Origin of the sequence: Asanoa siamensis, from assembly GCF_016862555.1 — a bacterium.
In the GTDB taxonomy this organism is placed as follows: Bacteria; Actinomycetota; Actinomycetes; order Mycobacteriales; family Micromonosporaceae; genus Asanoa; species Asanoa siamensis.
Window position 1 is genome coordinate 1 of record NZ_BONE01000037.1, and the last position, 81,305, is coordinate 81,305.

Genomic DNA, 81,305 nt, shown 5'->3' on the forward strand with positions numbered 1-81,305 from the left:
GGGCGGCGGAGGCGGCGCCTTGTGCGGCGGTGCGGCCTTGTGCGGCGGCGCCGCCTTGTGCGGTGGCTCTGGCGGGATCGTGCCCACCGGTGGCGGGGCGGTCGGCCAGACGAGCAGCACCGCGCACGGCGCGTGGTCGACGACGAACCGCGTCGGTGGGTTGAGGCTGCGTGGGCCGAGCCGGCTGACCGGCCCGTCGCGCGCCACGACGAGCAGGTCGGCGCCCTCGGCGGCCGCGACGACCTCGCGCTCCAGCCGGCCCCGGCGCCGCACGGGGGAGGACGGCCGGTCGAGCCGCGCCGCCGCGGCGGCCAGGAGCGCCTCCTCGGCGTGCGCGGCGGCGGCGCCCACGGCCACGCCCGGATCGTCGCGCGTGCCCCGGCCCACCATGCCCGCGTACGCGTCCGACACGTCGGAGGCCAGGGCCGGGTCGGTGACGTGCAGCAGCGTGACCGACGCCGACGCGGGCGCGACCTCGGCGGCGGCGTCCACGCACGCCTGCCAGGTGCCCTCCGCCAGCCAGACGACCACGTTCATAGCACTGTGGATAGTTTCAGAGCCACCCATAGCGCCACAACCGCCGCGAGCAGACACGCCGGTACGGTGGCCAGGCCGAGCCGCAGGAACGCCGAGGCGGTGGGTGGCTCGTCCCGGGCGTGCAGGATGCGCCGCCAGAGCAGCGTGGCCAGCGAGCCCACGTAGGTGAGGTTCGGGCCGACGTTCACCCCGATCAGCGCGGCCAGCACGAGACCCGGCGAGTGCGCGACCACGGGTACGAGCACCAGCGTCGCCGGCACGTTGTTGACCAGGTTGGCCAGCAGCGCCGCCAGCCCGGCCACCGCGAGCAGGCCGAGGAAGTCGGCGCTGCGCGGGGTGAGCGTGGCGATCAGGTCGTCGAGGCCGTTGCGGCGCAGCGCCAGCACCACCACCCCGAGGCCGAAGACGAAGAAGCAGAACAGCGGGTTGGTCGACCGGGCGACCTCCCAGGCCGTGCGGCGGCGGTCGGTCGCCCGTACCACCAGCGGCACCGCCAGCACGACGGCGCCGCCGGCCGCGACCCAGGCCGGCGCCACCCCCATCGGCTCGGCGGCGGCGAAGCCCGCCAGCGTCAGGGCCAGCACGACCAGCGCGAACCGCGGCGCCGGCACGGGTTGGACCGGCTGGGGCCGGGCCGGCGTCGCGAGGTCGCCGGCGAAGAACCAGCGGAACACGGCGTACTCGACGACGAGCACCGCCAGCCACGGCAGCGCCATCATCCCGGCGAAGCCGAGGAACGTGAGGCCGGTCGCGCCGAACGCGAGGAGGTTGGTCAGGTTGGCCACCGGCAGCAGCAGCGAGCCCGCGTTGGCCAGGTGGGTGCACGCGTAGACCGGCGGCCGGGCCCGCACCCCGGCGGCGGCCGCGGTCGCGAACACCACCGGCGTGAGGAGCACCACGGTCGCGTCGAGGCTGAGCACCGCCGTGACGGCTGCGGCGATGCCGAAGACGACGGTCAGCAGCCGGGTCGGGCTGCCGCGCGCCGCCCGGGCCGCCAGCCCGCCGGCGTACCCGAAGACGCCCCACCTGTCGGCCAGGTACGCGAGGGCCAGGATCGCGGCGAGGAAGCCGACGGTCGGGCCGAGCATGACCATCTCGTCGCGGGCCGCCGCCCACGGCACCAGGCCGCCGCCGACCGCGATCGCGGCGGCCGGCACGGCGGCGGCCGCCTCCGGCAGCCCGCGCGGGCGGACCACGGCGAACGCCAGCACAGCGGCCAGCAGCAGCACGGCCCACACGGTCGACACAGACGGCCAGGGTACGGGCGGTGCGGCTCACCTGCCCGGCGGCGCCCCGCCGGCAACTGGTCAACCAGCGATCAACCGGTCGCAACCCGGCACTCACCTAAATCGTGATCATCGATGGGGTACGCGTTTGCCCACCGGAAGGCGAAGCCTGCCATGCGTATCGACCGTCGACAGCTCCTCACTCTTGCCGGCGCCGGTGGCGTCGGACTCACCGCCTCGATCGCCGGCGTCAGCGCCGCGCCGGTGCTCGCGGACCCCAAGCATCAGACCGACCCGTTCACGCTGGGTGTCGCCTCCGGTGACCCGCAGGCCGACGGCGTCGTGCTCTGGACCCGCCTCGCGCCCGAGCCGCTGGTCGCCGACGGCCTCGGCGGGATGAGCCGGCACGTCGTGCCGGTCCGCTGGGAGGTCGCGGAGGACTCCCGGTTCCGCCACGTCGTCAAGCACGGCGTCGAGCGGGCCACGCCCGAGCTCGGTCACTCGGTGCACGCCGAGGTGCACGGCCTGCGGGCCGACCGGGAGTACTACTTCCGTTTCCGCACCGGCAACGCGGTCAGCCCCGTCGGGCGTACCCGGACCGCTCCGTCGGTGTTGTCCCGGCCGCGTGAGGTGAACTTCGCGTTCGTGTCCTGCTCCAACTACCCGACCGGGTACTTCACCGCCTACCGGCACCTGGCCGCCGAGGACCTGGACCTGGTGCTGCACCTCGGCGACTACATCTACGAGGGCCCGGCGGCGGGTGCGCTGGGCCGGCCCCACCTGCCGGCGGCGGAGATCTTCTCGCTGGCCGACTACCGGGTGCGGCACGCGCAGTACAAGACCGACGCCGACCTGCAACTCGCCCACGCCCGCTTCCCGTGGGCGGTCACCTGGGACGACCACGAGGTCGAGAACAACTACGCCGACGAGATCTCGGAGGACGCGGCCCAGGACCCGGCGTCGTTCGTACGCCGCAGGGCGGCCGCCTACCAGGCGTACTACGAGCACATGCCGCTGCGCCGCTCGCAGGTGCCGCGAGGCGCCGACATGCGGATCTACCGGCGGCTGCGGTACGGCCGCCTGGCGGAGTTCAACCTCCTGGACGGGCGCCAAGACCGCTCGGACCAGACGACGGACCCGGTGTCGCTGGACGACCCGTCCCGCTCGATGCTGGGCGCGGAGCAGGAGAGGTGGCTGGTCGACGGCCTGAGCCACTCGGCCGGCACGTGGAACATCGTGGCCCAGCAGACGGTGATAGCGAAGGCGGACCGGGATCCCGGCCCGGGCGAGATCCTGCCGAACGACAACTGGAACGGCTACGAGCCGGCCCGCCAGCGCCTGTTCGACGCGGTGGCCCGCCGCCGGATCGACAACATGGTCGTCGTGACGGGCGACGCCCACTGCGGCATGGTGGCAGAGCTCAAGACCAACTTCGACGACCCGGCTTCGCGTACGGTCGGCGTCGAGTTCCTGGGCACCTCGATCACCTCGGGCGGCGACGGCGCACCGATGGACACCCGCGGGGCGGAGTGGCTGGCCTCGAACCCGCACATGAAGTTCTACGACGCCCGCCGCGGCTACGTCCGGGTCACGGCGACGAACGACACGCTGCGCACGGACTACCGCGCGATCCCGGCGGTGACGACACCGGACGCCCCGGTCTCGACGATCGCGAGCTTCGTGGTCGAGGACGGCCGCCCCGGCGTCCACACCGAGCCGGCCTAGCAGGGCAGCGGGGGTGCACCGCGGCACGGTGCATCCCCGCTGACCAGGGCTCAGTAAGCCCGCAGACGGTCCAGCCTGTCGGGAGGGAACTCTCCGTCCTTCTTGGCGACCTCGTAGCCGAGACTCGCGAGAACCTCCGCCGCATCCTGCGGCGTGTCGCGCACGGCTGTCCGGAGCTGGGTGCGCCCCCAGTCGGGTGGACCGGGTCCCGGGCAGCAGCGCGGTGAGTTTGTCGGATGTGCGAATGATCCGGTGGAGACGGTCGTTGAGGTCGTCAGCGAACTCGACGGCTGCGGCAAGGGTCTGAGCGGTGACGTAGAAGGTGTCCTTGTCCATGCATTCCTGAATGACATTTGACAGCCGAGACGAGGCGCGCCGCCCCCTATGGCGGCGCGCCTCGTGTTATTGCCTCAGGTTCGTTGGCAGGTCACCGTGGATGGCGTGGCGGCCGTGCCGCTGGCGAGGAAGCCGAACGTCGTCGTGGCGTTCGGGGTCAGCGTGCCGTTCCACGACGTGTTGCGGACCGTTACCGTCGCGCCCTGTTGGGTGTGGTCGCCGCCCCAGAGTTGGGTGATGCGTTGGCCGTTGGGGTACGGCCAGGTGACCGTCCACGTCGATGTCGGGGTCGGTCCTGTGTTGCGGACCGTCACCTCCCCCTGGAAGCCGCCCGACCACGAGCCCGTCGTGCGGTAGGTGGCCGTGCAGCCGCCGGGCGTCGTCGTCGGTGTCGCGGTCGGGCCGGCCGTCGGGGTCGCCGTGGGGGAGGACGTCGGGCCCGCCGTCGGGTCCGGGCCCGTGCGGTCCGCGACCAGGATGCCCCGGCCGTTCGTGCCCAGATAGACCCGGCCGAAGACCCGCGGGTCGCCCGTCAGGGCCTCGCCCGCGTTGCCGTACTGGTGCTGGTCGTCGTTGATCCGCACCCACGATCCGCCCGTGTCGTCCGAGCGGTAGACCCCGCGGACCCCGTCGACCGTGCCGACCACGAAGACCGCCGGGTGCGAGCGACCCGGTGCCGCCTTGCCGAAGCCCACGTTGACCGCGCTCGACACCGACGCGAGGCGGGTGAACGTGGCGCCGTTGTCCGTCGACCGGTACAGGCCGCCGGAGCCCGCCACCCAGACGTCGCCGCCGACCGTGCGGAGCTTGCCGTCGTCCGGCAACCCGGATCCCCCGCCCGTGAAGGTCCGCCCGCCGTCCGTGCTCGCGTACACGCGGCCCGCCGCCAGGCCGAAGAACCGCGACGGGCTCGTCCGGCTCGCCTCGACCTGCGCACCGGCCGGGATCCCCGACGACGCCGTCCACGAGCTCCCGCGCGACGTCGAGTAGTGCACGCCCGTGCCCGCCGGGCTCCACACCACCGCGCTCGCGTCCGTCGCGATCGCGACCGTGCCGCCGCCCGTCACGCCGCCGGGCTCCTGGCCCTGGTACCACGTGCGGCCGCCGTCCGTGGACACACCGATCCGGTTCAACCCCGGGTTCGCCGCGCGGTCGCCGTTGCCGACCCGGACCATGACCGACGGGTTCGCCTCCGCGAAGTCCAGGCTCGTGTTGCTGCCCAGGTTCGGCGTGTCGTGGAACGACGCCGGCACCGCGGTCAGGTCGTCGTGCCGGAAGCCGCCGATGTCGCCCAGCGCGCTCACCAGCGGCGCGCCGGACGGCGGGCTGACCAGGTCGAGCACCGCGGTCTCCTCCAGCCCACGGGCCATCGGCCGGACCGTGAACGTGCCGCTCGCGGTGTCCCACGCGGTCAGGTTGGTGGTGGCATAAACAGTGGCGCCGGTGCCGTACAACAGGCGGTTGGAGTCGAACGGGTCGATCTCCAGCGACTCCGTCATCCACCCGAGCTTCGGTGTCTGCTCCGGCGCGGACGGCGCCGTGTTGAAGTCGAGCCACGGGTTCGCGGAGATGTCCATCGTGTAGCGGTTGACCCGGTTGGGATAGCCGTTGTAGTCCCACACCCGCGACCACGTGGCGCCACCGTCGCGCGTGCGGAAGAAGACGACGTCGGGCCACCACGAGATCTGCGTGGCGACCACCAGCGTGCCCGGGTTCTGCCGGTCGATCGTCAGTCCACTGTAGCCGTAGTAGGCGTCCGCGCTCGTCGACGGCACCGGGCTGACCCGGGTCCACGCGCCGGTCGACCGCGACAGCTTCCAGACGTCACCCTTGCCACCGTCGTACGGGCCGCCGGTGTCGCTGGTCGCGATGTAGAGGAAGCCGGCGGTCGGGTCGATGACCGCCTTGTGGGCGAGGTAGCCCGTCGGCTGGTCGGGAATCCGTTGCCACGTCACGCCGGCGTCCGTACTGCGGTAGACCGGGTTCTGCTTGTCGGCCACACCGACGTAGATGGTGCGCGTCGACGACCCGGAGGACCCCGTCGACGGGTCGAACTCGACCCACGTGACCCCCTGGTTGCCGGTCAGGTAGCCGTTCGGATCGGACGGGTCCTGCGCGTAGTTGCCGGCGTTGGGGAACGCGGTCACCTTCGCCCACGAGACCCCGTAGTCGGTGCTGCGCCACAGCCCGTTGCCGCCCTCTGCGCCGTAGTAGAGGACGCGGCCGTTGTTGGGGTCGACCGCGAGCCGCTCACCCTGACCGCGACCGGGCATGTTGCCACCGACCTTGAACGGCAGTTGGTACGCGGACCAGGTGGAGCCGCGGTCGGTGGAGCGCAGGATCGCCCCGTTGTTGGGATCCCAGCTGTTCGTGTACATGCCGACGGCGGCGTACACCCTGTTGGTCTGCACCGGATCCGCGGCGATGCTGAGCACGCCGTTCCAGCCCCAGCGGTCCCAGCCGACCCAGTCGAGCAGGGGGATCCAGGAGCCGGTGCCGGCGTTCCAGCGGTACGCGCCGCCGATGTCTGTCCGGGCGTAGATCAGGTCGCGTTGGCCAGGGTTGAAGACGATTCCGGGTACGAAGCCGCCGCCGTCGATCCGGACGTTGCGCCACGTGTACGCGTCGCTGGGCGCGGCGACGGGCCGCAGCGCGGGTGCGGGCGCGAGGACGGTGAGGACGGCCGCCGCGGCCAGGACGATCGCGGCGAGGGCCGGCCCCCAGGTGCGAAGAGATCGCATGGTTGCCTCTCGGTGTGCGGTGTCGCGCACAGCAGGAGGCCCACGACCGGGCGCGGACGGAAGGCGGAACGGAGTCGTGCGGCGCGCTGCCCTGGCGCCGCACCCGGCCCGGCTCCCACGCTCGGCCTCGCCGCCGAGATTCACACGTGCCAATGGGACCTGTCAATGGTGTGATGGTCGGCATGTGCACGACGCATGCAGCTCAGCACTCCACGAAGGCCGGCGCCGTCACGCGGCGCGCGGCACTGTTCGGCGGCGCGCTCGTCGCCGCCGGTGCGGCCCTGCCCGCCGCACCCGCTCAGGCGTCCGGGAGCAGGCGCGGACTCGCCGACCTCACCTACCCGCTGACCACCGCGTTCCTCGCCTTCGCGCCGGGTGAGGAGGCGGCACGGCGGACCTACGTGACCATCGAGGACAACGGCTACTACATGCAGGAGTGGCGCATCCTGGAGCACTACGGCACGCACGTCGACGCGCCCGGGCACTTCGTCGCCGGTGGGCGGCTGGCCACCGACATCCGGATCGACGAGTTGGTGGCGCCCGTGGTCGTCGTCGACATCGCCAGGCGGGCCGCCCGCGATCCCGACACGACGGTGACGGTCGACGACCTCCTCGCGTACGAGCGCCGCTACGAGCGCATCCCGCGCGGTGCGGCGGTGTTCATGTACTCGGGCTGGGGCGCCAAGGTCGGCGACCCCGACGCGTACCGCGGCACCGACGCGGCCGGCACGCTGCACTTCCCGGGCTTCAGCGCGGACGCCTGCGAGTGGCTCCTGCGCCGGCGCGGCATCCGCAGCCTCGGTGTCGACACGCTCAGCATCGACCCCGGCGTCTCGGCCACCTTCGACACCCACCTGGTCCTGCTCGGTGCCGACCGGTACGGCGTGGAGAACGTCGCCGACCTGCACCGGGTCCCGAAGCACGGCGCCACCGTCATGGTCGGCCTGATCCCGTACGAGGGCGGCTCCGGCGGCCAGGCCAGAGTTTTCGCGACCTGGTAGCCCGCGGCTGTCGAAACGGCCGGCGCGGCTCCGACGTCGCTCGTGCCAGGCGCCGGACCGCGGCGCCACGGAACGCGGAGGTCGCGACCATGAGCAAGGTAGTGCTGGACGTCTCGGCGTCTCTCGACGGTTTCACGGCCGGGCCCGACGTCCGCGCCGAGGTCCCGATGGGCGCCGGCGGCGAGGCGCTGCACGAGTGGATGGCCACCGACGTCGACGTGCGCCGCGAGGTCGACGCGGCGGTCGGCGCGGTGGTCGTCGGCCGCCACACGTTCGACCTCGGCCTGCCGCTCTGGGGCGGCACGCCGTGGCCGGGCGTGCCCACCTTCGTGGTCACCCACCGGCCCCGCCCGGACTTCGTGGGCGACAACGGCGGTGCCTTCGGCTTCGGCACGTTGACCGACGCGGTCAGCCGGGCCAAGGAGGCCGCGGGCGACAAGGACGTCTACGTGATGGGCGCCGACGTCGCCCGGCAGGTGCTGCGGGCCGGCCTGCTCGACGAGATCTGCCTGCACCTCGTGCCGATCCTGCTCGGCGGCGGCACCCGGCTCTTCGACGGCGAGATCGCCGACGTGAGCCCGGTCGCCGGGACCGTCGTCGGGACGGCGACCCACCTGCGCTACGCGGTCGGCCGCCGCAGCGAGTAGGTGACGCCGTGCAGGCGGTGCGGCTCGTTGGAGAAGTACGTGGCGGCGCGGTTGTAGCACTCCCAGCCCGCGCCGCCCGCCCGGTTGAGGTGGCGCATGTCGTTGAACCGCTCGTCGGTGCCCCAGCGCTCCGCCCCCTCCGCGTGGTGGAAGGTGGCGTTCCAGTCCATGAACTGGTCGCCGCCGAACGTGCCGGCGGCCCGGTACTCGAGCCGGGCGTACTCCCATGTGGTCACGTCGAGGATTCTGCCTGTCTACGGGCGGCCCGGCCTAGCGGGCCGCCATGGTGCATTCGACGACGGGTGCCGGTGCCGGGGCCGGCCGGGTGGAGAGCCAGCAGCCCGCCACGATCAGCGCGAAGCCGGCCAGGGTGCTGACGCCGATCGGCTCGTCCAGGATGGCCACGCCGAGGAGGACGGCGACCACCGGGTTCGCGTACGTGACCAGGCCCGCGCGGTTGGGGCCGGCCTCGCCGATCAGGCCGTAGAAGGCGAGCAGGGCGACCGCGGTGCAGAGCAGGCCGAGGGCGAGCAGGGCGACCCAGGAGCCGCCGCTGACCGCGCCGGTCGGCAGCGAGAACGCCGCGAACGGGGCCAGCACGACGGTGGCGACCGTGGTGGTGCCGGCGACCAGCGCCGTCGGTGGCAGGTCGGCGGCCCGCCGCTGCACGTAGACGGTGGCCACCGCGTAGAGCAGCGTCGCCAGCAGGATCATCCCCGCGCCGAGCAGGCCGAGGCGGTCACCGGAGACGTCGAGCCCGACCAGGACGGCCACACCGACGAGGCCGAGGGCCAGGCCCCCGGCGCGCACGGGCGTCACGGGCTCGGCGCGCAGCATCAGCAGCGCGATGAGCACCGGCTCGATGGCGATCAGCAGGCCGGTCAGCGAGGAGCTGATGTGCACCTCGCCGTACGTGATCAGCAGGAACGGCCCGACGATGTGGATCAGTCCGAGGACCACCACCGGCACGGCGTTCCGGCGCAGGGCCCGCAGACTGCCCTGCACGGCGGCGACCGGCACCAGCACGAGGGCCGCGATCGCCACCCGGCCGAACACGACCATCATCGGCGACAGGTCCTCGATGGCGATCTTGATCAGCAGGTACGGGATGCCCCAGAGCACGGCGACCAGGGCGAAAAGGATCCAGGCTCGACGATTCACACCATGAGCTTCACGCCGTACCGTATTCAGCGGTAGTGATGATTTGGGTTGCTCGTATTAAGGAAAACTGATGATCGACGTGCAGCGTCTCCGCGTTTTCCGTGAAGTCGCCCGGCAGGGCAGCTTCAACCGCGCCGCGGCCGCCCTGCGGCTGACCCCGTCGGCCGTCTCACAGCAGATCAGCGCGCTCGAGCGGTCGCTGGGCGCCAGCGTGGTCTGCCGCAGCACCCGCGGCATCGAGATCACCGACGCCGGCCGCGTGCTGGTCGACGCGGCCGACACGATCGCCGCCGAGCTCGAGTGCGCGGAGCGCGAGATCGCCCGGCTGAGCGCCGCGGGCCCGCGGCTGACCGTCGCCACGTTCGCGAGCGGCGGCCAGCGCCTGCTGCCGGGCGCGTTGATCCGGTTCCGCACGGCGCATCCCGAGGTGTCGCTGACCGTGCTGGAGAGCGAGCCCGCCGACAGCCTGCTCCAGGTGCGCTCCGGCGCCGCCGACCTCGCGCTCACCTACCACTACGAGGGCGCGCCACCGGTACGCCCGGACGACCGCTCGGGCCTGACCTGGATCCCGCTGCTCGAGGATCCGATGTGGATCGTGCTGCCGGCCGGCCACCGGCTCGCCGGCCGCGACGGCGTCGCGATGGCCGACCTGCGCGGCGAGCGCTGGGTGCAGGGCTGCCTGACGGCCGCCGACATGCTCGACCACTACGCCGGGCTGGCCGGGTTCGAGGTCGACGTCGCGTGCCGGGGCACCGACTACGTGTTCGCCCAGTCGCTGGTGAAGGTCGGCGTCGGGATCAGCCTCGTGCCGCACACCGCCCTGACCGCCGACGCCGGCGGGCTCGTGATGGTGCCGCTGGAACCCCCGCGCCCGGCCCGGCACATCGGCGTGGCGATCGCCCGGCGCCGCGCCCAGGACCCGGCGACCCGCGCGCTGGTCGACGCGCTGTCCCAGGAAGTAGGAGTTCCCTCTCGCATAACGGGATGACCGGCGTACGGTCAGCGCATGGTCGTCTACACACACGGGCACCACGAGTCGGTGCTGCGCGCCCACAGCCGGCGCACCGCCGAGAACTCCGCCGCCTACCTGCTGCCCGCGCTGACCCCCGACGACCGGCTGCTCGACGTCGGCTGCGGCCCCGGGACCATCACCGCCGACCTGGCCACCCGGGTCGGGTCCGTGACCGCCGTCGAGACCGCGCCCGCCGCCCTCGACGCGGCCCGCGCGGTCGCGCGCGAGCGCGGGGTCGCCGTCGAGTTCGCCGTCGACGACGTGCACGCGCTGGGCTTCGCCGACGGGAGCTTTGACGTCGTGCACGCCCACCAGGTGCTCCAGCACGTCGCCGACCCGGTCGCCGCGCTGCGCGAGATGGCCCGGGTCTGCCGGCCCGGCGGCCTGGTCGCGGCCCGCGACAGCGACTACGGGGCGTTCGCCTGGTGGCCCGAAGTGCCCGCCTTGTCGGAATGGCGCGAGCTGTACCGCCGTGTGGCCCGGGCCAACGGCGGCGAGCCCGACGCCGGCCGGCGCCTGCTCTCCTGGGCTCGCGCGGCCGGCCTCGACGCCACGGCCACCGCGTCCACCTGGTGTTTCGCGACGCCGGCCGACCGCGCCTGGTGGGGTGAACAGTGGGCCGACCGGGTGCTCGGGTCGGCGCTGGGCGAACGGGCGCTCGCGCTCGGCCTCGCCGACCGCGCCGCCCTGACCCGGATGGCCGACGGCTGGCGCGAGTGGGCCGCGATCGAGGACGGCTGGTTCCTCGTACCGCACGGCGAGATCCTCTGCCGAACGTCGCTCACGAATTCCGCATCGGAGCATCACTCATGGTGAGGCATCTTTTGTAAGGTCCCTACAACGTGTCCGCCGCGCCATGCGCGGGTGGTGCGTTGGTGTACCGGAGGGTAATCGGGCAGGGTAATGGCGGAGCGCAGGTGGCCGACCCGAGATCCGGACGTGCCTGCCGCGCACGCGTAGTGGGAGGCTCAGCCGGTGTTCAGTCGTGTCGCCATCGTCAACCGCGGAGAGGCCGCGATGCGGCTCATCCACGCCGTCCGGGACCTGTCGGCGGAAACCGGGGAGCGGATCCAGACGATCGCGCTCTACACCGACGCCGACCGCAACGCCACGTTCGTCCGCGCCGCCGACATCGCGTACCCGTTGGGTCCCGCCTCGGCCCGGCCCTATCTCGACCACGCGGTGCTGGAGCGCGCGCTCGTCGAGACGCGGGCCGACGCCGCCTGGGTCGGCTGGGGCTTCGTCGCCGAGGACCCGGCGTTCGCCGAACTGTGCGAGAAGCTCGGCGTCACCTTCGTCGGCCCGAGCGCCGAGGCCATGCGCAAGCTCGGTGACAAGATCGGCGCGAAGCTGATCGCCGAGGAGGTCGGCGTCCCGGTCGCGCCGTGGAGCCGCGGCGAGGTCGCCACGCTGGAGGACGCGCTGCGCGCCGGTGAGCGGATCGGCTACCCGCTGATGCTCAAGGCCACCGCGGGCGGCGGCGGGCGCGGCATCCGCAAGGTCGCGTCGGGCGACGAACTGGCCGACGCGTACGAGCGGACCAGCCAGGAGGCCCTGCGCGCGTTCGGCTCCGGCGTCGTCTTCCTGGAGCGCCTGGTCACCGGCGCTCGGCACGTCGAGGTCCAGGTCATCGCCGACGGGCACACCGCGTGGGCGCTGGGCGTCCGCGACTGTTCCGTCCAGCGGCGCAACCAGAAGATCATCGAGGAGTCGGCCTCGCCGGTCCTCGCCCCCGACCAGGTCGCGTCGTTGAAGTCGTCGGCGGAACGGCTCGCGGTGGCGGTGGGCTACCGCGGTGCCTGCACCGTCGAGTTCCTCTACCACCCCGGCGAGAAGCTGTTCGCGTTCCTCGAGGTCAACACCCGCCTCCAGGTCGAGCACCCGATCACCGAGATCACCACCGGCACCGACCTGGTCCGGCTGCAGTTGCACGTGGCGGCGGGTGGCTCGCTCTCCGGTGAGCAGCCGGCCGAGCAGGGTCACGCCGTCGAGGCCCGGCTCAACGCCGAGGACCCCGACCGCGACTTCGCCCCCGCGCCCGGCCGGATCGCGCGCCTGGTGCTGCCCGCCGGCCCCGGCATCCGGGTCGACACCGGCGTCAGCGAGGGCGACACCATCCCGGCCGACTTCGACTCGATGATCGCCAAGATCATCGCGTACGGACACGACCGCGAGCACGCCCTGGGCCGGTTGCGCCGGGCGATGACCGAGACCACGGTGATCATCGAGGGCGGCGCCACCAACAAGAGCTTCGTGCTCGACCTGCTCGACCAGCCCGAGGTGATCGACGCGAGCGCCGACACCGGCTGGATCGACCGGGTCCGCGGCGAGGGCCGCCTCGTCAGCCACCGGCACTCCGCCGTCGCCCTGGCCGCCGCCGCGATCGAGGCGTACGAGGACGAGGAGGAGGTCAGCCGCTCCCGGTTGCTGGCCACCGCGCACGGCGGCCGCCCGCAGGTGCACCACGACCCGGGCCGCCCGCTCGACCTCAAGCTGCGCGGGGCCGGCTACCGGGTCGCCGTCGCGCGCGCCGGCGCCAGGCGCTTCCGGGTCGGCATCGGCGAAGAATATGCCGACGTCGAGCTCGACCGGTTCGACGCGTACAACGGGCAGATCGTCGTCAACGGCCACCGCTTCCGGCTGGTCTCGGCCACCCACGGGCCGGTCCACCTGGTCGAGGTCGACGGCGTCACCCACCGGATCAGCCGCGACGAGGGCGGCGTCGTCCGCTCGCCCGCGCCCGCGCTGGTGGTCGCCACTCCGCTCGCCGTCGGCAACGAGGTCGAGGCGGGGGCCCCGATCCTCGTCCTCGAGAGCATGAAGATGGAGACGGTGCTGCGCGCGCCGTTCCGCGCCCGGGTCCGCGAGTGTGCGGTGTCGGTCGGCAGCCAGGTCGAGACCGGCGCGCCGCTGATGCGGCTCGAGCCCCTGGGTGGCGAGGAGGCCGCCGCCGAGTCCGCCGTCGCCGAGATCGAGCTGCCGGGCCCGGCGCCCGACGGCACCGCGGCGCAGCGGGCCGCCCACGCCCTGGCCGACCTGCGCGGCCTGCTGCTCGGCTTCGACGGCGACGTCCGCGACCACAAGCGGGTGCTGGCTCGTTACCTGGCGGCTCGCGCCGAGTTGGGCGGCCAGCCGAGCGCGGGCGAGCTCGACCTGTTCACCGTGTTCGCCGACCTGTCGGAGCTGAGCCGCAACAAGCCGAGCGGGGAGCTCGACGGCGAGTCGGACAGCCCGGTGCACAGCCCGCGCGAGTCGTTCCACTCCTACCTGCAGAGCCTCGACGTCGAGCGGGCGGGCGTCCCGGAGAGCTTCCAGGCCAAGCTGACCACCGTGCTCGCGCACTACGGGATCACCGGGCTCGACCGCACCCCGGAGCTCGAGGCCGCGGTGTTCCGGATCTTCCTCGCGCAGCAGCAGATGAGCACGTCGGTGGCGATCGTCTCGGAGCTGCTGCGGCAGTGGCTGGCCGGCGCGTCACCGGTCGAGCCGCTGCTGGAGCGGTGCGGGCTCGCGCTGGAGCACCTGGTCTCGGCGACGCAGGTGCGCTTCCCGGCCGTCTCCGACCTCTCCCGCGGCGTGGTGTTCCGCTGGTTCGCGCAGCCGTTGCTGCGGCGCAACCGGGCCAAGGTGTACGCGGCCGTCCGCGCCGACCTGAAGTATCTGGACCAGAACCCGTCCGCGCCGGACCGGGCCGCGCGGATCCAGGCCATGGTGGCCAGCAACGAGCCGCTGGTGCGGCTGGTCGGGCAGCGGGTCGGCCGGCCGGGCCGGGACCACGCGCCGTTGCTGGAGGTGCTGACCCGGCGCTACTACGGCAACCGGGCGTTGTCGTCGGTCGCGGTCCACGAGGCGGCCGGGTGCCGGTTCGTCACCGCCGAGCACAACGACGCACGCGGTGCCACCCGGGTCGTGACGACCACTGTGGACATCACGGCGCTGCCGGACGCGCTCGGCGCCGTCGCGGGGTTCGCCGCCGACGCGCCGGGGCGGGGGCTGGTCGCCGACCTCTACGTCACCTGGGAGGACCAGCCGGACGCCGAGGCGATGGCGGTGCGGCTCGGGCAGATGATCGCCGCGCAGCCGCAGCCGACCGGCGTACGCCGGATCACCACCACCGTGGCCGGCACCAGCGGGGCCGTGGTGCACCACCACTTCACGTACCGCCCCGACGGCGCCGAGCTCGTCGAGGACCGCCTGATCCGCGGCCTGCACCCCCAGATCGCCGGGCGCCTGCAGCTCTACCGGCTGCGCGAGTTCGACCTCACCCGGCTGCCGTCGGCCGACGAGGAGATCTATTTGTTCAAGGCCGTCGCCCGGAGCAACCCGGCCGACGAGCGGCTGATCGCGATGGGCCAAGTGCGTGACCTGACGCCACTGCGGGAGGCCGACGGGCGGCTGGTGGCGCTGCCGGCGCTGGAGGACGCGATCACCGCGGGCCTCGACGCGATCCGCAACATCCAGGCGCAGCGGCCGCAGAACAAGCGCTACGACACCAACCGCCTGATGATGTACGTCTGGCCGTCGACCGAGCTGACGATGGAGGAGCTGGGCGCGCTCGTCCAGCGGATCCTGCCGACCACGGCCGGGGCGGGCCTGGAGGAGGTCCAGTTCATCGCCCGGCAGCGCAACGCCGCGGGGGAGCTGGCCGAGGTCGCGGTGCGCATCACGCTGGACGCCGGCAACGGTGCGTCCCTGCACGTCGACAAGCCGTCGACGGAGCCGGTGCTGCCGTTGGACGACTACCGGCAGAAGGTGTTGCGGGCGGCGCGGCGCGGCAACGTCTACCCGTACGAGCTGACGTCCCTGCTCGGGTCCTTCGTGGAGCACGACCTGGACCCGGCGTCCGGTGCGCTCGTGCCGGTCTCCCGGCCCAAGGGGCGCAACACGGCCGCGATCGTCGCGGGTGTGGTGACGACGCCGACGCAACGGCACCCGGAGGGGATCACCCGGGTGGTGCTGCTCGGCGACCCGACCAAGGCGTTGGGCGCGCTGTCGGAGCCGGAGTGCGCACGGGTGATCGCGGCGCTGGACCTGGCGGCGGAGATGGGTGTGCCGCTGGAGTGGTTCGCCCTGTCGGCCGGCGCGCGGATCTCGATGTCGTCGGGCACCGAGAACATGGACTGGGTCGCGGCGGCACTCAAGCGGATCGTCACGTTCACCCAGGCCGGCGGCGAGATCAACATCGTGGTGGCGGGCATCAACGTGGGCGCGCAGCCCTACTGGAACGCCGAGGCCACGATGCTGATGCACACCAAGGGCATCCTGGTGATGACCCCGGACTCGGCGATGGTGCTGACCGGCAAGCAGTCCCTGGACTTCTCCGGCGGCGTGTCGGCGGAGGACAACTTCGGCATCGGCGGCTACGACCGGGTGATGGGCCCGAACGGCCAGGCGCAGTACTGGGCGCCCAACCTGCCCGCGGCGCGCGACGTGTTGATGGCGCACTACGACCACACCTACGTGGTGCCGGGCGAGGCGGGCCCGCGGCGCGCCGCGACCTCGGACCCGTCGGACCGTGACGTCTCGACGTTCCCGCACGTGGTGGCCGGCAGCGACTTCACGACCGTGGGGCAGATCTTCTCGGCCGAGCACAACCCGGACCGCAAGAAGGCGTTCGACATCCGTACGGTGATGCGCGCACTGTCCGACCAGGACCACGCGGTGCTGGAACGCTGGGCTGGCATGGCCGACGCGGAGACCTCGGCGGTGCAGGACGTCCACATCGGTGGGTGGCCCGTCTGTCTCATCGGCATCGAGTCGCGGTCGGTGCCGCGGCGGGGCTTCCCGCCCACCGACGGCCCCGACACCTACACCGCGGGCACGCTGTTCCCGCGCTCGTCGAAGAAGACGGCCCGCGCCATCAACGCGGCGTCGGGCAACCGCCCGCTGGTGGTGCTGGCGAACCTGTCGGGCTTCGACGGCTCGCCGGAGTCGATGCGCAAGCTGCAGCTGGAATACGGCGCGGAGATCGGCCGGGCGATCGTCAACTTCGAGGGCCCGATCATCTTCTGCGTCATCTCCCGCTACCACGGCGGCGCGTTCGTGGTCTTCTCGAAGGCGCTGAACCCGAACATGACGGTGCTGGCGCTGGAGGGCTCCTTCGCCTCGGTCCTGGGCGGCGCCCCGGCGGCGGCGGTGGTCTTCTCGGGCGAGGTCAACAACCGCACGGCGACGGACCCGCGGGTGACCGAGTTGCAGACGTCGGTCGCGTCGGCGAGCGGCGTGGAACGGGCGGCGCTGAACGCCCGCCTGGCCGAGGTCCAGGCGTCGGTGCGGGCCGAGAAACTGGGCGAGGTGGCCCAGGAGTTCGACAGGGTCCACAGCATCCAGCGCGCCGTCGAGGTCGGCTCGGTCGACGCCATCATCAGCGCGGCGGAGCTGCGCCCGCGCATCATCGAGGCCATCGAACGCGCGATGTCCTGACGGGGTCCGCGCCGTAACAGAGACCGTTCTCTGGTTTCTGTTACGGCGCGCCTGCGCGAATGGTCGTTCCGCTGCCTCTTGAACGCGCCGAAACCATCTGGCAATATCGGCTCAGCTCGATGTGAGCGGTTGACCCCCACAACTCAGAATCCCGGCTCGACGCCGCCCGTCGATTCATGTGAGCGCTAACATTCGTGTTGGTTCTCCAGCGCTGGCGCGCGGCCTGGCCGCCGTTCGTCGGGAGGTTCCGGTGCCAGCTCAGCCCATCAGCCGCCGCCAGGTGCTGCGTGCCGCCGGGGCCACCGCGATGCTCTCCGCGGCCGGCTCGACGATCGCCACCGCCCGGCCGGCCGCGGCCGCGGTGGTGCCGCCGGCCCGCGCGGACATCGGGGTCTCGGCCTACCCGTTCGACCTCGGGCAGGTGCGCCTGACCGCCGGGCGGCTGCTCGACAACCAGACGCGGACGCTGGCCTACCTGCGCTTCGTCGACGTCGACCGGTTGCTCTACAACTTCCGCGCGAACCACCGGCTGTCCACCAACGGCGCCGCCGCCAACGGCGGCTGGGACGCGCCGAGCTTCCCGTTCCGCACCCACATGCAGGGGCACTTCCTCACCGCCTGGGCGCAGGCGTACGCCGTCCTGGGCGACACCACCTGCCGCGACAAGGCCGCCCACATGGTGGCCGAACTCGCGAAGTGCCAGGCCAACAACGCCGCCGCCGGGTTCGCCGCCGGCTACCTGTCCGGCTTCCCGGAGTCCGACTTCACCGCGCTCGAGGCCCGCACCCTGTCGAACGGCAACGTGCCCTACTACTGCGTCCACAAGACCCTGGCCGGCCTGCTCGACGCCTGGCGCTACACCGGCAACACCCAGGCGCGGTCGGTGCTGCTGGCCCTGGCCGGCTGGGTCGACACGCGCACCGCCCGGCTCAGCTCCAGCCAGATCCAGGCCATGCTGGGCACCGAGTTCGGCGGCATGAACGAGGTGCTGACCGACATCTACCAGCAGACCGGCGACGCGCGGTGGCTGGCGACCGCCCAACGGTTCGACCACGCCTCCGTGTTCAACCCGCTGGCCGCGGGCCAGGACCAGCTCAACGGGCTGCACGCCAACACCCAGGTGCCGAAGTGGGTCGGGGCGGCGCGGGAGTACAAGGCGACCGGCACCACCCGCTACCGCGACATCGCCACCAACGCCTGGAACATCACCGTGGGCGCGCACACCTACGCCATCGGCGGCAACAGCCAGGCCGAGCACTTCCGCGCGCCGAACGCGATCGCCGGTTATCTCACCAACGACACCTGCGAGCAGTGCAACACGTACAACATGCTCAAGCTGACCCGGGAGCTGTGGCTGCTCGACCCGGGCCGGGCCGCCTACTTCGACTACTACGAGCGGGCCCTGCTCAACCATCTCGTCGGTGCGCAGAACCCGGCCGACAGCCACGGCCACGTCACCTACTTCACCCCGCTGCGGCCCGGCGGCCGCAAGGGCGTCGGCCCGGCCTGGGGCGGCGGCACGTGGAGCACCGACTACAACTCGTTCTGGTGCTGCCAGGGCACCGGGATCGAGACCAACACGAAGCTGATGGACTCGATCTACTTCCACAACGGCACGACGCTGACGGTCAACCTGTTCGTGCCGTCGGTGCTGACCTGGGCGCAGCGCGGGATCACCGTCACCCAGAGCACGAGCTACCCGGTCAGCGACACGACGACGCTGACGCTCGCCGGCGCGATGAGCGGCTCGTGGAGCATCCGGATCCGCGTACCCGCCTGGACGAGCGGGGCGACCGTGAGCGTGAACGGCGCGGTGCAGAACGTCCCGACGACGCCTGGCAGCTATGCCACGGTCACCCGCACCTGGACCGCCGGCGACACGATCGTCGTCCGGCTGCCGATGCGCGTCGGCACCGTGGCCGCCAACGACAACCCGGGGGTGGCCGCGGTCACCTACGGACCCGTCGTGTTGTGCGGCAACTACGGCAACACCGCCCTGAGCGCGCTCCCGTCGCTGGTGACGTCGTCCGTCGTGCGGACGGGCAGCGGGTTGCTGGCCTTCACCGCGACCGCGAACGGGGCCACCGTCAACCTCGGCCCGTTGCACGACGCGTACGGCTTCAACTACACGGTCTACTGGAACACCGGTGGTGGCGCGGGCGGCAGCCACCGGCTGGTCAACGCCGGCACGGGCCTCGTCCTCGGAGTCCAGAACATGTCGACCGCCGACGGCGGCCTCGCCGTGCAGTGGGGCGACACCGGCACCGCCGACCACAACTGGGTCATGGTGACCGACGGCGACGCGGTCCGGTTCCGCAATGTCAACAGCGGCAAGGTCCTCGGCGTCGAGAACATGTCGACGGCCGACAACGCCCGGGTGCTGCAGTGGGCCGACAACGGCACGGCCGACCACCGCTGGCAGGTGCTGAGCAACGGCGACGGCACCTACCGCATCCGCAACGTCAACAGCGGCAAGCTGCTCGGCATCCTGAACGGCTCGACCGCCTGGGGTGCCCAGGTTGTCCAGGACCCCGACAACGGCACCGCCGACAACCGCTGGCGCCTGGTCGCCAACGGCTAGCGGGTGTCGCGGGCCGAGGCGGAGGCCAACCGGACAGCGGCGGTGAAGGCGGCTTCGGAGCTGTTCCGCGAGAAGGGCATCCCGAACGTCGCTGTCGCCGACGTCATAAGGGCTGTCGGCCTCACGCAGGGCGGGTTCTACAAGCGGTTCTCCTCCAAGGCGGCCCTGGTCGACGAGGCGGTGGCGCTGGGGTTCGCCGAGATGATGGACCACCTGGCGCGGTTGGACGCGGACGCCGACGACCACCGGGCGGCGCGACTCGCCCTGCTGGAGTCGTACCTGTCGACCGCGCACCGCGACGACCCCAGCGACGGGTGCCCCGCGGCCGGCTCCAGCGGGCGACCTCGGGCACGACCCGGCGCCACGGGCGACGTATGCCGCCGGCGTTCGCGAGACGGCCGCCTGGATCGCGCCGGGTGACGCCGGCCTGGCCGCGTTGGCCACGCTCGTGGGCGGAATGCTGCTCGCCCGGGCGACCACGGGCAGCCCGGTGTCCGAGGAGATCCTGGACGCTGTGCGCGACAGCGCGTCCCGCGCTGTCTGAACCCGGGACCGCGGCCGGCAAGGGTCGTGCGAGCCCCGGAGCCGGGCCGCGGCGGGAGATCGCGGCCCGGCTGGTCTGGTCAGTTGTCCGAGGGCGGCCGCGCGGTCCGGGAACTCCATCAGGACCACCAGGCCCGGCGAGGCTCCCTCGATTGCCCCCGTAGGGCTTCGCCGTAGCCCCGACCTGCTCGAAGTAGGTCAGGCCGGCGTCGTTCGGGACATCACCGGGGATGCGTAGGTGGTCGATGAGATAGGTGGTCATCGGGTGGCGCGCCGAAGCCATGAGTAGGACCCGCCGCCGCTGGGCATTGGGCAGGCACATCGATCTCTGGGAGGCCCGGATGCGCTGGTTGGTGGTCGTCGTGGTCGTCGTCGTGGTGGTTGCCCTGGCGATTTATCTGCCCCGGAAGGCCTTCCGTGCCGGTCGGTCCATGCGGAAGCGGCTCGACAAGGGGGAGTGAACCCGTCAGCCCAGGGCCGCGGCGAAGCGGGTGGCGAACTCGGTGAGGGCGGTCGGGTCGGGTGCGTGGTCGGGGTTGACCTCCGTGAGCACCAGGCCCGCGAACCGGGGGCTGGCCGTGAAGATCGAGAGGCTGGCGGTCAGCTCGGTCAGGAGCAGGCCCGCCGGCGCGTCGCCCGAGTCCGGCACGTCGGCCAGCGGTGTGTCGTTGAAGGACAGCACGTCGACGTCGCAGTGCACGACGAAGCGGGGCGCCGCCGACTCCATCGTCGTGCGGGCACGAAGGGCCGCCCCAACGGGATCAGCCCGCACCTCGGCCGCCGTCACGTGCGGGATGCCCAGCTCGTCGAGCAACCCGCGCTCGTGGTCGCCGACCGGTAGGCAGTGCCCGTAGGACACGACCGACGACGCGGGTCGTGGCGGCCCGACCGCCGCCAACTCCGGGACGTGGCCCGGCACGCGCAGCAGGCAGGCCAGTCCCATCGCGTCGAGGTTGCCGTTGACCCGGGTCGCCGGCGTGTAGAGGTCCGGCCCGCCGTCCACGTAGAGCAGACCCGGCGGCTCCGGGAAGCCGGCGACCACCCCCACCGTGATCGAGCAGTCGCCGCCGACGACCAGCGGCGTCCGGGCCGAGGCCAGGATCTCAGCCGTCGCCGCGGCCGTGTCGGCCGCCACCCGGGCCACCACCGCGGCGTGCTTGGCCGTCGGTCGCCCGGGGTCGGGTCGCCACCGGAAGCCCGGCACGTCGCCGAGATCGACCGCGCCGCCCGGCAGTGCCTCGACCAGGCCCGCAGCCCGCAACGCCGCCGGCCCCTTCTCCAGGCCCGGCGTGTGCGCGCCCGCGCTCGACGGCACCCCCAGCACTCCCCACCGCGCGTCCATGCCCGTCATGCTCACACGACCCACCGACAAAAAGCCGTGACGGTCGATGGCACGCAGCCGGAACGGCCAGTACGCCACGGGTCCGCGTACCCGAATGATCTTGTCTCGATGAGCACCGAGACCTGCCCCCACTGCCGCACCGCCACCACCACCCTCGGCAACGCCGAGCCCTGGTGCGCGCGCTGCGAATGGAACCTCGACGCGTACGACCGTTTCCGGCGGCGTCCGGAGTTCGGCTGGGCCTGGGTCGACCGGCGCCTGCACCGGCTCGCCTTCCGGCTGGCCCGCGGCCAGTTCGCGAAGCTGGTCAAGGCCGACCTGGCCCGCCGCGCGAACCTGCCGCGGATCGTCGTCATCGCCGTCTCGCTCGTCCTCCTGGGGATCTTCGCCGCGATGGTGGCCGGCGGCGTCCTGCTCGTCCTGCGCGACTTCCCGTCCTGGTGGCTGGCGCCCGGCTTGATCCTTCTCGCGGTGGCCTGGCTCCTGCGCCCGCGGCTCGGCCGCCTGTCCGATCTGGACGGTTGGGAGATGAGCCGTGACGAGGCGCCAGGCCTGTACGCCCTGCTCGACGAGGTGGCCGGCGCCGTCGGGACCGCCACGCCGCCGGCCGTGCTGGTCACCGAGGACGTCAACGCCTTCACGACCAACGTCGGCTTCCGGCGGCGGCGGGTGCTGGTGCTCGGCCTGCCGCTCTGGGCCGTCCTGCAACCGCAGGAGCGGGTGGCGCTGCTCGGCCACGAGTTCGGCCACTTCGTCAACGGCGACACCCGCCGGTCGCTGCTCGTACAACCGGCCCTGAGCATGCTCGGCAACGCCGCGATGCTCGTGCGACCGGGCCACGAGTCCGCCGGCGGCAGTTTCCTCACGCTGCTCGCCGAACTCGTCGCCCGCGCCGCACTGTCGGTGCTCAGCAAGATCCTGCTGCTCGGGCACATCCTGCTGCTCTGGATCGGCCTGCGTGACGGCCAGCGCGCCGAGTACCAGGCCGACGCCCTCGCCGCCAAGGTCGCGGGCACCGCCGCGGCGCTCGGCCTCGCGGAGGTGCTGGCGGCGGCGGAGGTCGTGGACATGCTGGTACGCCGCGACGCGCGCGCCGGCCACGGCCCCGACACCTGGCGCGCCTCGGTCACGGAGAGCAGCGTCCGCGGCGGCGGGGAACGCACCGCCACCCGGCTGCAACTCACGATCCGCGAGGACGCGTCGATGTTCGCGACCCACCCGCCGCGGGGCCTGCGCGCCCGGATGCTCCGCGAGCGCACCTTCGCGACACCGACGGTGACGCTCACGCCGGCCAGGGCCGAGGCGATCGAGAAGGAACTGGCCAGGGAGTACGAGTCGGCCCGGCGCGAGCTCAAGAACGCCTGACCGGGCCAGCGGACGAGCAACGCCGGCCGACCCTGTCGCCGCGCCGCTTTGCTCTGCTTCCAGATACGCACCGCAGGTCAGAGGTGGTGGTGCGGATATGGAAGCAGAGCAAAGCGGCGTGAATGACGTTCATCTCGGGGGCGGGCGCCGGCCCGGGAGCGCCGCTAGGGTCGGGTTCGTGGATCAACTGGGGACGGTGCTGGCCGCGCATCGCGCGTACCTTCGCGGGTGGGATCCCGCGCCCGGCGCGGACCCGGATCTGGTCACGTACCGTAGCGACGTCCCGCACGCCACGCTCAACGGTGTTCTGCGCCTCCGCGACCGGCCGGCCGGCGACGCCCTGCGCGAGGCCCGCGCGCGCCTCGACGGCGTACCCCGGATCTGGTGGGTCGGTCCCGACAGCGACCCCGGGACGTCCGCCGCGCTCCAGGGCGCCGGCGCCGTCAAGCGGACCGAACTCCCGATCATGGTGGCCGACCTCATCGAGGCACCAAAACAGCCACCGGAAACAGCGGGTCTGGAGATCACCCGAGCCACGGACCTCGTCGAGTACGCGACGGCGTACGGCCGCGTGTCAGGCGTCGACCCGGCCGCGATCGACACGGTGGTCGAGCGGGAGCGGGCCCAGCCCGACGTGGTCCGGCTCGCCGGGCGAGGCCCGGACGGCACCGTTGCCGGCACCGCCACCGCCTGGTTCAGCCACGACATCGTGACGCTCTACTTCGTCGGCACGCAGCCCGCCCACCGCCGGCAGGGCGTCGGCGCCGCAATGACCGCGGCCGTGCTCGATCTCGCCCGGCAACGCGGCGTGACCACGGCGGCGCTCTCCGCCACCCCCATGGCCGTGTCCCTCTACCATCGCCTGGGCTTCCGCCAGGTCGGCGCGTTCGACATCCTGTCCTTCTGAGAACGGCCTGTCACATCCGCGGCCGCGGCGGTGCTCTGTAGGTGTGGACGTCGAAGGGCAGAGCGTCGCCGCGCTGGTCGGGCGGGTCGAACGGGCGCGGAAGGGTGGCTTCGTGGTCTCCGACGGGGCTGTCCGGGCCGACCTCGAACAGGTGTTCCGCTCCGCGTACCCGCGGGTGGTCGCCGTCGCCGCCCGGGTGCTCGGCAGTCGGTCCGAGGCCGAGGACGTGGCGCAGGAGGTGTTCCTGACCTTCTGCCGGTCCGCCGTGCCGGCGGCCGAGGCGTCCGGCTGGCTGTCGGTCGCCGCGGCGCACACCGCGCTCAACCATCTGCGCTCCGGGAGACGGCGCGCGTCCCGGGAGGTCGCCGCCGGCAGCGCCGCGACCGTGGCACCCGACATCGCCGACGCGGTGGTCACTCTCGACGAGCGCCGACGGGTACGCGCGGCGCTGGCGAGACTGCCCCGCAAACAGGCTGTCGCCCTCGTCCTGCGGCACAGCGGCCTGAGCTACGCCGAGGTCGCCGCCGCCCTCGATCTTTCCCCCGGCAGCGTGGGCACGACCGTGCGGCGCGCCGAATCCGCTCTGCGTGAGGAGTTGAACCGTCATGCGTCATCCGACTGACGGCACGCTACGCCGGCTCCTGGACGAGCCGGACGGGGTCGCCGACGCCGAGCGCGCGCACGTCGCCGGTTGCCCGCCATGCCGGGGCCGGCTGTCCGCCGTCCAGCGCGACGCCGCGGCCGCCGCGACGCTGCTCGGCGTGGAGGCAGGCACCGACGTCGACGCCGGGTGGGAGCGGCTGTCCCGCGCCGTGGCCGCCGAGGAACGCCCCCGCGTGGCCGCGGCGCCCGGTCGCCGCTGGCGGACCCTGCTGCGCAGCCCGGTCGCCGCCGGCATCGGTGTGGCCGTCGTCCTGGCCGGCGCGGGTGCCGCGGCCGCCGGTGACTGGCTGCAGGTCTTCCGCGCCGAGCGGATCGCCCCGATCAGCGCGCCCCAGGCCGACCTGATCAAGATGCCGGAACTCGACCAGTTCGGCGACGTCGTGCCGATCGAGCCGATCACCATCCGCCCCGTCGCCGACGCGGCGGCCGCGGCCAAAACGACCGGGCTGACGGTGCCGCGGGTCGGCGCGCTGCCGAAGGGTGTCACCGGCGAGCCGACCTACCACGCCGGGCAGCGGGCGAGCGCGCTGTTCACCTACCGGGCCGAGAAGGCCGAGCGGACCGCGCGCGACCGCGGCGAGACGCTGCCTCCGCCGCCGCCGGGTCTGGACGGCAGTCAGTTCCGGTTGACGGGCGGTCCTGGGTTCGCGGCCGTCTGGCAGGCCGACCGCCCGTACCCGGCGCTGGTGGTAGCCCGCGCGATCGCGCCGACCGCCTATTCGACGGGCGTGCCGTTCGAGACCGCCCGCGACTACCTGCTCTCGTTGCCCATCGTGCCGCCGTCCGTCGCGGCGCAGCTGCGAGCCTTCTCCGGCGACGGTACGACCTTGCCGATCTTCATGTCGGTCGAGCACATGACCAGCACACCTACCGACGTCGGCGGCGCGCCCGCGACGTTGCTGATCTCGAAGGACGGTTCGATGGCGGCCGTGGTCTGGATGGACGGCACCGTGGTCAACGCGGTGGCCGGGCCGTTGAGGGGCGACGAGGTGCTGGCGGTGGCACGCGGGCTGGAGCCCCGGTGACGGCCGCCAGCGACACCGCGGAGACGCTCCTCGCCGAGCTGCCGCCGGCCGCCGCGGTGTGGTGCTCGGGGCTGCGCAAGCGCTACAAGCGGCGTACGGCGGTCGACGACGTGTCGTTCACCGTGCGGCGCGGCGAGGTGCTCGGCCTGCTCGGGCCGAACGGCGCCGGCAAGACCACGGTGATCAAGATGCTGCTCGGGCTGGTCCGGCCGGACGCGGGCGAGGTGCTCCTGCTCGGCCGGCCGGCCCGTGACCCGAAGGCCCGGGCCCGGGTGGGCTACCTGCCCGAGCTGTTCCGCTACCAGCCGTGGCTGACCGCCACCGAGGTGCTCGACCTGCACGTGCGGCTCGCCGGGGCCGCGATCCCCGATGCCGAACGCCGGGGGTGTCTGGCGCTGGTGGGTCTCGCGGACCGGGCCGGCGACCGGGTCGGCGGCTTCTCCAAGGGCATGCAGCAGCGGCTCGGGCTGGCGGTCGCCCTGGTCGCCCGCCCGGAGTTCGTGGTGCTCGACGAGCCGACCAGCGCGCTGGACCCGCTCGGCCGGGCCGACGTACGCGACCTGTTGCTGTCGCTGCGGGCCAAGGGCGTCGCGGTGCTGCTCAACTCGCACCTGATCGGCGAGGTGGAGCGGGTCTGCGACCGCGTCGTCATCCTCGACAAGGGCCGGATCGCCGCGTCCGGCAGCCTGGCCGAGCTGCTCGGCCAGCGCGAGCTGCGGTTGCGGCTCGACGAGGTGGGCGCGGCCGCGGAGGCCCGGCTCGCCGCCGCCGGGAAGCTGACCCGCGACGGCGACGCCTTCACGGTCGCGCTGGGCGACGAGGTGGCGGTGCCGGACCTGGTCGCCGACCTCGTCGGCCTGGGCGTCCGGGTGCATGCCGTGGAGCCCGGGCGGATCAGCCTCGAGGAGCGGCTGCTCGACATCCTGCGTACCGGAAACACCGAGGAGCCCGCATGATCGCCCTGACGGTCGCCGCCCTGACGCTGCGCGAGGCGGCCCGCCGGCGGGTGCTGCGCGCGCTCGCGGTGATGACGTTCATCCTGCTCGGGCTCTCCGCCTGGGGCTTCTACCGGCTCGACGCGGAGTTCGGCGGGCTCACCAGCGGTGAGGCCCGGCTGGCGGCGTCCACTGTGCTCAATCTGGTGATGTTCGGCCTGAGCCTGATCGCGGCGCTCGGCACGGCCTTTCTCGCCGGCCCGACGATGGCGGGCGAGATCGAGTCCGGTACGGCGCTGGCCGTGCTGGCCCGCCCGATCCGCCGCGAGACGGTGCTGGTCGGCAAGTGGCTGGGCCTGGTCGTGTTCGGCAGCGGCTTCGTGGCCGTGGCCGGGTTCGCCCAGTTCCTGATCGTCTGGTTCACGATGGGCTACTGGCCGCCGGGGCCGGTCACCGGGCTGGCCCTGCTGGCGGCGCAGACCACGGCGCTGCTCACGCTGGGCCTGCTGCTGTCCACGGTGATCTCGCCGATGGCGTCGGGCATCGTCGCGGTGGGCCTGTTCGGCGCGACCTGGATCGCCGGCGTGGTCGGCGGCATCGGCCAGGCGCTCAACAACGAGAGCGTGGCCCGCGTCGGCGCGGTCTCCCGGATGCTCCTGCCCACCGACGGCCTCTGGCGCGGGGCGATGAACGCCTTCCAGGACCCGGCGATGCTCCTGAGCGTCGGCATGCGCGGCCACCCGTTCATGGGCGAGGCGCCGCTGACCATCGCGTACGTGGGGTGGGCGGTGGTCTGGATCGCTCTGGTGCTCGGCCTCGCGGCATTCGCGTTCCGCCGCCGCGACCTCTAGCCGGGGTCCGCGACGCGGAGGCGGTAGCCGAAGCCGCGGACCGTCTCGATGACGCCCTCGCCGAGCTTCTTGCGCAGCGCGCTGATGTAGACGTTCACGATGTTCGTGCTCGGGTCGAAGCTGTAGCCCCACGCCTGCGACAGCAACTGCTCCCGGCTCAGCACGTGGTCAGGGTGCCGCACCAGGATCTCCAGCAGCGTGAACTCCCGGCTCGTCAGCTCGACCGTGCTGTCGCGCACCGTCGCCCGGCGCGAGCGCAGGTCCAATGTGATCTGTCCCGCCGCCAGCAGGTAGGACGCTTCCCGGCCCGGGCCGCGCAACCTCGCGCGGGCGCGGGCGAGCAGCTCCTCGAAGCGGAACGGCTTGATGAGGTAGTCGTCCGCGCCCGCGTCGAGGCAGGTCACCACGTCGTGGGCCAGGTAGCGGCCCGTGAGCACCAGCACCGGCAGCCGCGAGCCCTTGGAGCGCAGGTGCCGCAGCACGTCGAGGCCGCTGCGGCCCGCCAGGCCGATGTCGAGGATCAGCAGGTCGAAGTCGGAGCTGAGGCCGAAGTGCTCGGCCTGCTCGCCGCCCGCCACGTGCGTCGTGGTCCAGCCCTGCGCCCGCAGGCCGCGTTCCAGGAACGACGCGATCAGCGGATCGTCCTCGGCGATCAGGATGCGGGTCATCTCCTGCCTCCTCCCGGCACACGCGCCGGCAGCACCAGCGCGAACGTCGCGCCCTCGTCCGGCGGGCTGCTGACCTCGACCCGCCCGCCGTGTGCCTCGGCGATGGCCCGCACGATCGACAGACCCACCCCGGAGCCCCGGTAGCGCAGGTGCGCCGCGGCGCCCCGGCGGAAGCGCTCGAAGATGTGCGGCAGGTCCTCCGCAGAGACGCCCGGGCCCGCGTCGCGGACCCAGATGCGGCACTCCGAAGTGGACAGCGACGTGCCGACCGCGACCAGGGAGCCCGGTTCGGTGTTCTGCACGGCGTTCTGCGCGAGGTTGATGACCGCCTCCGTCAGCCGGTGCCGGTCGGCGCGGACCCGGCCGGTCGAGGCCGCGTCGACGTGCCACGCGCGCGGCGCGAGCGTGACCATCTTGTCGGCGAGCTCGTGCGTGAACGCCTCCAGGTCGATGTCCTCCGGCTGCAGGAAGTGGGGGTTCTTCACGTCGGCGAGCATCTGCAGGTCGTTGACGAGGCGGCTCATGCGGTCGAGCTCGTCCATCACGAGGGCCACCGTCCGGCGTTGCTCCTCGGGCTCCTCGATGATCCCGTACCGGATGAGGCTCAAATTCCCCAGGGCGATCGTCAGGGGTACGCGTAGCTCGTGGCTGGCGTCCATGAGGAACTCGCGCTCGCGCTGGAACACGCCCTCGAGCCGGTCCAGCATGGCGTTGAAGGTACGGGCCATCTCGGCGGCCTCGTCGTCGGAGCGCACCGGGATCCGCCCCGTCAGGTCGGAGCGGGAGATCGCCTGCGCCGTCTGGGTCAGCGACCGCACCGGGCCCAGCAGCCGGCCGGTCACCCACCAGGCCGCGCCGGACGCCAGCAGGACGACACCGATGACCGCCAGGACGCCGTACGACTGCAGCCGGGCGATCTCCGCCCGCTCCACCACGGGCAGGAACACGACGACGAACGTGCCGAAGCTCTCGCCGACCCGCACCGGCCAGGTCGCGTAGTAGGCGGCACCCAGCTCGGTGTCGAAGGTGCGCAGCCGCCGTACCGCCGGGTCCGGCGCCGACGTCGCGAACTGGCCCATGACCGGCTGCGGCAGGCTCGGCAGGGCGAAGCGCGACATCGTCTGCCAATAGGGTCGCCCGTCGACGAAGGCCAGCATCGCCTCCTCGCGGCTGGGCACGTTGCGCTCGAAGTAGACGTCGAACACCGCGGAGCTGGACGCGAACGCCTTGCCCGTGCGGGGATCGACGCCCTGCTCGACGAGCCGGTTGAGCTCGTCGACCTCCTGCCGCGCGGCCTCCTCCATCCGGTGCGTCAGGTGCAGCACCAGGACCTCCTGGATCGCCACCATCGAGAAGACGCCGGACAGCACGATCAGGGCGATGAACGCCAGCAGGACGCGGGCTCTGATGCTCTTCAGGACACGGAACCGGGCGGCGCCAACCACTGTGGACCCCCCAGACCAGAAGTAACTCGCGCGTAACTCACAGTAGATTTTCCGGGAGTACGCGCGGCATTACGCAAATGGCCCGGCGTAAATGCGCGAATGGCTGGCCCTATCCACCGTACCGCCGACTCATTCTTAGAATTTCCCGCTCGTTAACCTCGCGTTAAACACGGAACCGCCTCCCCGGCGCCGAAGCGGAGGGGAGGCGGTCCCGACGAGCGGATCAGCCGAACGTGATCACCAATCGCGGTGGATTGTCAGTGCCCTTCTCGCGGCTGTTGAACTGCTGTTCCTGACCGCCGCTGTTGTTCTCCACGGTGTCCCGGATCAGGAAGCCGTGGTTGCCGTCGGCGTACATGCTGCCCACCTGCGACGTCACGGTCCATTGCCGGTAGCCGCTGCCGGACGCCACCGTGGCGCCCGTGCCGGTCACCGCCGGCTGGTTGTTCCACCGGACGTTGGCCTCCGTCCAGGCCGCGCCGAGCCGGATGGCTTCCAGCGTGCGGCCGGTCTTGTAGGAGCCCGCGTAGAGGCGGAGCTGCGCGTTGGTCACCGAGCACCCCGACGGGATGGCCGGCAGGGTGAACCGCACCAGCACCCGGGCGTTGTTGCCGCCCGACTCCGAGTCCACCTTGATCGACGAGTCGGTGCCGTAGTTGCTCGACGCCGACGACTGGAGGACCCAGCTGTCCGCGTTGGCGCCCAGCGTCACCGAACCCGGCGCCGCACAGCTCGGCGGCGCGTTGACCGTCCACGCCCAGGTGTCCGGAGCACCGACGTTGAGCGCCGCGTCCGTTGCCCGGACCCGCAACTGGTGCGCGCCCGGCTGGATCCCGGCGAGGTTCACCGGGCTGACGCAGGGCGCGAACGCCGCCGCGTCGAGCGAGCACTCGAAGGTCACGCCCGGCTCGTTCGCGCTGAACGTGAACGCCGCCGTCGTGCTCAGCGTCGGGTTCGCGGGACCGGTCAGGATGTCCGTCACCGGCGCCGTGGTGTCCGGCGGCGGCGCCACCGTCCACTCGTAGAACGACGGTGTCGGGTCGGGCGTGCCCGCCGCGCTGACCGCGACGACCTCGAACTCGTGGTCGCCGACCGCCAGCCCGGCCAGGTTGACCGGCGAGGTGCACGGCGCGAGCGCCGCGGCGTCCAGCCGGCACCGGAACGTCGACCCCGCCATGCTGGAGTTGAACGTGAACGTCGCCGTGGTCGCGGTCGTCGTCACGTCCGGCACCGTGGCCAGCGTGGTCTGCGGCGCGGTCGGCGTGCCCGTCACGGTCCACGCGTGGTGCGCGGTCGCCCGGTTGCCGCCGGCGTCGATGTTGCCGACCTCGGCGTACATGCCCCAACCGCCGTTGTTGTTGGCCACGTTGCTGGAGACGGTGTGTGCGGGCTTGGCGACGAAGATGCCGTCGCTGCTGTTGCCGTTGGCGATGTTGCGGTCGATCGTGTTGCCCGGCTCGGTGCTCTCCGGCAGCACCTCGGCCTCGACCGAGATGCCCTCCGCGTCGTTGTCGTTCGACGTGTTGAGCACGACCAGGTTGGCCAGCGAGAGCGCGCCGAGCCAGATGCCCGACGACGACGAGCCGCTGGTGTCGTTGTCCTCGATCCGGTTGCCGGTCGACTCGAGCAGCTCGATGCCACCCTCGTTGGTACGCAGGTCGTTGCCCTGCACGAGGTTGCCGTCGGCCCGGAACAGGTTGACGCCGGTGCCGGCGAGCCCGTTGGCCTGGTTGGCGACGACATCGTTGTCGTTGGAGTCCGACAGCTCGATGCCGGCCTTGGCCTCGCGCAGCGTGTTGCCCTCGATCCGGTTGCCGTGCGACGCGGCGACGACCGAGATCGCCGTCTCGGAGACGTCCAGGACGTCGTTGGCCTTGACCCAGTTCTCGCTCGCTCCTTCCAGGTGGACGCCGTAGCCGCTGCCCGCCGAGATCCGGTTGCCGTCCAGCGTGTTGCCGCTGGACCCGATGATCTGGATGCCGTCGTCGGTGTTGTTGCTCAGCGTGTTGCCGAGCACCGTGCTGCCCTGCGAGCCGCCGAGGAGGGCGATGCCCACCCGGTTCTGCTGCAGCGCGTTGCCGCGGACCAGGTTGCCGCTCGACCCGTTGTCGGCGTTGGTGAGCTGGACGCCGGCCTCCTGGTTGGACCGGAGGTTGAGCGCCGTGACGATGTTGAGCGCGACGCCGGCGCCGAGTTGCACGCCGAAGTCGAACTCCTGGAGCGTGCCGTTGGTGACGGTCACGTTGTCGTGCCCGCCGTTGTTGAGGATGCCGGCACCTGAGCCGTTGCCGTCGACCGTGAAGCCGTTGAGGTCGATGGTGATGCCCGGCGCGCCGACCACGAGGCCGTTGGCGCCGCAGTTGGTCAGGTTGTTCGACACCACGATGCTGACGGTGATCGTCTGTCCACACGCGACCGTGGCCGGAACCGGCGCCGCGCCGATGGTCCAGCCGTGCGCCGCGGGTGTCGGGTCGTGGTTGCCGGCCGGGTCGATCGCCTTCACCCGGAACTCGTGGTTGGTCGCCCACAACCCGATGTAGGTCTTCGGCGACGTGCACGCGGTGAAGGCGGCGCCGTCGAGCGAGCACTCGAAGGTGGCACCGGCCTCGTTCGAGGCGAAGGTGAAGGTGGCCGACGTGCTGACCGTGTGGTGGTCCGGCGCCGTGACGATCGTGGTGTCCGGTGGCGTGGTGTCCGCGGGTGCGGGCTGCACGGTCCAGACGAACGTCGCCGGTGTCGGGTCGATGTTGTTCGCCACGTCGATGGCGCGGGCCTCGAACGTGTGCGAACCGTTGCCCAGCCCCGCGTACGTCTTCGGGCTCAGGCAGGGCTGCCAGGCCGAGTTGTCCAGCCGGCACTCGTAGCGCAGGTTCGGTCCGGGTGAGATGTCGTCCGAGCCGCGGAACCCGAACAGCGCGACGGGCGAGGTGCTCGCCTGGTCCGGGTGCTGGAAGATGGTCGTGTTCGGCGGCGTGGTGTCCTCGACCGGTGGGATCGGCGACACCGTCCAGGTGTACGTGGCCGCGGTCGCGTCCCGCCAGCCGGCCGGGTCGATCGCCCGCACCTCGAACTTGTGCACGTCCGAGAGCAGGAACTGGTAGGTCACCGGGCTGGCGCACTCCTCCCAGCCCGCGGTGTCCGGCGGCTGCACCGGCTCACCCGGGTCGGGCGGCTCCGGCTCGGGGTCGACAGGGCCGTCCAGGCGGCACTCGAAGCGCAGTGCGTCCGGCGGGGCCACGTTGTCGGAGCCCGTGAACGCGAACCGGGCGCTGGACAGGCTGCTGCTCGGGTTCGGCGGCGTCGAGACGAAGATCGTCTCGGGCGCCACCATGTCCGGTCCCGGCGGTGTGCCCGGGGTGCCGGTCGCGCAGACCACGCCGCGACACTGTGCCGGCTCACCGTTGCCGCCGGCCTGGTTGCCGCCGCCGTCGGTGGTGCCCTCCTCCGCCGCGTCGATGCCCCACGCGACGTTGTGGTGCGCCACGTTGGCGGTGACCGTGTGGCCGGCCAGCGCGATCGAGATGCCGTCGGCGGTGTTGCCGCCGGCCGTGTTGTTGCGGATGCGGTTGCCGTTGGCCGGGTCCGGCAGGCCCTCGGCGTCGACCGAGGCGCCGGTGACCATGATGCCGACGACGCCCTCGCTGACGTCGTTGCCGTCGACGTCGTTGCGGTAGGAGCCCTCGCCGACCTCGATGCCGATGCCCGAGGTGTGGCTGGCCAGGTTGCCCCGGACGACGGAGTCACTGGCGCCGCCGAGCGAGATGCCGGCCGGGTTGAACCGCACGTCGTTGTCGGCGAGGTGCGACCGGTTGCCGTCGTCGACCACGATCCCGGAGTCCGAGGCCAGGTAGGCGAAGTTCCCGGTGGCCGTGGTGTCGTCGGAGCCGTCGACCGAGATGCCGGCGTCGCCCGTACGCGTCATCCGGTTGCCGGTCAGCGTCGTGCCGTGCGAGCCCGCGCTGACCACGATGCCGGCGTCGCCGGTGTCGGTGACCCGGTTGTCGGTCAGCGTGTTGCGCCGGGAGTCCTCCAGCAGGATCCCGCCGTCGCTGTCGACCATCGGGTCGCCGGTCAGCCCGGACACCACGTTCTGGTGCAGCGTGTTGCCCGACGCGTTGCTCAGCCAGACCGCCGCGCCGAGGTTGCCGGACAGGGTGTTCGACACGAGCTGGTTGTTCTCGGAGCCGAACGTCAGCGCGATGCCGATCTCGTTGGCCTCGACCGTGTTGCGGCGCACGACGTTGGCGTTGCGACCGTCGTCGGCGTCCCACAGCTCGATGCCCGCCGTCGCGTTGCGGGTGACGGTCAGGTCCTCCACCACGTTGAACCGGGTGCCGGCCATCAGTTGTACGCCGTACCCGAAGGACCTGATCGTGCCTTCGCCCTCGACCACGACGTTCGCGAAGCCCGCGTTGCGGATGCCCGCGGGCAGCCCCAGCTCCGGCACCTCGTACGGCGAGCCGGGCTCACCGGCGAAGTAGCCGGGACCGTCGATCGTCTTCCCGTTGAGGTCGATGCGGATGTTCGGCGCACCGACCACCAGCCCGTCCAGCGGGCAGTCGGTCAGGTTGTTCTGCAGCCGGATGCTCTGCGTCACCACCATGCCGCAGGTGACCGTCGTCAGCGCCCCGGCCGGCGGTGCCGGCGGGGTCGGCGCGCCCGGCCCGTCGAACCGGAGCACGAGCTGCGGCGTGGCCGGCGGCTCCGCGATCGTGTCGCGCGAGGACAGCGACTGCTCGAAGCCCTCGCCCTCCTCGGCCGCGTCCCGGATCTGGAAGCCGTGGTTGAGCGTGCCGCCCAGCCAGCCGGTGACGGCCGCGGTGACGTCCCACTCGCGGAAGCCGCCGCCGGAGTCCGTCGTGGCGACCGGCCCGCTCGCGCCGGGCTGGTTGGCCCACGTCACCCCGGTCTCGGCCCACGTCGCGGCGAGCGGCTGGGCCTGCAGGGTCCGGCCCGCGTCACCCTCGGCGTTGATCCGCAGGGTGGCGGAGACGAGCTCACAGGCGGCGGGCGTGTCGTTCGGCACCGGGAACCGGATCAGGGCCCGCGCGTCCGCACCGCCGGCCTCGGACCGCACGGTGAGCTGCTCCGCGATGCCGAAGTTGACCTGCGTCTGGGCCTCGTCGACCCAGGTGTCGGCGGTGGCCGACAGGGTCACGTTGGCCGAGTCGCAGTCGGTCGGCGAACCGACCGTTCAGGTGTAGGTCGCCGGCGTCGGGTCGACGTTGTCGCCCTCGTCGATCGCCCGCACCTCGACCGTGTGGCTGCCCGTGGTGAGGTCGCTGAAGCTCCACGGGCTGGCGCACTCGAGCCAGGCCTCCTCGCTGGTGCTGTCGATCCGGCACTCGTACTCCAGCAGGAACGCCGGCGTCATGTCGTCGGTGCCCTGGAACGAGAACGTGGCCGTGCGGCCCGCGCTCGGGTTCGGCGGCACGCTGGCGAACGTGGTCTGCGGGGGCGTGGTGTCCTCGCCGCCGGTGAACTCCCACTCGGCCGGCGTCTCGTCCACATTGCCCGCACGGTCGATCGCCCGCACCTGCAACGTGTTCGGGCCCGGCTCGAACTCCAGCAGCTCGTAGGGGTTGGTGCAGCCGGTGAAGAGGTGCTCGGGCTCCGGCGGCTCGTTGGGGTCGGCGTCGACGGGCTCGAGCCGGCACTCGTAGAGGATCTCGGCCGGCGGGCTGACGTTGTCGGTCGCCGCGAACGTGAACACGGCCCGCTCCGCCGCGACCGTGGGGCCGGTCAGGACGCTGGTCTGCGGGTCCACGTTGTCCGCCGCCGGGAAGGGGCCCTCGTGCTCGTACGCGCCGATGTCGCAGGTGGTGTTCTTCGGCCGGCTGATGCCGCGCTCGTCGGTCAGCACGCACGGGCTCACGCCGCCGTCGAGCGCGTAGCTGTCGCTCTGGATCGCGTGCGTCATCGTCGGGACGCCGTTGTCGGCGATCGCGTCGATCCGCGGGTTGCCGGCGTTGAGCCGGTCGCGGCTGCCCCGGAAGTAGCAGGAGTCGCCGCTGTCCAGGTTGCCGCCCTCGGAGCCGACCGCGAAGCTGCACTCCGCGCCGACCAGGTTGCCGGCGACGAGCGTGTTGCGGAACAGCACCGACGTGCTCGGCTCGACGGGGAAGTTGACCGAACCGCCCGGCTCGTGGCCGACGCCGGCGCCGTAGGGCGACAGGTTCAGCGTGATGGTCGCGTTGACCACCCGCAGGCCCGCGTCGGCGTCGCTGTAGAGGCCGCCGCCCGACGTCTGCGCCACGTTGCCCGAGATCGTGGTGTTCTCGATGAGCGCGGTCGCATCGCTCGCGTTGTAGACGCCGCCGCCGTAGAGAGTCGCCCGGTTGTCCCAGAACGTCGTGCCCGACACGGTCAGCGTGCCGTCCGCGACGTTGGCGAAGCCGCCGCCGTGCAGCGCCCGGTTGCGCTCCACCCTGGTGTCCAGGATCTGGAAGGTGCCGCTGCCCTCGCTCTGGATGCCGCCGCCGTCCTCCTCGGCCACGTTGCCGGTGATGGTCAGCCGCCGCAGGGTGACGCCCTGGCCCTCGTGCTGCACACCGGCACCGCCCAGCGCGTGGTTGTCGCGCACGAACGTGTCGGTGACCGACGAGGCCGCGCCCGAGGCGAGCACCAGGCCGCCGCCGGTGGCGATCGCGGTGTTCTCGGTGAACGTGCTGCCCGCGATCGTCACGGCGCCGTCGCCGCCCGCGTAGAGGCCGCCGCCCCCGCCGTCGCCCGAGACCGGGTCGCCGGCCTCGTTCGCGGTGAACACCGAGCCCGTGACCGTCGCCGGACGCTGGGTGTCGCTGAACACGCCGCCACCGCTGCCACCGGAGACGTTGCCCGAGAACGTGCCCCGGGTGATCGTCAGGCGGGTCTTGGAGACGTTGGCGATGCCGCCACCGTCGGCGCCCGCGCGGTTGTCGGTGAACGCGGCGTCCGAGACCGTCAACTCGGCTTCGTGCTGGTTGTAGATCGCGCCGCCCTCGCCGCCGGTCGCGTTGCCCTCGAACAGGCCGCCGGCGATCTCCGTCCGGCCGACGCTCTCGGTGGCGATGCCGCCGCCGAACACGCCCGCGTAGCTCGTCTTCACGTTGACGTTCTGCAGCCGGACCAGGCCGGGTGAGAAGTTGGCGATCGCACCGCCCGACTCGACGTCGTACCCGTCCTGGAGGGTGACGCCGCTGACCGTGACGTCCTCGGCCTCCTCCCAGATCTCCAGGAGCCGGTCGAGGCCGCGGACCTCGGGCGCCGAGCCGGCCGGCGGCTGGCCGCCGTCGATCACGGTGCTCGCCGCGCCGGCGCCGACGATCGTCAGCGGGCTGCGGATGTCGAAGTCACCGACGTCGTCGTCGTTCCCGCCCGCCGGTGCGCGGGTGATCGCGTACGTGTTGGCCGGGAGCTGGATCGTGTCGGCGGCCGGGTTGGCGTTCGCCTCCTGCACCGCCGCGCGCAGTGTGCACGAGCCGGCGCCGGTCTGGCAGATCCCGTTGCCGACGTTGTTGTCGACCAGGTCCGCGGTGCTCGTGACCGTGAAGGTCATCGCCCACGCGGACTCCACGTGAATCAGGGTCAACACCAGGAGCGCACTGGCGCTCAGCGCTCCCAGTCTGGTAGCTCGGCGGCGCATCCGCCGCCTGGCATCCGTCGATCCGCGCATGTGTTCTCTCCACCTCGGACGCACGGTCATGGCGACCCGAGTTTTCGCGCGGCCGATAAATGCGGCCTCAGTCGTCGATGAAGAAACCTTTACGCGGCGTACGGACGCCGGTGCGGTCGACCTTGTTCCAGCGCGCCGGCGCGCGGCGCCACTCGAGCCAGAGCGCGTGCACGGTGACGGCCGACATGAAGACCGAGAACAGCACCACCACCGGCAGGACGTAGAGGAAGCGCAGGTCGCGCCACGCCCGGTCGAGCAGGACGGCCGCGGTGACGTTGACGGCCGCGGCGCCGAGACCGAACCAGAGCGCGATCGAGGGTACGTCGGCCGGCAGCGGCGAGTGGCCGACGGCGATCAGGGCGAGGGCCGCGGACAGGGCCAGGAGCTGCAGCGGCGGCACGGCGAGCATGGTGACCAGGTTGTAGACCAGGTAGGGACCGAGGCGGCCCGGGCCACGTCGGCCACGTCGGGCGCCTCCTCGCGGGTGACGGTCACCGCGTTGCCGACCAGTCCCTGGCGCAGCAGCGTCTTGCGCAGCACGACGACCGCGTCGCCGTAGAGGTCGACGGCGTACTCGGCGCCCGGCGCGTACTCCTGCAGGACGTGGTCGTCGTCGGTCGGCGGTGGGCCGGCGCCGGGCGTGCCGTGCAGGCGGACACCGCGACCACCGCGGCCCCGGCGCGGCTTGCTCAGGTAGGGGACGCCGAGGCGGTCGGGTTCGGGCCACCCGGCCAGCAGCGTCCGCGGCACGGGCACGCCGGCCAGGTCGAGCAGCCGCGCCGTGCGCCACTTGTCGGCGGCCGCGGCGACCGCCGGTGGGGTCCCGACGACGATCCAGGGCGCGTGGCGGCGGCCCTGCGCGGCGGCGGCCAGCGGCGGCAGCTCCTCGGAGACCGTCGGCACCACGATGCCGGCGCGGTGCCGGGCCGCGGCGCGGAGCACCTCCGCGAGGAAGCACGGGTGGTCGGCGAACGGGACGGTGTCGACACCCGCGCCGTCCGGGGCGGCGTCGACGCCGGTGGCCGGGTAGCCGCGTTCCGCGAGCGCGGCCAGCAGCGCCTTCCCGGCCGGCCCGCCGGCGCCGGTGACCAGGAAACGCCTCACCGGTCGCCGTCCTCGAAGAGCGGGGCGGGCACGCGTACGGCCTCGAAGCCCTCGGCGTGGTCCACCCGGGCCTGGCCGCCCCGGAACGCGGCGACGGCGCGTACCCGCCGCTCGTCCAGGTAGGGCTTCGTGCGCTGGTCCCGATGGACGGCCACGGAGCCGACCTTCGCGTCGAGCTGTGCGCCGATGTCGACGAACACGGTCGGACGGAACGCCGGTGTCACCGACGGGCTCTCGTAGCAGAGCACCGCGGGGTGGTGCCGGGCCGCCCGTAGCGTCGCCGCGTGCACGGCGCGGTGGTCCTGGTGGTGGTCGTGGGCCGAGTGCGTGAACACGATGTCGGGGCGGTGCCGGCGCAGCGCCCGGTCGATCGCCTCCGCCATCTCGTTCTCCGCCGTCGCGAGCCGGGTGTCGGGATGGTCGAGCACCTCGACGCTGGTGACACCGAAGAACCGGCGCCGGCCGACGCCTCGCCGGCCCGGGTCGTCGGGTCGCCGCCGCGCTCGCCGCGGCTCATCACCAGCACGTGCACCTCGTGGCCGGAGTCGACGAGGCGCACCAGCGTGCCGCCGCAGGCCAGCTCGAGGTCGTCGGGGTGGGCGCCGATCGCGAGGACGCGGCGGGGGAGCCGGGTGGGTTCGGCGGGGATCCGCAGCGCGTACCCGAGCCCGGCCACGGTCGAGAGCGCGACCAGGGTCGTGACGAGGACGGTGGCGGCGAGGACCGGGCCGGCCGGCAGGGCGTTGGCGGGCACGAGCACCAGGGCGGCGGTCACGGCGGTGACCTGGATGGAGCGGGGCCGGCGGAACCGGCGGCGGAGCATCCGGTCGGCACTGACCGCCGCGGTGGCGGTGCCGACGAGCGCGACGAGCAGCAGCACGGAGATGTCTACGGTCACGCTCGCCACGATCGGGCGCCCGGGTGAGAGGGCGTTGAGGAATCGGTGAGAACGCGTTTACGTGCCGCTTCATGAGAATTTCCTCATCCGGCCCTCATGGACGCATCACCTTGGTCGGGAACGCTGACCCTCGTGAGCGCACAGAAGGTGGCCACCGGTCTGGGTGCGGTGGCATTCGTGGCGTTGCTGGCCGGTGTCGGCGCGCCCGCGCTGCTGGGGCCCGATCCGGTGCCGGCCATACAGATCGTGGTTCCAGCGGCGCGGGCGACGGAGGGCGGCGGTGACAATGAGGGTGACCCGGCCGGCACCGACGCCACGGGACGCGCACCCAGCGGAGGCGACGATGACGACGGCTCCGGCTCCGGCTCCGGCTCCGGCTCCGGCTCCGGCTCCGGCTCCGACGACGACGCCGACGACGACGACGGTGAGCGCGACGACGACGAGCGCGGGGACGACGACTGAGCCGCGCCGCTGGCGGCCGACGCTCGGGTTGCGGCTGCGGCTGCTCGGCTGGGCGCTCGCCCTGCTGGCGGTCGCGAGCCTGTCGTCGGTCGTCGTGATCCGCCAGGTGCTGCTCAACCAGCTCGAGAACCGGATCGCCGCCGACATGCGCCAGGAGGTGACCGAGTTCCGCCGCCTCGTCGGCGGCCAGAACCCGGAGACCGGCCGGCCGTTCGGCACCGACCTGCGGGCGATCGCCGACACCTACCTGCTGCGCAACGAGCCACAGACCGGCGAGGCGGTGCTGGTCTTCGTCGACGGCGCGTTCTACCGCGGCACCGACCGCCCACCCTACGACCTGGCCGCGGTGCCCACCCTGGTCGCGGAGTGGACGGCCCTGACCGAGAGCGCGTACGGCCAGAACGACACCCCGGCCGGCTCGGCGCGCTGGCTCGCCGTGCCCGTGGTGATCGACGGCGCGGCCCGCGGCCAGGTCGTGGTCGCCGAGTTCGGCGCCGAGCGCCGGGCCGAGATCGACCGCGCGGTCCGCCTGATGGCGCTGGCCTGCCTGCTGGTGATCGTCGTCGTCGCGGCCGGCGGCTACCTGGCGATGGGCCGGGCGCTGCGCCCCCTGCGCACGGTGACCGAGACCGCCCGGACGATCGAGGAGGCCGACCTGTCCCGGCGCATCCCCGTCACCGGCAGCGACGAGGTGGCCGACCTGTCCCGCACCTTCAACGCCATGGTCGGCCGCCTGCAACGGGCGTTCGCGACCCAGCGGGCCTTCCTGTCCGACGCGGGCCACGAGCTGCGCACGCCGATCACGATCGTCCGTGGCCACCTGGAGCTGATGGGCGACGACCCGGCCGAGCGCGCGGAGACGGTCGCCCTGGTCACCGACGAGCTCGACCGGATGAACCGCATGGTCGACGACCTGCTGATGCTGGCCAAGGCCGAGCAGCCCGACTTCGTGCAGCCGGCGGCGCTCGACGCGCGGGCGCTGCTCAACGACGTCTTCGCGAAGGCGGTGGCCCTGGGCGACCGCGACTGGCACCTGGGCGTCGTGGAGCCGGTGACCGTCTGGGCCGACCGCCAGCGGGTGACCCAGGCCCTCATGCAGCTCGCCCAGAACGCGGTTCAGTTCACCGGCCCCGGCGACCGGATCGAGCTGTTCGCCCGCGCCGGGCCGGGCCGGATCCTGATCGGCGTCGAGGACACCGGGGTGGGCATCGCGGCGGAGGACCGCGACCGCATCTTCGCGCGTTTCACCCGGGGAGAGCACGGCCGCCAGCGGGCGGAGGGGGCGGGGCTGGGGCTGGCCATCGTGTCGGCGATCGCGCACGCCCACCGGGGCACGGTCGCGGTCGACAGCATCCCCGGCGCGGGCTCGACCTTCACACTCGTGCTGAGGCCGGCGCCGTGAACCGGGTGCTGATCGCCGAGGACGAGCCGCGGATCGCCTCGTTCCTGACCAAGGGCCTGCGGGCGGCCGGCTACGTCACCACGGTCGTGACGAACGGCGTGGACGTCGCGGCGGGTGCCCGCAGCGGCGACTTCGACCTGCTCATCCTCGACCTGGGCCTGCCGGGTCAGGACGGGCTCACCGCACTGGCCCAGATCCGCGCCCGCGGGGAACGCCTCCCGGTGATCGTGTTGACGGCGCGCGACGCCGTACCCGATCGCATCACCGGTCTGGACGGCGGCGCCGACGACTACATGACCAAGCCGTTCAGCTTCGACGAGCTGCTGGCACGGGTCCGGGCGCGACTGCGGGAGCGCGGCCACGACACGCCGGCCACGGTGCAGGCGGCGCGCGTACACCTGGATCTGATCCGGCGGGTGGCCACCGTGGACGGTCGCCGGGTGGAGCTCACCGCCCGCGAGTTCCTCCTCGCCGAGACCCTGATCCGGCACCGGGGCCAGGTCCTCTCCCGCGAGCAGTTGCTCGACCGCGTCTGGGGCCTGGCCCACGACCCCGGCTCGAACATCGTGGACGTCTACATCGGCTATCTGCGCCGCAAGCTCGGCGCGGATCTGATCCACACGGTCCGCGGCGTCGGCTACCGGCTCTCGGAGTGAACCCAGTCCCGGAACCCGTCGCGCCAGCTCGGGAAGCGCGGCGTCCAACCGAGCTCGGCCCGGGCCTTGGCGTTGGCGGCGCCCCGGGCCTCGGTCATCTGGGTGACGATGAACTCGCCGGCCAGCAGCCGCCCGAGCCAGACCGGCATGCGCATCGGCGGCTTGGCGCCGGCCACCTCGGCGAGGTAGGGCAGCCACTGCGAGACGGGCGCGGGCTCGTCGTCGACGACGTTGTAGACGCCCGGCGCGCCCCGCTCGACGGCGGCCAGCGCGGCCGAGGCGGCGTCGCGGGTCTCGATGAACGACCAGACGCCGGTGCCTCCGCCGATCACAGGCATCTGGCGCTTGCGGACACCCTGGATGAACTGGTCCGAGGCGTGGGGGCCGTAGAAGGTGCCGTAGCGCAGCACCAGCCCTTCCGGCGCGCCGTCCTGGACCGTGCGGTCCACGTACCTGATCGCCGCCATGGCCTGCGCCGCGGACCTGACCGGCCGGGGGTCCAGCGGGTCGTCCTCGCTCTTGACCGGGCCGCCGGTGCGGGCGTAGATGAAGTTGTGGCCCTGCGCCACGACCCGCCGGGCGCCCACGTCCTTGGCGGCGGCGAGCAGGTTGTCGGTGCCCTTCGTCCGCAGGGCGCTGGTGGCGGCGAACTCCTGGTCGACGTGCCGCAGCCTGCCCATTTCCGACAAAGCGGTCATCTGGTGGACGATCACCTCAGGCTCCGCCGCGCGTACCGCGGCCAGCACGCCGTCGCGGTCGAGCCCGTCGACCACGACAGCCTCCGCGCCCACCTCCCGCAGGCCTCGCAGCTTGTCGGCCTTCCGCGTCGTGGCGGTGACCTGGTGTCCGGCCTCGACCAGCCCGGGCACGAGGTAGCGCCCCACGGCCCCGGTCGCACCGGTGACGAAAACTCGCATGACTCCGTCCTTCCCGATCCTCCTTTCCCATACCGACGATCGGGCGGGCGGATATGTCAGGCGCCGGGGTCCCAGTCGACGAGCCGGTCGAGGTGGCGCCGATCACCGTCGAGCGTCAGGGCCTCCCGCGGAACGCGCCCGTAGAAGACCAGCACCAGGTCACTGGCCGAGCCCGTCAGCGTGGCGCCGGTCGGGCCGCCGGGCGGGCCGACGCGGGCGCCGTCGGCGTCGAGCGACAGGCGCCAGGACCGCCCCTCGGTGGCGTGGTACTCGACCGCGACGGGCTCGTGCGGCCAGGGCGCCGTCGTGGCGACGCAGGTGGTCAGGAACTCGTCGACACCGTCGAGGGCGACGTCGGCCGGCAGCGGCCGCGGGGCGCCGAGCGCGACCTGCGCGTCGTAGGTGTGCACCGCGATCTCCTGGAGTTGGTGCCTCGCCACGGCACCACAGGTCCGCGGCGACTGCGAGTCGCCCCACCAGGTCCAGCAGCCGCGCTCCGGCCCGGCCGCCCGCAGCGCGGCGAGCAGCTCCTGTGTGGACTCGGCGAGCCAGGCCAGCAGGGCCTCGCGTTCGCGCGGCGCGGGTGGGCCCGTCTCCGTGGACCTGCCGGTGGCGCCGGGGCCGGCCGCGACGGTGGCGGCCCAGGCGTGCCGCCCCTCGCCCAGGTGCCGGGCGAGGTCAGACAGCGTCCACTCAGGACACGTCGGCACCCGCTCGTCGAGGTCGGGCGCCGCGCCGATCGCCGCGCGGAAGGCGGCCACGCGCTCGTCGATCAGCCGCAGCAGGTCGGGGAACGTCGGGGTGGGCGGGGACCACACGCCGAACCACTGCTCGGCCTCCCACGCCTCGAACCGTGCCGCCTCGGTGAAGCCCAGCTTGCGGGCGAGGCGCATCGAGGGCTCGTTGGCGGTCTGGGTGCAGAGCACGACCGGCTCGCCCGGCAGCGCGCCGGCGAACCAGGCGAGGGCCGCTCGCGACGCCTCGGCGGCGTACCCGTGTCCCCATGCCGTCGGCAGGAAGAGGTAGCCGAGGTCGACCTCGCCCGCCTCCGGCCGGACGCGGTCGGGTGGCCCCACGTCGCGGCGGGTGAGCATGACCGTGCCGATCATCTCGCCGTCGAGGTCGACGACGAAGAAGCCGGGGCGGCGGCCCGGCACCTGGGGCACCTCGCGCTCGAGCACGTCACGCGGCCGGCCGCCACCGACGTAGGTGTTCACCTCCGGCGAGGCGGACAGTTCGATGTAGGCCGGGCGGTCGCGGGCCTCGGACTCGCGCAGGGTGAGCCGCGCGGTCCGGATCGGGGCGGGTGGCCAGGCGACGGGTCCCAGGTCCGGCATCCGCGCAGACTAGCCGATCTTCGCGAGCGGGGTCGGCCCCCGACCGGTCAGGGCCTCGACCTCGCCGGAGGTGGCGGACCAGCGGTCCTGGCGGACGGCGTCGAACATCGTCAGGTACGCGTAGATCCACCACGGGTCCTCGCCCTGTGCGGTCAGGGTCGTGGCGAACTCGGCCGGGCTCGAGGCGGTGTAGCGGTTGCCGGTGGCGCTCGTGACCGCGGCGACCGGCAGGCTGTCCGGGCCGGTGATGTCGTGGTGGCGGTTGGTGGGCTCGCCCAGGGCCAGAGCCGCGAGACAACGGGCGACGTCCGCGCGGGCGACCAGCGACACGCGGGCGTCGGCGGCCGGCAGGGCGGCCCGGCCCTCCGTCGCCACCTGGTCCACGAGGGACAGGAAGAACTCCGCGAACAGGCCCGCACGGGCGATCGAGTACGGGCGGTCGCCGGCGCGCAGGAGGCGCTCGGTCTCGCCGTTGGTGTAGGCGTAGCAGAACGGGGAGTCCCGGGCGACGTCGAGGCCGCTGAGCAGGACGATGTGGCCGACCTTCGCCGCCGCGTCGAGGACGTTGCGGTGGTGGGTGAGGACCCGGGCCGCCTCGCCGTCGCTCGACACGAAGACCAGCGTGTCGACCGCGTCGAAGGCGGTCCGCAGGGCGATCGGGTCGTCGTACGGCGCGGTCCGGCTGGACAGCGCGACGACCTCGTGGCCGCCGGCCTCGTGCAGCAACTCGACCACCCGGCCACCGATGCGACCGGTGCCGCCCGTCACCGCGATCCTCATGCGCCCTCCTCGCGCCCGGCGAGCACCAACTCCGCCGACTCGAGCAGGGTCCGGCGGACCAGGTCGTCCGGTACGTCGCCGAGGGTAGCGCCGGCCGTGAGGGCGGCGCGCAGGAGTTCCAGGACGGCTACGGCCCGGATCCGCGCGATCGCCGACGGTGTCGGGCCGGCCAGCCAGTCGCGTAGCCGGCTGTTGGTCTCCACGAGGTCGCCGACCAGCGGGGCCAGCGCCGGGAGGATGCCCGCGGTGTCGCGCAGGAACAGGCCGGCCACGGCCCGGTGGGCGAGCATGGTGTCGACACAGCGCCGCAGGATCCGCCGTACGTCGGCCGGGGTGTGCGGTCCCGACTCGGCGTCGGTGACCACGTCGCGCCACTGGGTCAGCAGCGGGCGGACGATCGCGACCAGCAGGTCCTGCTTGGACGGGAAATGGTAGTAGAGCGAGGCCTTGGTGATGCCCACCCGGTCGGCGATCTCCCGCAGGCTGGTCGTGGCGTAGCCACGGTCGCTGAACAGGACGATCGCCTCGTCGCGGATGCGGTCGCGGGTTGCGCCGGCCACGTCCAACGTCAACCTCCGATTGCGGACTCAGCCGGCTCTCAGCACGGTGCCGAGAGAATATCGCGCGAATCTCGTTGCGCCGTCCGCATAGAATCCTGTCTACCGGTCGGCAGGTTGGGGGAGCGATGTTCGAACGGTTGGGGCGGTTCGTCGTCTACAAGCGGTGGTGGGTCATCCTCGCCTGGGTGGCGGCGGCGGTGGCCACGGGACTCTTCGCACCGGCGTTGGGGTCCGTCACCACGCAGGACCAGGCGGATTTCCTGCCCAACAGCTACGAGTCCATCCGGGCCACGGAGATCACGCAGGGCGCGTTCGGGCAGACCGACGGCGCCACGGCGACCATCGTGATCACCCGGGCCGACGGTGCGCCGCTGACCGATGCCGATCAGGCCACGGCGGGCAGACTCGCCGAGACGATCTCCGCCGCGGGGATCGACAAGGTCTCCGGAGCGGTCACCGGGCCGCAGGCCGTGTCGCCGAACCGGCTCGTGCAACTCGTCACCGTCGGGCTCGGTGACAATCCGCAGGATCCGGCGTTGACCGCCGCGATCCACGACATCCGGGCGGCCAGCGATCCGGTGCTCGACGGCACCGGGCTCGAACGCCAGGTCACCGGCGACATCGCGCTGTTCGCCGACAACGAGGACGCCTTCAACAACGCGTTCGTCATCGTCGGCACCGCGACGCTGGTGCTGATCGTCGCGTTGTTGCTGATCATCTACCGCAGCCCGCTCGCGGCGCTGCTGCCGATCGTCACCGTCGGCGTGGTCACGGTCATCTCGACCGGGCTGATCGCCACGATGGCCAAGGTCTTCGGGCTGAGCGCCGACCCGTCGATCGAGATCATCCTGACCATCGTGCTCTACGGCGTCGGCACCGACTACATCCTGTTCCTGCTCTTCCGGTTCCGGGAGCGGCTGCGGGCGGGCGACGAGCCGAAGCCGGCCCTGGTCACCTCCGTGCACCGCGTCGGTGAGGTCATCGCGTCGGCCGCCGGTGCCATCGTCATCGCGTTCCTCGCACTGCTGCTGGCCGTCTTCGGCGCCTTCCGGAGCCTCGGCCCGGCACTCGCGATCGCCGTCGTGGTCATGGGGCTCGCGGCCGTGACGCTCGTGCCGGCCGTCGTGTCGCTGCTCGGCACCAAGGTCTTCTGGCCGTCGAAGAGCTGGCGGCGCACCCCGAAGGGCACGGCGTTCCAGCGGCTCGGCCGCTTCACCGGCCGGCGGCCCGCGGTCGTCGCCCTGCTCTCCGGCGGGCTCATGGTCGCGCTGGCGGTCGGCTCTCTCTACATGGAGACCGACTACGACCAGAACGCGCAGCTACCCAGCGGCACCGAGTCGTCCGAGGGCTTCGAGGCGCTGCAGTCCGGGTTCCCGGCGGGCGCGCTCGCCCCGACCCAGGTGGTCGTCCAGGCCGAGGGCGGCGGGCGGATCGACACCGCGGCCCTGCCCGCGTTCGCCGAGCGGCTCAAGGGCGTGCCGGGTGTCGGCAGCATCATGCCCGGCCCCGACGGCGGCCCGGCGACGGTGAGCCAGGACGGCACGGTGGCGCGCGTCGACCTGCTGCTGGCGGGCAGCCCCTACTCGAACGAGTCGTTGGCCCTGGCCGGCGGTGAGTTGCGCGACGCCGCCCACGCGGCGGCACCGGCCGGCACACGTGCCTACGTCGGCGGCATCAGCTCGATCTTCGCGGACGTCAAGCACGCCAACGACCGGGACCTGCGGGTCATCTTCCCGGTCGCCGGCCTGCTGATCGCGGTGATCCTCGCGCTGCTGCTGCGCAGCCTCGTCGCGCCGATCTACCTGATCGTCGCGGTGGTGCTCGGGTTCTTCTCGACGCTGGGCGCCACGGTGATCGCCTTCCAGGGCATCGGCGACCGGCCGGGCCTGTCGTTCACCCTGCCGATCATCCTCTATCTGTTCGTGGTCGCGATCGGCACCGACTACAACATCCTGATGATCGCCCGGTTGCGGGAGGAGGCGCGGCTCGGCCACGATCCGCGGACGGCGGCCGACCTCGCGGTCGAGCACGCCGGCCCGTCGGTGGGCGCGGCCGGGTTGATCCTGGCCGGCACGTTCGCCTCGATGTTGCTGGCCGGCATCTCGTTCCTGATGGAGATGGGGTTCTCGGTCTCGGTCGGCATCCTCATCGCGGCGTTCGTGATGGCGATGTTCCTCGTGCCGAGCGTGACGGCGCTGGTCGGTCGGCGGGCCTGGTGGCCCGGCCACGGCGACGCCGCACCCGCGGTGCCCGACGCCGAGCCGGACCTCGCCTACTCGGGGCGGCCCGGCGACTGACGCTCCATTCCATATTGCACTGTCGGCACCATGCGGATCGCAGCCCGCCGATATTTTGTCGAATGAGCGCATTGACAGGCGTCACGAAACCTGGGACACCTATCAGGTCATCGGCTCCTTCGAGGAAAGAGAAAGGCTGTATCCGACATGAACTTCCTGTTCGCCGTCATCATCGGCGCCGTTATCGGGCTGGCGGGCGGTTTCGCTCTGAAGAGCCGTCAGCCCAACGCGCTATGGCTGGCACCCGCGCTGGCCGTGGCGGGCGCGCTGGTGGCGGCGGTCCTCGCACTGCTCTTCGGTGACGACCGGCAGTACGGTTGGAAGGAGATCACGCTGCAGATCGTGCTGGCCATCGCCGGCGTGGCCGTGACCTACTTCCTCGGCACCCGCAAGCCCGCCGACGCTGCCGCGACTCCCGCACCCTGATATCGCACCGACGACGTGGCGGCCCGCACGAGCGGGCCGCCACGTCGGTTCGTCAGCGGCGGGCCGGCGCGGTGTCGGCGGCCACGATCTCCTTGCGGAACTTGACGTGCGACCACGTCTTCTCGTCGCCCACGTTGATCCGCGCCCAGATGCCCTTGGCCGGGCCGATCTGGTGCTGGCGCGGCAGCCGTCGCAGCACACCCTCCGGCTTGGTGCCGTTGAAGTCGGTCGCGAACACCACGATCGACCGGTCGGTCACCGCCACGATCCGGCGCCGGATGAACGTCTGTCCGAACAGGCCGAGCAGCCCGCTGAGCCAGGGCGAGGCCCCGGACTGGGCGAGGAAGACCTGCTGGACCTGCTCACCCGGGAGCAGGGGCTGGGTCCGCTGAACCAGCTTGTCGCGCAAGCTCATGTGCGCCTCCGTGTCGACTCAAGATCAAACCGACGAAGTCTAGAGCCGCCCGGGTGGATCGCGCTGACCGCCGGCCGGCCATAGTTCACCGGCCGAACGGTGACCTCACCACGGGACGACGTCGGTGTCGGCCGGCGGGCCCTGGGGGAGGCGCGCGACGTCGAGCACCGTGCCGTCCTTGTCGAGGGCCTCGAACGTCAGGCCGGGTCCAGCGGGCGCGTCGACGACGGCGGCCTGGTCGACGACGGGGACGGAGGCGAGCACGCTGCCGTCCCGGACGGCGCGCACGGTCACCGCGGGCTTCGGCACCACCACGAGCACGGAGACGCTGTCGAGGAGCCGGACCGGCAGCACGGCGTCCGCCGCGTTCGGGTTGTCGGAGACCCAGACCCCGAAGCCCCCGCCGCCGGGCGCGCTGCCGTCCGGGCTGGTGTGCACGGTGACCGTGACGTCCCAGCCGCCGCGCACCACGGGTGTCGCGGTGACGATCGCGTTGCCGTTCCAGGGCCCGTGGTGGTCGGGCCGGGCGCCCTCGATCTTGCCGCCCCAGAGCACCCGGGTCGGGCCGACCCCCGTGCTGTAGTGCTCCCGCCTGTCGTTCTCGACGGCCTCCCGGGCGAGCTTGCGGGGCACCCGCCCGCGCGCGTCGCGCAGGGCCTCGTCGACCTCGGCCTCGGTGACCGGCTCGTAGCGCAGCGCCGCGCGGGCCGGTCGTTCGTCCTTGACCACACCGGCGCAGACGACCCGCCACCACTCGCGCCGTTCGCTGGCGGCCGTGCGGACCAGCAGATTGCCGCCCGGCTCGGGCGTCCAGGTGTCGAGGTCCGGCAGGGGAGCGGACTCGATGACGCAGCCGGCCGGCGCGACCCCGATGGTGGCGTCCGTGGCCACGTCCCCACTGCCGTCGGAGAGTTGCGAGACCGTCTCGAACGGTTCGAGCCCGTCGCCGATGCCGCTGGTGGCGCCCGGCTCGGCCAGGTCGGCCGCGGAGGCGCCGGCCCGGGCCACGAACCAGCCGCTGGCGTTGGTCCACAAGCTGACCGGGTCGGGATCCGCGAGGTGGAACGCGACGAACGCCACCCGGACGTCGCCGATGTCGTCGAGGTAGAGCACGTTGACCTCGGTGACCGGCGCCTTCAGGTCGTACGCGCCCGCCCGCTGCCGCGCGCCGACCAGCGCGGTCAACTCGGCGACGTAGCCCGGCTCACGTGCCCCGAAGGCGCCCCGGACGGGCGAGGTCCGGGAGCGCTCGGCCCACTCGGTGATCGTGCGCATGCGGTTCGCGTCGGAGTCGGTGATGCCGGGACCGCCGCGGTCACCCAGCGGGACCGTGGCCGCCACGACCGCGGCCAACGCCAGCCCCGCGGCGACCACCCGGCGCCGCCGGGCCCGGGCGCGGCGCACCCGCAGGCGACCGTACGGATCCGGCGCCGGCCGGACCTCGTCGGCCAGGTCGACGAGTGCCTCCCGGACACGCTCGTCCACGGTCATCGCGGGTATCCCTTCGTCAGTTCGCGGCTGTCGAGTGTGGACCGCAACCGGGCGAGACCGCGCGCCGCGTGGCTCTTCACGGTGCCGACGGGCCAGCCGAGCGTGGCGGCCACCTCGGCTTCCGGCCGGTCCTCGAGATAACGCAGGACGACCACCACGCGGGTGCGCGGCGGCAGCTCGCGCAGGGCGGCGACCAGCGCCTGTCGCCGCACGACGGACTCGGCCGTGTCGTCGGTGGCCGGCTCGGGCGGCGCGACGCCGACCAGCTCGCGCGACCGCACCCGGTGCCACACGCTGATGTGCTGGTTGGCCATGGCGCGCCGCAGGTAGGCCAGCGGCTCCTCGATCTTCCGCCACCGCCGCATGACCTTCAGCAGCGCGGACTGCACCAGGTCCTCGGCGTCGTGCGCGGACCCGGTGAGCAGGTAGGCGATCCGTAACAGCTCGCCGTAACGCAGGTCCACGAACTCCCGGAACCCGCTGTCGTCCTCCGCCACCCCGTACCCCTTCTGGCCGTCGTCACCTACCCAGACACCGGGGGTGGCCGATACGTTGCGGCACCCGCGAAACGAGTTGCGCCGCCGCCCCGCGGGTGGGCGGGGCGGCGGCGTCGGTGGTCGCCGGCGGTCAGGCGCGCCGGAAGGCGCGGACGGCCAGCGGCACGAAGATGAGCAGCAGGCCCGCCAGCCAGGCCAGCGTCTGCAGGGCCGGCGTGGTCGGGGACGGGCTGCCGATCGTCAGCCCGCGGACGGCGTCGACGGCGAGGGTCATCGGGTTGAGCTCCGCGAAGGCGCGCACCGCCGAGGGCATGGTGTCCGGTGGGACGAACGCCGAGGAGGCGAAGGTCAGCGGGAACACCCAGATGAAGCCCGCGGACTGGGCCGTCTCCGGGTTGCGCACCGACAGGCCGACCCAGGCGCTGATCCAGGAGAACACGTAGGAGAACGCGAGCACCAGGAGGAAGGCCATCAGCAGCTGCCAGGCCGGCTCCGACGGGCGGAAGCCGACCGCGAGGCCCACGGCGACCATCACGACCAGCGTCAGCACGTTCATCACGAGGTCGGCCGCCGTCCGTCCGAACAGGACCGCCGCGCGGGACATCGGCAGGGAGCGCAACCGGTCGACGACGCCGGCCGCCAGGTCCTCGGTGAGGCCGATGCCCGTGATCAGCGCGCCGAAGACCGCCGTCTGCACGATGATGCCGGGCAGGAGGAAGTTGACGTACGAGACGCCGCCGGTGTCGATCGCGCCGCCGAAGATGTAGCGGAACAGCAGCACGAAGATGACCGGCTGGATGAACGCGAACACGATGTAGACCGGGCGCCGCAACGTCTTGCGGAGCTGGCGGACCGCCATCACCTGGCTGTCGCGCAGGACCGCCCCGAAGGACAGCCGCTGCCGCCCGCCGCGGGCGACGATGCCGACCCGGGTCGTCGGCTCGGCCGGTGCCGTGGACGTGGTCATGCGGCGGCCTCCTGCTTGCTGTCGGTGTCGCTGTCGGTGGTCGTGCGGCCGGTCAGGGCGAGGAACACGTCGTCGAGGCTCGGCTGCGTCAGCTGGATCACCGAGACGCCCAGGCCCTTGCCGTCGAGCCGCCGGATCGCCTCGGCGGAGGCGTCGGGCCGGGACACCCGCAGGGTCAGCTCGGCCGTGGGCCGGTCGGCCCGCACCTCGGTGCCGGTCGCGGCCAGGTCGGCGAGCACCGCCTCGGCCGTCGCCAGGTGGGCCGGGTCGGTCAGCCGGACCCGCAGCACGTCGGTGCCGGCGCTGGCCTTCAGCTCGGCCGGCGTGCCCTCGGCGATCACCTTGCCGTGGTCGATCACCGCGATGTCCTGGGCGAGCCGGTCGGCCTCCTCCAGGTATTGCGTGGTCAGCAGCACGGTGGTGCCGGCGTTCCGGAGCTCGTCGATCATGGTCCACAGCTCCTGCCGGGACCGCGGGTCCAGACCGGTCGTGGGCTCGTCGAGCAGCAGCACCGGCGGCCGCCCCGTGAGGCTCGCGGCCAGGTCGAGGCGGCGCTTCATGCCGCCCGAGTAGGTGCTGACGCGCCGGTTGGCCGCATCGGTCAGGTCGAAGCGCTCCAGGATCTCGGCGGCCCGGCGGCGCGCCTCCGCGGCCGGCAGCCGGTAGAGCCGGCCCACCATCTCCAGGTTCTCGCGGCCGGTCAGCTCCTGGTCGACGGCGGCGAACTGCCCGGCCAGGCCGATCGCGAGCCGCACCGCCAGCGGGTCGCGGCCCACGTCGGCGCCGAGCACGCGGGCCTGCCCGCCGCCGGGGCGCAACAGCGTCGAGAGCACCTTGATCAGCGTCGTCTTGCCCGCGCCGTTGGGGCCGAGCAGGCCGAACACCGTGCCCTGGCGGACCGTGAGGCGCAGGCCGTCGAGCGCGACCACCGCGCCGTAGGACACCGCCAGGTCGTCGACCTCGACCGCGGGCACCAGATCATTCGTCGTCATATCAGGTCTCCGAAGAACATGCGTAGTAGTATACGTATACGGAGCCCGCTGTCGAGTCGCTAAAGTGAGTGATCATGCCCAACAAGACGATCTACGTCGCCGACGACGACATGCCGCTGCTGCAGCGCGCGCAGGAGCTCACCGGTGCCACCCTGTCGGCCGCGATCGTCACGGCGCTGCGCCGGCTCGTCGAGGTCGAGGAGGCTAGGCGGGCGGGCTTCGAGGAGATCACCGTCAAGGTCGGCGTCGGGAAGTCCGCCCTCAAGCGCTTCCTCGGCTCGGCGCTCGGTGAGTGGACGTCCACCACGGCCGACGGCGAGGAGACCTACTCGCTGTTCAGGACCAGCCGCGGGCGATACGCGGTGCACCATGCGACGTCGGAGGTGCACACGCCGGTCGGGCCCAACGCGGAGCGGTCGATCAAGTGGTCGACGGGCTGGCGCGCCTGGATCGGTGACTGGTCGCCGGACCAGGCCTGGATGCGCACGCCCGCCCAGGCCAGCTTCGCCGTCGTCGACACCGTGGAGGAGTTGGAGGCCCTGCTGCCGCCGGAGCTCTACGCGGTGGCGCGACAGTCCATCCAGGACGATCCGGAGATCGAGGACCTGGACATCTAGATCGCGAGCTTGAGGATCAGCGCCGACATGAACGTCAGCAGCAGGTGCGTGCCGAAGCCGCCGACGTTGCCGGCCTTGCCCCGCCACCGCACCGGGAACCGGGTGGGCGCGACCCGCCGGGCCATCCGGATGATGACGGCCGAGGTGAGGTTGGCCAGCACCGCGAGCGCGGCCACGGCGGGCAGCGCCGGGTTGGCCAGGTTGGTCGCCGCCATCCACCAGGCCAGGCCGAAGGGCAGCAGGGCGACGAAGAACGACACCCGCATCCACTTCGCGCACCACTGCGCGCGGCGGTGACGGACGCCCTCCTCGGGCGAGCGTTCGATCGGCAGCGTCCTGGTCATCCGGACAGTGTGTCGGGCGAGATCACGTCCCGCGCCGGACGTACGGTCAGGACTGTCCTGGCGGGACGGTCGGCTTGTCCTTCGGGCCCTTCGGCTCCTTGGACGCCTTGGGTTCCTTGGTCGGCTTCGGGTCCTTCGACGGCTTGCCGCTGCCGTGCCCGCGACCCCAGCCGTTGCCGTTCCCGTTGCTGTGCCCGTTGCCCGGGCCGTGCGTCGTCGGGCCGGGCGTCGCCGGCGGAGTCACGCCGGCCGGCGCGTGCGGCGCGCGGCCCGGCTCGTTGACCACACCGCCGGGCCGCGCCGGCCCCGTCGGGTCGGTGGTCGCCGGGCGGACCGGTGACTGGACGGGCAGCGTCCCGGTCGCGGCGGCGACGGCGAGCCCGCCGCCGGCCAGCACGGCACCCGCGACCGCGAGCTTCACCGCGAGCGCCCGGCCGACGATCCGGGCCCGGCGGGCCGCCGCCGGCGTCGCCACCGGGCCGGGCTCGCGGGCCGCCCGGAACGCGGCCACGGCCGCCTCCTCGCCCCGCAGTTCGGCCGGGTGCGCGGGCGCCCGCAGCGCGGCCAGCGCCGGCGGCAGGGGACCGCCGTCGAGCATCCGGTCGAGCGCGGCGTCGTCGCGCGGGTCAGCCATGGCGGCGCTCCAATGTCTCGGCGAGCCGCCGCAGCCCGCGGAAGGCGGCCATCCGTACCGCGCCGGCGCGCTTGCCCAGCACCTGGCCCGCGCCGGCCGCGTCGAGCCCGACCACGACGCGCAGCAGCACCGCCTCGGCCTGGTCGCGCGGCAGCGTGGCGATCAGGGCGAGCGCCCGCTCGGTGTCGATCGCGTCGGTGGCCTCGGCCGCGGTGTCGGCCCGGTCCGCGAGGTCCAGGTCGAGGGCGACCGTCTCCGGACGGCGACGGGTGCGCCGCAGGTGGTCGAGCGCGCGGTGCCGGCCGACGGTCGCACACCAGGCCCGGAAGCCGGCCAGGTCGCCGGTGAACGAGGGCAGGTCGCGGCAGACCTGCAGCCAGGTCTCCGAGGCGACGTCGTCGGCGTCGGTGCCGACCAGCACCCGCAGGTAGCGCAGCAGCCCCGGGTGGACGAGCCGGTAGAGCGCGCGGAACGACTCCTCGTCGCCGGCGAGGGCGCCGGCCAGCGGGTCGCCGACGGGGGCGCCGGCCAGCGGGTCGCCGTTGGGGACGCCGGCCAGCGGGCCGGCGGCGGGGCGGAGCGGGCCCTCGTCGCCTGGCTCGGGTGGCGAGGGGCGCCGGGACGCTACGACCACGGCATGCCGGTGGAGCGGTCGGACGGCACGGAACGCTCCTCCCCGAGTGGCAGCCGGTCGGATGGTGACGATTCCACCATGCCGGCCGGCGCACAACCCGGGGTGCCCGGCAGCGCCCCACCGCCGGACTGTCGCGGGTCCGCTCTTCCCGCCCCCGGGCCGTACGCCACCTCCCACGACACTCACAGCGCCGCCGGGGCGCCGGATGTCACATCGGGCGGGCGGGGTCCGGCAGCCGGTCGCGGCTGGTCGGGTCGCGGTCGACGGCCAGCGCCCAGAACAGCAGCGCGATGCCCATCGCGCCGGCGTCCGGGTTGCCGATCGCGCGCTGCCCGACGTACGAGGCCCGGCCCATCCGCGGCGCCAGGTCGGCGGTCGCCCGCGCGTGGTCGAAGGCCTGGTTGGCGACCATGGTCCAGTCCACCGGCGGCCGCGCCGCGTGCACGTCGTCCAGGGTCGGGCCCAGGCAGTCGAGCATGGTCCGGTCGCCGACCTTCGCCTCGCCGACCCGGGAGATCGCCGCCGTGCCCGCGTCGAGGCCGTTGATCAGCGCGAGGTCGCCGTCGCCGCCCTGTTCCAGGCTCGCGCCGACGTCGTTGAAGAGCAGGCCGAGCAGGGGGCCGCTGGTGCCGCCGACCTCGTCCAGGAAGTACGTGGCCGCGGTCTCGAACTCCGTGGCCAGATCGGCGTCGGTCGGGATGCGGGACACCGCGCCGCGCAGCCCCTCGCGCAGGTTGTCGCCGTAGTCGCCGTCGCCCGCCGCCTGGTCGAGCCGGGTCAGCTCGCCGTACGCCTGCTCGGCGGCCTCCAGGTACAGCTTCATCAACATGGCGACCTCATTTCCGCAGCCCGGCGGTCCAGGCGGGCGCGTCGAACAGCGCGGTCCAACCGCCGGTGGGGTGCGCCTCGACCGACGGCTCCAGCATCGTGATCGTGATGGAGAAACCCTTCATGTCCAGAGCCGGCGTGTACGGCCCGACGAGGCTGCGCTCCACGGCGATGTCCCGGGCCGCCAGCGCGTCGACGGCCTCCGCGAACACGTTGTAGAGCTCGATGTAGGTGGTCCCGCCGAGACCGTTGACGAACAGGAACACCGACCGGCCGCCGGGCAGGTGGGTGACCACGTCGTCGACCATCCGGGCGACGAGCTCCTCGAGCGGCGGGCGGTCGATGGTGTGCTGGGCGCGCTCGCCGTGGATGCCGACGCCGTACTCGAGCTCGCCGGGCCCCAGGTCGAAGCCCGGCCGGCCGGTGACCGGCGAGGTCTGGGCGAGCGAGGCGACCGCGATGCTGCGCGACCGGCCGACGACCGTCTCGCCGATAGCGACCAGCTCGTCGAGCCCGGCCCCACGATCGGCGGCGGCGCCGAGGAGCTTCTCGGTGAGCACGGTCGCCCCGGTCCCGCGGCGCCCGGTCGCGGTCTGCTGACTCTCGGTGGCGACGTCGTCGTCGACGAGCACGCGGGCGACGGGGATGCCGTCGTGCCGCAGCCGCTCGGCCGCGATGCCGAAGTTGATCCGGTCACCGGTGTAGTTCTTGACGATGTGCAGCACTCCCGCCGGCCCGGCGGCGGCGCGGCTCCCTTCGTACACCTGGCGGTTGTGGGGTGAGGCGAACACCCGCCCGGGCGCGGCGGCGTCGAGCATCCCGCGGCCGACGAGTCCGACGTGCATGGGCTCGTGACCGGAGCCGCCGCCGGAGAGCAACCCGACCTGCCGCCGCGGATCGCGGTCGATCGACCGGACGAAGACGGGATCGGTGGACAGCTCCACGACGTCGGCATGATCACGCGCGAACCCCAACAGGGCCCGGTCCACGTACTCGGTCTTGGAGGCGTAGAAGGGTTCCGCCATGGGATGTCTCGATTCCTGGTCGGGGCCCGTGCTCCCCTCATCATGCGACGGCACGGACCGCCGGTCGGCGCGATCGTCGCGCCGGCGCGGTGATCTTCGGCGACAAACCTCGCAGGAGGGCAGCGGCGTACGCAGCCGTCCCAGCACCGCGTCCCGGCTCGCCTGACTGGTCCTTTCACTCGTGGTCGGGGTGTCCGTTCAGCTGACCCCCTGACCGTCAGCGCAACACCCGATCCCGCCGACGGGACTCCCTTGGCACGATCGTGGCCATGCTGAACTGGACGCCTGACATCGGACTCCTCAAAGCGTTGATCGCCATGAACGACGGCCGCACCGACGTCGTGCTCACCCCACCCGACCAGAAGGTCGTGGCGTGGGCGGACCAGCAGGGCTACAAGGTGGCCCTCGTCGCGGGCGTCTGCGAGATCAGACCGGGCGAAACCACAGTGGACGCCCGGCCGATCCCGCTCCCGTCCTGAGACCGCCGGCCGACTAACCCGCGCGTATACCCTCAGCGTATACGCGTGGTGTATGGTCCTTCGCATGAGCGTTCCTCTGACCCTGCTCGGGCTGCTCGAGCGCGAGCCCAGCCACGGCTACGACCTCAAGCGCGACTACGACGCCTTCTTCGGCCGGGGCAGGCCGCTGCCGTTCGGGCAGGTCTACGCCACGCTCGGCAGGCTCGCCCGTGACGGCAAGGTGGTCATCGCCGTCGAGCCCGGTGACGGGCCCGAGCGCAAGCGCTACGTCATCACCGAGAGCGGGGCGTCCGAGGTCAACGCCTGGCTGGTCGAGCCGCTCGAGCCCGAGCCGCACCTGCAGACCGTGCTGTTCGCCAAGGTGGTGCTGGCGCTGATGCTCGGCCGCCCGGCCGAGGACTATCTCGACACCCAGCGCCGCGCCCACCTCGCCCGCATGCGCGAGCTGACCGAGGTCAAGCGCGGCGGCAACCTGGTCGACGCCCTGCTCGCCGACCACGGCCTGTTCCACCTCGAGGCCGACCTGCGCTGGATCGACACGACCGTCGCGCGGCTCGACGGGCTGGCCAAGGCGGTGGCCCGATGATCGAGGCGCGCGACGTCACGCTCTCGTTCGGCGAGACCCCGGCCCTGCGCGGTGCCACGCTCACCGTCGCCGAAGGGGAGATCCTGGCCGTGATGGGCCCGAGCGGCTCCGGCAAGTCGACGCTGCTGCACTGCCTCGCCGGCATCCTCGTGCCCGACACCGGCGAGATCCACTTCGCCGGGCAGCGGATCGACACGCTCGACGAGGGCGCCCGCAGCGCGCTGCGCCGCGACCGGTTCGGGTTCGTCTTCCAGTTCGGCCAGCTCGTCCCGGAGCTGACCGCCGTCGAGAACGTCGCGCTGCCGTTGCTGCTGGCCGGCACCCGCAGGCGGACGGCGGTGGCCGAGGCGGCCTCCTGGTTCGCCCGCCTCGACCTCGACGGCCTGCAGGGGCGCCGCTCGGGCGAGCTCTCCGGCGGCCAGGCCCAGCGGGTCGCGCTGGCCCGCGGGCTGGTCGCCAAGCCGCGGGTGCTGTTCGCCGACGAGCCGACCGGCTCGCTCGACTCGCTCACCGGCGAGCACGTGATGGACCTGCTGGTGGGCGCGGCCCGCGAGCAGGGCACGACGGTCGTGGTGGTCACCCACGAGGCCCGGGTCGCCGCGTACGCCGATCGCGAGGTCATCGTCCGCGACGGCACGGTGACGACGGCGGTGCTGGCGTGATCGGGCTCGGCCTGCACCTTGGAGTGCTGGCGTGATCGGGCTCGGCCTGCGGCTGGCCGTCGCCGGCGGGCGCGAGGCGGCCGTCCGCCTGGTCGTCGTCGCCGCGGCGGTCGCGCTCGGCACTGGCCTGCTGCTCGCCACCCTCGCCGGCATCAACGCCACCAAGAGCCAGAGCCTGCGGTACGCGTGGCTCAACAGCGCCCTCTCCGAGGCGACCACCGCCGCGCGGCCGGGCGTCGACCCGGTCTGGTGGCTGGGCCGGGAGGACTACTTCCGCGGCGCCGAGATGCTCCGGCTCGACATCGCCGCCACCGGGCCGGCCGCGCCCGTGCCGCCCGGCCTGCCCGCGGTGCCCGGGCCGGGGGAGTTCTACGCCTCGCCGGCCCTGCACGACCTGCTGCGCACCGTGCCCGCCGCCGAGTTGGGCGACCGGTTCCCGGGCCGGGAGGTCGGTCTGATCGGCGACGCGGCCCTGCCCTCGCCCGACACGCTGTTCGCCGTCGTCGGACAGGCGCCCGACGTGCTGGCCGCGCAACCGTCCGCCACGAAGGTCAGCGGGTTCCTCGGCGGCGGCGAGGCCACCTGCTCGCGGTGCATCGTCGGGCTCAACGACACGATGCTCACCGTCTCGCTCTCGGTCGTCGCGACCGCGCTGATCTTCCCGGTGCTCATCTTCATCGGCACTGCCACGCGGCTCTCGGCCGCCCGCCGCGAGCAGCGGTTCGCCGCGATGCGGTTGATCGGCGCCACGCCCCGGCAGGTGTCGGTGCTGGCCACCGTCGAGTCGATCGCCGCCGCGGCCGCCGGCGCCGTGCTCGGCTTCGGGGTCTTCTCCGCCGTCCGGCCGGGGTTGGCCGCGATCCCGTTCACGGGTGCGACGTTCTTCCCGAGCGACCTCACGCTCACCTGGGTCGACGCGCTCGCGGTCCTGGTCGGCATCCCGGTCGGCGCGGCGGTCGCGGCCCGGCTCGCGCTGCGCCGGGTGCGGATCTCGCCGCTCGGTGTCACCCGCCGCGTCACCCCGAAGCCGCCCCGGGCCTGGCGGCTGATCCCGCTGGCCGCGGGCATCGCCGAGCTCGCGTACTTCGTCGGGCGCAAGCCGGCCACCACCGACGGCCAGACGTACGCCTATCTGGCCGGCGCCGCCCTGATGCTGATCGGCCTGGTCCTGGCGGGGCCGTGGCTGACCATGCGGACGGCGCGGCTCGTGGCCGACCACGCGCAGCGCCCCGCCGCGCTGATCGCCGGCCGCCGCCTCGCCGACGACCCGAAGGCGGCCTTCCGCGCGGTCAGCGGCCTGGTCGTCGCGCTGTTCGTGATGACCGCCGCCAGCGGAGCGATCACCGCGTACGTCGCGGAGCGCGCCCGGCCGGCCGCCGGCTCGGTCGAGGCCACCTCGCTGTCGGCGACGTTCTGGCCGGAGGACATCGTGCCCGGCGCGCCCTCGCCGTCCGTCTCGGACATCCCGGCGGGCCTGGCCGAGCTTCCCGGAGTGCGGGCGGTCATCCCGATCAAGGAGAACGACCGGAGCGTCGCCTTCGACTCCACGAACCCGCAGGGCCCCGGCCTGATCTCCTGCGCCGACCTCGCCCGTACGCCCGAATATGGCGCGTGCCCGCCCGGCGCGCGCACGGTGGCGGTCTGGAGCGACCTGATCGGTCCCCGCGACCCGGGGGTGTCGCCGGAGGAGCGGGTCTGGCCGGCGTCGTCGGCGACCGACCTCGACGCCCGGCGCCTGCTCGCGGTCGTCGTCGCGACCGACGGATCCGACACCGCCAAGGAACGCGCGCGTACGGTGCTCGCCACGATGGACCCGTGGGGCCGCTACCCGGCGACGGAGGCGGAGTTCGAGGCCGACTCGGCCCGCACGCTGGTGCAGTTCCAGCGCTTGGCCGACGTGGTGATCCTGGCCAGCCTGCCGATCGCCGGCTGCAGCCTGGCGGTCAGCGTGATCGCGGGCCTGACCGACCGCAAGCGCCCGTTCAGCGTGCTGCGCCTGACCGGCGTCCGGATCCGGATGCTGCGGGCGGTGGTCGCCCTCGAGACGGCGGTGCCACTGCTGGTCGTGGCCGCGGTCGCGATCGGCGCGGGCCTCCTCGCGGCGGCGCTGTTCCTGCGGGCACAGCTCGACTACCCGCTGCACGGCCTGGGCGCGGGCTACTACGCCATGGTGGGCGGCGGCCTGGTGGCGTCACTCGCGATCATCGCGGCCACCCTGCCGCTGCTGCGCCGGATCACCGGCCCGGAGACGGCCCGCAACGAATAGGCGGGCAAAATGGGCGGGTGATCATCCTGATGCACAGCTCGAAGACGATGCGGCCGCCCAGCGCCGGGCATCGCCCGACCGGGGCTCCCGTGCTGCTCGATCGGGCCCGGGAGTTGGTCGACGAGGTGCGGGCGCTGCCGCGGGCGCAGGTGGCCAAGATCATGAGTGTGTCGCCCGACCTCGCCGACAGGACCAGGCAGCAGTTCGCGCAGTGGAGCACCGACCCCGACGTGCAGGCGCCCGCGGCCGAGTCGTTCGTCGGTGACATCTACAGCGGGCTCCAGGTCGACACGTTCACCGCCGCCCAGCGGCGCTACGCCGATGCCCATCTGCGCATCCTGTCCGGGCTCTACGGGATCCTGCGCCCGTTCGACGGCATCCTCCCGTACCGGCTCGAAATGGGCTACAAGCTGCCGAGCGGCAACCTCTACCAGTTCTGGGGCCGGGCGATCGCCGACCAACTGCCGGACCGCGGCCCGATCGTCAACCTGGCGGCGGCCGAATACAGCAGGACCGTGACGAAGTACGTGGACCCCGCGCGGATCGTCACGCCGAAGTTCCTCACCGTCGACGAGAAGTCCGGCCGCCCGAAGTTCGTCACCGTGCACGCGAAGATCGCTCGCGGTGCGTTCGCCCGCTGGCTCGTCACCAGCAAGGCCAAGGACCTGCGGGAGTTCACCGACATCGGCTACCGGCACGAGCCCGCGCACGGCACTGAACGCGAGCCCGCCTTCGTCTGCGCGGAGTTCGGTGGCAAGGGCCTGTCCATCCGACTGACCTGATCGGAGAATTGCCCGATGAGCGCGCGATTCGAAGAGCTGGCCTGGCGTGCGACGCCGATGGGGGAGATCAGCCTGCGGCGGCGGCTGGACCCGACCGTCGACGCCGACGTCTACGAGGTCAAGCTCGGCGACGAGTTCCTCATGTCGAGCCTGTTCACCGTCGCCGAGATCGAGTTGGCCCGGTTGGGGCTCGCCGAGGTGTCCGGCGACGGGCTCGACGTGGTCGTCGGCGGGCTCGGGCTCGGCTACACCGCCCGCACGGTGCTCGAGGACGACCGGGTGCGCTCGCTGATCGTCGTCGACGCCATCGAGGACGTCATCGCCTGGCATCGGGGCGGGCTGCTGCCGTTCGCCGAGACCGTGGTCTCCGACCCGCGCAGCCGGCTGGCGCACGGCGACTTCTTCGCGCGCAGCGCCGCGGGCGACCTCGACCCGGAGAGGCCGGGCTCGCGGTTCCACGCCGTCCTCGTCGACATCGACCACAGCCCGCGTCACCTTTTGCATCCCAGCCATGCCGCCTTCTACACGCCGGACGGGCTGCGGCGGCTGGCCGACCAGCTGCATCCCGGCGGCGTGTTCGGGCTGTGGTCCAACGACCCGCCCGAGGACGCGTTCACGACGACGTTGGCCGACGTCTTCGTCGACGTCCGCGCGGACGTCGTCGCGTTCGACAACCCCCTGCAGCGCCGCACCTCGACCAACACGGTCTACCTCGGTCGCCGCCGGTTCGCGGAATGAGCCAGGGCCTGTCCATCCGGCTGGCCTGACCATTTCCCCGGGATATTCCTCGGGGTCCGGTTCCGGGCCGGCCCCTGAGGTGTGGCCGGGTGCGGCGGAGCAGGATCTCGGGGTATGACGCAGACGACTGTCCAGGTTGACCTCGCGCCGGCGCCGACGCGGGTGTCCTTCCTCGGCCGGCTCGGCCGCTGGTGTTTCCGGCGGCGCTGGACCGTGCTCGGCATCTGGCTGGTCGCCGTCGTCGCCGGCGGTCTCGCGGCGGGCCCGGTCTTCGCGGGCCTCGACGACGACCGCGGCCCGTCGTCGCTGGAGGCGGTCGCCGGCAACCAGGTCATCGCCGACGCGTCCACATCGGCGGGTTCGATCGTCGGGGTGGTGCGGGGGATCGACCCCGACTCCCCGGCGGTACGCGCGGCGGTCACCGACACCGCCGCCCAGCTCGGCGGCGTCACGGGGATCACCGGCGTGGTCACGCCCTACGCGCAGAGCCCGGCGGCCGCCGCCCTGCGCGCCACCGACGGTCGCGGCCTGCTCGTGCAGGCGCGGCTGGCGGACCTGACCGGCGACGACCTGGACGCGACGACCGACGCGGCGGTCGACCGGCTGCGCGCGCTCGCGCCGGCCCTGCACGCGGCCGGGGAGACCGGCGCCACCGTCGAGGTCGGCGGCGGCCGGCTGGTCAACCGGGAGGCCAACGCGCAGGCGCAGAAGGACCTGGCGTTCGCCGAGCAACTCTCGCTGCCGATCACCCTGCTGGTGCTCGTCTTCGTCTTCGGCGGGCTGCTCGCCGCCGTCGTGCCCGTGCTCGGCGCCGTCGTCTCGATCGCCGGCTCGTTCTCGGTGCTGCTGTTCTTCGCCAACGTGACCACCCTCGACCAGAACGCGGTCACCGTGGTCACGCTGATGGGCCTCGGCCTGTCGGTCGACTATGGACTGCTGCTCGTCGCCCGCTACCGCGACGAGTTGGCCGCCGGTCGTGAGCCGCTGGACGCCGTCGCGGCGGCGTGGGCGACCGCGGGACGCACCATCTTCTTCTCCGCCCTGACCGTCGCCGCCGCCCTCGCCGGCCTGCTGGTCTTCGGCGTGACCGCGCTGTCCGCGCTCGGCGCCGCCGGCGTGTCGATCGCGCTGGTCGCCATGCTGGTGGCCCTCACGTTCAGCGCGGCCCTGCTGGGCCTGTTCCACCGCCGGATCCGCCCGTCGAAGCGCATGCGCGCCGCCGCGTCGACCGACGGCGGCTTCTTCTGGGGCCTCGCCCGCGGCGTGCAGCGCCGCCCGCTGGTCACCGCGCTCGCCACCGCCCTCGTGCTGCTCGCCGCCGGGCTGCCGCTGCTGAGCATGACGGTCAAGGTGGACGACCTCGACGGCCTGCCGCGCTCGCTCGAGTCGGTCCGCGTGATCGACGTGCTGGCGGCCGACTTCCGCACCCCGGCGCAGCCGGCCGTGACCGTGGTCGCCCGCACCGAGGCCGCGACGCTGGATTCCTGGGCCCGCTCCCTCGACTCGCCGGACATCGCCGGCGTGCGCCCGGCCGAGCAGGTCGCGCCCGGCGTGGCCACCGTGGACATCGACGCGGTCGGCGACCCCGAGGGCGCGGCGGCGCTGCGCCTGGTGGACACCGCCCGCGCCGACCGCCCCGACGGCGTCGACTCGTGGGTGACCGGCATCGCGGGCTTCCACCGTGACCTCAACGACCTGCTGCTGGCCCGCCTCCCGTACGCGATCGCCCTGACCCTGCTCGCGATGGTCCTGCTGCTCTGGGCGATGACCGGCTCGGTGGTGGTGCCGGTCAAGGCGGTGGTGATGAACGTGGTCTCGCTCGGCGCGACCTTCGGCGTGCTGAGCGCGGTCTTCGAGCACGGGTTCCTGTCGGACCTGCTGCACACCCACGTGGTCGGCGGCATCAGCCCGTTCGTGCTCGTGACGGTGTTCGCGTTCGCCTTCGGCCTGTCGATGGACTACGAGGTGTTCCTGCTCGCCCGGATCAAGGAGCACGTCGACCGCGGCGAGCCCAACGACCTGGCGGTGCGCCGGGGCCTGCAGAGCTCCGGGCGCGTCATCACCTCCGCGGCCCTGCTGATGGTCGTGGTGTTCAGCTGCTTCCTGACGGGCCGGATCGGCACGGTGCAACAGATCGGGCTGGGCCTCGCGGTGGCGGTGGCGGTCGACGCGACCCTGGTGCGCTGCGTCCTCGTGCCGGCCACGATGACGCTGCTGGGCCGCTGGAACTGGTGGTCACCGGCCCCGCTGGCGCGCCTCCACGCCCGCCTCGGGTTCCGCCACTAGCCTGCGGGGGGAGAGTGCCGGAGGTCGCATGGAGCCGAGCAGCGAGCGCGTCCACCCGAGCTACAGCGACGCGGGGGCCGAAGCGGTCCCGTGGACCGACACCACGGCGAGGCTGGCCGCCGCGGAGGTCGCCTGGATCGTGACCGTGCGACCCGACGGCCGTCCACACGCGACACCGATGGTCCCGGTCGTCCACGACGGGAAGGTCTACTTCCACACCGGCAGCACCGAGGTGAAGTACGCCAATCTCCAGGCGAATCCCCGGGTGCTCGTGCTGGCGGGCGACACCGTTTGGGACCGCGGGCTCGACGTGGCCGTCGAAGGCACCGCCGTGCCGGTGACCGACGAGGCGCTCCTGCGGCGGCTCGCGGCGCTCTACCGCGGTCGCTGGGACGGTCGCTGGGAGATCGCCGTGCGGGACGGCGCCGTGGTCGCCCCGTCGCCCGAGGTCGGCCTCGTCGTCTTCGAGGTGACGCCGGTCAAGGCCCGCGCTCACGCCAAGGGCGACCCGTTCGGCCAGACCGACTACCGCTTCTGAGGCGTCACCAGCCCAGCCGGACCGGATAGGTCTCGTTGGTCAACCAGCGGGGGAGCAGGTTGGCGTAGTAGGGGCTGCCCAGGGTCTCGCTCGTGCCGCCCGGCAGCGACGAGACCGCGCGGATGCCGTCGCGGGTCGGCTGGGCCACGGCGCGGCGGACCGGGCCGCCGCCGAAGGTGAACTCGGTGGCCGAGTCGGCCCGGACGTTGTGGCCCGCCACGTCGACGGTGCTGAAGCCGCCGTCGACGGGGACGCCCGGCAGGTCGGGCAGTGGCGCCGGGAACGCCCCGCCGGCCGGCGGGATCGACCACGGTGCCCCGAGCGGAGCCCCGAACGTCACCCGGTGCAGCCGGCCCCAGCGGTAGTCGTCCTGCCGCGTCGAGCCCCCGAACGCCGGCGCGAAGGCCGGGCCGGCCAGCAGGTCCAGCGCGTCGGCCAGGCTGCGCAGCAGCAGCACGTCGCGCCGGTCGGCCGGGTCGGCGACCCCGGGCACCGCGTAGAAGTCGACACCGGACACACCGACGCCGTGCCGGCTCGGGAAGCGCTCGAGGAGCACGCGCAGGGCCTTGAGGGCCTCGTCGCCGCCGGGCTGCGGCAGGCCGTACGGTGCGATCCGGGCGTCGACCACGTTCCGCACGTACTGGCCCCGCCAGACGGCGTAGATGGACGCGGCGACGCTGTCGGCCCGCTCGTCCCGGCTCGGCTGCCCGCGGCGCCCGTCCACATCGGAGGCGTCGTAACCCTCGGGGATGCCCGTGGGTGTCGTGCAGTCCCAGCGGGCCAGGCGGTTGACGGCTTCCACCACACGCGTGTCGGCGGCGAGCGCGGCCAGGGCGGGCGTCTCGCTGCGGGCGGCCCGGCGCAGGGCGTTGACGAGGTGCGGGCGGAAGAACTGCGCGTCGAGCAGCGTCACGTCGGCCTGCTGCTCCTGGACGTCGCGGGCGGAGACCTTCCTGCCGCGGGCGATGGCGTCGCGCACCATCTCGGTGATCCGGCCGGCCCGGAAGCCGTCGTAGCCGAGATTGAGGTAGTAGACGCCGCCCGTCGCCCGGCGCTGGTTGAGCGGGTCGTTGTCCAGTGTGGTGCCGGCGGGGTCGTTGTTGGCGTTGACGAAGAAGCCGGCCGGCGGGTCGACCACCTGTGGCATCTCGCGCGGCGGCAGGATCTCGTAGGGCAGCGCCTGGCCCGGATAGCGGCGGGCCGCCGGCAGCCACTCGTTGCCGCCGGTGCCGTCCCGCAGCAGGTAGGGCGGGCGCCCGTGGACGGTGCCGGCCTCCAGGTCTTCCCGCAGCGGCATCTCGGCGCTGGTGAAGTAGGCGATGTGGCCGCGGACGTCGGTGACGGCCCAGTTCTGCGAGCCGACGTCGAAGTAGTCGAGGGCCCGCTGGAAGTCGCCGATGTCGCGTGCCCGGTTGAAACCCCGTGCCGCGTCGACCTCGCGGGTGGCCGAGAAGCCCGTATATTGCACCGACAGCGCCGTGCCGGCGGCCTGGTCCAGCGAGACGATCGGACCGTTGTTGCGGCGCGGCACGATCAGCGTCGCCGCCGGGATCGCACCACCCGGCGGCACCGTCACGACGGAGTCGCTGCCGGCCCTGCTGTTGACCCGGAACGTCTCCGGGATCGCCAGCACCGGTTCCGGTCTGCCCTGGTGGACGGTCGCCAGGCCGCTCGGCGAGGTGGGGTCGGCGACCACACGCTCGACGTAGGTGTCGGTGACGTCCATCGGGTTGGTGGTCGCGCCCCAGGCCACCCGCTGGTTCTGCCCGAGGATGACGTACGGGGTGCCGGCGAAGCTCTCGCCCTGCACGTCGAGGCCGGCGCCGCGCAGCGCCACGGGATAGAACGTGGCCGGCGTGGTCAGCCCCAGGTGCGGGTCGTTGGCCAGGATCGGCCGCCCGGTGTCGGTGTGCCGGCCGGCGATCGCCCACTCGTTGGAGCCCAGGCTGAACCCGCGGTCGACGGCGTCGGCGAGCAACGGCGTGCGCGTGGCGCGGGCCTGGTAGTCGCGGGCGAGCCGCAGGGCCGGCTCGGACAGCGCCGGCGGCGCGGCCGACCGGTCGCCACCGTGCCCGGGCCTGACCTTCGTCGCGTCCGGCACCGTCGAGGCGGGGCTGAACGGCTGCGACCGGAACAGGTCCTCGCGGAACAGGGCGGCGCCGTCGAACCCGGCCTCGGCGCCGGCCCGGGCGTACGCGTCGGCGCTGACGGTCAGGTCGATGTCGAGGTCGAAGGAGAGGTTGAAGGCGATCGTCTTGAAGATGACGAGGCTGTCGACCGGCGTCCACGGCGCGAACCGGGTGATCCGGACAGCGGCGTACTGCGCGGGCAGCGCGTGCGTCGCGGTCCAGGCGTTGACGCCGGCGGCGTACGCGTCCAGCGCTTCGCGCGTCTCGCGCGACAGGGCCGGCAGGCTGCGCTCGGCGGCGCGCCGCAGCCCGATCGTGCGCACCTCGACGTCACCGGGCAGGGCCTGCTGCCCGAGCAGCTCGGCCAGCGTGCCGGAGCCCTGCCGGCGGGTCACGTCCATCTGGAACAGCCGGTCCTGGGCGTGCGTCCAGCCCTGCAGGAAGAGCAGGTCGTGCTCGTCGCCGGCGCGGATGTGGGCGATGCCGTCGGGGTCCCGCTGCACCTGCCCGTAGCCGTGCATGCCGGCTATCCGCAGCGTGGGGCCGCCGGACCCGTGCGCGGCGGCCGGTGGCGCGATGGCCGTGACCGGCAGCAGGACGGCCGCGAACAGGGCGAGCATGCGACGTCGCATCCGGACCTCCGTCGAGGGTGGAGGGTGCCTGCCCGCACCTTAGCCACCGTTCATCCAGCGGGCAACATCGATTGCGTTCACCGCGCCGTGATCTTGGCGTAACCGGACCGAGACCGTCGGCTCGCAGATTGATCAACACCCCTGTCCATCCGTGCAAGGAGTGTTCATGGCGCCCACCCCGCCGACCGACGCCGAGCTGGATGTGTTCATCCGGGCCCGGCTGGCCTCCCTCGGCATCGACCTGGACCAGCTGCCACCCGGCACCGCCGCGGACCCGGAGACCGGCGCGCCCGGCCAGGCCTCGGTCCTCGCCTCGCTGCGGTCGTTCGTCCGCGGCACGATCGGCGCGCTGGCCGCCTACCAGCTGCCGGCGCCCGCCGGGACCGACCCGGCGGTGGCCCGCGCGCTGTCCCAGCAGCCCGCGCCGCTGCTGTACCCGTCCATCGCGACGGAGTGGAGGAAGCCGTGACCGTCGAACCCGCCGACACCGGCGTCGACCGCCGGGCGTTCCTGGCCCGGGCCGCGGCCCTCGCGGCCGTCACCACCGTGGGCGCCGTGGCGCTGCCGGCCGTCGCGTCCGCCACCGGCCGGCCGCCCACCCTGGACAACCGGAACGCGTACGTCAAGCCGCGGCCCGAGGCGCTGGCCGACCCGACCGAGCTGACCATCGCCGAGGCCGCGTGGCTGATCCGCGAGCGCAAGCTGCGGCCGGAGGAGCTGCTCGAGGCCTACCTGGCCCGGATCGCGGCGTACGACGACACGTACCAGGCGTTCAACCTGGTCCTTGCCGAGCAGGCCCGCCAGGCCGCCCGGTCCCGTGGGCGCGGTGCCCTCCACGGCATCCCGCTGGCCATCAAGGACAACTACTGGACCGCGGGTGTGCGTACGACCGCCAACTCGTTCCTGTTCCAGGACTTCGTGCCGCCGAGCGACGCCACCGCGGTCGCTCGGCTCAAGGCCGCCGGCGGCATCGTGCTCGGCAAGACGCAGATGGGCCCGCTCGCCACGACCCGCGCGACCACGCCCGACGGCGAGGTGACCACGGTCAACGCGTGGACGCCGACCAACCCGAACACCGACCCCGGCGGCTCGTCGACCGGCACCGCCACGGCGGTCGCCGGCCGGATGGCGACGTCGGGCATCGGCACGCAGACGGGCGGGTCCATCACCGCGCCGTCGAACGCGCAGAACCTGACCGGCATCAAGCCCACGATGGGCCGGGTGTCGCTCAACGGCATCATCCCGCTCAGCTACACCCGCGACCACCCGGGCCCGCTCGCCCGCGACGCCAAGGACGCGGCCATCATGCTGACCGCGATGGCGGGCCCGGACCCGGCGGACCCGCGTACGCAGGGGCTGCCGGACGTGCCGAACCTGATCGACGCGGCGACGCCCGTGTTCCACCGGGGCAAGGTGCGGTTGCGCTGGAACACCCGGATCGGCGTGCTGCCCGGCTTCGCGGACGGCACCTCGGCGTCGGCGCTGGCCCGGCAGGCCTACCTGGCGGCGCTCGCGGCGATCCCGGGCGCCACGCTGGTCGAGGTGCCGCTGCCGGAGGACTGGAACCTGCTCACCGGCAACACGTTCAACAACGTGCGGTTGCCGGAGCGCAGCGAGCCGTTCATGCCGTACCTGCGGGACAACCTGCGCGGCTTCGGCGTCTCGCTGTCGGGCTGGCTGCAGGGCGCGCTGTTCGGCGCCAACGAGTTCCTCGTCGGACAGCGGGCGAAGGTGCTGCTGCTCGAACGGGTGCTCGACCAGATCTTCGACACGTGCGACGTGGTCGTGCAGACCAACCCGGTGCCGTTCGACATCATCGGGCTGCCGGAGATCGCGTTCCCGATCGGTTTCACCACCGCGGGGGTGCCGATCGGCACGATCCTCGGTGGACTCCCGTACGGCGAGGACAGGTTGCTCTCGGTCGCGGCCGCCTACCAGGCGGTCACGGACTGGCACCACCGCCGCCCGGCGGACCCGCCGGCGGCGGCCGAGGGCGCGCGGGCGGCCGCCGCGCCGCGTCCGCGGCTCACCGCCGAGCAGGTGCTCGAGCTGTCCCAGTAGGACCCCGCGTGCTGACCGACCCGTTCGCGCGGGTCGGTCAGCCGCGCTGGTATTCCTCCCAGGTGCGCTTCGTGACCGCCGGGCCGTCGTCGGGGGCGCGGTTGGCCAGGCCGTTCTGGCCCAGGTAGTAGTCGCCGGCCTGGTGTTGGGTGCCGGTGGACTGGTCGGTGTCCGAGATGGCGATCGCGTGGATGTGGTACGGCCAGTCGCCCTGGGACGGGTTGCGCAGCCAGGCCGCGAAGCCCACCGTCCGGAGTTGCCGCACGACCGTCGTACGCGTGGCCGTGGTCAGGCCCGTCACCGAGATGTCCAGCGCGCCCCCGCCGTCGTGGGTGCCCGCCGACGCCGGTGTGCCCGTGTTGTAGGAGCCCTGCGTCAGCGTGAGCGTGCGACCGAGCAATCGTTCGGCTTCCAGCAGCATCGATCGGGTACGGGTGTTCACCTGCACGCCACGCAGGCTGACGATGCTGCCCGGTGAGATCGCGCGGGTGACGGTGTAGCGCCCGTCGCCCAACGAGCGGAGCGAGGTGGGTCCCGGCAGGCCGGTGGCGTCCAGTCCGGTGTAGCCGAGCGACCGCTGGTAGGCGGCGTACGCGGCGATGGTGCTCGTGCCGAAGTGGCCGTCCACATAGGTCGCCGACAGCAGCCCGCGGGCCTGCAGGGCGCGCTCCACCGCCAGGACGCTGTCCTTGGCGCCGGGGGTGATGGCGGTGTCCGGCCGGCGCGGGTCGATCTGCGCGGCCTTGATGACCGCTTCCATGTCGACCTGCGGCAACGCGGCGTGGGCCGACGCGACGGGAAGGGTGCCGGCCACGGTCGCGGCGGCGGCGGTGGCGAGCAGGCGCCTACGGCTGATCATGCCAGCAGCATAGATCGGCGGCTATCCGAAGTCGATAATATCCTTCAGTCTCATAGGGCGAGAAGGAGCTTTTTAACACGCTGTTGACCATTTGACGTCGATGCTCGTCGACGACGCCGGGAAGACCGGCACCGCGGATGTGCAGGCGCCGGATCTGCTGATCGTGCAGCAGGTGCGCGGCACCGGGCAGGCGACCGCGTACGCGGACCAGCTCTCGGCGAAGTTCGGTCTGCCGGCGGGCACCTACAGGGCGATCCTCGCCTGGGACGACCCGGAACCGTGGGGCGGCAGCCACAGGTGCAGCGACCAGTCGCTGGGTGATCTCAAGAAGAAGCAGACCAACGATCGCGGCACGGTTCACGCTCAAGGACAGCGGCACGAGCGTGTTCGCGGCGACGATGCACCTGCCGGAGGAGAACCGCCAGAACGCCTGCGCCGGCGACGGTGACAAGGGCATCGACGGCACGGGCATCTCGGCCACCAGCGGTTCCAGCAAGATCGACTACCTGTTCGTCCGCGGCACGGTGCAGGCGTCGGCCGTCGGCCACCGCCCGTGCCCCACGGCCCGGCGTGCGGCCCGGGTGGGCGCCAGTAGACTTGTCGATCGTGCCCGCCTTTGACTCGAAGGCGATCGCCGCGAAACTGCTGGGGGAGCCGATCGCCGACGCCGACGACGCCCGCGTCGCTGACGCGAAGCGCCGGTTCGACCGCCACGAGCGCGAGCGGGAAGGCCTGCGCAGACACTCGGAGCGTCCCGCACCCGAAGAAGATTGAGGACACCCGGCGGCGCCGCGGGTTGGTAGGCTGCCCGTTCCAGCCGGAACCGGGAAGCGGGGGCGGATGGGCCGGCAGTGGTGGGCGGCGGTGGCGCTGCTCGCGGGGTTCGCGGCGTTGACCGCCGCGCTGGCCGCGGGCGCGTTCCTCGACGCCGACATCGCGGTCCGTGACTGGAGCGACGCGCACCGCCCGCGACCCGGCTTCCTCGTCGCCAAGGCCGCCTACTTCCTCGGCTCCGCCAACCTGATCGCCGCGATCCTGCTGGTGGGCGCCGCGCTGCTCGCCGTGCGGGACCGCACGCCGCGGCCGGTGCTGCTCGTCGTCGGCACCGCCGCGATCAGCTACGTCGTGGTGGTCCCGCTGAAGATCTGGACCGACCGGTCCGCGCCGCACGCGCCCTGGTACGACGCCGTCGAGCTGTTCGCCAACGACGCCGGATGGTCCTATCCGTCCGGTCACGTCGTCAACACGCTGATCTGGTATCCCGTGCTGGTGCTCCTGCTCGAACAGGCCCTGCGCCGGCCGCTCGCCACCGCGACCCGCCGCGCCGTCCTGGTCGCCCCGGTGGTCGTCGTGTTCGCGGCGGTGACCTACCTCGGCTACCACTGGCTCACCGACAGTTTCGCGGGCGTGCTGCTGGGGCTGGCGCTCTGGCTGGGCCTGCTGGGGCCGCTCGCGACCGTGCGGGCGTCGCGCCGGTCAGTCGCTGAACGCCGCGGTGTCCACATCGAACAGTGAGCCGTCCGCGCCCCGGAAGACCAGATAGAGGTCGTGGAAGCCGTTCGCGCCGGCCGGGCTGGTGTCGACCCAGGTCGTCGCCGTCACCCAGTCGGTGCCGGAGCCGGGTGCGACGGTCATCGTGCCGACGAGCGGGCCGCGTGGGCCGTCGACCCGCGCCTCGATGACGCCGCCGGCGCGGGGTGCGACCGTCGCGTGCAGGCGCAACTCGCCCTTCTGGTCGGCGAAACCGGCCGCGGAGCCGTCGGCGAAGTTCACGTTTGCCCACCGCAGGTAGCTGCCGTCGCGTACACCGGTGACGATCTTTCCGCGGTCGGGCGTCGCGCGGACCTTCAGGCCGCGCGACTGGCCGTCGTTCTCCTCGGCGAGGTAGGTGGAGAACACGTCCTTGCGATCCGGCAGGCCGGGCAGCTTCGACCATTCGGGGACGAACGTCGTCACGCTCTGGCCGCGCAGCGTCGCCGTGAACGACCGACCGCCGCGCGTGTGGATGTCGGGCAGCCGCTTCATGTTCTCGCTCGCCGACGTGCGATAGGGGACGACCGCCCGGGGCCGCGGCGCGCCGCCGGTGAGGTCGACGTCGATCGTCACGTCGCCCGGGTTGTTGTTGACGACCACCACGGAGAAGTCGCGGTGTCCCTTGTAGGCGGTCAGGGTGACGCCCGGCGCGGGCGCCTTCGTGGCGCCGATCATGACGTCGCCACGGTCGACGAACCGGCTGTACTGGCCGACGGTGTAGTAGCGCTTGAAGATGCGGTACTGGCCGTTCTCGGTCGGGTTGCCGCTCTGCGGAGTGCCGGTGTTGACCAGCCGGATCAGGTCGGAGCCGTCGGCGCCGTTGTTGGCCACGGGCCACCACCAGAAGTACGCGTTGAGGCGGGTCTCGTCGAACAGGTTGCCGATCAGCGTCGCGTACCGCAGCCCGTCGGTGATCGTGCTGTTGACGAAGAGCCGGTCCCGCGGGGCGCCCTGGTTCATGTACTCGGTCTGCCAGATCGTCTTGCCCAGCGCCTGCGAGGTGGCGAACGCGCCGGGTGCCGCCCGGGTCGCCTCGTCGACGAGGCCCGCATATCCGTGCGCGGCGACGACGTCCACATAGGCGTTGGCCGCCGGGTCGCTGATCGCGGCCTGGGCGAACCGCTCGTCGAAGTTCACGCCCTCACCCAGCACGATGTCGGCCGGCACCCCGCGTCGCGCGAACGTCGGTCCCAGGTGGTCGCGGACCAGCACGCGCAGCTCCTCGGCGGTCCACTGGCTGCTGGAGTAGCCGGTGGTCACCTCGGGCTCGTTCGTGGGCGAGACGTGCGTGATCCGGATGCCGAACTCGTGCTCGTAGCCGAGCACGTACTCGGCGAGGTAGTCCGCGTACGCCTGGTACATGTCGGGCCGGATCTTGTTGGGCGGGCCGTCGGGGCCGGAGGAGACGACGCTGTTGTTCTGCTTCATCCAGGCCGGCGGGCTCCAGACGCTGGCCAGGAACGTGCGGACCCCGCGCTTGTGCGCCTCGCGCATCAGCCAGATCTGGTGGGCGTCGAAGGCCGCCTTGCGCTGCGGCCAGTCGGGCTGGTCCCAGACGAAGACGCCGGGCGCGGGCTCGATGGTCTGGGTCGGGCCGTCGTAGAGCTGGTCGCCCCACGTGCCGCCGTCGCCGACCATCACGCGCACGATGTCGAGCCCGATGCCGGCCCGGTCGTCGAAGATCATGTCGAGCATCCGCGACGTGAGCGGCTCACCGAGGCGCTGGATCGCGCCCGCCTTGTGGAACGCGAACGAGCCGCCGAAGCCGTCGATCGTCTGGCGTACGTCGCTGAAGTCGACGACCGCGGTCGGGCGCGGATGGGCGACGCCGCTCACGGCGGTGCCGAGCAGGAGCGTGCCGGTCGCGAGGATCGCCGTGCCCGTCCTGACCATCCACTTCGTACGACGTCGCATGTCGCATCTCCCTTTATCGACACCTGCGAATCAAGTTAGGAGTCGGCCGGGGGAGCGACAAGGGTTTGGCGTTGTCCAACATTTCCGGAAATCGGACGATCCTCACAAGCGTGGGTACGCGTCAGCGCCACACCCACGAGCCGCCGTACCGCCGGGTGATCAGCAGTGTCCAGAGCGGCGTGGTCGCGTTGAGCACGCCGGCCACACCGGAGTCGACCGTCTGCTGGCCGACGCTGAACATCGCGAACGGCAGGGCGTTGCAGAAGAACGCGGCGACGGCGAGGTGCGCCCAGACCGCCCGCCCGCGCGCCAGCCGGTTGCCGGTGGCCAGGCAGGCGAGAAGCAGCGTCGCCGAGCCGAGCAGGCAGCGGCTCAGGGTCACCTGGACCGGCGTCAACGCCCGCAGGGCGACCTCGATCCAGAGGAACGTCGACCCCCAGAGCAGCGCGAGTACGCCCACCCGGGCCCAGCTTCTCGTCACGCTCCGGCGCCTGCAGGTGTTGCGGGCCGTGGTCTCCAGCGGCTCGGTGACCGCGGCCGCGGCTCATCTCGGCTACACGCCGTCGGCGGTCAGCCAGCAGGTGGCCGCGCTGGAGAAGGAGGCCGGCGTGGCGCTGCTCGAGCGGGCCGGCCGAGGCGTGCGCCCTACCGCGGCGGGGCTGCTGCTCACCGGGCACGCGGCGGTCATCAGCCAGCACGTCGCCACGGCCGAGTCGGCCCTCGCCGACCTGCGGGCCGGGCGTACGGGCCGGCTGACGATCCGCTATTTCGCCTCGATCGGCCCGACCCTGCTCGCGCCTGCGATCGCCCGGCTGCGCCGCGCGTACCCGGGTGTGGTGGTCGAGCCGCGGTTGGCGGTCTCTGATGATGAGGAGACGGCGGTGGTGCGCGGCGAGGCCGACCTGGCGATCGTGGTGCGCCGCCCGGGCGACGGGACCCACCGGGACCTGCGCCTGGTGCATCTCGTGGACGACGCGTACCAGGTCGTGCTGCCCACCGGACATCCGCTCGCCGCGCGCCGGGTGATCGACCTCGCGGACCTCGCGGCGGAGCCCTGGGTCGGCAGCGAGCCGCCGGGCCCGTGCCGGGAGCCGATCGCGGCGGCCTGCGCGGCGGCGGGCTTCAGCCCCGAGTTCGTGGCCACGTCGGAGGATTACGCCACGGCGCAGGGCTTCGTCGCCGCGGGCCTCGGCGTGGCCCTCGTCCCGCGCCTCGGCCTCGGCACCCGCCATCCGGGCGTGGTCGTCCGCCGGGTGCGCCGCCCCGAGCCGATCCGCCGCGTCTACGCCGCGGTGCGCGCGATCTCGCTGGCCCAGCCGGCGCTACGCACGCTGGTCGAGGCGCTGGCGCCGCCGGGCGCGTAGGACGACGTCGTGGACGTGGGGCGTGCCGGGCGGCGGGGGAGTCGTGCGGGCGCGGGTCTCGCTGACCTGGATCTCCCACTGGTCGCCGTCGAGCAGGGCGGCGACGTCGGCCGGCAGGTAGTAGTCGTGCGGGTCGAAGTCGGGGTGCCGATGCCCGTCCATGTCGGCGGGGTCGTGACTGCCGAACAGCAGGGTGCCGCCGTTCGCGACGGCGGCCAGCAGGCCTTCCACGGCGGTGGGTCCGGCGTCCTTGCGCAGGGGGAAGTACTGGACCGTCACCAGGTCGTACGCGTGGGGTGCGGGTGGGTCGGTGCGCAGGTCCGCGCGGGTCCAGGTGACCCGGTCGGCGACGTCGGCGCCCGCTGCGGCACCGCGCCGCAGGGCGGTCTCGGCGATGTCGGTCGCGGTGACCCGCCAACCGCGGCGGGCGAGCCAGAGGGCGTCGGCGCCCTCACCGCACCCGACGTCGAGGGCGCGGCCGGGTGGGAGGTCGGCGGCCTCGGTGACGAGGATCCCGTTGGGGTTGCCGCTGAAGATCTGGTCACTGCCGCGGTACATGTCTTCCCAGAACTGCGCGTCCATCTGTCCTCGCTCCAAACCGGCCGACGTGTGCGGTGCCAAACTGCCCCCGCTGTGGTGCGTACGCCAACATCCTTTGCTGGAGCGGCAACAGCGCTCCTTGTCACGCGGCTGTGTCTTGACATGGAATGGCGTTTCGTGTCGCATGGAACCGGCCTAGCGGAGCGGCCCTTGGGAGGGAACATGTCGGAGACTCAATTGCGGGCGCCCAGTTTCCCCGCGCCCCGCGCCCACCCGTTCGACCCCCCGCGGCTCGTGTCCGAGCTACGCGAGTCCGCTTGTCCGGTGGGCCGTGTCTCGCTCTACGACGGCACGCCGGCCTGGCTCGTGACCAGGCACGAAGACGTGCGCAGGGTGCTGAGCGACAGCCAGTTCAGCGCTGAAGGGGGATGGCGCTTCCAGTCATCTGCGTCGCGTGTCGCCGCGGAGCGGGCGGAGACGTCATTTACGGTGATGGATCCGCCGCAGCACTCGTACTACCGCCGCCTGCTTATCCGACACTTCACGGTGAAGCGGGTCGAACGACTACGTCCCGCGATTCAGGCCATCGTGAACAGCGCAATAGATGAGATGATCGCCGGATCGCGTCCTGCGGACCTCGTCAGCCAGCTCGCGTTACCGATCGCCTCCCGCACGATGTGTCACGTGCTCGGTGTTCCTTACGAGGATCATCAGTGGTACGAGGAGCGTTCGGAGGTGCGTTCGCTTCTGGATGCCGACCCGGCCGAGGCGCAACGCGCGACCCAGGATCTGCTCGACTACGTAGACCGTCTCATCGACCGCAAGCAACGGTCGCCGGGTGAGGACCTCACCTCCTACCTAGCGGCGGAGTTGCTCGAGCCGGGGCTGGTGACCAGGGCCGAGCTGATCGCGATCCTCCGGCTTCTCCTAACTGCGGGACACGAGACCACCGGCACGATGATCGGCACCGGGACTCTCGTTCTCCTCCTGCACCCGGAGCAGTTGGCGGCCCTGCGCCGGGACCAAGCGCTCATGGGCCCGGCGATAGAGGAGCTGCTGCGGTACCTCAGCATCCTGCACTCGTCGATCGTGCGGGTGGCGAAGGTGGACGTCGAGTTGGGTGGACAGCGCATCCGCGCGGGCGACGGGCTTATCGCCGCACCCGCTCAGGCCAACAAGGACCATCGCAAGTTCCCCGAGCCCGACCGTTTCGACATCGAGCGCGATGCGTCCGGGCACATCGCGTTCGGGTTCGGCGTGCACCAATGCCTCGGCCAGGCCATCGCCAGACTCGAGATGAAGGTCGCGTTCGAGCAGCTCCTCGTCCGGCTGCCTGGGCTGCGGCTCGCTTGCGACCCAGCCGACTTGGCGTACGAAAGCTCGAACCTTATCAGTGTCCGTACGCTTCCTGTCACATGGTGAAGCCAGGAGGCGACCATGAGGATAAGGGTTCTCCGCGAACGATGTGTGGGAGCAGGCCAATGCGTCCTCCGCGCACCCTCCTTGTTCGACCAGAGCGAAGACGACGGCATGGTCGTCGTTCTCGCGCAGACACCATCGTCCGAGGACGAGCGGGCCGCGATCGCCGCGTTGGGTGCGTGTCCGTCTGGGACGATACGACTGGATCCATGAGGGCGAAGAGCAGCTGCGTCATCCGGCCGCTTGCCGCTGTGAGTCTGCTGATCTGGTTGATGGCCCCTCGGCAGTCGTGACAGGCGCGAGCGGCAACTTGGGTTCGGCCATGCTCGCGGCACTGCGGCATGCGGCTGTCCTGGACGCCGCCGTTCGCGACGGCGTAGGCCACGTGTCTGCACGAGCCTGACCGCAAGCGGCGACCATCCCGTTTCGCGCTCGCGCACCGGGTCACCAGGCGGCTGGTGCGGGGCTTCGGGCTTGGCCGGTACGCCGCCATCGACGCGGCGGATCCGGTACGCACCAGCGGGTCATTTTACGACCTGGTGGGCACGGCGGGCCTTCCCTGAAGTCGCTGTCAGCCACACATTGAAAGAGTTCTGAAGGAATCCGCGGCGAGGATGGTCACCAAAACCTAGCCGATGCGGAGGGCACCTTGAGAAGAGTTTGGCAAGTGTTGATGCGGCTCCTGGCCGTTTCCGCTCTGAGCTCGTCCGTCATCGTGATCGGCGGCACGGGGGCCCAAGCTGCGATTCGTGCGTTCCCCGCCGACGGAGGTGCGTAGGTACTCAAGTGCTGCGGTGCTTGGAGCTGCGTACGATGATGCACTCGAGTGTTACCGTGTTCGGGCAGAGATCACGGATGCCAGCTCCGCCTATGTGACTGTCGATGTAACCTCGGTGACTCTTGCTGATGTGGCCCTCATCGGCCCTAATGAGTGGCACGATCCCAAGTCGCGAATGGAGAGCGGCTTTGAGACCTGCCACAAGGGTACCCGCGTCGGGGTGGACTTCAAGGCCACGTTCTTGTGGTGGAACAGGGATAATGACACTGTCGGTAGTGAGGAGCGTCGCGGCTCCGCTACCTTCACGTGCACCTAACTAGGACTCCCTGAGAGGTTGCTCGCTCAGCGCGGCCCAGACGGGCCGCGCTGTGAGCCGTTCGTTGTCATGCGCGCCAACCCTCATGCCACAGGCTGGCGCGCCGCGGCGACCACGAACTGTCGCCGAAAGGTGGACGGGCGGAAACAGCTAGTAACAGGAGGCTGGCTTGGCTGAGGGGCTCAGGACCGTTATAGCAGCTAGCTTGCTCAGCTACGTCGTCGCTGGCGCCGGTGTGGCGTCGAGCGCGTTGGCAGCGTTCGTATTGCGTCCATCGTTGGATGCAGCCTATGCCATGAGAGAGACCGGCGGCTGTTGCGGAACCGACTTGTACGACTCGGCGATGCGCCAAGCTGAGGTCGGCACGTGGACCGCTGTCGTTGTCTCGACAGCGGTCAGCATCGCCGTTGCGGGACTCGGCGTTGGCCTCCGAATCGGTTTGGTCCGTTCGCCTTGGTTCGTATGGATCTTGTTGGTCGTCTTCTTGTGCTGCGGCCTGTGCTGGTGTGTCGGTGGCCCAGCCCGAGTGGATTACGGCGATAGCGGCCCTGTCTATAGTTTTTTCCCGAGGTGGTATTCGTGGCTTCAATTTGGCCTTGGGTCATTGCAGGTATTCGGATTCGTCGTGATCGCGTTGTTGTTAGCAAGGGCCCGACGCTATTGGAGCTTGGTTGCTGCGGAGCCACCGCACGGGCAGCTACGTGGACATTAGTAAAGGGATTCCGGCGTGCTGACCAGACGAGGACCCCGCCGAAGGATGCGTGCTTGGTGCGACGGTCCGGCAACAAGTACCTCCACCCAGGCGCTCTTAGCCGCGCGGGATATCCCGAGCCGTGAGGCGCCTATGGAACCACCCAGGCGAGTGCGCCGACCTGTGCGGTCAGTGCACTGGTAGCCAGGACCGCGCGAAGGAGATGCCCGAACTCCCAGCGATCGCGCAAGTTTTTCCAGCGTTCCGGCTCGTCAGGTGATCGGCGGCGGGTCCCGAAGAAACGTTCGGCAGCCCCGTCCAGACCGTCTCGGCTCATCCAGATCCGGTTTGTGGGGTGGACGCGGAGCCAGTAAACCGCTACTACCAGGGCGAGGGCGATGACTGCTAGCAGCCGCAGTCTCAAGGGCGTGGCGCCTGTGTCGGTGACAAGGACCGAAACAGTAGCCACAACTACTGCCGGGATCTCGAGAGCACCCGCGATAGTGAAGCCCGGGTAGTAGATCCGTTGCACTTGACGGTACTGCTCCTCGTTGAGGCGCCGTTTGCCGGGGAGCTCGAGCGCGTGGGCAACGGCTGGTGCCATCACGGCTGCGGAGAGCAGAGTCGCAGCAACGTGCAGGATCGTCTGCATCGGGCACCTCCTGGTGTGAGGGGCGTGGCTGTGCGGCAATCAAGCACTCTGATCAAACCAGACGTGAGTGATGGCGCATACGCTGCACGACGTAGTTCGGGACGCGCTATGAGAGCCGTTTGCGAAAACGCCGGGACGTCGGTCGGGCGACGGCGGCTGACGCGGAACAGTTTTCAGAGAGGCCCGGGAGCAGGTGAGCCGATGATCATGCAGCAGGCGGCCGCGCCGCTGGCGGAAGCCGTCTGTTGAGAGAATCGCAACGGAAGTGGGAGACTTCAGGGAGTCGACATATGAGCAGCGTTCCAGTGCCAGACGAGCGGACCATCTACCCGTCTCAACGACCGAGCGGCGTCGAATCATCGGCCTGGCCGGTCTTCAGCGACGACGCCATGGACGTGCTGCGGTCAGCCGGTGAGGTGCTACGCCCCTTGCCAGGCGCGCTGCTCTGGGACGTCGGCGACCATTATGACCTGAACCTGGTGCTGGCCGGCGGTGTCCTTCTTATCGATCGCCGGGACGATCGCGTCGTATTCGTGATTGAGGAAGGCGACTTCGTCGGAGAGCTAGGCATGTTGATGGGGCAGCGGGCGTTCCTTTCGGGTGTCGCCATGGAGGGAACCGAGTTACTACGGATTTCCGTCGAGCAGGTCCGCAGGTTGTTGGAGATTTCGGGGGATCTTGGCGATGTGCTGCTCTCCGCGTTGGACGCCCGACGCGGCATGTTGACGAGACTAGGGCAGGGCGGTCTCGTGCTTGCCGGTGACGACGACAGCGACCTACATCGGCTCCAGGAGTTTGCCGAGCGCAACCAGCTTCCATACCGAACAGTGCTGCGCTCGGACGCGGCGGCCTGGACAGAACTGGAAAAATTCAATGCGTTACCCGAGGCCGGCACGGCCGTGGTGACCGGTCAGCGCTCGGCAATGAACGCGCCGACGACCGCCGACCTGGCGGACGTCCTGGGGATCGGCTTAGGCGGCATGCCCGACGGATCCCGGTGTGATCTTCTCGTGGTGGGCGCCGGTCCCGCGGGGCTGGCCGCCGCCGTGTACGGGTCCTCGGAAGGCCTCGAGGTAGTCGTGGTGGAGGACGTGGCCATCGGAGGACAAGCTGGCAGTTCGTCAAGAATCGAGAATTATTTCGGGTTCCACCGCGGCGTTTCCGGAGTCGAACTGGCGCGGACCGCGATGATGCAGGCCGTCAAGTTCGGCACGAGGCTGGTCTCGCCTCGCTCCGTCACCGCACTGTCGAGGGTTCCTGGCGGGTTCGGCGTGTGGCTCGACGACGACCATCAAGTCCTGGCCTCGGCCGTAGTCATCGCCAGCGGCGTACGATATCGGCGCCTTGGCCTACCTGGCCTTGCTGATCTCGAGGGCGCCGGCGTTTACTACGCCGCGAGCCAGCTCGAGGCCAATGTGGTGTCCGGCCGCAACGCCGTTGTGGTCGGGGGTGGCAACTCCGCTGGGCAGGCCGCGCTCTTCCTGGCGCGGCACGCCGGCCAGGTTCATGTTCTGATTCGGCGCGACCATCTCCGAGACACGATGTCGAACTATCTGGCTCAGCGGATCGCTCACCATGAGCGGGTAACCGTCCACCCTCGTGCCGAGCTGAGTGGAGTGCACGGCACCAGCAGGCTCAGCGCATTGACCTGGCACGACCGCGTCCTCAGCCGAGACGTGCGCCTCGACGCGGCCGGGTTGTTCCTGATGATCGGCGCCGACCCCCATACGACGTGGTTGCGCGACGCGGGCGTCGAACTCGACGCCAACGGGTTCGTGGTCACGCACGATGGTTTCGCCACCGAGGTTCCTGGTCTCTTCGCCGTTGGCGACGTGCGTGCCGGATCCGTCAAGCGAGTGGCATCGGCCGTTGGCGAAGGATCCGCAGTCATCTCGGCCGTCCACTCCTACCTCCGCGGCATTGAGCGGGAGTGAACGCCCACATGAGTAGGTCGGCGTAATCAGTCCGACCGCGGCGAAGAAAGGCGCCTGTGACCCAGCGGACAGCCT

The 81,305-nt window shown here is 72.2% G+C and carries 73 protein-coding genes; 40 read left to right on the top strand and 33 right to left on the bottom strand.

Translation table 11 applies throughout. The features are described from left to right. Positions 1–537, bottom strand: a 537-nt coding sequence (locus tag Asi02nite_RS22345; protein WP_203715837.1) for a universal stress protein, incomplete at its 3' end; no start/stop codon positions are given. Further along, positions 534–1,784, bottom strand: coding sequence for an SLC13 family permease (locus Asi02nite_RS22350; RefSeq protein ID WP_203715838.1), 1,251 nt, complete (start codon positions 1,782–1,784; stop codon positions 534–536). The genes Asi02nite_RS22345 and Asi02nite_RS22350, both read right to left, overlap by 4 nt. Positions 1,785–1,937: 153 nt before the next feature. Here Asi02nite_RS22350 and Asi02nite_RS22355 point away from each other — a divergent pair, with 153 nt between their 5' ends. Next, entirely contained in the window at positions 1,938–3,488 is a 1,551-nt protein-coding gene (locus Asi02nite_RS22355) for an alkaline phosphatase D family protein (RefSeq protein ID WP_239126943.1), read from the top strand. A 410-nt stretch (positions 3,489–3,898) separates the two neighbouring features. Here the strand turns inward: Asi02nite_RS22355 and Asi02nite_RS22360 are convergent, their stop codons facing one another. Beyond that, positions 3,899–6,565: a cellulose-binding domain-containing protein gene (locus tag Asi02nite_RS22360; RefSeq protein ID WP_203715839.1), complete on the bottom strand. Its 2,667-nt coding sequence runs from the start codon at positions 6,563–6,565 to the stop codon at positions 3,899–3,901. 182 nt (positions 6,566–6,747) lie between these two features. On the opposite strand from Asi02nite_RS22360, the gene Asi02nite_RS22365 reads away from it, so the two are divergent. Next, entirely contained in the window at positions 6,748–7,566 is an 819-nt protein-coding gene (locus Asi02nite_RS22365; RefSeq protein WP_203715840.1) for a cyclase family protein, read from the top strand. 89 nt (positions 7,567–7,655) lie between these two features. Further along, entirely contained in the window at positions 7,656–8,213 is a 558-nt protein-coding gene (locus Asi02nite_RS22370) for a dihydrofolate reductase family protein (RefSeq protein WP_203715841.1), read from the top strand. Here Asi02nite_RS22370 and Asi02nite_RS22375 read toward each other — a convergent pair. Together Asi02nite_RS22375 and Asi02nite_RS22380 are read right to left on the bottom strand one after the other, a co-directional pair. Next, the gene (locus Asi02nite_RS22375; protein ID WP_203715842.1) at positions 8,186–8,449 is read right to left on the bottom strand and encodes a hypothetical protein; all 264 of its coding nucleotides are present in this window, start codon (positions 8,447–8,449) and stop codon (positions 8,186–8,188) included. The two genes, Asi02nite_RS22370 and Asi02nite_RS22375, sit on opposite strands and share 28 nt — an antisense overlap. A gap of 34 nt (positions 8,450–8,483) precedes the next feature. Continuing rightward, positions 8,484–9,374 (bottom strand): DMT family transporter, encoded by an 891-nt coding sequence (locus Asi02nite_RS22380; protein ID WP_203715843.1) that lies wholly within the window; start codon positions 9,372–9,374, stop codon positions 8,484–8,486. A gap of 70 nt (positions 9,375–9,444) precedes the next feature. Here Asi02nite_RS22380 and Asi02nite_RS22385 point away from each other — a divergent pair, with 70 nt between their 5' ends. The 6 genes from Asi02nite_RS22385 (at position 9,445) to Asi02nite_RS22410 (ending at position 20,394) form a co-directional block, all read left to right on the top strand. Next, on the top strand, positions 9,445–10,362 hold the full coding sequence (locus tag Asi02nite_RS22385; RefSeq protein WP_203715844.1) for a LysR family transcriptional regulator: 918 nt from the start codon (positions 9,445–9,447) through the stop codon (positions 10,360–10,362). A gap of 18 nt (positions 10,363–10,380) precedes the next feature. Further along, positions 10,381–11,202 (top strand): class I SAM-dependent methyltransferase, encoded by an 822-nt coding sequence (locus Asi02nite_RS22390; RefSeq protein WP_203715845.1) that lies wholly within the window; start codon positions 10,381–10,383, stop codon positions 11,200–11,202. Between the two features lie 159 nt (positions 11,203–11,361). Then, on the top strand, positions 11,362–16,809 hold the full coding sequence (locus Asi02nite_RS22395) for an ATP-binding protein (protein ID WP_203715846.1): 5,448 nt from the start codon (positions 11,362–11,364) through the stop codon (positions 16,807–16,809). A gap of 307 nt (positions 16,810–17,116) precedes the next feature. Further along, entirely contained in the window at positions 17,117–19,390 is a 2,274-nt protein-coding gene (locus Asi02nite_RS22400; RefSeq protein WP_373312317.1) for a beta-L-arabinofuranosidase domain-containing protein, read from the top strand. 3 nt (positions 19,391–19,393) lie between these two features. Continuing rightward, on the top strand, positions 19,394–19,810 hold the full coding sequence (locus tag Asi02nite_RS22405) for a TetR/AcrR family transcriptional regulator (RefSeq protein ID WP_239126944.1): 417 nt from the start codon (positions 19,394–19,396) through the stop codon (positions 19,808–19,810). Positions 19,811–20,214: 404 nt separating this feature from the next. Next, a complete protein-coding gene (locus Asi02nite_RS22410; protein WP_203715848.1) occupies positions 20,215–20,394 on the top strand; it encodes a hypothetical protein in 180 nt (59 codons plus the stop codon). Between the two features lie 5 nt (positions 20,395–20,399). Here the strand turns inward: Asi02nite_RS22410 and Asi02nite_RS22415 are convergent, their stop codons facing one another. Further along, positions 20,400–21,275, bottom strand: coding sequence for an arginase family protein (locus Asi02nite_RS22415; RefSeq protein WP_203715849.1), 876 nt, complete (start codon positions 21,273–21,275; stop codon positions 20,400–20,402). Positions 21,276–21,383: 108 nt separating this feature from the next. Between Asi02nite_RS22415 and Asi02nite_RS22420 the strand changes: the two genes are divergently transcribed. The 6 genes from Asi02nite_RS22420 (at position 21,384) to Asi02nite_RS22445 (ending at position 27,021) form a co-directional block, all read left to right on the top strand. Next, entirely contained in the window at positions 21,384–22,640 is a 1,257-nt protein-coding gene (locus Asi02nite_RS22420; RefSeq protein WP_203715850.1) for a M48 family metalloprotease, read from the top strand. A gap of 178 nt (positions 22,641–22,818) precedes the next feature. Beyond that, a complete protein-coding gene (locus tag Asi02nite_RS22425) occupies positions 22,819–23,547 on the top strand; it encodes a GNAT family N-acetyltransferase (RefSeq protein ID WP_203715851.1) in 729 nt (242 codons plus the stop codon). A gap of 43 nt (positions 23,548–23,590) precedes the next feature. Continuing rightward, positions 23,591–24,169, top strand: a complete 579-nt coding sequence (locus Asi02nite_RS22430) for a sigma-70 family RNA polymerase sigma factor (protein ID WP_239126945.1) — start codon at positions 23,591–23,593, stop codon at positions 24,167–24,169. Continuing rightward, on the top strand, positions 24,153–25,235 hold the full coding sequence (locus Asi02nite_RS22435) for a hypothetical protein (protein ID WP_203715852.1): 1,083 nt from the start codon (positions 24,153–24,155) through the stop codon (positions 25,233–25,235). Before Asi02nite_RS22430 ends, Asi02nite_RS22435 begins: the two co-directional genes overlap by 17 nt. Next, on the top strand, positions 25,232–26,191 hold the full coding sequence (locus Asi02nite_RS22440; protein ID WP_203715853.1) for an ABC transporter ATP-binding protein: 960 nt from the start codon (positions 25,232–25,234) through the stop codon (positions 26,189–26,191). The genes Asi02nite_RS22435 and Asi02nite_RS22440 overlap by 4 nt, the downstream gene beginning before the upstream one ends. Continuing rightward, positions 26,188–27,021: an ABC transporter permease gene (locus Asi02nite_RS22445; RefSeq protein ID WP_203715854.1), complete on the top strand. Its 834-nt coding sequence runs from the start codon at positions 26,188–26,190 to the stop codon at positions 27,019–27,021. The genes Asi02nite_RS22440 and Asi02nite_RS22445 overlap by 4 nt, the downstream gene beginning before the upstream one ends. Here Asi02nite_RS22445 and Asi02nite_RS22450 read toward each other — a convergent pair. The 7 genes from Asi02nite_RS22450 to Asi02nite_RS22480 all read right to left on the bottom strand — a co-directional run bounded on the left by Asi02nite_RS22450 (position 27,018) and on the right by Asi02nite_RS22480 (position 38,467). Continuing rightward, the gene (locus tag Asi02nite_RS22450) at positions 27,018–27,689 is read right to left on the bottom strand and encodes a response regulator transcription factor (RefSeq protein ID WP_203715855.1); all 672 of its coding nucleotides are present in this window, start codon (positions 27,687–27,689) and stop codon (positions 27,018–27,020) included. The genes Asi02nite_RS22445 and Asi02nite_RS22450 overlap by 4 nt on opposite strands. Further along, the gene (locus Asi02nite_RS22455; protein WP_203715856.1) at positions 27,686–29,134 is read right to left on the bottom strand and encodes a sensor histidine kinase; all 1,449 of its coding nucleotides are present in this window, start codon (positions 29,132–29,134) and stop codon (positions 27,686–27,688) included. The genes Asi02nite_RS22450 and Asi02nite_RS22455 overlap by 4 nt, the downstream gene beginning before the upstream one ends. A gap of 223 nt (positions 29,135–29,357) precedes the next feature. Then, the gene (locus tag Asi02nite_RS22460) at positions 29,358–34,292 is read right to left on the bottom strand and encodes a right-handed parallel beta-helix repeat-containing protein (protein ID WP_203715857.1); all 4,935 of its coding nucleotides are present in this window, start codon (positions 34,290–34,292) and stop codon (positions 29,358–29,360) included. A 36-nt stretch (positions 34,293–34,328) separates the two neighbouring features. After that, positions 34,329–36,689 (bottom strand): choice-of-anchor Q domain-containing protein, encoded by a 2,361-nt coding sequence (locus Asi02nite_RS22465; protein ID WP_203715858.1) that lies wholly within the window; start codon positions 36,687–36,689, stop codon positions 34,329–34,331. A 166-nt stretch (positions 36,690–36,855) separates the two neighbouring features. Next, the gene (locus Asi02nite_RS22470) at positions 36,856–37,197 is read right to left on the bottom strand and encodes a hypothetical protein (protein ID WP_203715859.1); all 342 of its coding nucleotides are present in this window, start codon (positions 37,195–37,197) and stop codon (positions 36,856–36,858) included. Continuing rightward, the gene (locus tag Asi02nite_RS22475; RefSeq protein ID WP_203715860.1) at positions 37,143–37,892 is read right to left on the bottom strand and encodes an ATP-grasp domain-containing protein; all 750 of its coding nucleotides are present in this window, start codon (positions 37,890–37,892) and stop codon (positions 37,143–37,145) included. Before Asi02nite_RS22475 ends, Asi02nite_RS22470 begins: the two co-directional genes overlap by 55 nt. Continuing rightward, the gene (locus Asi02nite_RS22480) at positions 37,889–38,467 is read right to left on the bottom strand and encodes a PIG-L deacetylase family protein (protein ID WP_275410381.1); all 579 of its coding nucleotides are present in this window, start codon (positions 38,465–38,467) and stop codon (positions 37,889–37,891) included. Before Asi02nite_RS22480 ends, Asi02nite_RS22475 begins: the two co-directional genes overlap by 4 nt. On the opposite strand from Asi02nite_RS22480, the gene Asi02nite_RS43075 reads away from it, so the two are divergent. The 4 genes from Asi02nite_RS43075 (at position 38,419) to Asi02nite_RS22500 (ending at position 41,310) form a co-directional block, all read left to right on the top strand. Further along, positions 38,419–38,817: a hypothetical protein gene (locus tag Asi02nite_RS43075; RefSeq protein WP_203715907.1), complete on the top strand. Its 399-nt coding sequence runs from the start codon at positions 38,419–38,421 to the stop codon at positions 38,815–38,817. The two genes, Asi02nite_RS22480 and Asi02nite_RS43075, sit on opposite strands and share 49 nt — an antisense overlap. A gap of 105 nt (positions 38,818–38,922) precedes the next feature. After that, positions 38,923–39,252, top strand: coding sequence for a hypothetical protein (locus Asi02nite_RS22490; RefSeq protein WP_203715862.1), 330 nt, complete (start codon positions 38,923–38,925; stop codon positions 39,250–39,252). Then, positions 39,215–40,654: a sensor histidine kinase gene (locus Asi02nite_RS22495; RefSeq protein ID WP_203715863.1), complete on the top strand. Its 1,440-nt coding sequence runs from the start codon at positions 39,215–39,217 to the stop codon at positions 40,652–40,654. Before Asi02nite_RS22490 ends, Asi02nite_RS22495 begins: the two co-directional genes overlap by 38 nt. Beyond that, on the top strand, positions 40,651–41,310 hold the full coding sequence (locus tag Asi02nite_RS22500) for a response regulator transcription factor (RefSeq protein ID WP_203715864.1): 660 nt from the start codon (positions 40,651–40,653) through the stop codon (positions 41,308–41,310). Before Asi02nite_RS22495 ends, Asi02nite_RS22500 begins: the two co-directional genes overlap by 4 nt. On the opposite strand, the gene Asi02nite_RS22505 is transcribed toward Asi02nite_RS22500, so the two are convergent. Genes Asi02nite_RS22505 through Asi02nite_RS22520 form a run of 4 tightly spaced genes read right to left on the bottom strand, consistent with a single transcriptional unit; the run spans position 41,292 to position 44,916 of the window. Further along, positions 41,292–42,227, bottom strand: coding sequence for an NAD-dependent epimerase/dehydratase family protein (locus tag Asi02nite_RS22505; protein ID WP_203715865.1), 936 nt, complete (start codon positions 42,225–42,227; stop codon positions 41,292–41,294). The two genes, Asi02nite_RS22500 and Asi02nite_RS22505, sit on opposite strands and share 19 nt — an antisense overlap. Positions 42,228–42,283: 56 nt before the next feature. Beyond that, positions 42,284–43,564 carry a GNAT family N-acetyltransferase gene (locus Asi02nite_RS22510; RefSeq protein WP_203715866.1) on the bottom strand — a complete coding sequence of 427 codons (1,281 nt, stop codon included), beginning with the start codon at positions 43,562–43,564 and terminating at the stop codon, positions 42,284–42,286. 9 nt (positions 43,565–43,573) lie between these two features. Then, complete coding sequence (locus Asi02nite_RS22515) at positions 43,574–44,344, bottom strand: NAD(P)H-binding protein (protein ID WP_203715867.1); 771 nt, start codon at positions 44,342–44,344, stop codon at positions 43,574–43,576. Beyond that, a complete protein-coding gene (locus Asi02nite_RS22520; RefSeq protein ID WP_203715868.1) occupies positions 44,341–44,916 on the bottom strand; it encodes a TetR/AcrR family transcriptional regulator in 576 nt (191 codons plus the stop codon). The genes Asi02nite_RS22515 and Asi02nite_RS22520 overlap by 4 nt, the downstream gene beginning before the upstream one ends. Before the next feature lie 113 nt (positions 44,917–45,029). Here Asi02nite_RS22520 and Asi02nite_RS22525 point away from each other — a divergent pair, with 113 nt between their 5' ends. Both Asi02nite_RS22525 and Asi02nite_RS22530 read left to right on the top strand, forming a co-directional pair. Next, the gene (locus Asi02nite_RS22525; protein ID WP_203715869.1) at positions 45,030–47,201 is read left to right on the top strand and encodes an MMPL family transporter; all 2,172 of its coding nucleotides are present in this window, start codon (positions 45,030–45,032) and stop codon (positions 47,199–47,201) included. A 147-nt stretch (positions 47,202–47,348) separates the two neighbouring features. Beyond that, positions 47,349–47,627, top strand: coding sequence for a hypothetical protein (locus Asi02nite_RS22530; RefSeq protein WP_203715870.1), 279 nt, complete (start codon positions 47,349–47,351; stop codon positions 47,625–47,627). 52 nt (positions 47,628–47,679) lie between these two features. On the opposite strand, the gene Asi02nite_RS22535 is transcribed toward Asi02nite_RS22530, so the two are convergent. The 5 genes from Asi02nite_RS22535 to Asi02nite_RS22555 form a co-directional block, all read right to left on the bottom strand. Next, on the bottom strand, positions 47,680–48,042 hold the full coding sequence (locus Asi02nite_RS22535) for a hypothetical protein (protein WP_203715871.1): 363 nt from the start codon (positions 48,040–48,042) through the stop codon (positions 47,680–47,682). Between the two features lie 105 nt (positions 48,043–48,147). Beyond that, positions 48,148–49,533 carry a hypothetical protein gene (locus Asi02nite_RS22540; protein WP_203715872.1) on the bottom strand — a complete coding sequence of 462 codons (1,386 nt, stop codon included), beginning with the start codon at positions 49,531–49,533 and terminating at the stop codon, positions 48,148–48,150. Further along, positions 49,530–50,030 (bottom strand): SigE family RNA polymerase sigma factor, encoded by a 501-nt coding sequence (locus tag Asi02nite_RS22545; RefSeq protein ID WP_203715873.1) that lies wholly within the window; start codon positions 50,028–50,030, stop codon positions 49,530–49,532. The genes Asi02nite_RS22540 and Asi02nite_RS22545 overlap by 4 nt, the downstream gene beginning before the upstream one ends. Before the next feature lie 130 nt (positions 50,031–50,160). Further along, on the bottom strand, positions 50,161–50,997 hold the full coding sequence (locus Asi02nite_RS22550; RefSeq protein WP_203715874.1) for an ABC transporter permease: 837 nt from the start codon (positions 50,995–50,997) through the stop codon (positions 50,161–50,163). Further along, positions 50,994–51,974, bottom strand: coding sequence for an ATP-binding cassette domain-containing protein (locus Asi02nite_RS22555; RefSeq protein WP_203715904.1), 981 nt, complete (start codon positions 51,972–51,974; stop codon positions 50,994–50,996). Before Asi02nite_RS22555 ends, Asi02nite_RS22550 begins: the two co-directional genes overlap by 4 nt. 89 nt (positions 51,975–52,063) lie before the next feature. Here Asi02nite_RS22555 and Asi02nite_RS22560 point away from each other — a divergent pair, with 89 nt between their 5' ends. Beyond that, positions 52,064–52,606 (top strand): EXLDI protein, encoded by a 543-nt coding sequence (locus tag Asi02nite_RS22560; protein WP_203715875.1) that lies wholly within the window; start codon positions 52,064–52,066, stop codon positions 52,604–52,606. Here Asi02nite_RS22560 and Asi02nite_RS22565 read toward each other — a convergent pair. The 5 genes from Asi02nite_RS22565 to Asi02nite_RS22585 all read right to left on the bottom strand — a co-directional run bounded on the left by Asi02nite_RS22565 (position 52,603) and on the right by Asi02nite_RS22585 (position 56,071). Beyond that, entirely contained in the window at positions 52,603–52,950 is a 348-nt protein-coding gene (locus Asi02nite_RS22565) for a hypothetical protein (RefSeq protein WP_203715876.1), read from the bottom strand. The genes Asi02nite_RS22560 and Asi02nite_RS22565 overlap by 4 nt on opposite strands. 46 nt (positions 52,951–52,996) lie before the next feature. Continuing rightward, a complete protein-coding gene (locus Asi02nite_RS22570) occupies positions 52,997–53,584 on the bottom strand; it encodes a hypothetical protein (RefSeq protein WP_203715877.1) in 588 nt (195 codons plus the stop codon). Then, positions 53,577–54,218 carry an RNA polymerase sigma factor gene (locus Asi02nite_RS22575; protein WP_308440171.1) on the bottom strand — a complete coding sequence of 214 codons (642 nt, stop codon included), beginning with the start codon at positions 54,216–54,218 and terminating at the stop codon, positions 53,577–53,579. The genes Asi02nite_RS22570 and Asi02nite_RS22575 overlap by 8 nt, the downstream gene beginning before the upstream one ends. Positions 54,219–54,426: 208 nt before the next feature. Then, positions 54,427–55,047, bottom strand: a complete 621-nt coding sequence (locus Asi02nite_RS22580) for a DAK2 domain-containing protein (protein ID WP_203715878.1) — start codon at positions 55,045–55,047, stop codon at positions 54,427–54,429. 7 nt (positions 55,048–55,054) lie between these two features. Continuing rightward, positions 55,055–56,071: a dihydroxyacetone kinase subunit DhaK gene (locus tag Asi02nite_RS22585; protein ID WP_203715879.1), complete on the bottom strand. Its 1,017-nt coding sequence runs from the start codon at positions 56,069–56,071 to the stop codon at positions 55,055–55,057. A 269-nt stretch (positions 56,072–56,340) separates the two neighbouring features. Here Asi02nite_RS22585 and Asi02nite_RS22590 point away from each other — a divergent pair, with 269 nt between their 5' ends. From Asi02nite_RS22590 to Asi02nite_RS22625, 8 genes are all read left to right on the top strand, one after another. Further along, positions 56,341–56,550: a hypothetical protein gene (locus Asi02nite_RS22590; RefSeq protein WP_203715880.1), complete on the top strand. Its 210-nt coding sequence runs from the start codon at positions 56,341–56,343 to the stop codon at positions 56,548–56,550. A 64-nt stretch (positions 56,551–56,614) separates the two neighbouring features. Continuing rightward, positions 56,615–57,136 carry a PadR family transcriptional regulator gene (locus Asi02nite_RS22595; protein ID WP_203715881.1) on the top strand — a complete coding sequence of 174 codons (522 nt, stop codon included), beginning with the start codon at positions 56,615–56,617 and terminating at the stop codon, positions 57,134–57,136. Next, entirely contained in the window at positions 57,133–57,798 is a 666-nt protein-coding gene (locus tag Asi02nite_RS22600; RefSeq protein WP_203715882.1) for an ABC transporter ATP-binding protein, read from the top strand. Before Asi02nite_RS22595 ends, Asi02nite_RS22600 begins: the two co-directional genes overlap by 4 nt. A gap of 31 nt (positions 57,799–57,829) precedes the next feature. Beyond that, complete coding sequence (locus Asi02nite_RS22605; RefSeq protein ID WP_203715883.1) at positions 57,830–60,064, top strand: FtsX-like permease family protein; 2,235 nt, start codon at positions 57,830–57,832, stop codon at positions 60,062–60,064. 17 nt (positions 60,065–60,081) lie between these two features. Further along, positions 60,082–60,846 carry a YaaA family protein gene (locus tag Asi02nite_RS22610; protein ID WP_203715884.1) on the top strand — a complete coding sequence of 255 codons (765 nt, stop codon included), beginning with the start codon at positions 60,082–60,084 and terminating at the stop codon, positions 60,844–60,846. Between the two features lie 15 nt (positions 60,847–60,861). After that, complete coding sequence (locus Asi02nite_RS22615) at positions 60,862–61,584, top strand: spermidine synthase family protein (RefSeq protein ID WP_203715885.1); 723 nt, start codon at positions 60,862–60,864, stop codon at positions 61,582–61,584. A gap of 114 nt (positions 61,585–61,698) precedes the next feature. Then, complete coding sequence (locus tag Asi02nite_RS22620; RefSeq protein WP_203715886.1) at positions 61,699–63,870, top strand: MMPL family transporter; 2,172 nt, start codon at positions 61,699–61,701, stop codon at positions 63,868–63,870. Positions 63,871–63,898: 28 nt separating this feature from the next. Continuing rightward, positions 63,899–64,408, top strand: a complete 510-nt coding sequence (locus Asi02nite_RS22625; RefSeq protein ID WP_203715887.1) for a pyridoxamine 5'-phosphate oxidase family protein — start codon at positions 63,899–63,901, stop codon at positions 64,406–64,408. Positions 64,409–64,412: 4 nt separating this feature from the next. On the opposite strand, the gene Asi02nite_RS22630 is transcribed toward Asi02nite_RS22625, so the two are convergent. Then, positions 64,413–67,169, bottom strand: coding sequence for a penicillin acylase family protein (locus Asi02nite_RS22630; protein WP_203715888.1), 2,757 nt, complete (start codon positions 67,167–67,169; stop codon positions 64,413–64,415). Positions 67,170–67,335: 166 nt separating this feature from the next. On the opposite strand from Asi02nite_RS22630, the gene Asi02nite_RS22635 reads away from it, so the two are divergent. After that, positions 67,336–67,638, top strand: coding sequence for a hypothetical protein (locus tag Asi02nite_RS22635; RefSeq protein ID WP_203715889.1), 303 nt, complete (start codon positions 67,336–67,338; stop codon positions 67,636–67,638). Continuing rightward, positions 67,635–69,230, top strand: coding sequence for an amidase (locus tag Asi02nite_RS22640; protein ID WP_203715890.1), 1,596 nt, complete (start codon positions 67,635–67,637; stop codon positions 69,228–69,230). Before Asi02nite_RS22635 ends, Asi02nite_RS22640 begins: the two co-directional genes overlap by 4 nt. A 37-nt stretch (positions 69,231–69,267) precedes the next feature. On the opposite strand, the gene Asi02nite_RS22645 is transcribed toward Asi02nite_RS22640, so the two are convergent. Beyond that, complete coding sequence (locus tag Asi02nite_RS22645; RefSeq protein ID WP_203715891.1) at positions 69,268–70,089, bottom strand: peptidoglycan-binding domain-containing protein; 822 nt, start codon at positions 70,087–70,089, stop codon at positions 69,268–69,270. Between the two features lie 100 nt (positions 70,090–70,189). On the opposite strand from Asi02nite_RS22645, the gene Asi02nite_RS22650 reads away from it, so the two are divergent. From Asi02nite_RS22650 to Asi02nite_RS22665, 4 genes are all read left to right on the top strand, one after another. Beyond that, entirely contained in the window at positions 70,190–70,537 is a 348-nt protein-coding gene (locus Asi02nite_RS22650; RefSeq protein ID WP_203715892.1) for a hypothetical protein, read from the top strand. Further along, positions 70,488–70,709 (top strand): hypothetical protein, encoded by a 222-nt coding sequence (locus tag Asi02nite_RS22655; protein WP_203715893.1) that lies wholly within the window; start codon positions 70,488–70,490, stop codon positions 70,707–70,709. Before Asi02nite_RS22650 ends, Asi02nite_RS22655 begins: the two co-directional genes overlap by 50 nt. Continuing rightward, complete coding sequence (locus Asi02nite_RS22660; protein ID WP_203715894.1) at positions 70,696–70,863, top strand: hypothetical protein; 168 nt, start codon at positions 70,696–70,698, stop codon at positions 70,861–70,863. Before Asi02nite_RS22655 ends, Asi02nite_RS22660 begins: the two co-directional genes overlap by 14 nt. Positions 70,864–70,929: 66 nt before the next feature. Beyond that, positions 70,930–71,604, top strand: a complete 675-nt coding sequence (locus tag Asi02nite_RS22665) for a phosphatase PAP2 family protein (protein WP_203715895.1) — start codon at positions 70,930–70,932, stop codon at positions 71,602–71,604. On the opposite strand, the gene Asi02nite_RS22670 is transcribed toward Asi02nite_RS22665, so the two are convergent. Both Asi02nite_RS22670 and Asi02nite_RS22675 read right to left on the bottom strand, forming a co-directional pair. Further along, entirely contained in the window at positions 71,566–73,536 is a 1,971-nt protein-coding gene (locus Asi02nite_RS22670; protein WP_203715896.1) for a glycoside hydrolase, read from the bottom strand. The genes Asi02nite_RS22665 and Asi02nite_RS22670 overlap by 39 nt on opposite strands. Before the next feature lie 121 nt (positions 73,537–73,657). After that, complete coding sequence (locus tag Asi02nite_RS22675; RefSeq protein ID WP_203715897.1) at positions 73,658–74,017, bottom strand: EamA family transporter; 360 nt, start codon at positions 74,015–74,017, stop codon at positions 73,658–73,660. A 10-nt stretch (positions 74,018–74,027) separates the two neighbouring features. Between Asi02nite_RS22675 and Asi02nite_RS22680 the strand changes: the two genes are divergently transcribed. Continuing rightward, positions 74,028–74,900 (top strand): LysR family transcriptional regulator, encoded by an 873-nt coding sequence (locus Asi02nite_RS22680; RefSeq protein ID WP_444541775.1) that lies wholly within the window; start codon positions 74,028–74,030, stop codon positions 74,898–74,900. Here the strand turns inward: Asi02nite_RS22680 and Asi02nite_RS22685 are convergent. Beyond that, complete coding sequence (locus tag Asi02nite_RS22685; protein WP_239126949.1) at positions 74,859–75,482, bottom strand: class I SAM-dependent methyltransferase; 624 nt, start codon at positions 75,480–75,482, stop codon at positions 74,859–74,861. The two genes, Asi02nite_RS22680 and Asi02nite_RS22685, sit on opposite strands and share 42 nt — an antisense overlap. 282 nt (positions 75,483–75,764) lie before the next feature. On the opposite strand from Asi02nite_RS22685, the gene Asi02nite_RS22690 reads away from it, so the two are divergent. After that, positions 75,765–76,862, top strand: a complete 1,098-nt coding sequence (locus tag Asi02nite_RS22690; protein WP_203715899.1) for a cytochrome P450 — start codon at positions 75,765–75,767, stop codon at positions 76,860–76,862. A gap of 15 nt (positions 76,863–76,877) precedes the next feature. Next, entirely contained in the window at positions 76,878–77,072 is a 195-nt protein-coding gene (locus Asi02nite_RS22695) for a ferredoxin (RefSeq protein WP_203715900.1), read from the top strand. 1,723 nt (positions 77,073–78,795) lie between these two features. On the opposite strand, the gene Asi02nite_RS22700 is transcribed toward Asi02nite_RS22695, so the two are convergent. Next, a complete protein-coding gene (locus Asi02nite_RS22700) occupies positions 78,796–79,296 on the bottom strand; it encodes an anthrone oxygenase family protein (protein ID WP_203715901.1) in 501 nt (166 codons plus the stop codon). Between the two features lie 290 nt (positions 79,297–79,586). Between Asi02nite_RS22700 and Asi02nite_RS22705 the strand changes: the two genes are divergently transcribed. After that, the gene (locus tag Asi02nite_RS22705; RefSeq protein WP_203715902.1) at positions 79,587–81,230 is read left to right on the top strand and encodes a cyclic nucleotide-binding domain-containing thioredoxin-disulfide reductase; all 1,644 of its coding nucleotides are present in this window, start codon (positions 79,587–79,589) and stop codon (positions 81,228–81,230) included. Positions 81,231–81,305 lie beyond the last annotated feature (75 nt).

Excerpts from the sequence above, each read along its gene's own strand:
- Asi02nite_RS22355 (WP_239126943.1), top strand. The coding sequence starts at position 1,938 with ATGCGTATCGACCGTCGACAGCTCCTCACTCTTGCCGGCGCCGGTGGC.
- Asi02nite_RS22360 (WP_203715839.1), bottom strand. The coding sequence starts at position 6,565 with ATGCGATCTCTTCGCACCTGGGGGCCGGCCCTCGCCGCGATCGTCCTG.
- Asi02nite_RS22365 (WP_203715840.1), top strand. The coding sequence starts at position 6,748 with ATGTGCACGACGCATGCAGCTCAGCACTCCACGAAGGCCGGCGCCGTC.
- Asi02nite_RS22370 (WP_203715841.1), top strand. The coding sequence starts at position 7,656 with ATGAGCAAGGTAGTGCTGGACGTCTCGGCGTCTCTCGACGGTTTCACG.
- Asi02nite_RS22385 (WP_203715844.1), top strand. The coding sequence starts at position 9,445 with ATGATCGACGTGCAGCGTCTCCGCGTTTTCCGTGAAGTCGCCCGGCAG.
- Asi02nite_RS22390 (WP_203715845.1), top strand. The coding sequence starts at position 10,381 with ATGGTCGTCTACACACACGGGCACCACGAGTCGGTGCTGCGCGCCCAC.
- Asi02nite_RS22400 (WP_373312317.1), top strand. The coding sequence starts at position 17,117 with ATGCTCTCCGCGGCCGGCTCGACGATCGCCACCGCCCGGCCGGCCGCG.
- Asi02nite_RS22410 (WP_203715848.1), top strand. The coding sequence starts at position 20,215 with ATGAGTAGGACCCGCCGCCGCTGGGCATTGGGCAGGCACATCGATCTC.
- Asi02nite_RS22415 (WP_203715849.1), bottom strand. The coding sequence starts at position 21,275 with ATGGACGCGCGGTGGGGAGTGCTGGGGGTGCCGTCGAGCGCGGGCGCG.
- Asi02nite_RS22420 (WP_203715850.1), top strand. The coding sequence starts at position 21,384 with ATGAGCACCGAGACCTGCCCCCACTGCCGCACCGCCACCACCACCCTC.
- Asi02nite_RS22435 (WP_203715852.1), top strand. The coding sequence starts at position 24,153 with ATGCGTCATCCGACTGACGGCACGCTACGCCGGCTCCTGGACGAGCCG.
- Asi02nite_RS22445 (WP_203715854.1), top strand. The coding sequence starts at position 26,188 with ATGATCGCCCTGACGGTCGCCGCCCTGACGCTGCGCGAGGCGGCCCGC.
- Asi02nite_RS22450 (WP_203715855.1), bottom strand. The coding sequence starts at position 27,689 with ATGACCCGCATCCTGATCGCCGAGGACGATCCGCTGATCGCGTCGTTC.
- Asi02nite_RS22470 (WP_203715859.1), bottom strand. The coding sequence starts at position 37,197 with ATGCTCGCCGTGCCGCCGCTGCAGCTCCTGGCCCTGTCCGCGGCCCTC.
- Asi02nite_RS22505 (WP_203715865.1), bottom strand. The coding sequence starts at position 42,227 with ATGCGAGTTTTCGTCACCGGTGCGACCGGGGCCGTGGGGCGCTACCTC.
- Asi02nite_RS22510 (WP_203715866.1), bottom strand. The coding sequence starts at position 43,564 with ATGCCGGACCTGGGACCCGTCGCCTGGCCACCCGCCCCGATCCGGACC.
- Asi02nite_RS22515 (WP_203715867.1), bottom strand. The coding sequence starts at position 44,344 with ATGAGGATCGCGGTGACGGGCGGCACCGGTCGCATCGGTGGCCGGGTG.
- Asi02nite_RS22525 (WP_203715869.1), top strand. The coding sequence starts at position 45,030 with ATGTTCGAACGGTTGGGGCGGTTCGTCGTCTACAAGCGGTGGTGGGTC.
- Asi02nite_RS22530 (WP_203715870.1), top strand. The coding sequence starts at position 47,349 with ATGAACTTCCTGTTCGCCGTCATCATCGGCGCCGTTATCGGGCTGGCG.
- Asi02nite_RS22535 (WP_203715871.1), bottom strand. The coding sequence starts at position 48,042 with ATGAGCTTGCGCGACAAGCTGGTTCAGCGGACCCAGCCCCTGCTCCCG.
- Asi02nite_RS22540 (WP_203715872.1), bottom strand. The coding sequence starts at position 49,533 with ATGACCGTGGACGAGCGTGTCCGGGAGGCACTCGTCGACCTGGCCGAC.
- Asi02nite_RS22550 (WP_203715874.1), bottom strand. The coding sequence starts at position 50,997 with ATGACCACGTCCACGGCACCGGCCGAGCCGACGACCCGGGTCGGCATC.
- Asi02nite_RS22560 (WP_203715875.1), top strand. The coding sequence starts at position 52,064 with ATGCCCAACAAGACGATCTACGTCGCCGACGACGACATGCCGCTGCTG.
- Asi02nite_RS22565 (WP_203715876.1), bottom strand. The coding sequence starts at position 52,950 with ATGACCAGGACGCTGCCGATCGAACGCTCGCCCGAGGAGGGCGTCCGT.
- Asi02nite_RS22570 (WP_203715877.1), bottom strand. The coding sequence starts at position 53,584 with ATGGCTGACCCGCGCGACGACGCCGCGCTCGACCGGATGCTCGACGGC.
- Asi02nite_RS22580 (WP_203715878.1), bottom strand. The coding sequence starts at position 55,047 with ATGTTGATGAAGCTGTACCTGGAGGCCGCCGAGCAGGCGTACGGCGAG.
- Asi02nite_RS22585 (WP_203715879.1), bottom strand. The coding sequence starts at position 56,071 with ATGGCGGAACCCTTCTACGCCTCCAAGACCGAGTACGTGGACCGGGCC.
- Asi02nite_RS22590 (WP_203715880.1), top strand. The coding sequence starts at position 56,341 with ATGCTGAACTGGACGCCTGACATCGGACTCCTCAAAGCGTTGATCGCC.
- Asi02nite_RS22595 (WP_203715881.1), top strand. The coding sequence starts at position 56,615 with ATGAGCGTTCCTCTGACCCTGCTCGGGCTGCTCGAGCGCGAGCCCAGC.
- Asi02nite_RS22600 (WP_203715882.1), top strand. The coding sequence starts at position 57,133 with ATGATCGAGGCGCGCGACGTCACGCTCTCGTTCGGCGAGACCCCGGCC.
- Asi02nite_RS22615 (WP_203715885.1), top strand. The coding sequence starts at position 60,862 with ATGAGCGCGCGATTCGAAGAGCTGGCCTGGCGTGCGACGCCGATGGGG.
- Asi02nite_RS22620 (WP_203715886.1), top strand. The coding sequence starts at position 61,699 with ATGACGCAGACGACTGTCCAGGTTGACCTCGCGCCGGCGCCGACGCGG.
- Asi02nite_RS22625 (WP_203715887.1), top strand. The coding sequence starts at position 63,899 with ATGGAGCCGAGCAGCGAGCGCGTCCACCCGAGCTACAGCGACGCGGGG.
- Asi02nite_RS22630 (WP_203715888.1), bottom strand. The coding sequence starts at position 67,169 with ATGCGACGTCGCATGCTCGCCCTGTTCGCGGCCGTCCTGCTGCCGGTC.
- Asi02nite_RS22635 (WP_203715889.1), top strand. The coding sequence starts at position 67,336 with ATGGCGCCCACCCCGCCGACCGACGCCGAGCTGGATGTGTTCATCCGG.
- Asi02nite_RS22645 (WP_203715891.1), bottom strand. The coding sequence starts at position 70,089 with ATGATCAGCCGTAGGCGCCTGCTCGCCACCGCCGCCGCCGCGACCGTG.
- Asi02nite_RS22650 (WP_203715892.1), top strand. The coding sequence starts at position 70,190 with ATGCTCGTCGACGACGCCGGGAAGACCGGCACCGCGGATGTGCAGGCG.
- Asi02nite_RS22655 (WP_203715893.1), top strand. The coding sequence starts at position 70,488 with ATGCACCTGCCGGAGGAGAACCGCCAGAACGCCTGCGCCGGCGACGGT.
- Asi02nite_RS22665 (WP_203715895.1), top strand. The coding sequence starts at position 70,930 with ATGGGCCGGCAGTGGTGGGCGGCGGTGGCGCTGCTCGCGGGGTTCGCG.
- Asi02nite_RS22670 (WP_203715896.1), bottom strand. The coding sequence starts at position 73,536 with ATGCGACGTCGTACGAAGTGGATGGTCAGGACGGGCACGGCGATCCTC.
- Asi02nite_RS22685 (WP_239126949.1), bottom strand. The coding sequence starts at position 75,482 with ATGGACGCGCAGTTCTGGGAAGACATGTACCGCGGCAGTGACCAGATC.
- Asi02nite_RS22695 (WP_203715900.1), top strand. The coding sequence starts at position 76,878 with ATGAGGATAAGGGTTCTCCGCGAACGATGTGTGGGAGCAGGCCAATGC.
- Asi02nite_RS22700 (WP_203715901.1), bottom strand. The coding sequence starts at position 79,296 with ATGCAGACGATCCTGCACGTTGCTGCGACTCTGCTCTCCGCAGCCGTG.
- Asi02nite_RS22705 (WP_203715902.1), top strand. The coding sequence starts at position 79,587 with ATGAGCAGCGTTCCAGTGCCAGACGAGCGGACCATCTACCCGTCTCAA.